Genomic DNA, 114184 nt, shown 5'->3' on the forward strand with positions numbered 1-114184 from the left:
CTCGTCGTCGCGACTCTCGTCGTCGCTGGCGGGTTCGCCCTGCGCGAGACGGGCTACGCGACCGATTCGATTCTGGCGGCGTCCACGTCGCCGCCCTCGCGTTCGGCCTCTACAGCGGCACCGCCGCCTTCGCCGGCTCGGACATGCTCGAGAACGTCTTCGGCGACCTCTCCTTGCTCCTCTCGAGTGCGGACACCCTGCCGCTGTCCCGACGACGGTTGCTCGCACACTTCCTGCTGAAGGACGCCCTCTTCTACGGGGTGACGATGATTCTGCCGCTCTCGCTGGTGGTCGTACCGCTCGAGGGGCTCTCGGTTTCGACGCCAGGGAACGTCATCGGGCTCTGGCTCTCGCTGTGGCTCGTCTTCGCTGCCGGAATGACGGCGACGCTCGCCCTCATCGCTCTCCGAACCCGAGGACTCTCGACCCGGGGCGGACTGCTCGGCGTCCTCGCAGTCGGCGGCGCGTGGTTGGTCGCGGGCCGCCCGCGCCCCTCCGTCTCCGTGACCGACCTCGTCCTGACCGGGGTGCCGCTCTGGCTGACTGCCTCCCTCGTCGCCGTGCTCGTCGTGACCGCCGCACTCTCCGTGCGAGTCTACGATCCCGCGTACGCGCGCCCGACGCGGACGTACCGCCAGCGCTTTCGGAGCCTCGAGTCGTTGCCCGGAAGCGACCCCCTCGTCGCGAAGACGCTGCTGGACCTGGCGCGCTCGAGCGGCGGCATCTGGAAGCCGCTCGTGTCGGTGGGAATCCTCCTCGGCCTCGTCGTCGTGCTCGTCGGGGTCGTTCGAGACGGTGTCGGGATCGAACCCGCGCTCGGCCCGTTCTTCGGGAGCGTGCTCGGCCTGTCGGCCTTCACGACCTACAACTGGCTGACCCAGTTCGACGCGGTCGAGTCCTACGCGGCCTACCCCGTCTCGGTTACGGCTGTCTTTCGGGCGAAGCGAGTCGCCTTCTACCTCGTCGGCCTCCCGACCATGACGCTCGCCTACCTCGTTGCACTCGCCTGGGCTCGACCGCCGCTTCTCGACGCTGCCGTCGGGTTCGTGCTCCTCGTCGGCCTTGCGCTGTACTACTACGGATTGACCGCCTTCGTCGCCGGCTTCGACCCCAACGAGTTCCTCTTCGACGCGGTCCGGTTCGGCGCGTTCACCCTCGGCGTCGCCATCGCCCTGGTGCCGACGCTCGTCGTCGGCTTCGTCGCCGTGCCACTTACTACCGCCGTCGCGGCCGTACTGACTGCGATCGGCTGTATCGCCGGGGCGCTCGGGTGGTGGCTCGCCGTCCGTTCGGAACCGCGGTGGACGCGTCGGTACCGCCGCGGGTGACGATGACCCAAACCGACGGAGCAAAGACCGTCGAATCGAAAGGACCGTCGAATGCCCGCTCGCGTCCTCCAGTACTCCGACGTCGAAAACGCCTGCGACGAGCCCGCACGGATCGGACGGCTCGCAGCCGCCCTCCAGCGGTACCGGGACGAGGACACGGTGGTCGTTGGCACCGGTGACAACACGGCACCCGGCGTGTTGCCGCTCGTGATGGAGGGGAGACAGGCCCTGGAATTTTACGACGCCGTTGACCCCGACCTCGAGACCTTCGGCAACCACGACTTCGATTTCGGCGTCGATGCGACTCGCGAAATAGTCCGCCACTCCCCGCAGACTTGGCTGACCGCGAACGTGCGGCGCAACGGCGGCCCGTTCGGGTCGGACGTTGGCGTCCGGCCGTGGACCGTGCTCGAGCGAGACGGGACGCGGATCGGTTTCACGGGAGTCACGACGCCGCGGACGGTGTCGCTGAACCCGATGGCGACGGACATCGACGTTCGCGACCCCGTCGAGACGGCGCGGGCGGCGATCGACGACCTTCGCGACGAGGGTCGACTACGTCGTCGTCTGCTCACACCTCGGGCGAGGCGACGACGCCCTCGCTCGGCAGGTCGACGCCGACGTCGTCCTCGGGGGGCACGTTCCGAGCGCCCGGAACGAGGTCGTCGAGGGGACGCTACTCACGCGACCCGGCGACGGCGGGACGGCGATCGTGGACCTTACGTTCGAGCGCGACGGGCCGACTGCAACGATTCGGCAGACGACCGAACTCGAGCCCCACGAGGACGTGGTCCGGTCGTTCGAAGCCCTCCAGGCCGAGACGGGACTCGACGAAGTAATCGCCCGCGTCGACGAACCGCTCGATCGGTCCGAGACGACGCTCTTTGGCGGCGAGGCCAGGCTCGGGAACTTCGTCACCGACGCCTACCGCTGGAAGACCGGGGCCGACGTCGCTATCCAGAACAGCGGCGGGCTCAGGACCGGGACGACGCTCTCGGGTGACGTCACGGTCGCCGACGTGATCAGCCTCGTCCCGTTCGAGGAACCCGTCGCCGTCGCCGAGGTCAGCGGTTCGACGCTCGAGGCCATTTTCGAGGGTGGCGCCGGACTCGACCTGGGCTTCGCCGAACCGGACTGGTGGCACGCCCAGGTGAGCGGCGCCGTCCTCGAGTGGAACCCGACGGATCACCGCGTCGTCGTCGACAGCGTCGGCGGAGAACCGCTCGATCCCGACCAGTGTTACCGCGTAGCAACCTCCGATTACCTCTTTCACACCGACGACGAGTTTCCCGCGCTCGACCCGGCGGATCGCGTCAAGCGAACCGAGGTTTGCCAGTACGACGTGCTGGTCGAATACGCCAGACGGCACGGCATCGACCCCGCTATCGAGGGGCGCGTGCGTCGACTCGAATCACGACTCGAGTCGAGCGAACGCACCGAGTGAAACGTTTACCACTACGGACCGCGTTTCCTCTCGTGATGACTCTGGTCGTGGTCCCCGTTCGGTACCCATTAACGAACAATTCTCGCCGCACGCTCGAGGAGGCCATCGAGGTCGCCCGCGAGCGGAACGCGGCTCTCTCGGTGTTGCACGTCAATCTCTATCAGAACGGCAAGACGGTGACGCGGTCGGATCTGAAATCGGCTGTCGAACGCCAGTTCGGTCGTCTGGAGAACACTCGATACGTCGTTCGATCGGGATTTCTCGTCGAAGAGACGATTCTCGACGAAGTCGCCGGCGAAGAGGCGGACGTCGTCGTCGTGGGCACCAAACAGGTGAGCCGCTGGCGACGCATCATCGGACGGGTGATGGACAACCCTAACATCGAGCGGTACCTCAAGAACCACCTCGAGTGCGAAGTGATCACGGTCGGCCAGGCCATCGCGTAGGCTGAGTCAGGGACCCTTTTGTGGCGAGACTGCCCCGCTCGTTGTAACCCGGGCTGGACGGCTACTGGTCGAGATCGGAGTCCGTGTCTCGAACGGGTCGATCGTGGGCTATTCGTTCCCGTCTCCATCCCCGTCGGCAACCTGTTCGTGTTTTCGGCTCGTCGGCCGGGGCTCGAGTTCGCGGTCGACCTGCGCGACCCGGGCAGTACCACTGGTTTCGTCGAAGACGTGGTGGGTGTGCGGGTAGGCGAACTCGACTCCCTCCGCGCTGAACCGGTCGCGGATTGCTCGATTGACCGCCGAGCGGACGACCGTGATCTTGTACGGGTGGTTCACCCAGAACCGGACCTGTAGGGTGACGCCGCTGTCGCCATACTGGAGGACGTCACACGTCGGCGAGGCGGCGTACCGGGCGCTCCCGATGCGAATGTCCGGGCCGCCGGCGATCACGTTGTCGACGCCTCGCGTTGCTCGTTCGGAGACGCGTATAGCCGTCTCGAGGTCGCTCTCGTAGGTAATCTCGAACGAGACGGACAACCGTGTCCGTTCATCCTCCGCGGAGAAGTTGACGACGTCCCGGGCGTTGATCTCCGAGTTCGGGATGACGATGAACGTGTTCTCGAGCGTGAATATCTTCGTGTAGCGGATCGTGATGTCTTCGACGAACCCCCGGTGGCCGCTGTCGGTGACTTCGATCATGTCGCCGATTTCGTAGGGCTGGTCTGAGAGGACGAACAGGCCGTTGATCAGGCTGCCGACCAGGGGCGCGAGCACGATACCCACCATGGCCGAGATGACCGTCACCGGAAGCAGGATTTCGACGCCGGTCAGACCGAGGATGTTGGCCGCAATCAGGACCGTGAATGCGATGACCGTGATTCGAACGGCCCGAAGGACCGTTCGCGTCACCGACGGCCGTTCGATTTTTGGGCGATCGTCCGGCCAGTGAGACGAACGACGACCTTCGAGAGGTACCAGCCGACGAGCAGCACGAAAACGGCGAACGCCAGGTCGACGACCCCGGGTGGAATCCAGTCGGGAGCGAGTGACCGGAGCCCCTCCTCGACGGCCGTCTCGTTGCCACCCGTGGCGTTCTGCAGCATACCCTCACTGTCAGGGGCGTCGTGGTTAAGCGTTCTGAAGGGTTCGACACTGGGTACTCTGTTCTGGAATCAGGTGCTACTCGAAACATAAAAAATGTTTTAGCGGTCGCGTTCGATGACCGCGTATGGCCACTGACGAACTGCGTTCGACGGTCGAACGCGTGGGCGATCGATTCAATCTCGGCGAGTACGAGATCGACGCCTACCTGACCGTCCTCGCACACGGACAGCTCACGGCGAGCGAAATCGCCGATCGAACCGACATCCCACAGCCGCGCGTCTACGACACCGTCCGCAGTCTGAGCGACCGCGGCCTGGTCGAACTCCGCGAATCCCGCCCGATGAAGATCGTCGCGATCGACCCCGGCGACGCCTTCGACGACGTCCAGGACGCCCTCGAGGAGATGGTCGACGAACTCGAGGCCCGGTACACCGCTCCGGCGCGAGAGACCGAGGCCGTCTCCCTCGTGAAATCGCGATCGACGATCCTGCGCTACCTCGAGGAGATCATCGAGCAGGCCGAGTACGAACTGGCGCTCTCGTTGACCCCGACCTGCTGATCCGCTTCGAGGACCAGCTCCGGACGGCGACGAGCGCCGACGTCAGCGTCGACCTGATCGTGACGCCCGCCGTGGAGGCGCCCCTTCCCGCGGAGTTCGACTACGAGGCCGTGGCGACGACGGCCCGTGCCCGCCGCGGGATCACGACTCCGGTCATCGCCGTCGCCGACGGCAACTACTCGATGTACGCGACCCAGGACGCCCTCCGGGACGACCAGGACCGCTACGGTGTCATCTTCAACCGCTCCGCGCTCGGCTTCCTGGTGTCGGGCTTCTTCGGCACCGTGCTCTGGACGACCGCCGAGCAAATCCTGGGTGAGAACAGCGAAGGTCGTCCCTATCCCCGGAAGTACGCCTCCATCCGCCGCTGCGTCAAGGACCTCATCGAGGACGGCGGCGAGTTCTACGCTACTATCGAGGGGCGTGACGTCGAGCGCGGGGGTTCGCGAGTCGTTCGTGGCCAGGTCGTCGACGTCTCCTTCGAGGTGAGCGAGGAGGTCGCCAGCCTGACCCTCGAGACCGACGACGGCTCCGTGAGCGTCGGCGGTCGGGTCGCCGCGATCGAGGACATCGAGGCTCACGAGATTCACATCGGTCGCCAGGAACCGCCGACGCTCGAGTAGTGTGAGTCGGTGGGTGCGTGACGCGGTGGGCGTGTCCAATCGAGCGTCGAGTCGGACTCGAGGAGCGAGTCGGTACCCGAACCGCGAACGCCGCCCTCGACGACCGAATGATAAAGGTTCTTGATGGGATTCCCCGACTAACGGGTATGGACCCACGCGTCCGCGAACACGCCGAAATCATCGTCGACCACTCCGTCGACGTACAGAAAGGCGACAACGTCAGAATCAGCGCACCGCCGATCGCCCAGGACCTCGTCGTCGCGATCCACGAACTGCTCGGCGAACGCGGTGCCCACCCATTGCTCAGCGCGTCGAACAGCGCCGCCAGCCGCGCCTACCGGCGAGCCGTCGATCCGGAGGACCTCGAGTGTCCCAGCCACGTCCTCGCGGCCGCCGAGGAGACGGACGTCTTCATCTCGATCCGGGCCTCGGAGAACACCTACGAGACGAGCGACGTTGACCCCGAAGTCACCGCAGCGTTCGGCCAGGCTTACAAACCCATCCAGGACGAGGTCATGGGCAAGCGCTGGGTTGGGACCCAGTACCCCGCGCCGGGGAACGCCCAGGACGCGGAGATGAGCACCGAGGCCTACGAGGAGTTCGTCTGGGGCGCGATCACCAGAGACTGGGACGCCCAGCGGGAGTTCCAGCAACAGCTGTCGAGATCCTCGATCCCGCCGACGAGGTTCACATCGTGAGCGGCGACACGACGGACGTGACGATGTCGATTGCGGGAACCCGACGCTCAACGACTACGCGGAGAAGAACCTCCCCGGCGGCGAGGTGTTTACCGCACCCGTCCCCGACAGCGTCGAGGGCGAGGTCCTCTTCGACAAGCCGCTGATGGCCCAGGGCCGGGAGATCACGGACGTGTACCTCGAGTTCGAGAACGGCGAGGTCGTCTCCCATGCGGCCGAGAAGAACGAGGAGGTGCTCTCGACGGTGCTCGAGACGGACGACGGCGCCCGTCGACTTGGCGAACTCGGCATCGGGATGAACCGCGACATCACCGAGTTCACCTACAACATGCTGTTCGACGAGAAGATGGGCGACACGGTTCACATGGCGGTCGGTCGCGCCTACGACGAGACGGTCGGTGAAGGCAACGAGCGAAACGACAGTTCCGTCCATATGGACATGATCGTCGACATGAGCGAGGATTCGTTCATCGAAGTGGACGGCGAGGTCGTGCAGCGGGACGGAGCGTTCGTGTTCGAGGACGGCTTCGAGGGCTGAACAGCCGCTTTTTGGTCCAGCTTTTGCGAGCAAGTCGCGGAGCGACGAGCGAGGCAAAATGGGCGCAGGTCGTGCAGCGGGACGGAGCGTTCGTGTTCGAGGACGGCTTCGAGGGCTGAGCGCGTACATCTCGTCATCCATTCTCAATGTCGTACGTCGACTATCTCTTCGCTCGAGACACGGGCTACTTCGTGTGTGAACCGAACGGCTTGGCCCGTATCGGACAAATCAACCGGACAGACGCTCGTCTCACTGATCTACAGTTACGAGGTCGTGTAACGAGGAGTTGCACTGTTGCTCGCGGTCGTCGAGATCGACCGTTTCCCAGTGGGGAATGCCATTGCCATCGGGCCCGATCCAGTACGCGATCTGGTAGGCGGATTCCCCGGACTCTTCTTCAGAATCGATCGTCACCCACTCCGTGTGATGGTCCATGCGCATATGAACGCGGAAGTGGCCTGGATCGTCTGGCCAACTCCGTGGGATCCATTGGTATTGAAGCGACTCGCCCATTCGACTGCCATCGATGCTGTACGAGTCAGCATACACCTCGTCGCCCTCGTAGTCGACACGGAGATGAACGGTGTGTGGCGTATTACTTGCACTCACGACCTCGATGCAGTTGAGAACCGAGTTCTCGCTCCGTAAAACTGCCGAGGCACATCCAGCAGAGATTGTCACCGACGAGGAGACGCCCGCGAGAAGTGCACGCCGTGAAACCATATTTTCCAGAAAGGTCGCCATACTATGTATTTTACGAATAATGATGTGGCGAACGATACGAACGATCTGTATCGATCGTTACTCGCCGTAAAATGCCACGTTCTACGGTAGTCAATGCACCCCGTCCAGTGTGCGTGGATGACGCCACAATGGCCGAAACAGATAGTTACAGTCGACGCATGAACTCGGGCAAGACCCCGCGCTCGTCGGAGTCACCGCCCGTGGGCGCGGGTCCGGCACCCAGATGACCACTGCTCGAGTCCTCGCTCGAGACGTCTGGTCCGGACTCCGTTCCGTCCTCCGTGCCCTTCTCACCTTCGTCAGTCGCGGCCACGGCCTCCTCGAACTCGTCGGGCGAGCCCGGCCCGAAGTAGTAGGGTTCGGTGGGCTCGAGGGTCGCCATCAACTGGAGGTTCACGTAGCCAGCGAGGACGAGCGCCAGTGGAAAGACGACATCGGGGAGCAATATGACCAGGAAGACCGACAGCGGCGAGTAGACGAAGAAGGCGGCGACCCGAAACCAGTTCGCGACGTAGGCGTCGACCACGTAGGCGTAGAGGCCGTACGCGCCGATTACGACGCCGATGTCGAGGTAGAGTCCGACCGGCATCCAGACCCCGCCTGCGATGACCGAGTGGGTGTAGAGAGCGATCGCTCCCGTCAGTACCGTCGCCCGATTGACGTAGGTCTCGTCGAGAGCCATCCCGAAGACGAGGATACCGAGCGTAACAGTGGCGCGGCGATCCACCACGGCAGCGATTCGAAGATGAGTCCAGAATACACGTGGGTCTCCCTGTCGTCGTCCGAAGAGAACCTCGGAGACCCCTAAAACGTTCGCGCCGTTTCGAGCGTCGATACGAGTCTCGAGTCTCAATCTTCAGGCTCAAATCTCGAGTTTCGAGTTCGAGGAGCTTATATCAGAAGTTCGACTTTTCCCGCAACAATAATGCTGTCGTAGCAGTGAGATGGAAGGTATGGCAAAAGATACCGTCCGATATCCCGACGACGTCGTCGAAGCCATCGACAACCTCGTCGACGACGGTATGTTCGAGAGCAAATCGGAGTTCTACCGGTTCTCCGCGGAGTACGTGCTGACCATGATCAACCCGGACCACAAGGTCGAGACGTTCAACTTCGACGAGATCAAGAGCGAGTTAAACATCGACCGACCGGCTCGAGCCGAGGAGGTGGGCGCAGACGGCGGGACGTTCTTCCTCGACGCGCTTATCACCGTCCGAAAGTACGGACTTCGCGGGAACTACGAGGACGCCGAGGACTTCATCGACATGCACTACGAACCGACCGACCAGGAGTGTCTGGTTCTCGAGGAGGTGCTCGGCACCTACCGCGAACGGTCGGGCTGAGACCCGGAAGGACAGCCATTTACCCGCCGATTCCGTAGCGGGCGGTATGCAAGCGGTGGCTACCGACGATGGGGACACGGTCTACGTCGAAACGACCGACGGCGACCGCGGATCCAAGGACCGTTCCTGGTCGCCTACGAGAGCCGCGAGCGGAGGCGTCGCTACGGCTGGTTCTGTTCGAATTGCGAATCGATCGACAACGCGATGGACCCGATGGGACGCATCCTGTGTAACCGGTGTGGCAACCTCCGGAAACCGACCGAGTGGGACGCCGCCCACGAGTAATTACCAGAAGCAGCTGAAGGTAGCGACGTCCTTCGAGATGTCCATTGCCTGTCGCCGTGCAAACGTTTATCATGGTGTCCGATGTAGTTCTACTCGAATGGGTCCTGTTAACATGCGACTCGTCGAGCAGGCCAGGTCGATCTTTGCTGAACTCGGCTACACGGTCGAGGGCAACGGACCGGATTTCCGAGCAGAACGGGCGTGGAAAGTCGTTCACGTCAACGCCGTCTCCGACGTTGAACAGCTTCCCCGATGCTCGGGACAATTTCACTGTTTCGTCACCGAACCCGGTGACGTAGACGACCTCGAGGACCGACTCGAGAGCCTGGATCCGGGCTACGAGTGGGCCATCATCGCCGCCGACGGCGAGGATTATCAGGTCGAACGCGCACCGCCAGGACCGACAGTCACTGTCTAACGACAGTCCCCGCACCCACTTATCGATTATCGGAGGGCCTCACGACACGCAGCGACGCCGCCGTCCGGCTCGACGTCCGCACCGAAATCGTCGAGCACGTCGGCCAGCGCCGCGACGAGGAGCGTAACGTTCTCCGGACTCGCGGAGTGGCCCATACAGCCGATGCGGAAGATTTCGCCAGCGAGGTCGCCCAGGCCGCCCGCAATCTCGAGGTCGTAGCGCTCGAGGAGTTCGTCGCAGACTTCGCCGTCGTCGACGCCGTCAGGAACCCGGACGGCGTTGAGGCTCGGGAGCCAGTACTCGTCGTCCGGATTCATCTCGAGGCCCATCCCCTCGGCGCCGGCCTTGAGCGCGCCCGCGAGTCGTCGGTGGCGTGCCCAGCGATTCTCGATGCCCTCCTCTGCGACCAAGCGGAGGGCCTCCCGGATCGAGTAGACGTTCGTGATCGGCGCCGTGTGGTGGTACGCTCGTTCGTCGCCCCAGTAGCCCTCGAGTAAGGAGAGGTCGAGGTACCACGACCGGGATGGCTCCTCGCGCGAGAGGACCTTTTCCATCGCCTCGTCGGAGAGGGTAAGCGGACTGGCCCCTGGCGGACAGGAGAGACACTTCTGCGGGCCGGAGTAGGCCACGTCGATGTCCCACTCGTCGACCCGGAGTTCGACGCCGCCCAGCGAGGTGACGGTGTCGGCGATCACGAGCGCGTCGTGGTCGTGGGCCGCGGCGGTGAGTTCGGGGACGTTCGGCTGGCGGACGCCCGTGCTCGTCTCGGCGTGGACGAATCCGAACACGTCGGGATCGTGTTCCGCGAGCGCGTCCGAGACCGCCGCTGGATCGAGCGGTTCATGCCCCACGGCGCGTCGACCTCGACGACCTCGCCGCCCGCACGGCGAGCCATCGACGCCATGCGCCCGCCGAAGTAGCCGTTGGTCGGGACGAGCATCGTGTCTCCCGGCTCGACGACGTTGCCGATCGCGGCCTCCATCGAGGCCGAGACGGTCTACGCCGAGAGGGGATCTCCAAACTGGATGTAGTTCGGATTGCGGGTTGGAACTACCCCTGAACCTCGATTCGGTAGTAATCGCGCCTCAGAAGGGCGGGTGAATACGTCCCTGCCCGCACACACCGCCCGTCATCGCACCCGAGTGAGGTCGCGGATGAGGTCGCTCGCCGGTCGAATCTGGGTTCGCAAGGGGCTTAAGTCGCCAAGGTCCGTAGCGGAGTCGTGCGGCTGGATCACCTCCACAGACCGGGACTGGGGCGACGCCCCAGCCCACACGCGGTCCGTTCCCGACCGCTCGATCGGCCGAGCGAGCACCTTTGAGCTACCAAGGCTACGTTTGCCCCCGAGAGGGGTGGGCCCATAGCTCAGTGGTAGAGTGCCTCCTTTGCAAGGAGGATGCCCAGGGTTCGAATCCCTGTGGGTCCATCTCTCGGTGACGATGCTGTACTCTTTGAGTACGGCGTCTGATCCCGAATGAACCGATGCACCACCCCGCGCAAGCGTGGGTGGGAAGGTCGATGCCACCAGCCGTCTACTGGTGGCAGATGAAGACCGTATGTACGTGTAGTCCAGGCGTCCACTGGACCCGTTCCCGGGTCACAACCGCTGCATTCTGTGCAGCACCGATCCGAAAGAACGTGGCTACTGTGCCAACTGGTGGATCGCTCGGCTCGAGAGCCGATGACGGACGTGCCAAGCTGCGATAAGCCCAAGGGACCCGCACGGAGGGGAAGAACTTGGGATCTCCGAATAGGAATCCTCTTGCAATTGCTTAGCGCAATGGGGAACGTCGAGAATTGAAACATCTTAGTATCGACAGGAAAAGAAAGCAAACCGCGATGTCGTTAGTAACGGCGAGTGAACCCGACACAGTCCAAACCGAAGCCCTCACGGGCAATGTGGTGTTCGGACTGACCTGCAACATCCGACCATCGACGAGAAATCCCTTGGAATAGGGTACGAAACAGGGTGACAGTCCCGTACCGTCGATCAGTACGATGGGAGTCAGCCCAGAGTAGCGGGGGTTGGAAATCCTCGTGAATCCCGCGGGCATTGACCGCGAAGACTAAACACTCCTCGAGACCGATAGCGAACAAGTAGCGTGAGCGAACGCTGAAAAGCACCCCAAAAAGGGAGGTGCAATAGGGCGTGAACTCAGTTGGCGATAGAGCGACGGGGCATACAAGGTCCCTCTCACAATGAACCAGGTGCGAACCTGTAGTAAGCCGAGAGGGAAGCCGGTGTTCCGTCGTACGTTTTGAAAAACGAACCAGAGAGTGTGCCTGTCTGACGAGTCTAACCCGAGTATCGGGGAAGGCAGAGGGAAACCGATATGACCGCAGTCTTACGACCAGGGTCACCGTGTTCAAGCGCGGGGAGTCAGGCGGGCACGACCCGAAACCGGATGATCTAGGCATGGGCAGGGTGAAGCGTGGCGAAAGCCACGTGGAGGCCCGCAGCGTTGGTGTCCTACAATACCCTCGCGTGACCTATGTCAGGGGTGAAAGGCCCATCGAATCCGGAAACAGCTGGTTCCAACCGAAACATGTCGAAGCATGACCTCCGCCGAGGTAGTTCGTGGGGTAGAGCGACGGATTGGGGGACCGGACTCCGAGAGGAGTTCGCCCCCCTGTCCAACTCCGAACCTACGAACGCCGTCGACGCGGGGAGTCCGGTGCGCGGGGTAAGCCTGTGTACCGTGAGGGAGACAACCCAGAGCTGGGTTAAGGTCCCCAAGTATGGACTAAGTGCGATCGAAGGTGGTCGCAAGCCCTAGACAGCCGGGAGGTGAGCTTAGAAGCAGCTACCCTCTAAGAAAAGCGTAACAGCTTACCGGCCGAGGTTTGCGGCGCCGAAAATGATCGGGGCTCAAGTCCATCACCGAGACCTAGCGACGTGCGTCACAGCACGATTCCGTAGGTTGGCGTACTGTTCGGGTGGAAGCACGGAAGAGATTTCGTGTGGACCGTGCAGTAACGAAAATTCTGGTCATAGTAGCAGCGTTAGTCGGGTGAGAACCCCGACGGCCGAACGAGTAAGGGTTCCTCAGCAATGCTAATCAGCGAGGGTTAGCCGGTCCTAAGTCAGCCCGCAATTCGAAGCTGACAAAAGGGAAATAGGTTAATATTCCTATGCCAGTGTGCACTCAAAGCCGACGCTTTGGGGCCGCCTCTCGGGCTTTCGCCCGGGTGAACAGTCCAAGACCGTGGAAGCCGTAATGGCACGAAGCGGTCGAATGGCTGGATAACGCAAGAGAGGTCAACCCAGAGCCCGTGAAAAGGCAAGCACACTGTCCGTACCGAGATCCGACACAGGTACTCGTGGCGGCGAAAGCCAAGGTCTGTCGGGAGCAACCGACGTTAGGGAATTCGGCAAGTTAGTCCCGTACGTTCGCAATAAGGGATGCCTGCCACGGAAAGTGGCAGGTCGCAGTGACTCGGGCGCTCCAACTGTCTAGTAACAACACAGGTGACCGCAAATCCGTAAGGACTCGTACGGTCACTGAATCCTGCCCAGTGCAGGTATCTGAACACCCCGTACAAGGGGACGAAGGACCTGTTAACGGCGGGGGTAACTATGACCCTCTTAAGGTAGCGTAGTACCTTGCCGCTTTAGTAGCGGCTTGCATGAATGGATCAATGAGAGCGCCACTGTCCCAACGTTGGGCCCGGTGAACTGTACATTCCAGTGCGGAGTCTGGAGACCCCCAAGGGGAAGCGAAGACCCTATAGAGCTTTACTGCAGGCTGTCACTGAGACGTGGTCGCCATTGTGCAGCATAGGTAGGAGCCGTTACACAGGTACCCGCGCGCGGGCCACCGAGGCATCACTGAAATACTACCCGATGGTGACTGCGACTCTCACTCCTGGCGGAGGACACTGGTAGCCGGGCAGTTTGACTGGGGCGGTACGCGCTTGAAAAGATATCGAGCGCGCCCCAAGGTTTTCACTCGGGTCGGAGACCCGAGAAAGAGCGCAAGAGCATACGGAAGCCTGACAGTGTCCGGCACAACAACGGACGCTGACGCGAAAGCGTGGTCTAGCGAACCAATTAGCCCGCCCAATGCGGGCAATTGCTGACAGAAAAGCTACCTTAGGGATAACAGAGTCGTCACCCGCAAGAGCACATATCGACCGGGTGGCTTGCTACCTCGATGTCGGTTCCCTCCATCCTGCCTGTGCAGAAGCAGGCAAGGGTGAGGTTGTTCGCCTATTAAAGGAGGTCGTGAGCTGGGTTTAGACCGTCGTGAGACAGGTCGGCTGCTATCTATTGGGGGTGCTACGGTATCTGACGGGAACGTTCGTATAGTACGAGAGGAACTCCGAATGGGTGCCACTCGTGTACCGGCTGTCCGAGAGGGCACGTGCCGGGCAGCGACGCACCACGGGGTAAGAGCTGAACGCATCTAAGCTCGAAACCCACCCGAAAAGAGATGCCACCGAGATCACTCGTAGAAGACGAGTTCGATAGACTCGGGGTGTACGCACCGAGGCAACGAGGTGTTGAGCCCGCGAGCACTAACAGATCAAGCCACCATTCATTTCGCATGGATCAACCCGTAAGAACGGGTCCAGGCGCTAATTGGACTACACGTACAACACGGTCACAACCGACCAGAGAACCTTAGACACCGTAACCGACCCTGGTACTGTCGCGGTTCGACTCCGCGAGTCGGCATTACGGCGGCCAGAGCGGCGGGGCACCACCCGTACCCATCCCGAACACGGCAGTTAAGCCCGCCCGCGTTTCGGCCAGTACTGGCGTGGGAGACCCGCTGGGAACCCCGGCTCGCCGCCGACCCACTCATACACTATTCAACCCTCACGAGCGACTGCGCTCGTGGGGGTTTTCGTCTTTACAGCGGGCAAATCGTACCGCTACGCTTAAACGAACGCGGTGGCTACATCCGAGCGCGCCAAGGTGGCAGAGTTCGGCCGAACGCAGTTGCCTGCAGAGCAACCCATCGCCGGTTCAAATCCGGCCCTTGGCTCTTTCACGTTTTGTACCCTGATCCGGTCCCTTTAGACCGCTTCATCTCCTCCCTTCGAGCGCGTCGGTTTCAATTCCTGGAGCCACCTTCAAATCGTCGAGTACCAGTCAATCGCGGTCGATCTCGACCAGGCTCGGCTCGAGCGAATGCGATCCCTGGCTCCACTCTTTCGAGAACTTAGTAACCGTTATACGACGCGCGGACAACGCCTCATACATGCAATTACGCGCAGGGATCGTCTACGCCGTCCTGTTTATGGTGGTCGCTGCGGGCGCGTACGCCGTTATCGCGACCGCGGAATCACCGCAGGTGACGATCGACGAAGCCGATGCGGACTACCAACTCGAGCAGGGTGACGAGATAACGATCGAGGATCGGACGTACAACGTGTCCGAGCTGGACGGGGCTGCTGGAACGGGGACGTTGGAATACGTCAACGATTCCGTTCCAACTGACGTGGCGTGGTCCGGTGCGAGCGCTGCAAATGGTGACGCCTGGGACGATGGCGATACGGTTCAGTTCGAGGAAGAGGGGACGGAGTATTCCGTCTACATTTACGCGCCGCCAGGAGAGGGTGACGGAAACGAGAGTGCCGACGGTGGTGACGGAAACGAAAGCGAGGCCCAACCGGAGACGTTCTTGCTGATCGAATCGGTCGATTCCGAGGAGTACACGTTCCTCGAGCGACCCGACGGCGTCTACGTGATCGTCGAAGAGGACGGCCAAGAGGTCGTTCGCCACGTTACGGAGGTTGACGATATCGACACCCAGGAGTACGCGGTTGGAGATGAGGTGACCTTCTACGAATCCGAGATGGAAGAACAGGTTGACGCTGAGGTGACGACAATCGAGACGGACGAGGTGACCGTCGAGTACACCGGTGAGGATGTCACGGAGGTATCGCTCTCCCACAACGAGGAAGTGATGATCGAGCAGACGCCCTACGGCGTTCACTTCCCAAGCGAGGACGTCGTTTACCTGACCGAGGACGTCGAGAGTTTCCAGGCTCAACACCAGGCAGTCGATGAGCACAACGAGCGAATCCACGGGTTCTGGTGGGCGATCGGACTGTCGGTGATCGCGATCGTGTTGCTGGCCGGGTTGGCGTTCATGCCGCTGCGAGGCTGAGGGCTCGAACTTATAGACGACCACGGTTCGCGTGCCGTTTCGTCAGTGTGGTTGGTATCGGTGTGTTTTCGGTTATCGGTTTTCGGTTTGCGGTGTCTGTAGTCTTTGGCCGTTCTCGAGTGGCAACTGCGGCTCGTTCGGTGCGGTTCGATGCGGTCCGATGCGGTTCAGTGTGGTTCGGTGCGGTTCGACACTCGAGGAACGCTCGTGTCGCTGACGTGGATTGATCTGAACTCGCTGCTCACGAACGTGTTCGCGGCAGGAAAGCGAGACGGGTGCGATTGTGAACCACGCCCAGAAATGCTCGCTTCGCTGTGCCTTTCTGGTCTCTTTCAGATCGCTGTATGATCGCGTTGCTCCTCGCGGTTCTGCTCGGAGCAAGGGGCCAGGCGCGATTTGAACACACGGTCGATCGCTTCCTCGTTCACTTCGTTCGCGAGACTGCGCTCTCCTGCGTTCAAATCGCAGGGCCGTTTTGCCACTCACGAATGTGCTCGTGGCAAAAGCGGGCCGGGCGCGATTTGAACACGCGACCGTCTGGTTAAAAGCCAGACGCTCTGCCGAACTGAGCTACCGGCCCCGTACTCTCCTCTTTCGGGGACGCGTGGTTAAACGTTTCTTTCTCCCACGGTATTATATCGGGGTCCGACGTGGTCTCGCACATGAATTTCCGCATCTGGGACGACGACCTTCGGGAGTTCGTCGACACGTGCTGTTCGTTCGAGACGACTGCAGGAAACGAGAAGCCGGCCCAGGTGTGGCTGCGCGAGGAACTCGAGGCGGCGGGCTTTCGGACCTACACCTGGGAGGCTGACCCGGCCGTTCTGCCGAGCATCCGTCGTTCCCGGACGACCCTGACGACATCGAGACGGCGGATCGGCCGAGCGTTGCCGGAGTTTTCGAGTTCGGAGATCCTGACGCGGGGCCGACGCTGGTGTTGAACGGGCATGTCGACGTCGTCCCTACGGGGTCGGGGTGGGAGGGTGATCCGTTCGAGCCCCGGTGGCGCGACGGTCGCCTGACGGCCAGGGGTGCGGCGGACATGAAGTCGGGGCTGGGGGTGTGCGTGTTTGCGGCGCGTCACCTGGCAGAGGTCGCTACGAATACTGACCACGACCCCAACCTGAACGGTCGGATCGTCGTCGAGAGCGTCGCCGGCGAGGAGGAGGGCGGGATCGGTGCAGCCACGGCAGCACTCGAAAATCCCTATCCGTTCGAGCGAGACGCGGCGATTGTCGCGGAACCGACGGAGTTGCGTCCGGTGGCGGCGGTCGAGGGAAGCCTGATGATCCGGATCGGCCTCGAGGGCCGGTCGGCACACGCGGCGACGCGGTGGCGGGGAGCGTCGGTGTTGCCGGCGTTCGAGCGCGTTCGCGAGGAGTGCGAGGCGTTCGAACGGGAACGAAGCGAGGCCATCTCCCATCCGTTGTACGACGAGTTCCCGATTCCGTGGCCGATCTGTATCGGGCGAGTCGAGGCGGGGCGGTGGGCGTCCTCGGTCCCGGACGAACTGACGGCGGAGGTTCGGGTCGGCGTCGCCCCCGGGGAGACGGTGACGGACGTCGAACACGCGCTCCGAAGCCGCCTCGAGTCGCTGTCGGACAATCCGTCCTGGCCGGCGGGGGTCAGCGGGCCAACGATCGAACGGTTCTCGGTACAGTTCGAACCGGCTGAAATCGCGGCGGACGAACCGGTGGTTTCGGCGCTCCAGAACGCGATGGCGGCGCGCGGATTCGACGCCGAGGCAATCGAACCGCGCGGGGCGACCTACGGGGCCGACAATCGACACTACGTCGAGGCGGGGATTCCGACAGTCCTGTTCGGGCCGGGGAGCATCAACCAGGCACACTTCCCGGAGGAGACGATTGAGTGGGACGAGGTGCTCGAGGCAGGGGCGGTGCTGGCAGAGACGGCGCGGGCGTACCTGTCGCAGTGATGGGATTGTGACGCTTTCCCGATGCTACTCGAGTGCGTTCTCGAGTGCGTCCGCAACGATCGTTCCTGGATCGACGCCCTCGAGTGAGGCTCGTCGCCGGAGGTCGCGGTAGGCCGACGCCGGGAGGGTGAGTTCGAGGCGGCCGAGGGTGACGTCGCAGTCGTCGAGTGCGCGCTCGATCGAGGCCCCGTCGTTGACCTGACTGGCGACCTGGCGGACGTCGCGGACGGTGAGGTCGCCGTCGAGGACGGCCCAGGCGAGCAAGAGTCGATCCTCGCCGCCGACGCGGGCGATGTGTTTGGCGGCGGAGGGGGCGATTTCGCCGAGGGCGACCTGTCGACGAACCGATCGGGGGAGGTCGTGGACGCGGGCCCACTTGCGGATGAACGAAACCGTGACCGTCTCGTCGCCCTTGAGGTGGGCGCTCGCTCGCTCGGCGGCGGTTTTGTACGATCCCTCGCCGCGAACGAGCGCGGCACAGGCTGCGGCGCCGCGGAGCATGTAGAGGTGGTCCTCGTCGACGGACCCGGTGGCGAACTGGGCGACGGTTTCGGCCGCGAGTGCGAGACTGTCCGGGTCGTCGGGGTCGAACTGGACGGCCCGGCGAGCGTGGGTTCCCGTGATCGATTCGTCGCCCCGGATGACCGGTGCGCCGACTGGCGATTTTCGATCCGTCGGGATCGGAGGCTCGTTCCCGGGGTCGCCGTCTCGAGTTCGGCGGTCTCCGGTGTGGTCGTCGGTCATGTACCGCTGATAGGGGCGACGTGCCTAAAAAGCGTTTCAGACGGTCCGCTGTGGTTCGTCGAGGGGTGCATCTGGGGCCTCCTCGCTACTCTTCGCGTCGCTCGGCGAGGTGCTCCCAGATTTCCGTACAGCCAGCGCCGACGTCGACGTCCTCGAGGTGGGCCGTGTCGTCCTCACCGGGAGTAGCCTCCGGGGTGGCTCGGTCGCTGACGTCTCCTTCGTTGCCGTTGCTGTCGTCGGATTCGTCCAGCTGGCGTCCGTCGGGTGACGCATTCGTCATCGTGTGTCCTCCGTTGGATCGTCGTTCGGTACCGATCGCGACGCGCCGGATCCGATAGGAGGGAGGTGCAATTCCGGAGCCACGTCGGCGGAGACGTGCTGGCGACTCCGTACCCTGCGTTCGGAGGGCTGGCGGCGTGATGAGCGGTCGTGTGACCGTGACGGATCGTCGGGCATACTCCTCCGTATGGTCGGCCATCGCTTAAGTACGGCTTCGGGTGCAAGCGATACCCCGGCTCCCGTTCTCGGGTAACGATTGCTGGTATCTCTGACGGGCTGAAACGAAAGACGGCGACGCATGCTGGCGATTCCCGTCGAATTCGCCGTCACGACAACGGCGAAGCATTGCACGGGCCGATGGACGAAGGTGGCTGCCACCCGAAGCGAGGGCATGGTCATCTCGTTGCGTACCCTCGACGACGGGGCGTGGATCAGCGTCAACGACTCCCGAACGGTCGGCGCGAGCGACGTCTGGACCCTCGCTCGCGGTCGATTCTGTCGGTGCGAACCGGCGTACGTTCTCCTCGAGGGGTTCACGGACGTCGGCGTGGACGGCACCAGCGTAGTTGCGGGGGCGGTCGGCCGGTGTCTCGAGTGCGGCCGTCACTCATCGCTCGAGGGCCTGCCGGTCGGCCGGGTCGTCGACGGCGAGTTCGAACGGTACGAGGCGTCGGCCGTCCAGGCGACGCTCGAGCAGTCGTCTGGCGGAGCGGTCGAATCGGGCCGCAAATACCGCCGGAAGGGGCGAGAGGCGGGGAGAACTGACGCCACGGCCGGGGCCTTGTAGGTGGTCCGCGTAGCCCGGTGCAGATGCCAAGCGACGTCGAGAACTGGAAAGACGAACTGTACGGAACCGATATCAGGGAGGCGATCAAGGAGTTCGCTGCGTCGGGGTGGGAGTCGATTCCCGAGGACGAACACGACGCCTGGTTCGAGCGCTTCAAGTGGTACGGGCTATACCACCAGCGCGCCGCCAGGAGTCCTATTTCATGCTCCGGGTCGGTCCGCCGAGCGGAGTCCTCGAGCCGGGACAGTTTCGCGTTCTGGCCGAACTCGCCAAAGAGTACTCGAACGGGCCCGCCGCCAATCCTGAATTCGGCAACGGCTGGCTCGACGTGACGACCCGTCAGGCCGTCCAGCCCACTGGATCAACCTCGAGGACGTCCCCGCGATCTTCGACCGACTCGAGGACGTCGGCCTATCGGCGGTGCAGGCGTGTGGGGACTCCTGGCGGAACATCGTCGGCTGTCCGGTCGCCGGGAAGGACGAGCACGAACACGTCGACGCCGGTGCGCTGGCCGACGACCTCCACGACACGTTCAAGCGAAACGAGGCGCACTCGAACCTTCCGCGGAAGTGGAAGGTGGCGGTCACCGGCTGCGACGAGGGCTGTGGGCAGGGCGACATCAACGACCTCGCGTTCGAACCGGCCGAGAAGGAAATCGACGGCGAGACGGTGACCGGCTACAACGTCCGCGTCGGCGGTGGCCTCGCTCGCAACGAGCCCCGCTTCGCCCGCGACATCGACGTCTTCGTCACGCCCGAACAGGCGGTCGAGGTCGCCGGCGGCATCTCGGGCCTGTTCCGGGACTACGGCAACCGCGAGAACCGCTACGCCGCCCGGATGAAGTTCCTCGTCGACGAGTGGGGGCCCGAGAAGGTTCGCGACGTCCTCCAGGAGGAGTACGTCGACTTCGACCTCGAGAGCGCAGGCGAGGACCTGCGCTCGTCGTACTCCTACAACGCCGGCGAGGCCGCCGGGAAACACGACCACGTCGGCGTTCACGACCAACCGGACGGCAATTCGTACGTCGGGTTGAACGTCCTCGTCGGCCGGATCGGCGCCGACGACGCCCTCGGCTGGCCGACATCGCCGACGAGTACGGTTCCGGCGAGGTTCGTCTCACCCAGCGCCAGAACGTCGTTTTCACGGACGTCCCCGACGAGAATCTGGACGACCTGCTCGCGGAGCCCTTGCTCGAGACCTACAGCCCGGATCCGCATCCGTTTCAGCGCGGCTCGATCGCTTGTACCGGGACCGAGTTCTGCTCGCTCTCGATCGTCGAGACGAAGAACCGCCAGGTCCGATTCTCGCGCTGGCTGGTCGAGAACGCCGACCTGCCCGAGGGCGTCGACGACTTCCACATTCACCTCTCGGGGTGTACCGCGTCGTGCGCCCAGCCCCAGATCGCCGACGTCTCCCTGCGGGGGATGAAGACCCGTAAGGACGGCGAGCCGGTCGAGGCGCTCGACATCGGCCTTGGTGGCGGCCTCGGCGAGAATCCGCAGTTCGCCTCCTGGGTCGGCGAGCGAATCCCCGTCGACGAGGTGCCGGGTGCGATCGCGAACCTGCTTGAGAACTTCGAGGCCCGTCGGGAGGGCCAGGAGAGCTTCCGCGAGTTCGTCGCCGCGCGTGACGACGACGAACTGGCCGACCTTATCGAACCCGAGGAGACCGACTACGAGGATCCGTACATGCACAACACCAAGCGGACCTGGTACCCATACGCCGACCAGGACGCCCTGGACGAGAGTCCCGCGCCGGCGACGCCCGACGGATCGCCGATTCCATCGGACGACTGAGCCCATGGCCGACCGACTCATGCGCGTCACCGCGCACACGACGTTGGACCTCACGGACGCGGTCGTGACAGGGCACGACTTCGAGGACGAGCGAGACGCGGTGGTGGACGCGACCGCTGCCCGGAGACAGCCCGATCACGTCAAACTGCAACTCGAGGTGGACAACATGTCCGAGACGCACCTGCCGGCGCACATGGAGGAAGTGCGCCTGACGTCCGAGCAGGCGCGGGCGCTGGCGGCCGACCTGGAGAATCATGCTGGGCGCGTCGAGGCGGCTGCGGATACGGATTCGGGCTCGAGTTCGAGTTCGAGTACGGAATCACCGTCCGAGTAACCCGCCTGCCATCGCAGGCTGACGACGTTTGTCCCTGCCCGGCGGAGTCCGACCTGGTGGTTCCATGACCGAAACGATCCAGGACCTGTTCGAGCACGGCCTCGAGGACATCTACCACGCCGAGCACCAGCTACTCGACGCGTTGGAAGACCTCGAGGAGCACACGGAACGCGAGGAGATCGCGAACGCCTTCGCCGAACACCGCGAAGAGACCCAGACGCACATCGACCGCCTCGAGGAGGTGTTCGACGCTTTCGGCGAGCCGCCCGAGAAGGAAGAGTGTAAGGGCATCGAAGGGCTGATCGAGGAGTACGAGGAGTTCCTCGAGACCGACCCCAGCCAGGAAGTCCTCGACTACCACAACATGGCGGCCGCCGAGAAGACCGAACACTACGAAATCGCGGCCTACGGCAACCTGATCCCGCTGGCAGCCCAGATGGACATGGGCGACGCGGCCGACCTGCTCGAGGAGAACCTCCGGGAGGAACAGGACGCCCTCGAGGAGCTGAAGACGCTCACCGAGGAGTTCGATATGGGAGCGATCCCGGCCTGATACGTATGGTCGACGACGAGAACGAATCCGGATCCCGAGACGAGAGCGAGTCCGAATCCGACGACGAAGGAAGCGAACTCTCGAAGGAGGAACAGACGCAGTACGGCGGCACGGAAGATGCGAACGACGAGGACGAGAGCGAAAGCGAGAACGAAAACGAGAACGACGGTCAATCCGAAGCCAGCGAAACCGGCTGAACGGTCGCGTACTTATTTTACCCTCACGTCGATACTCCCTCCTGTGACGACCCCGACCGAGTCGACGCGGACTCGAGACGGCGTGACGATCCGCCAGGCCGAGCGGGCCGACCTGCTCGCGGTCGTGCAGATCGAGAACACGTCGTTTCCCCAGCCGTGGCCCTACGATGCGTTCACCCAGTTTCTGGGCGAGCCCGGGTTTCTGGTCGCCGAAACCGACGACGGGCGGGTCGCCGGGTACGTCGTTTCGGACGTGACGCCGAACTACGGCCGCGACATCGGCCACGTCAAGGACGTCGCCGTCCATCCCGACTGGCGCGGCTCGGGTATCGGCTCGGCGCTGCTGGGTCGGTCGCTCGCCGTCCTCGCGAGCCAGGGCGCTCACTCGGTCAAACTCGAGGTCCGAGAATCGAACGACGGGGCGAAACGCCTCTACGATCGGTTCGGCTTCGACCCGCTGCGGCGGGTGCCGCGGTACTACGACGATGGTGAGGACGCAATCGTGATGGTTCGCGAGCTGTCGTAACGCGTTTGCGATACTTGCGACACACCGCCCACTCGTAGCGCTCGCGAACCACCTTGCATACCCACCCACAGCGCTATTCTCACGCTCCACGGAGCCTCGAGTATGGACTTTACACCGGAGTCGAGTACCTGTCTGCGCTGCGGTCGCCCGGTCTCGATCGATTACCGTCGAACCCACGGTGACGAGAACGGATTCGTGGAGACGTGTCCCCGGTGTCGGCGCTCTGGGTGACGCGAAACCTAGCATTTGCTAAAATAGTAGGTGATCCATCGATCACCTGGTCTAATTGGGGACCAGAGTTAAGAATCTCCGCGAATAACCTGATTTAGTGAGTAACCAGGTCGAGCGCGGTACGCGACAGCGAGAACCGGACCGCGAGGGTGGGCCGGGGGCGCTGCATCAGCACTCGGAGTTTCGTGGGCCGGTCGAGCCCGAGAACAACCACGACCACTCGAACGACCATTTTGCACTCATCTACGAGCGCCCTGCAGACCAATTTGCATCTGCGATTCCGTTCATCTCCGAGGGACTCGAACGTGGCGAACAGTGTCTGTACGTCGCCGACGACAACTCCAGGGAAGAAGTCGTGGAGGCGATGCGGGACGACGGCATCGACGTGAACGCCGCCCTCGAATCGGGTGCGCTCTCCGTCCTCACACCAGCGGACACCTACTACCGGACCGGCGAGTTCGATCAGACCACCATGCTGGAATTCTGGGAGGAGTCGCTCGAACAGGCGAAAGACGAAGATGGCTATACGGGACTCAGAGCGGCCGCCGAGATGACGTGGGCACTGGAGGGAGACACGAGTGCAGACGAACTGGTCGAGTACGAGGCCGTGCTCAATTCCCTCTACCAGGACGAAGACTACGCCGTCATGTGCCAGTACAACCGAGAGAGGTTCCCGGCGGCAGTCATCCACGACGTTATCAAGACACATCCGCACATCGTCTCCGACAGCACCGTCTCACAGAACTTCTACTACACACCACCCGAGAAGTTCTTCGGCTCCGAGAAGATGGAGGCGAAGGTCGATCGCATGATGCAGACGCTGCAAGAGCGGACGGAGGTGAAGACGGCGTTAACGGAACGACAAGAATACCTGGAGCGAGTTTTCGAGAGTAGTCACGACGGCATCCTCATCGTTGACCCCGAAGCGGACGAGATCGTCGACGCGAACCGGGCCGCAACCGAGATGCTCGGCTATACGTACGACGAATTGGTGGCCCTCGCTCCCTCCGACGTACACCCCAACGAACTCGACGCGTTCCGGGAATTTGTCGAAGGGGTGTTCGAAGACGGCACTGGGTGGACTGATGAACTTACCTGTCGCACCAAGAACCGGGGCCAGATTCCGGCGGAGATCTCTGCGTCTCGGATGGAACACAACGGCCGTCCGGTCCTGCTCGCGGTGGTCCGCGACAATAGCGAGCGCAGGAAGTGGGAACGGGCCCAGCGGCAATTGTACGAGATAACCTCCGATCCCGATCGGGCGTTCGAGGAGAAACTCCAGGACTTGCTCGATCTTGGCTGTGAACGCTTCGATATGGAACTCGGCGGGATCGCCGTCGCTGAACCGGACACTGATCACTTCGAGGTGGAGATCACGAACGGGGAGCACGAACACCTCGTTCCGGGCGACTCGTATCCTCTCTCCGAAACGTACTGCCGTGTGCCTGCGGACGAGGGGGGAACCTGTGCGATTACCGCTCCTGTGAGCGATGGGTTCGAAGGCAAACTGTGCTACGACCAGTTCGGTGTGCGGACGTACCTCGGAACGTACCTCGAATTCGAGGACGACAGTAACCGGACGTTCTGGTTTGTTTCGACCGAACCGAGAGCGGACGCGTTTTCTGAGGCCGAACGGACGTTTCAGCACCTGATGGGGCAGTGGGTGAAATACGAACTCGAGCGCCGCCAGCGCGAGCAGGAACTGCGCGAGCGCACAGAGTATCTGAGTGCACTCATCGAGACCGCGCCCGAGTGCATAAAGACCGTTGCCGCCGACGGCACCCTGCTCCAGATGAACCCCGCCGGGCTCGACATGGTGGAGGCCGACTCGGAATCGGCGGTGATCGGCGAATCTGTCTACGGGCTGATCGCCCCCGAACACCGCGAGACGTTCCGCGAGTTCAACGAGCGGATCTGTCGGGGCGAACGAGGCGTCCTGAGTTCGACATCATCGGGCAGACGGCACGCGCCGGCACATGGAAACGCACGCGGCGCCGCTGCATCGCCCCGACGGGACGACGTCCCAACTTGCGTTGACGCGCGACATTACCGAACAGATCGAGCGTGAACGTGAACTCGAACGGACGCTCGATTTACTCGAGAAAACCGAACGCATCGCGGACGTCGGCGGCTGGGAGATCAACCCGGAAACGAAGGACGTGTTCTGGACCGACCACATCTTCGAGCTTCTGGAAGTGGACGCGGACGAGGAACCGCCGCTGGAGGACGCCCTCGACATGTATCACGAGGACGACCAGGGGATCGTCGAGGATGCCGTCGAGAACGCGCTCGTCTCGGGCGACCCCTTCGACGTGGAGGCACGGATTCGTACGAACAGCGGGGACATACGGTGGCTGCGGCTGCAGGGCGTCCCGGAGGTCGTCGATAATAAGGCGGCCTCCTCCGCGGAGCCGTCCAGGATATTACTGAACGCAAACAGCGCGAGAAACGGTTAGAAGAGGTGATCGAGCGACTCGAAGCGTCGAACGAACGGCTCGAGCAGTTCGCCTACGCCGCCTCCCACGACCTCCAGGAACCGCTCCGGATGGTCTCGACTTACCTTCAGCTGCTCGAACGACGGTACGAGAACGCGCTCGACGAGGACGGCGAAGAGTTCCTCGAGTTTGCGGTGGACGGAGCCAACCGCATGCGCGAGATGATCGACGGGTTGCTCGCCTATTCGCGGGTCGAGACGCAAGGTGATCCGCTGGAACGCATCGACCTCGATGCCGTGTTCGACGACGTACTGGCGGATCTTCGGATCCAGATCGCGGGGAGCGACGCCGAGATTACCGCCGACGACCTCCTCGCGTCGAGGGTGATGCCACCCAGCTCCGCCAGGTGTTTCAGAACCTGCTGGAGAACGCGATCACCTACAGTGGCGACGAGAAGCCCCGGATCCACGCCTCGGCCGAACGCGATGGGGCCGAGTGGATCGTGTCGGTCCGCGACGAGGGCATCGGCATCGATACTGATAATCAGGACTGCATCTTCGAGGTGTTCCAGCGCCTTCACACCCACGGCGAGTACGACGGGACCGGTATCGGACTCGCACTGTGTGAGCGGATCGTTGAGCGCCACGGCGGGGACATCTGGGTCGAGTCAGAGCCAGGCGAGGGAGCGACGTTCTCGTTTACGCTGCCAGTAGCGGCTGGCGAGCGACGGGAAGCTACAGGAAAGTGAGCGAGTGACATCCTCCTCGCCGCAAACGGCGTCACCTCTCTTCGCGTATGCAGCGCGGATCCAGCCAAAGTTAGCCTTCTCCACCAGAACCGACCAGGACATTCGATATCGATTCAGGACTCGAGACGATTAGCGGGCGAAACGCGAAACCGACGAGCTACTTGTCGGTCAGCAACCGGCGCAGGATGTCCCCGTAGGCCGGTCGCGTGATCAGAACTCCGACGAGCACGCCCAGGATCGTGATGATAGCGAACCCGCGGAGGTCGCCCAGGCTGAGCACGGCCAGCGGCGACATAGCGATGATCGTCGTCGCCGCCGCGGCCCCGATGACCCAGAACGCCTTCCGGAACCGGGACTCGAAGACGCGCCTCGAGTTGACGTCGCCCTCGTCTAACACCTCGTCGGCGATGATGACCAGGTCGTCCACCCCGGTCCCGACGACGGCGATGAATCCGGCGACGTGTGAGAGGTCGAGTGGCATCCGCAGGAGGGCGGCGACGCCGAGGAGGATGACGACCTCCGAAAGGGCGGTGACGATCATCGGGAGGGCGACGCGTCGGTCGCCGTAGCGCACGTAGACGACGCCGCTGACGGTGAGAACGGCCAGGATTCCGATCAGCAGCGAGTAGTTCTTGAACTGCTCGGCCAGCGCGGGACTGATCATGTACGTCTGGGCCCGGTCGAAGTCGAGGGGCGCGCGCAGTTCGCCGGCGCGGAGGTTGATCGAGAGCGTCTGGGCCTCCTGCTGGCTGGGCGTGATCATCTGGAACTGGCCGCCGTTGGCCCACTGACCACTTTCCATGTCTGCGGCGAGTCCCGGGGAGACGCTGTGGGCATCGATGACCTCGCCGTCGACCATCGTGAGCAGGCAGTAGTTCGACCCTTCAGCCTCGGGGTTTCCGTAATTACAACTGCTGGGATTCTGGGTGAAGCCGGTCTCGACCATCCGCTGTTGGTACTCTTCGGCAGGGCCGGGGTTGACTGTGACGGGGACGTAGTCGTACCCATCCTCGCCGTTATAGGAGGCTGTCCCGATGCTCCCGAAGTCCTGTTGAACGAGCGCCGTCTCGTTTTGCTGGCCGCCCTCGCCGTCGGGATAGTGCATCACGATCTCGACGATTCCGCGGTACTCGAGCAGGGATCGAAGCTCCTCGGTGGTCATCGCGGGCGCCTCGGTCACGATGTAGTAGGTGCCGTCCATCTCGGCCTGGGAGACCTGGCTGCCCGAGAGACCGGCCTCGTTGATCCGCAACTGGATCGTCGTCTGGATGTCGTCGCGGGTCGCCTGGGTGACGCCCTGTTCGACGTCCTCTTCGGCGACGTCGATGCCGGCTTCCTGGAGCGCCGCGGCGAACTCCGCTTCCGAGACGTTCCCGGTGAAGACTTCGACGCTGACCTCGCCGTTCTGGTGGTCCGTCCGGACGAGGGCGTCGCCGGTCTCGAGGTCCAGTTCCTCCGAGACCGTGGCCTGGATCTCCTGGCCGCGTCGATCCAGTTGGGTTCCTCGGCATCGACGCTCACCTCCGAGACGTGCATCCCCACGACCGGGGCGCTGATCTTCGTCCCGCCGTCGAGACCGAGCCCGAACTCGAGGTTGTGCATGCTCGAGTCGGACTCGTTGGTCGGGTACGTCTCCTCACCGCCCATGACGCCACCGGGAAGGAAGAGCGCGACGAGCGCGACGGTAAGGAAGACGACCAACAACAGGACGCGCCAGTTCGCCTTGATCGACCCGATGGCGCTCATCGGGCCACCCCCTCGAACTTGTACCACCGAAGCAGGCTGAGGTTCAGCAGGTAGGTGTTCATCAGGTCGGCTGCCAGCCCGACGGTGAGGATCAGGCCGACCGAGAGCAGGAGTTCGACGCCGAGCGCCCACGCGGCGACGGCCATGACCAACATTGCCGCCATCGACGTGACGGTCATGGTGATCCCGGTGCGCATCGCCCGGTGGGTGCTCTCGTAGAAGTCACCGCTGCGCCTGAGGATGTGGTTGTTCAGCAGGATGTCCGAGTCGACGGAGTACCCGACGATCAACAGGAGTCCGGCGACGGTTCCGAGCGACAGTGGAATCCCGAGGACGTTCATGAACGCGAGCGGGATCACGAGGTCGGAAAACGCCGAGATGACGATAGCGATGGAGGGAACGAACGTCCGGAAGAGGACGAACGCGATGACGCTCATCCCGACGAACGCGGCTCCGAGGCCGAGCAGCGCCGTCTGCTGGGCGGCCGCCCCGAAACTCGCCGACGTCTCCGCCGAGAGCTGGACGACCTGGTCGTTACCGGAGACGGGCTCGAGGTTCGACTCTGCCTCCGACTGTACGTCCGCGTCGGTCGGCGCGAACTGCACGAGGTACTGGTTCTCGGTGGCCTGGACGGACTGCACCGACTCGGGCTGCTCGCTGAAGGCGGCCTCGATCTCCGCTTCGGAACTCGTCGTCTCGATCGTCAACTCGGTTCCGCCGGCGAAGTCCATGCCCAGTTCGACCGGCGTGCCGTAGACGACGTAGCCGCCGAGGAGAACGAGCAACGCGAAGGCAAGGACGGCGAGTGGAACCGCCGCCAGCTGGCGGTTGGTGTACCGGGTGTAATCGATTTCCGGTACCGCGAAAGTCCCCATATACCCTGGGTGTTGCCGTCGGCGAAAGTAAGCCTTCTCAATTCCATTACGATATTTCAGGTACTGGCTCGGTGAACGAAACGGAACCCGTCATCACGCTCGAGCGCGTAGTCGGCGCATGAAACACTCGAGTGACACGAGTACAGCACGCGACGGAACTGCGGGGAGCGACGCGGTTGCGGAGCCGAACGAGGACGGGACCGACGCACGGATGGCCGCTCGACTGGTCCTCTCGTACCCCGAGGACCTCTCGGACTGGGGGCGGTTTCAGGTCGAGAAGCCTTCGTTCGGAGCGTTCCTCCGCAAGACTCGCGAGCGAGCGGAACCGGGCGACGTCTGGGAGGAGTTCGTCGGCGTCGGCTGCTGTGGGAACACCCTCGACGTCCCCCTGCGCGTCGAGTCCGTCGACGGCGGGGCGCGAATCGGGCCGGAGACCGAGATCGACTACGATGTCAGGGAAGCCTGCGGCCTCGATGGGAGCTGGCGCGTCCAAAGTGCAGGCGGACCACGCCGTTCGTGAGCGGTTTCGCGTCCAGAGCGCGGTGAACAGCTGGGATAGTTAGCGAGCGCGGGCCGAGGAATATTTGGCTATCAGACGGCTCACTCACCGCTGTGGGCGTGTGACCCGAGTGAATAATGGATCCGGTCCGATCGCCACGACCGCTCGTGGTCGCTACCGTTCAGTGTTGTTTCTCACGGAAACGTCCCCGTTCCCCCGGACGGTGACGTCGTAGCCCAGGTACTCGAACGAAACCTGACCGGATTCGCGCGGTCGGCCGCGACTGGTCGGCGCGAAGAGCGCGTTGAGTGCCTCGGGGTCGATCACGTCGTAAAGCGGCGGCTGTAGCTCCATCGGATCCGTTCCTTCTCGATCTGCGACGAGTTCGACGACGGCCGTGACGGGCGAACTGGAGGAGACTGATTGCGTGGGTGAAACGGATTCCATCATCGCTAGGCAGCCGTTGGATACGTATAAACCCCGTCACCAGTTGTGGAAGGCCTGGATTTTACCATCGAACGCTGCTTATTCCACAGAAAACGGGCTGAATTTCCGGCGAGACCGTTTCTCACCCCTCTCTCGAGGGGACGTCCTTGCCGAAGTGGTCGAACGGCTGGACGTACTCGTCGTCGAGCACGTCCGACCGAACGATCTCGAGGCCGCACTCGCGAATCGAGTTCGCGATGTTCGACACGTCGTTCGTGTCCGTACCGACGACTCTGATGTGGTAGTTCTCCCGACCGGCGAGCAGCTTCCGGACGGAGACGACGCCGTGTTTTTCCAGCAAGTCCTCGGTGAGCGGTTCGGACGGATCGCTGGCGGTGCAGGTGAAGAGGATCGACAGCTGATAGCCCGCCTGCTCGTAGTCGATCTTCGGAATGTATCCCCTGATCACGCCCTCGTCCTCAAGTGCTTCGATTCGATTCCGGACGGTGCTCGCGGAGACGCCCACGGCCTCCCCGATTTCCCTGGCTCTGTTGTTCCGGGCGTCCGTCTGTAGTATGTGAAGGATCCCCCGGTCAACCTCGTCGAGTGCTGACTGTCGTTCACCCATGCTCGGCGGTACCGGGGAAGAAGCGGTGTATCTTGTGTGCGCAGATGTCTGGTCGTCATTACCAGATCGAGCGTTGCCGAATCGATCTCCAATCGCTACAGATCAACTCGCCCTCGAGGCCCCTGTTGGTCGTGGAGTCACCCGCTGATGCGGCGCGCGTTCGATCGACGACCGTCGAATGACATTATACTATCTATAGCATTACCATCGAGAAAACTATACTATCTATAGCATTACCATCGAGAAAACTATACTATCTATAGCATTACCATCGAGAAAACTATACTATCTATAGCATTACCCGACGCCAGTTTTCGACCGACGACGAGGGTCTCATCCTCTCATCCGTCTCACCCGCCTCACCCGTCGCGATAGCGCTGAATCCCAAACTGGCCGTAGCCTCCGTAGGCGACCTCGAGCGACCCGATCCACCAGTTCCACCGGTCCGCGGGCGTGCCGTGGGGCGCATCGGCAAGTTCCTCGAGCACCGCCTCGGTGGTCAACTCGGCGCCCACGTCGGCCTCGTACTGGCCGGAGTCTGCGAGGTCGACGGCTTGGCGGACGACGACGCGTGATTCCCCAACGGTGCCGCCGAAACGATCGCGGAGGCGAACCTCGAGCGGGCCTGGCTCGACGGTCACGGTCGTGAGCACGCGAAACCGGATTGGCGCACTGTACGCTTTCTCCGGTGCAGGTGACGACGGGTAGCGATTCCGGCAGTGTCTGTGGGTGTCATGTGTACCAACCCTGTATTCTTCGCGAGCGATTGAAAAACTGGTCACTGGTTCGTCTCCGTTCGCGCCGCTGGTGGTCACGACTCCGGTCGTTCCATGTCGCCGAGGGTAACAACGACGACTGCGATACGCTTCAGCGAAATGCATGAAAGAACTTTACACGGGGTTCTCGTCCGTAGGAGTGCTGCGTGCCGTCCAATACGCCGATACGGTGAGGAAAATGACCATCGACGTGTCCCTCGTAGACGACCCGGACGAGTGGAATAGCCTGGTCGAACAGTCGCCCCATCGGACGCCCTTCCACCGCTACGAGGCCCTGGAGGTCATGGAAGACTACGCCGGAACGCTGTATCCGTACGTTGGGTACAAAGGCAACCAGCCGGTCGGCATATTTCCGGTGTTCTCCAAATCGAAAGGCCCCGTTCAAACGGCCTATTCCCCGCCGACCGGTTTGCGAATCAACTACCTCGGGCCAGTCCTGCTCAACCAGGAGTCGCTGAAAGAACGGAAGGCGTTGCGGCGTCACAACCGCTTCGTCGCGGCCGTTGACGAGGCGATTCGAGAAACGATCGGTCCAGCGTACATCCACATTCAGACCGGCACGGAGTACGGCGACCCGCGGCCGTTCTTCTGGAACGAGTACGCCGCTCGCAAGCCGTACTTCACGTACGCCGTCGATCTCACGCCGTCGGAAGAGGATTTGCTGATGACGTTCAGCAGCGACCTCCGGCAAAACCTTCGAAACACGCCGAACGACAGCTACGAAATAACGGAAACGAACGGCGCAGAGATACCCGCTATCATCGACGGGCTACGGAAACGTCACGACGAGTACGCCGCACCGCCGGCGTTCTTTTCGGCCCTGTACGGCGCACTTCCCGACGGGATCATGCGCGTGTACCGGTTCGTTGCCGACGGCGAACTCGTCGGCGGTCAGATAACTATCGAAGACGATAGAACGCTGGTCACGTGGCAGGGGGTTAGCAATCGCGACCACAGCGTCCCGGTGATGGACCTCATGCTCTGGCACGTCATCTGTCAGGCGCGCGACCGCGGCCTCGAGCGCCTCGACCACGGCGGGGCGAACCTCTACGGACTCTCCGAGTACAAGGCGAAGTTCGCCCCGGAGGTCCGGATGTACCACCGACTGACCTGGTCGAGTCCGCTGGCTACCGTGTACAGCGGGTTCAAAACGAATATCGTCGACAACCTACGGAGTTAACCGGTCCGCCTCCAAGCGCCACGTCAGGGGCGTGCGACGCGAGACAGAAGCGCAGTTGATCCGACGAACGTCCGAACGGAGTCGCTCACCACCAGCCGCGGTCACATGAAGTCCGCGATGCCGCTTTGCTTGTTCTTGTCGTTCTCGAAGACGCTCTCGAGGGACTTCTCGAGCACTTCCAGCCGTTGCTTGGTGTAGTCCCGACAGCCGTACTCCTCGGCGACGTCGATGGCGGTCTGCATGTACTTGTTGACCGACCCCTTGTGGACGGTCAGATTGACGCGGCCGCCACACTCCCGGCAGACCTCGGTCAGGGGCATCCGTCGGAACTTCTCCCCGCAGTCGAGACACCGCGTCTCCTGGCGCGAGAACGCCCGCAGGTTGCCGATGAGGTCGGGCAGGAAGTGGTACTCGATGACCCGCTCGGCGACGTCCGTCTCGTCGACGGCCTCGAGTTTGCGCGCCAGCCGGCTGGGCGTCCATCTTGTCCATCATCGACCCGAGCGTCTTGTAGGCCGACAGGTCCGGCCCCATGGCGATGTCGGTGGTGTCGTGGGTGTGCCCGAAGCCGGTGTACTCGTGGTCGGTTCCCAGGGTGTCTTCGGCGATTTCGACGATGTCCTCCACGTCGCCCGGGTCGGCCTGCTCGAGGGTGGCCTCGTAGAACTCGCGGGGATAGCGGGAGACGACGTCCATGTTGTGGGCCTCGTCGTCGATCTCGGAGGGGTCGATTCTCGAGGACATAACGAGGGGAGCGTCCATGCGCCCGCCTCGTTTGTCTGGCAAGAAACTAATACTAAAGTTCAACAAGCCGTCCATGAGGAGCATGACACAGTCCTCGTCACCGTCGCAATTTCGTCTTTTTGCTGCGTGGAAAAACGGGTGTGCATAGCCGACGGCGGCGCTCGTGAAACCGATCACTCTCCCGACAGTAGCCGCGGAGGTGTGCGGTGCCATACCAAATACGAGCTCGCCGACGAGCTCCTGGCGATCGTCGATCTCGTAGAACGGCTCGAGCCCGTAGTACTGCGCGAGCAGGTCGTCGATGAAATCGGCGGTCTGCATCATGTGCTCGGCCGCGCCGTCCGAGAGGACGATGTCCTGGACCTTGAGCTCGACCAGCTGATCGGCGTGGGTCAGCGGTTCGCCGTGGACGTCCTCCTCGTAGCCCAGCGCCTCGGCTGGCCGACCGTCACGTCGAGTTCGCTGGCCCGCACGGCCGTCACGGGGAGGTCGGTCATGTCGTAGCGGACGGTGCCGTCTTTGAACGTCGAGACGTCGTGTTTCGCCCGAAGGATGCCCTTCTCCATCGGCTCCGGCACCTTGGTCGTCGAGGTGAGTCCCTTCACGCCCTTGAGGATCTCGAAGGCGTTCTCGCGCTCACCGACGGCCTCGAGGGCGTCTCGGTAGACCTCGTGGACGTCGACCTCGGTGTACTCGACGCAGGTGGCCTCGATCTCACAGCGGTCGCACTCGACGCGGCCCGCCTCGTCCGGGTCGACCCGGGACTCACAGGAGGGGCACTCGTAGTCTGGGACGGTCCGCTCGTTGCACTCCGGACAGCGGTTCTTGAACGTCTCCTCGCCGCAGGCCTCGCAGCGCTTGCGGCCGATCTCGAGTTCGACGACGCCGGGCGTGTCGCTCATCGTCTCGGCGTACTTTCCGGCGTCGGCGACGTTGCGCTGGGCGCCGCCGGCCTCGCCGATGGGAAAGAGGGTGTGGACGGGCGGGCTGAGGTCCCGGCGCTCGGACTTCTCGGGCCGACCCATCCGCGTGCCGATGCGGGTCGGCGCGCGCTCCCGAACCGTGAAGGAGGCGACCTCGTTGACCGCCTCGATGGCGTTGTCGCCGTCTTCGTGTACGCCCCACGCGCGAGCGCGCTCGCTCAGGTCTTCGAGTGACCAGGTGCGCTCCAGATCCACTGTCAGTCCCAGACTGCGAACGAACGGCTCCCAGTCGTCGACCTCGATCCGGTCGGGGCGCTGGCGGTGTTCGACGACGATGGTCTCGAGCGCCTCGCGGACGGCGTCGGTGTGCTCGAGGACGAGCGTCTCGCCACCTGCGCCCCCATCCTCGACCGTTCCGTCGCTGACGGCCTCGGCCAGCCCGACGAAGGCCTCGACCGAGAGGTCGTGCCACTGGTAGGTGTATTTCGGATGGAGCGGGGCGTCGTACTCGAGCGCCCACTCGAGGACCTGCTCGGCGGGCGGGTCCTCGAGGTCGATCCGGGGGTCGTCCTCGAGCGCCTGGACGTCCGCACCGGCGGCCTCGAGGTCCTGGACCCACCACTCGACGGCGTAGGCGGCGGGCGCGAGCGCGTGGTTGTTCTCGACGAACTCGCCGTAGTTGACCAGGTACTCGCCGGCGTCCAGGATCTTCTCGATCCCGTTGCGGACCTCGAGGGCCTCCTCGACGTCGTCGATCTGTCGGACGTCGCCGTTGGCCAGGCGGACGGTGGGGCCTTCGATGCTGTCGACGGGAATCACCCCGGCGGCCTTGCCGGGGCGCTCGGTCTTGATCTGGGTGCCCGTCGCGAGGAAGTCGTCCAGAATGTGCATCGAGGCGGGGTGGACGCCCGCGGTCGCGAAGCCGTGGTTGCGCGCGCGGCCGTAGCGCAGGCGGAAGCCGCCCTCGGCGCAGGGGTGTGAGAAGACGGGGCGGCCGGCGATCAGGTCCCGGAGGAACTTCGTGGCGGGTTCGACGCGCGGGGGTCCCGACGGTCGATCGTCTTCCTCGGAGTCGGGACTCGAGTCGTCAGCGTTTGTCTCCTCGTCTCCCTCGCCTTCTCCGCCGTCGCCTCCATCCTCGTCCTCGCCTTCATTCGCTGACGCACCGTCGTCGTAGTAGGTCCCGTCGATCAGATCCTGGAGCCACGGCCAGTCGATTTCGTCGAGCTGGGACGTATAGCGCTGGATCTTGGGGGCTTTCAGCGCGATCCCTTCGGCCATCACCAGACACATCCCGCCGCGGGCGGAGTTGGTGTCGACGCGCTCGAGATCCCGAAAGCCCGAGACCTCCTCGTCGCCCGTGGCCTCGCCGTCGAGCATGATCGGGAGGTGTTTAGCGATGAACTTCGTCTCCTCGTCCTTTGGGGAGTACTGCAACCCGGTCTCCTTGTCGTAGAGGCCGACCTCCTCGGCGTAGCGTTCAATCTCCTCCTGACGGGCCTCGTAGGTCTCGAGCCCGACCAGCGCGCGGGTGTAGTCCGCGACCAGCACCGAGAGTGCCTGGGCGGTCCCGCCCGCTGACCGGATCGGGCCAGCGTAGTAGACGTTGACGAACTCGGTGCCGTCGTCGTTGGTGAGGATCTCGACCTTGTCGATCCCCTCGATCGGTGCCGCGACGACCCCCTCGGTCAGGAGCGCGACGGCCGTCCGGACCGCGCCCTCGACCTTCCCGGCTTTCGTCTCGTAGTCACCGACGGAACCGTCGGCGAAGTCTTCCGCGAGCGCGAGGGCGGCCTCTTCGCGGGACATCTGGCCCTCGAGTTCGCGCACGCGCTCGGCGACGCCGTCGATCCCGAGGATGTTCTCGACGCGGTCGGCCATGTCTTTCGCGACCGGAATCTCGACTTCTGGCTTCGGGTCGTCGCCTCGCTGCTTGGCGGTTTCGGCGACGTCCATGGCCTCTTCGAGCTGGGATTCGAGCGTCTCGAAGTAGCGCTCGTCCTCGGCCCGCATGTTAGAGCCAGAGGTCGAGGTCGGTGGTCTCGTCGTGCTCGCGCTCGAGGGGCTCCTCGAAGGTGCGCATGTACACTTCGCCCGCGAAGACGGTCGCGGCGTTCAGGTGGCCCGCGAGGGCCGTACCGTCGGGTCGCGAGAGGACGGCGTGGGTGTGGGCGAACCGGTCTCCTCCAGCCAGGAGACGTTCCCCACGCAACTGGCTACCTCGAGCGGTTCGTCGAAGGTCACGGGTTCGTACTCGAGGGTGTCCTGGTCGTAGAACCAGATTTCGGCGTCCTGGACGGCGCCGAGGGCGGTGAACCAGGCGGCGTCGGCGTCGACCTCGGTCGCGAGCGACTCGATCTCGGCCCGCCAGTCGGCGCCGTGGTCGAGGCTGGCGACGTACTCTCCCGTCGGTTCGACTGCGCGATAGTTCATGCCAACACCCTGGACGCGCAGACGGGAAAATCCCATCGGTTGTCAGGCAGCTTCGGGCAGCGGTGGGTCGAGCGTCCGACTGCTGGAGGCCGAAGACGGTTGCGGTCACGAGAGTCGGAAGTCGGTTGCGGTCCCGATAGTGTTTAATATGCTCATTCCGTACGGGCGAACGTAATGTCGGAAGTCTGCTCGACGTGCGGGCTGCCCCAGGAACTCTGCGTCTGCGAGGACGTGGCCAAGGGCCAGCAGCAACTCACCATCCGCATTGACGAGCGCAGATACGGTAAAGAGGTAACGGTCATCGAAGGATTCGACCCCAAAGACGTCGATCTCGACAGTCTGTCGTCGGATCTGAAATCGAAGTTCGCCTGTGGCGGTACCGTCGAGGACAGTCACATCGAACTCCAGGGCAACCACCGCGGCCGCATCGAGGACTTCCTCCGCGATCGCGGATTCAACGTCGCCTGACCGTCGATGCTCTGACCGGACTTCCGATCCATGGCGGGTCGCGAACCGAACGAAACTAGCGCCTGCGGTGCGGTTTTTCGTTTCGACGAGGGCCTCGAGCAGCGACGCCGCTCTCCCGTTTTTCGTGCGACGCGTCCGAACACGCCTCGAGTCGTACAACTCGAGTAGCAGTGTCGTCTTCGGACCGGTACCTCGAGTAACGACGTCGTCTTCAAACCACTCTCTCGAGGATTCGAATACGCCGACAGCAAAACCGGCCACGTGGGGGGTGTGGCCGGGTGCTGATACGGCTCTCAGCCCGCTGAAATCCTGACGGTCTGTCCCATTGTGGTGCGATGCGGAACCAGACCATTCGTATGTGAATCATTCACAGGGATGGTTGTTCGGCCGTCATAGTCAGGGTCGTTACAACGGGGTGGTCGTCATCCGCGTCTCGCCTCACTCGAGTCGCGTCCGCCAGGTCGGTTCGGGGACTGGTACAGTGATTACCCTGCGGCGACCGCGAGTCGATCTCCGGTCGCAGAATCAGAACGGCGCGCTCGAGTCAGCGTTCCCTCGAGTACTGTGTTCGCGTTCGTCGTCCTCGTCTCGCTCACCTCGCCCGTCTCGCTCGTTGCCCTCGCTGCCCTCGCTGTCCTCGCCGTCGTCGGCCGCCAACTCGTAGGCCTTGGCCCAGGCCTCGAGTCCCCCGACCATGCTCTCGACGCGGGCGTCCGCGCTCCCCTCGTAGGAGCCGATGAGCCGTGCCGCCTGAACGCTCGCCTGCCCGTGCGGGCAGACGGTGACGATCCGGTCAGCGTCGTCGAAGTCCTCGATTTTCGCTGTTATCTCGTGAAACGGGACGTTCTCGCTGCCGGGAATGTGGCCACGTTTGAAGCTCGCCTGGTCGCGAATGTCGACGATCCGCACGTCGGCGTCGGACTCGAGCAGTGCCGAGACGTCGTCGGTGGAGATTTCGCCGTCCATCGTGTTGGTCGGGGTTGGGTCTCGAGCGGGTTAAACGATGCTCTTGGTCCCTGAGCAACCCGTCCTCGCGGGCCAGCAACAGTGCGCTCAGCGTCGAGTCGTTCGCCGGGTGCTCGCGCGCTCGAGCCAGCGCCTCGCCCTTCGGAATCGTCCGCACCTCGAGGAACTCGTTGCCGTCCAGGTCGCGCTCGCCGGGTTCGAGTCCCTCCGCGTAGACCACGCCGCGGTCGTGGCGAAGGACGCCCGTCGCGACGCGGTACTCCTGCAAGAGGGCGAGACTCGAGGGGCGAAAGCCGGTTTCCTCCTCGAGTTCGCGCGCGGCCGCGGCGGTGTAGGACTCGCCGTCCTCGACGATACCCGCGGGCAACTCGAGGTGCGTCTCTCGAATCGCGGGGCGGTACTGCTCGACGAACAGGATCGACTCGTCGGTCGCGGCGACGATCACCACTGCCGGGGGGAGGTCGGCCCAGTAGTAGCGCTTCTCGGAGCCATTGGGCTGTTCAACCAGATCGTAGCCGCCGTCGTACCAGCCGGTTTCGTACTCGGTCTGCGACTCGAGCACGGGCCACGCCGGTGCATCCTCGGTGGTTCCCGAGTTGGCGTCGGCACCCCCGTCGTCCGTGTCGTCAGGGTCCATCGACATCGCTAGCTGGTGTGATCTCGAGGCGGTAGTAGGTACCGTTTCGCTCGAGGTAGACCACGTCTGCCTCGGGGTCGGTCGCTGCGCGGTTCCACGTCTCGAACTCGGAGAACTCGTCGAACGGCGTGTGCGTGAACGCCGACTCGAAGCCGAATCGCCCCTCTTCGTAGGCCGCCGAGCGACCGTCCTCGAGCGCGCCCGTCGTGTACGGGAAGCGGTTCTCCGAGAGGTTCTCAGCGGCGATCGTACCCGTGACGTTCGCCTCTGGCGGTTCCCCATCCTCGAGGTCGACCTCGTTCGCGACCACGTAGTAGACGTCCCCGCCGCCGATCAGCGCGGGGACGGCGCCGAGGGCGACCAAGAGGACGAGTGGCACGAGTACGAAGGCCGAAACGAGGAGGAGGGTCCGTCGACGCATTATTCGACATTCGGGACCGACGGAGGATACGCGTTTCGTCGTTGCTTCGTCGGGTTCCGTTGGCTTCCGCCGGCGCTCCGTCGTCTCGAGAACGCTCTCGCGCAAGTGATAGCGAACGCAGGCCGTGAAACGCGCCAGCACGCTTATATAAATACCCTCGAGGTCACCGCATGATTGCTATCCCGTTGTGGCCCCTCTAGGGGCCCACATGGACGACCAGGTTGCGGGAGACGACGCCGCCGAACCGGCGTCAGACGAAGTCGCAGGTGAAGACGAAGATGGCGTCGACAGCGATCACGAGCGTGAACGCGTGCAGAAAGTCGCAGCGATCTGTACGTCTTGCGGGGCGGCGTACGCGGCGGAGCGGTGGTCCGACGAAAAAATTCGCCCGATAGGGCGACGAGAGGGCTGCCGGTGCGGCGGAACGACGTTCGAGGTGGTCGACGACTCGAGTTCGGACTTGGGGTCGCGTTCGGATTCGAATTTCCGCTCGGATCCGGATTCGGGTTCAGGTCCAAACTCGTCCTGATTGCCGTCCCTACGGACGCCGGTCTCCGCGTCGTTACGCGAAGCCGCCTTCCTCTCGTGCAGCAACCCCTTTCGATTCGTATAGCAACCCCCTGAGAGCGATGGCCACGATCACTCGTCGCGTCACTCCACGAACGCCGTGATCTCGAGACGCTGGTGCACGCGCTCTTCGCCGCTCACCCGGGATGGTTCGCTCGAACGTTCTCACCAGATGACGCGCTACGTCCACCCGGTGGCCGATGCGACACTTGAAAAGATCCTATAGCTGGTCACGGTACAGTCGGCCGAACGCCTGACGCCGAAGCGTCGCGATGGCGGCCTCCTCCTTCTCTTGAAAGGTCGCGGCGACGGCCTCGCCGGTCGGGGCGGCGTGCCAGACCACGTGGTCGACGTGCTCGCTTCCCGCCTCGATCACCTCGCCGTCGTACGCCTCGCGCCAGTCCTCGTACTCCTTGCGGGTGCCGACGCGAACCTCGAGCAAACTCGCGAACAGGGCGTCTCGAGCCGTCTCCACTACGTCTCTCGAGACGCGGTCGGCGTACTCCTCGCGGTCGAAGTCCATGGATTTGGCGACCTCGCGGACGACGGTCTGGGCGGCGGGACCGACCAATTCGTACTGCTCGCTCGCGTCCTCGAGGGTGCCGGGGGCGAAGGTACCGACGGTGTGCATGTCGAGACGGTTGGCGAGAGGACAGTTACGCGTTTTCGTTTTCGTTTCCGGTCTCGTCTTCGTGCTCGTCTTCGACGGGCGATTCCCCGTTGCGGCGCTCGACCCGCGCCGCCCGTCGCCCTCCATTCGAGCCGTCAACGCCCTCGCCTCTTCGAGGACGTCCCTGGTTTCGGTGGTCACGTCTCCGCGCCCCGGTTCCTGTGCCTGCTGGGCGATGGCGTCCTCGAGTCTGGGGCCCTTCGGGCCTCTCTGGTTCCTCGCGTTCGCCCCCCGCCCCGACTGCACCCTTGGCCCCTCGGAAGCGTCTTCCGAGACCGGTAACTCCACCTCGAGCGCGTGCGGGGTGACGGCGTCGGCGAGTTCGTCTCGCGTTCTCGAGCCCCAGTCGGGGACGTGCTCCTCGAGCCACTCGAGGTGAGCCGTGCGGCCGAGCGACGCGGTGACCGCGAGGTGGTCGGCGAGCTGGCGGCCGTCGGTGACGCCCGCCTCACAGATTGGACAGACGTATCCCATGAATCGCGCTACGACGCGGGACCCAAAAAGTCGATTGCTATCGGGCGGGCGTGCGGGCCAGTGCGGAGACCCACCCGTCCAGTTCGGTCACCGTCACCCGTTCGAAGCCGGCCGTCTCGAGCAGGTCGTGGACCGCTCTCGGCTGGTATGGCTCGAAGTGGCGGTCGCTCTCGTCGCGGGCGGCCAGGTCGGGTCTCTTTACGGAGAGGTACAGGACGCCGTCGGTGTCGAGCACCCGTCGGAACTCGCGGAGCGTCGCGGGCGCGTCCGCCCGGGGGACGTGGAGAAATGACGCACACGCCCAGAGGCCCTCGACCGCGCCGGTCGCGACCGGGAGTGCGCGCATGTCGCCCCGGAGGAACGACGCCGAAGGGACGTCCTCCGTCGCCGCCCGGAGGAACGACTCGGTCAGATCCAGACCGACGACGTCGTATCCGCGGGCCTCGAGCGCCGCCGAGTCCACGCCGGGGCCACAGCCGACGTCCAGAACGCGCTGTCCGCCGGTGGTCTCGAGCGCCTCGAGGAACGCCTCGCCGTACCGGGCGAGCACCGACTCGGTTCGGTACTTCTCGACGTAGGCGTCGGCGTCCGATTCGTAGGTTCGCAGGGTTCGAGCGACGTCGTCTTCGCTCATGCCGGCGTATTTCGGGCGGGGGTACGTCAAAATTGCCCGAGTCCGGTCTGTTCGGCGTCGGCGAGCACGTCGGCGCAGGTCGACCACGACGCGCGGGCGAACGGCGGCAACGCTCCACATCTCGCGACGTACTCCTCCAGGAACGCCCGCGTGGTCGGGTCGGAAGGGTAGCCGCTGCCGACCTCGCCGTACTCGTCGGCGATTGCGGCGACGTGGGCGTCACGTTCGACCTTGGCGACGATGCTCGCGGCACCCACGAGCGGGTCGTCGTCGTCGGCGCCGTGGGTCGCCTCGACCGTGGTCTCGAGGGCGCAGGCGTCGGCGACCCGGCGGGCGAAGCGCTCGGCGTCGGTGTCGCAGGCGTCGCAGTGGACGACCGGCGGTTCCGACGTTCCCCCGTGCTCGAGGGTGGATGGAGACTCCCCGGCGGCCTCGGCAGCCCCGGAAGCCTCGACGGCCCCCTCGAGCGCGCTCGCGTGGGCCTCGACGGCCAGGCCATTCATGTCGGTGTCGGGGGCGTCGATCCGGTCGGTGGTAATTTCGGCGACGCCGACCCGAAGTCGAGCGTCCGCGCGGATGGTCTCGGCCAGGGTCTCCCGTCGCTCCAGCGAGAGGCGCTTGGAGTCGGCGACGCCGTCGGGGAGGGCGTCTCGAGTCGGGGCCCAGACCGCGGCGGCGAACATGGACCCGAAGACGGGGCCTTTGCCGCCTCGTCGACACCGAAGGGCATTGACGGAGGATTTCGGCTGGAACAGTTAGCTGTTCCGTTCCTCGACGTTGGGCTCGTCGATGTGTTCGCTTCCACCGACGTCGTCTCGCGGATCGTTCGTCCCGCTCGTCCCATCGTCCGATTCTCCACCACTGTCACCGTCATCGTGGTCGCCCTCGAGTTCCTCAAGCGGATCGAAGGTCACCATGCCGAGTCCGCTCGTGTACTCGTAGGTGTGCCACTCGCTGATCGCGAGAACGCCTCGGAGCTTGCGCACCCGGAGCCGACGAAAGAGCGTGTCCTCGACGATCGAGTTGTCGAGCGCGAGGTCGACCACACCATCGACGGCGTACGCGAGGTTCCGGGGGAAGACTTCCTCGCCGCCCGCGACCGTTCCCCCGGCGATCAGCGGCACGAACCGGCCTTTGCAGACCTCGGCGCGGGCGTCCCGGACGAAGTCGTAGGCCTGGACGGGCTGGACGAGCGAGGCGAACTCCGCGATGGAGTCGACGACGACCAGCCCCGTCTCGATCATCTCGAGGTCCTCGAGGCCGTTGTCGAGGACGTTCAGCACCTCGTGGGCGTCGCCCGGATCGCGGACGGTGGCCGTCTGCGGCTCGACGACGCGCCGCAGGTGGGTATTCCACTCGGTCATCCGGTCGTGAAGGCGCTCGGGGTCGTCCATCCTGGAGGTAAAGCAGTCGAGGACGCGAAGCTGGCCGGACTCGAGGTAGGGGAGGACGTTCCAGTCCATCGCGAGGAAGTTCTCGACGACCGACGTGGGTGGTTCGGTGAACGCCACCACGATCGCCGGTTCGTCGCGCTCGAGCGCGCGCCAGACCAGTTCGGCCTGGATGGCCTCCTCGCGGGTTCCGGAGTTGCCCACCAGGAGGACGAACGAGTTTCGCGGGAGCCCCTGCGGGAGGCTCGCCTCGAGAGCGGCGACGCCCGTCTCGAGCGTTCGGTGTCCGTTTTCTTTCCGGGACCCGTCTTCGTTCTCCCGAAAGGCGTCGCGGCAGGCGCGCGAGCAGAAGACCCGGTCCGGGTCCGCTCCCTCGCCGTCTCCGGTAACCGGCTCGAGTGGGCACGCGTGTCCACAGAACGCACAGCGAGTCTCGTCCGTCGCCGACGCGTCGTTCATGCGGTGCGTTTTGCCTCCCTGGCACAAGAATGTGCGCGCGTCGACAGTGGGTCGTAGCGGCGGTGTCCGTGGCTCGTCGGATTTATATTCGTGCGTGGCATTGACAAACAGTAATGAACGTACGGGATGCCCTCGAGGCCGATGCCGACGCGATTGCCGCCATCGCCGACGCTCCGACCGACGTGGCCCGGAACCTCGTCCACGACCGGACGGTGCGCGTGGCCGAGGACGGTACTCACGACCCGAACGCCGACGTCCCACCTGCGGACGACGCGAGCGACGCGGACGCCTCGCAGTACGGCAAGTCCAATCCCGAGGACCTCCTCGGATTCGTCAGCTTCGACGCCCAGGGCGACACCGTCCACGTCACCCAGATCGACGGCACCGAGGCCGCCTGCGAGCGCCTGCTGGCCGAACCCGTTCGCTTCGCCGAGTGTGAAGGGATGGCCGTCGAAGTACTCGTTCCGGACGGCCACGGAGCAGTCGAGGAGGCCGCCGAGGAACTCGGCTTCGGTGACACCGGGTCGGGTCCTCGGTTCGACGGCGCGCGGACGGTCCGGTATCGCCTCGAGCCCTGATTGCGGGCCTACTTTGACTGGTCGGCGTCTCGAGCGTGCCGACCGGGCCACCTCCCGCGACTACGGGACGTGCTTCGAAGCCCCGATTCGTCGCCCGGTGTACGTTCGGGGCGGATAGCCCCAGAAACCCGCAGATGCATTGAACTATCGCCGCGCCTCAGAACGGGATATGGTACACTACAAGTCGACGATGGTCGAACCGATCGACCTCCTTCTCGCGGCGAGCGCGAACGCGCACTCGAGGAGGCGGGCTACAACGTCTTCAACCTCGACGCCGAGAACGTGTTCATCGACCTGCTGACCGACAGCGGGACGGGAACGATGAGCGAGGACCAGTGGGCCGCCCTGATCCGGGGCGACGAGTCTTACGCCGGGTCGAAGAGCTTCCGACGGCTCGAGGCCGCGGTGGCCGACGTCATGGGCTTTTCCCACGTCGTCCCGGCCCACCAGGGGCGCGGGGCCGAGAACGTCCTCTACGGCACCCTGCTCGAGGAGGGGACGTCGCCCTGAACAACACGCACTTCGACACGACGCGGGCCCACGTCGCCAACCAGGGCGCCGACCCGGTCGACTGCCCGGTCGAGGTCGCGACCGACCCCGGGGCCCCGGGCGACTTCAAGGGCGACTTCTCGATCGAACGCGGCCGCGAGGTCGTCGAGGAGGTGGGCGCCGACCGCGTCCCCGTGGTGATCCAGACGATCACGAACAACTCGGCGGCGGGTCAGCCGGTGAGCGTCGAGAACACCCGCCGGGTCGCCGAGTTCGCCGACGAGATCGACGCCACGTTCGTCGTCGACGCCTGTCGCTTCGCGGAGAACGCCTACTTCGTCACCGAGCGCGAAGCTGAGTACGCCGAAGCGTCGGTCGCCGACGTCGCCCGCGAACAACTGGGGTACGCCGACGCGCTGGTGATGAGCGGCAAGAAAGACGGCCTCTCGAACGTTGGCGGGTTCGTCGCCACCCAGGGCGAGGCGCTGGCCGACCGCTGCAAACAGCGGGCGATCCTCTACGAGGGCTTCCCGACCTACGGCGGCATGGCCGGCCGGGACATGGAGGCCCTGGCGGTCGGCCTCCGGGAAGCCGTCGAGGAGGCCTACGTCGCCGACCGCGTCGAGAGCATTCGGACACTCGCGAGCCTGCTCGAGGACCGCGACGTCCCCGTCTACACGCCCACCGGCGGCCACGCGGTCTACCTCGACGCCGAGGCCGTCTTCCCGCACCTCGAGTCGAGCGACTTCCCCGGGCAGGTGCTGGTCTGTGAACTCTACCGTGAGGGCGGCGTTCGCGGCGTCGAACTCGGGAGCTTCGCGTTCCCCGGCACTGACCGTCCAGAACTCGTCCGGCTGGCGGTCCCCCGCCGGACCTACCACCGCGAGCACTTCGAGCACGTTGCCGATGCGGCCGCGGCCGTCCTCGAGCGGGCCGACGAGGCGACGGGCCTCGAGATCAAAACCGAACCCGAGGTACCCGAACTCCGTCACTTCACGGCCGAACTCGAGCCGACGTCCAGGTAGCCCTCCGCTCGCGGACGGTCGTCGGTCACTTTGAGATTACCACCGGTGAGCGCACCGAGGCGCTCGAGGCGAACGTTCATGCCACTCGAGTAAAACTGCTCTCGTAATGCAAGGCCTCTCCCGACGACGCGTCCTCCGACTCAGCGGCGCGAGTCTCGCGGCGGCAACCGCTGGTTGTCTCGACCAGTCGGAATCCGACGATCCGACGCCGAACGCCGGTAATCGTGACGGGAACGGCAACGGTAACGGCAACGACACCGAAGACGACCCCCTGATCGACCCCATCGACGACCCGCTCGAGGCGACGTACCCCGACAATGTCGCCCAGTTTCGGGACTCGCTCGAGAACTGGGGATATCGTCCCCAGGAGACGATCCCCGACGCGGTCGAGCAGGCCTGGCGCCTCCCAGAGGTAAACACTGGCGATCACAGCGCGGCGAAAGCGAGCGCGACGCCGACGTCAGACGGTGGTCTCGTGATGCCGGGCGACACTGGCATCGTCACGGCGCTCACCGCCGATGGCGAAGTGCTGTGGGAAGCCGACACCGAGACGGACGGCAACGGCATCCACGGGACGGCCGTCGTCACCGCAGATACCGTCTTCATCGGTGCTTACGACGGCGTCCTCTACGCGTTCGACCTCGAGACGGGCGACGAGGTGTGGGCCGAGAAGCTGGGCGGGTCGATCGGCTCGAGCCCGGTATTTGACGGCGACCGCGTCTTCGTGGCCGTCGAGTATCCCGACCCCGAGGGCAGCATGTTCGCCGTCGACCCCGACACCGGCGAGGTGCTGTGGGAGGACGCCGAGAGCCGCCCACCGACCACCCCCACTCGACGCCCGCGATCGACCCCAACGCCGGCCGGCTGGTCGTCGGCGCCAACGACGGCGTGCTCTATGGGTGGCAGTATCCAGACCTCGAACTCGAGTGGACGTTCGAGACCGACCCCGACAACGACACCGACGGCGAGATCAAGGGACCGATCGCCACCTACGACGGCGGGGCCTACTTCGGCTCGTGGGACCAGCGCATCTACCGGGTCGACCTCGAGGACGGCACCGAGGACTGGTCGGTCGAGACGGGCGGGCTTTCGATGACGGGCCCAGGGATCGACCCGAGCCTCGGAGTCGTCTTCGCTGGGAGTCACGACGGCAACCTTTACGCGCTCGACGCCGCCACCGGCGAGGAGCACTGGCGCTTCGGAACCGACAGTGCGCTCACCGGGTGCCCGACGGTGTGTGCCGACCGGGTGGTCTTCGGCTCGAAGGACCGGACGCTGTACGCCGTCGAGAAACAGACCGGCGAGGAAGTCTGGCACGTCGACCACGACGGCGTCGTCACGAGCACGCCGCTGGTCGTCGACGGCGCCATCTACTACGCCGAGCGGGCGCCCGCTCCCGAGGACGGCGAGACCGACGGGGGTGCCTACAAGCTCGTCGAAGCCTGAAAAACGGTGGTGCGCTTCTTCGGTCCTTTCTCGAGGCGATTCTACGCTTCTACGCTTCTACGAGTCTACGAGCGAACGAAGCCCGTCGCTCGAGCCCGCAGCGAGGGTTCGGGTTCCGGCTCCGACTCGCGGCCGAACCGTTTCTTCGCCATCGACGCGAAGTCGTCGCCGCTCCCGTCGCCCTCGAGCGCCTGGAGGAGCACGTCGGGGACTGACTCGCGCAGTTCCTGTTGTTTCTGCTCTCTGAGGCTGCCGTACTTGCGCAGCGCGATTCCGACGCCGAGGAACAGGGCGGCGTCGAGTAGTTCGCGTTTGAAGCGTCGCTTGTCGTTGCGGACCGCCAGCGCTTTCAGCAGCGAGATGGCGCCGATCCCGAGGTAGAGCATCGAGCCCGCTTGGGATCACCGGTGAGGAGTTGTCTGGGGTTCATGCCGGGGCCACCTACCACACTCGCCGGTATAAAATGTGAGCATGATCGCTATCACTGACAGGCGGGCGTGTCAGCCGCCACACTCGAGGATCGGGTTCCTGTCGGAGGTATCAGGTAACGGTGATCGAGCACGTAGTCGTCGGCTACACTCCGCCCGGATTGATCCTCACCGAAGTCGCGATGACCTCGGCTCCTTCAGCCGTTGTGTCGTGCCCCCGAACGTCGTTTCACCCCGCGATACCGTCCCTCCGTGATCGATTCGACGTCGAATCCGAGCGACTCGTAAAACGGTCGCACGTCCGCATCGAAGTTCGCCGTTAGCACGCCCGCTTGCTCGAGCGCCGCCTCGAGCAGGTCGGTTCCGATCCCACGTCCGCGGTGACGTCGGTGGACGGCGATCGCCGCGACGTGTGCCCCCTTCGTTTCGCCTCGAACCGGCGTCTCGAGGACGACCGCGCCGAGGACCCGCCGCGTCTCGCCGGTACCCACCGATCGCGGTTCTGTCGCGACCAGGACGTCACCGTCGTCGATTCGCGACTCGACGTCGCCGACCTCGAGCAACGCGCCGTCGACGAGTCGACGGACGGCCAGGGCGTCGTCCGACGTCGCCCGTCGGACGCGGCGATCGGTCACGGGAGCCCCTCCGACTCGCTATCCGTTCGGGCGGTGGCGGGTCGCTCGTACACGGCGCGGGCTACGTTCTCGGGAACGAAAACGGCCCGGCTTTCATCGACGGGCCGTCAGGATGCAGAACGTGTATCGACTGACCGTCAGGAAGCCAGAACAGTCTTGCTCGCGCGGGAGAGAAGGAGACGTGTGACACGCCGGTTCGTCGCTGCCCTCCTGATCGTACTCGTCCTCGGAAGCGTTCCCGCGAGCGTCGGTGCGGGTGCATTCGCCGCCAGCTCAGCGTCCGCGTCCCCGTCTCCATCGCTCGAGACCTCCGGCGCGAACGCGGTCGGTTTGGGGCTCGAGGCACCAGATAGCGGACCGGCTGCCGTTTCGTCGAGGTCGCTCGCAGCGGACGCGACTGACGTCGACGGGTTGACTGCAACAGGCGCGACTGCGACCGTCGACTCAAGCGCGGCCACGAACGCCATCCCGACCGCGAGTGCCGAACCCGACCTGATTCGCGAATCCGTCGTCCTGCACCAGCGACCCGACCTCCCCGGCGAGTTCGAGGCGGTCGTCACCTACGACGTGCCGGAGCCGGTGACCCGGCTCACAGTGACGCCCGGATCCGAGGCGACCGTCCTCGAGACGAGCGACCTCGAGGAGACCGACGACGGCGCCTACCGGTGGGCCGAGAGCGACCACGAGGGGCGCTCCCCGCAACTCACGCTCAGGCTCCCGGCGAACCGGACGGATGTCGGCCGCCACGGCCACGACGGAAGCGGCTACACGTTCGTCGAAACGGGCGAGTGGGGCATCGTCGCGACGCCGCAACTCCAGTTGGCCTGGCGAGAACGCTCGTCGGTCGACGTCCACCGCGAGGTCGCCGTCGACGGCGAGGGGGTCGCCGGAAAACACGTCGCGTTCTTCGGGGCCAACGAGGTCCACGAGACGACCGCCGGAAGCGAGACCATCCGCCTGGTCGTGCCCGAGGCCGCCGACCTCGAGGAATCGCCCGAAGACGTGCTCGAGGCGCTCGCTCACGCCAGCGAGCGACTCGGCGTCGGAAACAGCCACAGTGAGGTGATGATCGTCGCCGCTCCGACGGGCTCGGTCGAGTGGGGCGCCAACGGCATCCAGTACGGCGAGCGGGACGCCTGGGTGCGCGCCGACGCCCGTCTCGACGTAGCGGGTAGCGTCTGGCTCCACGAGTACGTCCACACCCGCCAGCGGTTCGCTCGTTCGAACCTGGACCGGGCCAGCGGCTGGCTCGTCGAGGCCCAGGCGGAGTACTACGCCAGCCTGCTCACCTACGAGCGCGGCGATCTCGACTACCTGACGTTCCGACGCTCGCTCGGCGAGGGCCGGGACTCCCCCTACGCCGAGGGCGTCCTCACGGACCCCGGCACCTGGCAGGACCCGCTCACCGACTACGTCAAGGGCCCGCTGGTCTACGGCGCAATCGACCGCCAGCTACGCCTCGAGAGCGACGGCGAATCGACCATGGAGGACGTCTTCCGGGCACAGAACCAGCGCGAGACGGCCACGTTCGAGGACTGGCTCGCGGACCTCGAGTACCGCGGCGGGAGCGACGTTCGCGAGTTCGCCGAAACGTACGCGGGGACGGCGTCGGCCCCCGACACCTGGAACCGGTTCGAGCACGCCGACGCGTTCGACCAGCCGACGCCGGTGATGGCGTACGGGCTCGCCGAGGGCGAGGAGGTCGAGATCGAGGGCCTCCGCGAGACGACCGTCGACGGCGTTCCCCGGACGCTCGTCGTGGGCGAGACGGTCACGTTCCCGGTCGCAGTCGACAATCGCGGCGATCGAGATGGGCCCTACCGGGCGACCGTCCTGGTCGACGACGCTATCGCGGCCGAGGCGACCGGCCGCCTCGAGCTCGGCGAGGCGACCATCGAACGCCTGTCGTGGACGCCCGAGTCAGCCGGTCGGTACGCGCTCCACGTCGGTGACGACCCGTTCGTCGTGGACGTCGTCGACCCCGCCGACCTCACGGTGACGGCCCTCGAGGCCAGCCCCGACCAGGTCGAACGCGGAGAGCCGATCACGGTGACGGCGACGGTCGAGAACGAGCAGTCTCGAGTCGGGCGGACGACCGTCGAAATTCGCACCGTCGACGGCGTGGTCGCCGAGGAGACCGTCACCCTCGGACCGGGCGAGTCGACGACCGTGGAGACGACGCTGTCGTTCGAGGATCGCGGGCGCCACGAGATTGGGGCTGGCGACAAGCGGGTGACGGTGACCGTCGAGTCCGGGATCGAGTCGCGGGTTTCGGAGGGGGCGGAGTCCGTGCCGGGATTCGGCGTCGGTGCGGCGATCGTCGCCGTCGCTCTGGGGCTCGTTCTCGGACGGCGTTCTCGGTAGGGCGGCCTCGAGTTCACCTTCATCCTCCGGTCGGCATCCAGAGAGCGTAGAGGATTGCCAGCAGACCCGTCACCTGGCTCGACTGTGAGGCGACGACGACGGCGGATTGGGGGATTCCCGGAATCGCGGCGTACAGGACGAAGAGACTGAACGGCACGGCGAGCACGAGGACGAACCCGAGCGCGAGAAACAGCATCGGTCGACTGTCGTTGCGTCGGTAGCCACGGTAGGCCTGGTAGGCGATGAACACGCCGATGAGCACGCTCACGATCTGCGTCACCTGCTGGAACGCGATCACCCAGTCCGGCGGCATCGACGGATCCCACAACTGGAGCGGGTGGAACGCCATCTCACATCCCCTCGATCAGCCGCGTGAATCGGTCCGCGGGGTCCTCGCGGCGGTCGACCCGCAACTCGAGGTGTCCGTCGCGCAGTTCGACCGTGAGTCGTTCGAAGTTGGTTGCGTACATGGTTCGGTGGTGGCCGCGTTCGGGGTCCGGTTTCGTCTGCTCGACGAGTAGGTCACACTCGCGAAGATCCTCAAGGCGACGGTAGATCGTGGGTTCGGAGACCCCACACCGCTCACTCAGGGTTCTCGCCGACAGTGGTTCCTGGCTCGTCTCGGTGAGGATGGTCCGTGCCGTCGGGTCTTCGAGCACGGTCGCGAGCCGCTCGATGTCCGCGTTAGCGTCCGCACCGGCGTCCGCATCCTCACTCACGATGGCCTCATTTCGACCCCACACTCGTATAGAACTTCCCACGACTACAGGGTCTGAAGTCGTGCTCGAGCCGTTATACTGGTCCCGGTCGTCTCGAGAGACGCCATGGTCACGACTACCCCTGGCCGACCGGATGGCTCGAATCTCGAACGCACGCGACCGTTCTCGCTCGGTGGTCTCGTGATCGTCCTCGCGAGCGTCGCGTTGAGCGCCGTCTCGTACGGACGCCTCGCGGACACCGTCCGAATTCGGTGGACGATCGGCACTTACTACGGACCCGAACACGCGCCGACGCTGGTGGTCCTGGTCGCGTTTCCCCTGGCACTGGCCGGACTGTACGCCGGCGCCTGGTGGCTCCGAACCTGGCTGGTGCGCCGGGGAGCGATCGACGAGCTCGACGAGTTCCGACTCGTCTACGATGCCTGCGTACTGGCGATCCTCGGCGCGATCGGCGCGTGCCAGTTCGTTCTCGTCGTCCTGAACCTCTAGTTCCGCTCGAACCGCCGACGCGGCTTACAGCACGACGAGTGCAACCGCGAGCGACACCACGCTCGCGATCATCACCGCGGCGACCACGACGAGCGCGGGGGCGATACCGGCTCGCCTGAGGTCCGCCACCCGGATCTCCGTCCCAAGGCCGACGAACGCGAGTAGGAACAGCCAGTCGACCACGTTCGCGAGCGACTCCTGCTGGGCCGGCGAGAAGACGCCCGCGCTCGAGAGCGCGACGAGCGCGAGAAAGCCCAGCACGAACTTCGGGACGTTAGACCACAACAGTCGCAGGGACGTCGATTCGCCCGAGCCCCGGCGAGCGTAGTAGCTCGCGTAGCCGACCGCGACGACGCCGATGAGGGTGTTGCGGGCGAGTTTCGTCATCGTCGCCCACTGTCCGGCGGTCTCCGAGTGGGCGAACCCGACGGCGACCACCGGTCCGGTCGAGAGCATGCTGACGCCGGCCCAGACGCCGAAGACCTGTCCGGAGAGTTCGAGCACGGAGCCGACGATCGGGTAGACGACGAGCGTGATTGCGTCGACCAGCAACACGGTGCCCGCCGCGTAGGCGATCTGGGTCTCCCGGGCCCGGATCCCGCCGCCGACAGCGACGACGGCGGAGACGCCACAGATCCCGGCACCCGCCGCGAGCAACGACCCGAAGCGCTCCGGGAGTCCGCCGACGGTTCGAGCGATCGCCTCGACGGTGAGGAGGGTGAGCGTCACCGTCGCGAACAGTAACAAGAGAACCGTCGCCCCCGTCTCGAGGATCGACTCGAGGGTCACCGACGCGCCGAGTAACACGATCCCTGCGGCGAGCCAGATCTTGTGCGTCGCCAGTCCTGGGCGAAGCCGATCGGGAACGCCGATCCCGTTCGCCAGCACGACCCCGAGGGCGATCGCCAGGAGCAACTCGTTCGGCCCCACGAGCGTCGAGAGGCCGCGAGCGAGTACCGCCCCGAGACAGAGTACGAGCAGGCCGGGCAGCGTTCTGGCGACGGCCGCTACCATGCGACGTCTACGCCGAAACCGCCGACGAGGGCGACGATCACCAGACCGACGAACACTCCCTGCCAGTCGGTATCGAGTTCGGTCCAGCGATCGACCCACCCCTCGAGCACGCTGCCGACTCGCTCGCCGTTCATGCCAGTAGCTGATTTATCCGGGGCTGTATAGCTACTGATTCCCGTCGTAGATTCCGGCGATTATCGCCACCTCCCCGCTCGACGACGTCGGATCAACATATGGAAGGATATGTACACGAACTCGAGTACCAGTTTCTCGTCACTGTCTCGAACGTATACCTGTGGGCGCAATTATTGCAGAATAAACCGTTTTACAACCACATTTTGGACGCTCACCCACTCGGAAACACGCTGGATTTATCAGGCAGGATAGCCCAGTTTGGGATGCTATGGGACAGACGCTCACCGAGAAAATTCTCGACGACCACCTCGTCGAGGGCGAACTCGAGACCGGCGAGGAGATCGGGATCGAGATCGACCAAGTGCTGACACAGGACACGACCGGCACGATGGTCTGGCTCCAGTTCGAGGCGATGGGACTGGACGAGGTCCAGACCGAACTGGCCGCCCAGTACTGTGACCACCAGACCTACCAGTTCGACTTCAAAAACACCGACGACCACCGATTCCTGCGCTCTGCGGCCGGCACCTACGGGGCCCACTTCTCTCGCCCCGGCAACGGCATCTGCCACAACGTCCACCGCGAGAACTTCGCCGCGCCCGGCAAGACCCTGCTCGGCTCGGACAGCCACACTCCGACGCCGGGTGGCCTGGGCGAACTCGCCATCGGCGCCGGCGGGATCGACATCACCGTCGCGATGGGCGGCGCCCCCTACTACATCGAGATGCCCGAGGTCGTCAACGTCCGCCTCGAGGGCGAACTCCCCGAGTGGGCCACCGCGAAAGACGTCATCCTCGAGATGCTCCGCCGACTCACGGTCAAAGGCGGCGTCGGCAAAATCCTCGAGTACACCGGCCCCGGCGCCGAGAGCCTCAGTGCCCCCGAGCGCATGACCATCACCAACATGGGGACGGAACTCGGCGCGACGAGTTCGATCTTCGCGACCGACGAGCAGACCAAAGACTACCTCGAGCGCGTTGGGCGCGGCGACGAGTACGTCGAACTCCAGCCTGACGACGACGCCGAGTACGACGACGAAATCGTCGTCGACCTCTCGGACCTCGAGCCGCTGATCGCCGAACCGTCGATGCCCGACAAGGTCGTGCCCGTCAGCGAAGTCGCGGGAACGGAAGTCGACCAGGTCATCGTCGGCTCCTGTACCAACGGCGCCTTCGAGGACATCCTCCCCGCAGCGAAGATGCTCGAGGGCCGCGAGGTGAACAAGACGACCGAGATGATCGTCGCTCCCGGTTCGAAACAGGCTTCCGAACTACTGGCCCGACAGGGCTGGGTCGCCGAGATGATGGCCGCCGGCGTCAACTTCTCCGAAGCCACGTGTGGCGCGTGTATCGGTATCGGCCACGTGCCCGCTTCCGACTCCGTGAGCCTGCGGACGTTCAACCGCAACTTCGAGGGCCGCTCGGGCATCGAAGACGACAACGTCTACCTCTGTTCCCCGGAGGTCGCCGCCGCCGCGGCGCTCAAAGGCGAAATCGTCGACCCGCGCGACCTGGCCGAGGAACTCGGCGACCTCAAGGATCCCGGTTTCGAACTCGCCGACGAGTACGACGCCTCGAAAGCCGACCTCATCAGCCCGGACGAGGCCGTCGACGACGAACTCATCAAGGGACCCAACATCGGCGACGTCCCCCTGAAGGACCCCCTTGAGGCCGAACTTGAGGGCCCGGCCCTGCTGAAGATGGAGGACAACATCACGACCGACCACATCATCCCCGCGACCCAGGACATCCTGATGTACCGGTCGAACGTCCCCAAACTCTCCGAGTTTACGCTCAGCCGCGTTGACGACACCTTCGCCCAGCGTGCGCTCGAGTCCGACGGCGGCTTCCTGGTCGCCGGCGAGAACTACGGTCAGGGCTCTTCGCGCGAACACGCGGCCCTGTGCCCGATGTACCTCGGCGTCGACGGCGTGCTGGCCCAGAGCTTTGCCCGGATCCACCGCGCGAACCTCTTCAACTTCGGCCTGCTCCCGCTGACCATCGACGAGGAGACCTACGACGCCATCGACCAGGGCGACGACATCGAAATCGTCGACGACGTCGAGGAAGCCGTCTCGAGCGGCGCCGAGGAGTTCACCGTTCGCGTCAACGGCAAGGAGGAGTTCACCGCCACGCTGGACGCCTCCGAGCGCGAGCGCGACATCCTCGCCGCCGGCGGGAAACTCGCCTGGACGAAGGCCCAGGCCGAAGGCGGCTCCGGTGCGGCGCCCGCCGACGACTGAGGAACCGCGACTGACGTCGCTACCGCCGACATTTTCTCTCTTTCAGCGCTCGAATAGCCCCGTCGCAGTCCGATCGCTCGAGGTTCGCGCTCTCGAGTCGCTTCTCTAGTCACCCCGACTCCCATCCCTCGGCTCGCTCGCGCCACCGTCGCTGTTGCTCGCGCTCGGTGACGTGTCCCTGGCCGTCGGCGAGTTCGTCCCGGATGCTCGCCTCGAAGTCGGTGAGCTCTCGCAAGAACCCGTCGGAGAACTCTTCGATCAACTCGTAGGTCCACCGGTCACCGATCGAGCCAGCGGGTAGGTACTCGTCCCTGAGGTCGTTCGCCCGGGTCTCGTGGCCTGCCTCTCGGAGGCGGTCCTCGGCGTCGGCGATCTGATCCATCGCGTGGCCGACCTCGTGGTGACACTCGAGCAGGGCGCCGTAGCCCCGGTGGAGGTGTTCGACGGCGAGCTGGAGATCGTGGAGGGCGTCCTTCTCGGCGTCGCTCAACTCGAGGTCGGTCGCCTTCGTGTCGTCCGTGTTCTCGTCGTCGGGATCCATACGCGCTCGACATCGGACGATCGGAAAAATGTTTTCGGGGCACCAGAGCGTCGTCACTGGGTTGACTGTTAGCCTCCCCTCGTCGCTGATACTTATCGCGGTCGCTGGCCAGGGTGTCGTGGTTGGTCGGCGGCTCCCCTGGGCTTGCAGTGGCGCTGCCAGCGGTCTCCCTCCTGAATCGGCTAAGCAGTGTCGTCGGGTTCGACGGCCCGGTGCAGCCCACTCCCGTCATTTAAGAAAGTGAGTTCGCAATCGCTGTGGCATCGGTACGGTTGCCGCCGTCATCGCCGGCTGGCGTCTCAATTGGACCCCAGCGCCTGCGAGGCTGGACTTATCGCGCTACAATCCCCTCATAATTGGGGAATCCGTCCGGAAGAGTCGTTACGATCCCTGACCCGAGGCCAATTATGAATATCGTCGAGGGGTGCGTACGTGGGAAAGTGCTCCTTCAAGAACGTGGCCTCACATCCCAATCTCCGAGTAGGGGCCGTTCGAGGCTGTTCGGGCGGGCCTGCCTGTCTCGAGGGAGGTACTCAGAGTGAGCGGTGAGCGAAGTCCGTCTCGTGGCTGGCGCTCGCTGTATAGAACCAACCCTCGAGCAGCCATACAGGCATAACCGCCACGAGACCTCCTCTAGTCCGCGTTTTCTCTCCCAAAAGTCGTCTCGGCTTTCTCGGTTATTGCAGTGCTGGCTCCACCCTCAATATCGATAGCAGAGAACCGATTATGAACTTTCAGACTGCCCACCGGGAGCCCACTCGTTCGACTCGAGTGGGTGACTGAGATTCCTACAGAGAAGGCTCGATACCGACGAATTCGATTTCGGGATTCCAGATCGAGTTCATCTTCGTCCCGCTTCTCTTTCGAGCAACTACCAACCCGGAAACCGCAATACGGAAACCGATTATGAATATTTTAGCGCACGATTTTACCGCTTTTTTCGAATTGCTCTCCCATTCAACTTCTCCTCTCTGATGACGCCACCCAACGGCTGACCGCTCTCTCGAGCTCTCGTCGACTGTTCAAACACGTGTTCCTAGTCCCGCTTCCAACTCACGTCCCCACCGTTCTTCCGGATACTGAGTCCGGTTATGAGGGGTTACCGGGCGTTCGAGCTATGATTCGTCTACCAGCGTCGCGAACTCGCCCGCGAACGCCTCGAGGTCGTCCCAGTCAGTGTACTCGTAATCTCGGCCGGTGTCGGTCGCCAGCCCCTCCTTGCCGGCTATGCGGCGCACGATGAAACGCGTGAGCAGTCCGTACTCGCGGTACTTCAGCGCGCCGGCGACGACGTGGATTCGCGTCGGTGACCACCCGGTTTCCTCGAGGACGTCCTGGACGTACGCTTCGGTGGTCCGACCAGCACCCTCGCTGTCGGTCGCCGCCGTCAGGCTCACCGAGACGAACGCCGAGGGGACGCGCTCGAGTGAATCCAGGTTCTCGCGGACGAACGACACGGCGTCTGGCTGGTGGGTGCCCATGTGGACCGACGCGGCGACGACGACCGCGTCGTAGCGCGACAGCGAGAGTTCGGGCGGTGGGTGTTTCGTGCTGATCACGAGCGGGTCGTGGCCGGCGTCGGCGAGCACGTCGCCAATCCGGTCGGCGATGGCGGCCGTCTGCCCCTCGCTCGAGCCGTAGGCGACGAGGACGCGACCCATCAGTGCTCACCGTTTTGTTTCGTGGGACTCGAGGCTCGGCGTGCGTGAATTGGCAAATGAAGGGGTCGTGTACGCGTGGTCATCTGCAAAGCCACCACACCGATCCCTATCAAGCACTAGCGGAACTCACGCAATGATCGGTTGGTCCCCTGATGTACTGACCTCCAGTCCGTTTTTGCCGGCGCGAGCGCAACTATACCCGACGAATAGTCACCTAAACGTATATTATATTAATTCGATAAATAAGGCCAAACACCACAAAATCTAACCTGAACCTGACTCATGCAGCCCTTTAAACGGCAAATGGTGACCTGTTTGGTCTAAATGATTTTATAGTAGGAGTCCCATATCTGGTAGTGATATGTTTTCCAGGACTGGTGGACGTGATGGGTCTGGAGAGTCGCGCGATACAACCGTACCGCTCGATCGGCGTACCGTCCTTCGATCGGGGGCAGTCGTCGGTGGGATGGCCCTCGCCGGGTGTATCGGCGGGAACGACGGAAGCGACGCCGAGTACCAGATGACCATTATCTCGAGCCCGGCGGGCTTCGACGACCAGGCGTTCAACGACAACGCGCTTGAGGGGCTGGAGGAGGCAGCCGACGAGTGGGACATCAGTGTCAATACGATCGAAGAGACGAACCAGGGCGAGTACGGCCAGCGCCAGGCTGACGCCGCCGAATCCGAGCCGGATCTGATCGTCCTGGTCGCCGACCAGCACACCGAGCCGCTCCAGGAGAACGCCCAGGAGTACCCCGACGTGAACTGGATGCTCATCAACAACGTGGTTGAGGCGGAGAACGTCTCGGGGTGGATCGAGATGAACAACGAAATGTCGTTCCTCGCCGGTGTCGGCGCCGGGACGTTGACCCAGGAGGAGATCGAACACGAGGGGAGTTCGACCAATCCCGACGAGAGCGTCGTCGGCTTCGTCGGTGGCGAGGAAATCCCGCTGATCGAGGCGTTCCAGGTCTCGTACGAACAGGGCGTCCACTGGGTCGACGACAGTATCGAGGTGCTCACTGGTTACGGCGGCAGCTTCAACGACCCCTCGGGGGTCAACGACCAGGCCGTCTCACAAATCGAGAGCGGGGCCGACATCGTCTGGCACGCGGCCTCGGCCGCTGGTGAAGGGGCGTTCCAGGCCGCCGAAGACAACGGTAGATTCGCGCTCGGCGTCGACAGCGACCAGTCGGTTTCGTTCGACAGCTACCAGGACGTGATCCTCGGCTCGGCCATCAAGGCGCTCAACGAGGCCACCTACACGGTCGCAGAAGCCGTCGTCAACGACAACTGGGAGAGCGTGCAGGGCGAACAAAACCTCTCGACCGAAGGTGGACAGATCGACTGGGTGACCGGACAGGCGTTCGAAGACAGCATGCCCGACTCCCTCAATCAGAACATCGAGGACGCAAAGCAGGCAATCATCGACGGCGAGATCGACTTCGAGTGCGGGCCGACTGGATGCTAGACGGGACGACCGCGCAGTCAGGTTTTCCGTTCTCACGTATTTGACCACTTCATGACTTCGCACAACTCACCACCGGCCGTCCGACTCGAGGGGATCACGAAACGGTTCGGCGATGTCGTCGCCAACGATAGCGTCGACTTCACGCTGGAGGCCGGCTCGATTCACGCCCTCCTCGGCGAAAACGGCTCCGGGAAGACGACGCTCATGAGCGTCCTCTACGGACTCTACGATCAGGACGAGGGAACGATCGCCATCGACGGCGAGGAACGGGCGATCGACACGCCCCGCGACGCCATGGACGCGGGGATCGGCATGATTCACCAGCACTTCCAGCTCGTCGAGCCAATGACCGTCCTTCAGAACGTCATCCTCGGCCACGAACCCGTCGAGAACGGATTCGTCGACGAGGAGTCCGCACGAGAGTCGATCGAGGACATCAGCGACCGGTACGGGTTCGAGGTCGCCGACCACCTCGACACCCCGATCCAGGACCTCGACCTCGGGACGAGACAGCGCGTCGAAATCGTCAAGAGCCTCTACCGGGGCGCGGACGTCCTCATCCTGGACGAGCCGACGGCCGTCCTCACGCCACAGGAAGTCGACGGGCTGATGGCCGTGATGGAGGATCTCAGAGCCGACGGTCGCTCGCTCATCTTCATCTCGCACAAACTCGACGAAGTCATGGCGATCGCCGACGAGATCACCGTTCTCCGCGATGGAAAGGCGGTCGGCACCGTCCCCGCATCGGACACCTCCGAGCAGGAACTGGCCCAGATGATGGTCGGCCGCGAGGTACTGTTCGATCGTCAGCCTCGCGAAACCGAGCCAGGCTCGCCGCTCCTCGAGGCCGAGGCGTTACGGGTCAAGGGCGACCGCGGGCTCGAGAAAGTCTCCGGGGTCGACCTCCAGGTCCGGGAGGGCGAGATTCTCGGCATCGCCGGCGTGCAGGGAAACGGCCAGACCGAGTTAGTCGAGGCCCTCACCGGACTCCGAACGCCCGATTCGGGAGCGATCCGATTCGACGGCGACGACATCACCACGCTGTCGCGACGCGACCGTATCGAGGCGGGAATCGCCTACATTCCCGAAGACCGCCACGCCGAGGGGCTGGTGATGGACTACGACCTGGTCCGGAACGGCCTGCTCGGCAATCAGACCGTCGAGCCGTTCACGAAAAACGGATTCATCGACTGGCCGCGTGTCCGTGACCACACTGAGGAAATCATCGCGGAGTTCGATGTCCAACCGCCCAACGCCGACGCCAGAGCGGCGTCGCTGTCCGGCGGGAACCAGCAGAAGTTCATCGTCGGCCGAGAAGTCGGCCACGACCCGTCGCTGTTGATCGCCTCGCACCCGACTCGCGGCGTCGACATCGGGTCGATTGAGTTCATCCACAACCGGCTGATCGAACTCCGGGACGAGGGGCTGGCGATCGTCCTCGTCTCGTCGAAACTCGAGGAAATCCAGAAGCTCTCGGATCGAACCGCAGTCATGTACGAAGGGTCGTTCATCGACACCGTCGACCCAACCGCGGTCACCGAGGAAGAACTCGGTCTCCTGATGGCGGGCCAGCGCCTCGCCGGCCGGGGCGAGCTATCGGAGCCCGACAGCGAGGTCCAGCCATGAGTTCGGCCGACCAGAGCGGCACTCGATCTCTGGCGGACCGCGTCGCCGGCCGACTCCTTGAGGCGACGGTCCTGGAACGCCTCGGGATCGCCCTCGCGTCGGTCACGACGGCGATTCTCATCGGCCTGGTGATCGTGGCCGCCGCCGGGTACAGTCCGATCATGTTCCTGAACAACCTGATCGTCGGCGCGCTCGGCAGCGAGCGCATCCTGGCGCGGACGTTGCGGCTCTCGACGTTCTTCATCCTGACGGGCGTCGCCGTGGCGATCGCGTTCAGAGCCGGCGTGTTCAACATCGGCGTGCAGGGACAGTTCGTCGTCGGCGGCCTGTTCTGCACCGTGTCGATCCTCTGGGCGGCCCCGTTCTTGCCGACCGGAACCGTCGGTGGAATCGGGCTGATGCTCATTGGGACGGTCGCCGCCGCCGTCGGCGGCGGCCTCTACGGGGCGCTTCCCGGCGTGTTGAAGGCGTACGCCGACGCGAACGAGATCATCACGACGATCATGCTGAACTTCATCGCGATCGGCGTCGTCAGCTGGCTGCTCACAAACCCGCTCCGGGCGGAGGGATCGACGAACGTCCAAACCGAGCGACTCCCGGATTACGTTGGACTCCCACCGATCCTCTTCGGCGACTCGTCGTTCTCGGTGATCGGCCTCCTGTTGACGCTCGCGCTCGTCGCGGCCGTCGCCATCGCGATGACGCGGACGGGGATCGGGTACGACATGGTGACGAGTGGCTACCAGGCCGGGGCGGCGGTGTACTCCGGCGTCGATGCGAAACGGACGATCGTCGCGACGATGACGTTCTCCGGGGCCGTCGCCGGACTCGCCAGCGCGGTCTACGTCATCATGTTCCAGGGACGGTTCATCGAACCGGCCAGCATCCACACCTACGGCTACGACGCAATCGCCGTCAGCCTGCTCGCCGCGAACAACCCGCTCGGGGTCGTGCCGGCCGGGCTGTTGTTCGGCGGGCTCAACTCCTCAAGTTCGTACATCCAGACCTACAGCGACGTGCCCGTCCAGTTGATCGACGGTATCGTCGGCATCGTCATCGTCTTCGTGGCCGCGCCGGAGCTGTTCCGAATGGCTGCCAAACGAGCCGGTCTCGGTGGTGACGACCGATGAGCGGCCTCGACAGCCTCGAGTACGCTCGCCACCGCGGCGTCCGACTCGTCGGCCTCGTGCTCGTCGTGCTGGCAGCCCTCGGGGTCGTCGGGGCCGTCGTCTTCGACGTTCCCCTCGCCGAAGTGCTGGCTGACGGCCTCGAAACCCTCGCCAGCATCGTGACGCCCGGCTACGTCGCCCGGTCGATGGAGATGGCCGCCCCCATCACGCTCGCCGCGATCGGTGGGCTGTACGCCGAGAAGAGCGGCGTGTTCAACATCGGACTCGAGGGGTTCATGATCTTCGGCGCATTCTTCGCCGCCGCCGCGACGTATCTCGTCGGCGCCGGCGGGGCGGTCCACGCCTGGGCCGGGATCGGCATTTCGGTCCTGCTCACGATGGGGCTGGCCGTGCTCTTCGCCGTATTGCTGATCCGGTACAAGGCGGATCAGATCGTGGCCGGGCTGGGGGTCTGGTTCATCGGCCTCGGTCTCGTCCCGTTTACGGCGGCCGTCATCTGGGGAAGCAGAAACAGTCCGCGGCTCCCCGGCGTCGGGCGGTTGACGGTCCCGGGGCTCAGCGAGATTCCCTTCCTCGGCCGGGTCGTCTTCGATCAGTCGCCGCTGGTCTGGCTCACCGTCCTCGTCGCGGTCGGGGCGTGGGTCTTCCTCTACCGCACGCAGTACGGCTACTGGATCCAGGCAGCCGGCGAGAATCCGGAGGCGCTCGACACCGCCGGTATCGACGTCAACCGCGTGCGCTACGCGACGGTGATCTTCTCCGGTGGGCTGGCCGGCCTCGGCGGTGCGGTGCTTCTCGCACACAGTTCGTCGTTCGTCGGAACCGGGCAAACGATGGTCGACGGTCGCGGCTGGCTCGGCATCGTCGCCTACCTGTTCGGCAACTACAACCCGCTCGGAGCGGCGGCCGCCGCCCTCCTCTTCGGCGGCGTCGACATGTTGCAAGGCCAGTTCCAGACGCTCAACATCGAGGCCTCCTCGAAGCTGCTGGGGCTGCTCCCGTACGTCGTCGTCATCGTCGTCCTCACGGGCTGGGGGAAGACGCAGGTTCCCTCCTCTGTCGGCGAACCCTACGAGTCCGAGGAGTGACCGCGGGGCGGTCGACCAGACAGCCTGCGCGAACCTGCTACTCCAGGACCACGCGCTTGCCCAGCTCGGGGGCGGACGCGTCGAAGCCGTCGGCCCGGAGTTCCTCGGCGAACCACTCACAGCGGTCCCCATGGTTCACGAGCACCTGCGAATCGCGGTAGGACTCGAGGAACGACTCGAGACCCGCCCGGTCGGCGTGGGCCGAGAAGTCGTACTGCTCGACCTGGGCGCTGACGGGCATCACCCGGCCGTCGATTTCGGCGCTGCCGGTCTCGAGGAGGTCCCGGCCGGGGGTTCCCTCGACCTGGTAGCCCGTCATGGCGATCTTGTTCGCCGGGTGGCCCCGGATCGCGGGGATGTAGGTCATCGCGGGGCCGCCGTGGAGCATCCCGCTGGTCGTCACGATGACGGTGTTCTGCTCGGCGATGCGCTCGCGCTGGCCATCCCTCCCGTCGACGAACCGGGCATTGCCCTTTGCTCGGCGCAGTTCGTCGGGGTCTCGAAGGAAGTCGCGATTTCGCGGGCGCAAGAACAGGTCCGCAACGCGGGTGCCCATCCCGTCGACGTAACACTCGAGGTCGTGTTCGGCGCAGATGCACATCACTTCCTGGGTGCGGCCGATGGCGAACGCGGGGACGACGACGGTTCCACCTTCCCAGATGGTCGATTTCAGGCTGTCGACGAACGCGCGCTCGATCTCCGCCCGCGGGGGACGGGTCGTGTCGGCGTACGTACTCTCACAGACGACGACGTCGGCGTCGGGACGGGCGGTCGTCCCCGCCAGGAGGTGCTGGTCCTCGGTGTGGAAGTCGCCGGTGTAGAGCAGGCGGGTGTCACCATCGTCGATCAGGACGTGGGCACTCCCGGGGACGTGGCCGGCGTCGAAGAACGTCACCTCGTAGCCCGCGGCTTCGAAGGGCTCGCCGTAGCCGTGGGTCTCCGAGACCTGCGTCAGGCGGGCGAGTTCGGCCTCGGTGAACGGACAGTCGTAGCTCCCGCCGTGGAGTTTCAGCGTGTCTCGAGCCAGCACCATCGCGAGATCGTATGTGGGCTGGGTCCAGTGGATCGTCGGGCGTGCGTCGCCCGACAGCAGCGCGGGCAGGGTCCCGACGTGATCGAGGTGGCCGTGTGAGACGACGACGGCGTCGGGGTCGAGATCGGGTTCCTGAAGCGGGAACGAGGGCGGGTTCCCCGAGTCCATTCCGAAATCGAGTAGCAGAGAACCGTCCACCAGGAGGGCGCTCCGGCCGATCTCGCGGGCCCCACCGAGAAACTCGAGGTGCATCTCTATACCCTGTCTGGGGACTCGAGCGATTTGGATCCGGCGATCCGGTCGGGGTGCGTCCCGACCTGGTAATCACGGGCACGACTCGAGGTCTCCCACGGCGAAGTTGATACGCTCTGCTTTGAAAGGATCGTTATCGGGTCCGCCAACCAGCGACGCTATCGCAGTCAGTCGCGCCGGCCATCGATCGCTCCGAACCCGTCTCCACGACCCAGTTCGCCCGCGAGCCAGCGAAGCGGTCGCTCGAGTCGACCCAGCGCGGTCTCGTCGAGGTGATCGGCGAGGCGTTCGTGGGTGGTCGTCGCTTCCTTGAGCCGTGGGACGAGCGCTGTCCGAAGACGGGGGTCGTCGGGGAGCGAACCAGTGATCGCTTCGCCCTGGAGACCACGAATCATCGCCTGCCGGACCGTCTTTCGGTGGTCTCGAGCGAGGCGTTCGGGTAGGCTCGCGATTTCGTCGAGCGATCCGCCCGGAACGGCGTCGAGGAGGGATCCGAGTTGGCGCCCGTACGCCCGAAACGGGTCGGCCGCGTCGGATCGGTCACCGACGATGGCGCCCAGGACGCAGCCGCAGCCGGCGAGGACGGCCAGTGGGCCGGTTTCGACGGTCGATTCGGGCGCTGGTTTTGATTCCGATTTCGACGCCGATTCCAGAACCCTGTCGCCCGCTCTCCCGCCACGATCAATCGCCGCAGGCAACTCGCTCGAGGCGGCGGTGAACGCGCGAACGCTCGCGATCGCTTGTTCGGCGTCTAGCGGGGTCGCTCCGACCGCCCCGTGGGCGCGGGCGAACAGGTAATCGCTCGCCAGCAGGGCCGTCTCGCGGTCGCCGGCTTCGTTCACCAGCATCGCGTGTCGCAGCCGAACGTACCCCTCGAGGGCGACCAGCGCGGTGGCCAGGGACTCGAGCGCTGGCACCTCGGCCTCGACGTTCGAGTCGGCGTCGACCGTCGTCGCGACGGTTCGACAGAGGGCGACCGGAAGCGAGTCGTCTGGAGGCGGACAGGCGCGCAGTGAGAGCGCCCGGACGGACGGGGTGAGCCCCGTCCCTCGAACGGGTTCGGCACCGTTGCCGCTGACGTCACCGTCGTCGACGAAGGGATTCGACCCGGTCATTTCAATCACCGGCGGGTGCCGACGCGACGTCCTCGGTCACGACGTTGTCGGTCCAGGTCCCGCGCAGGAACCAGACGGCGGTGACGATGGCCGAGAGGACGTACGAGAGGGCGATGGCGTACCAGACGCCGTAGATGCCCAGCCCGAAGTGGAGGATGGCGATCGCCGAGATCGGGATGCGATACATCCAGAGCTCCTGGATCGAGAGGAACATCGCCGCGCGGGTGCTGCCGCTGCCCCGGAGGCCGCCCAGAAGCACCTGGAAGACGCCCATGAAGATGTACGACGGGCCGGCGATCAGGATGAACGCGGCGCCGTAGGTGACGACCTGCTCGCTCCCCTCGCCCTGGATGAAGACGGCCGTGATCGGCTCGGCCAGCGGGTAGGCGACCGCGACGACGGCGACGAAGATCCCGACGACGACGACGGAACTCAGTTTGACGGCCTTCCAGGCCCGGCTCACCTGCTCGGCACCGAGGTTTTGCCCGACGACGGCTTCCGTGCCGCGGGCCAACCCGAGCGCCGGCAAGAAGAGCAGCGAGGAGAGCCGGTTGGCGATCCCGTAGGCCGCGACGGCGTCAGTTCCGGCGATGGCAACCAGCGCCGTCAGCAGGGCGATCCCCGAGGAACGAAAGCCCTGCTCGGTCGCGATGGGCCCGCCGATCTCGAGGATCTTCTTCACCGTCGGCAGTTCGAGGCGCAGGTCCGCGAGGGTTGGCTCGAGCCCGACTCGACCCGAAAAGAGCAGGTAGAGGCCGACGAGGGCCGCGACGCCGCGGGAGAAGACCGTCGCCACCGCGGCGCCCTCGACGCCGAACCCGGTGAAGCCGGTCATCGCGTAGAGCGTCGACTCGACCCCGGCCGCACCGATCCAGGCGAAGAGTGGGTTGTCGACGAAGCCCAGGATGAGGATCGGGTCCAGGACGACGTTCATCGTCACGCTGAGTGCCATCAGGTACATCGGCGTCCGGGTGTCGCCCCAGCCTCGTGAGAGGGCGTCGAAGATGAAGAACCAGAACATGAAGCCGACGCTGACGAAGATGATTCGAGTGTAGTTGACCGCGTAGGTGTAGGCGGCGGTTCCCGGTTCGGCGCCCACCAGCTGGATCAGCCAGGGCGAGAGCGCGAAGCCGAGCGCGCCGAAGACGAAGCCGACGACGGTCACGAACGAGAGCGTCTGGCCGGCGACGTGGTGGGATTTCCGAAAGTCCTTCGCGCCCTTGTACTGGGAGACGAGGACGGTTCCCGCGGCGGTGAGGCCGCCCCCGATGCTCACCATCAGGAAGACGATAGCCCAGGAATAGGAGAGCGCGGCGACGGCGTCGCTCCCGAGGTGACCGACCCAGAAGGTGTCCGCGAGGTTGTAACCCACCTGCAGGAGTTGGGAGAAGACGATGGGGGCCGACAGCACGAGGAGGGGCTTGAACAGGTCGCCATCCGTCACGTTGACCGATCGGTCGCGTTTTCGACTCATTCGGGGTCATCACCGGCCGCCGCGTCCACGGCCTCGAGCGAGACGGCCCCTCGCTCGGGGAAGGATTCACCCTCGACGAGCAGGTCTGCGACGACGACGTTGGCGACGCCCGACCGCACCTCCTCGAGGTAGGCGTCCCGGCTCATCGTCAGCTGCCGGATGCGCGCGCCGTCGAGGGCAGCGATCAGCACCGTCGCCGTCTCCGCGGGATCGTGTTCGCGAAAGACGCCGGCCTCGAGGCCGTCCTGGAGAATCCCCTCGAACGCCGCCCGGAGCGCATCGTCGCTGCGCCGGAGGTGCACCTGGAACCGCTCGTCGTAGGGGGCCTGGGCGCGCAATTCGAGCATCGCCGTGTGAAAGGATGCGCGCTCGTCGTCGTCGGGGTCGTAGAGGAACCAGTCGACGAGCGCCGCGAGGCGTTCGACCGGCGATAGCTCCTGGCTGGCCGCCAGTCGCTCGTCGAAGTGCTCGAGCAGGAAGTCGAAAAATGCCGAGATGATGTCGTCTTTGGAGTCGTAGTGATAGAACAGCAGGGACTTGCTCTTATCCGTCTGGTCGGCGATGGCCTGCGTGGTGAGTTCCGTGTAGCCGTGTTCGCACAGGGCCTCGTAGGTCGCCGTCATAATTTCGTCGCGGGCGCTCTCGTCGGTCACTAACTAACCGGTTAGTCAGCGAGCTACAAGGGGGTTTCGGTTCGAAACGATCTGGAGTCACTGACCCCTCAATTCGTCGTCGCGTTCGCCCCGATGTCGCGCTCGACTCGTCGCCGTGCTACTGGTCCTCGAGCCCCTTCGCGATGTCCTGCAGGCTCGTAGAAGGCGGTTCGTGGGCGTCGTAGACGGCGGTCTCGCCGGGAGCGCGCACGCCGTAGAGGAAGTCGGGTTCGACGACGTCGAGCAGAACTGACCCGCCGCGGCGAGCGCCGTGGTCGTCGATCCAGTCGGGCAGGGCGTCGACGCCGTCGCGCGGGTCTCGTGCCTGGTCCGGCGTCTCGTAGAGGCCGGGGACGACCAGTTCGTCGCCGGTCAGGCCGCGGTCGACCCGGCCGAAACGTTCGGTTCCGTCGAGGACGAACCGGACGACCTCGCCCGCCTGGTCGGGAAAGTGTCCCGTCTCGTCGCCGGGGATTTCGATGCGAACGCCGGTAGCGGTCTCCGCCAGCGTCGCTCGAACCGTCTCGACGCTCGGGTTGTCACTCGAAATTCGGTCGGGCATAGAAGCGCAGGGGATTACTCGTCGTCTCCGTCCTCGTCGGCCTCGAGGCCCAGCAGGCTCTCGACGCTGTCGGAGCCGCGCTCGGCAATCGTCGCGTTGATCTGGGCGGTCTCGGCGGAGATTTCGCGTCCGCGAGCGGTGATCCGGCGGCGCTCGCCGTCGCGGCCGGGATTGTACCCCGTCTGGCGTTCGTTCATCAGGACTTCCTGGAGCCGGGAGCCCGCGACCGTCTCGTTGTGTGGGCGGCCCGCGTTGTCCGAGCCACCGGTGAGCTCAAGCGTGTAGCCGTCGAGGCCGACGGCGCTCCCGTCGACTTCCTGGCCGATCTCCTTGCCGATGAATCGGTTCGCGTCCTGACCCTCCGCCTCGAGCTGGTGGGCGAGCCCCGATTCGGGGTCGCCGACGACGACAGTGAAACTTGCCATGGGCGGGCAAAAACGGTCTGCGGTGAAAAATACGTCGATCGACCGTTTCCGGACTGGGAACGACTGCCGACGGGCCGTGTCGCCGGGCGTTGTAGTTTTATGCCCGTGCTCGTGGGAGCCTCGCCTATGGGAGAAACACCGGCCAGAGAGGGCGACGAAGAAGCCGTCGAGGACGTCCACGAGCTCAATCTCGGTCAGGCCGTCTACGACGAAGACGGGGAACAACTCGGGACCGTTCGCGGGTTCGACCTCGGCGGTTTCTTCGTCACCACTCGAGAGGGCGTCGAAGCGATGAGCGTCGAACACGCCCGCTCGGGCCACGAATTCGGCGAGGCCGAGTTGATGTGGCGCTGCATCGAGTGCGGCGAGATGGGCGAGATCAACGAAGGTCTCCCCGAGACCTGTCCGAACTGCGGCACCGAGAAGGAGAACTTGATGTACTGGACGGAAGACTGACCGCGGTCACTCCCACTCGAGACTGGCGCCGCTGCGGTACTCGGTCACCTGCGTCTCGAAGAAGTTCTTCTCCTTGTTCAGATCGACCTGTTCGGAGAGCCACGGGAAGGGGTTCTCGACCCCGTACTGGGCCGGCAGGCCGAGTTGCTCGAGGCGGCGGTCGGCGACGTGTTCGACGTACGTCGCGAACTGGTCGGGCCCCATACCGAGGATCTCGTCGGGACAGGCCTCGTGAGCGTAGACGCGCTCTAACTCGACGGCCCGGGTGATCAGGTCGATTACCTCCTCGCCGAAGTCGTCGGTCCAGGCGCCGGGGTGTTCCCGGCAGAGCTGATCGATCAGGTCGACGCCGAAGCCGACGTGGAGCGATTCGTCCCGCATGATGTACTCGAACTGCTGGCCGACGCCGACCAGTTTCTGCTGGCGCTTGAGCCCGAGCATCATGGCGAAGCCGGCGTAGAAGAAGATGCCCTCCATGATGACGTAGAAGCCGATGAGGTCCCGGAGAAATTCCCGCAGGTCGTCGTCGGTGTCGATGGTGAACGTCGGCCGATCGATGGCTCTCGTCAGGTCGACGACGAAGGCGTCTTTCTCCTCGATCGCCGGAATCCGGTCGTACATCCCGTAGAGGTACTCCGGATCGAATCCCAGCGAGTCACAGCAGTAGATGAAGGTGTCCGTGTGAATCGCCTCCTCGTAGGCCTGGCGCAGGAGGTACTGTCGGCACTCGGGGGCGGTCACGTACTCGTACAGCGCGAGGACGATGTTGTTCGCCGTGAGCGACTCCGCCGTCGAGAAGAAGCCGAGGTTCCACTCGACGAGTTGTCGTTCGGCCGCGGAGAGTTCGTCACCGTTCCACTGGGTGACGTCGTCTTGCATCGGAATTTCGGCGGGAACCCAGTTGTTGTCGACGCCGGCTTCGTAGTACGCCCGCGCCCAGTCGTACTCGATGGGGAGGATCTTGTTCGGGTCGTGTTCGCTGTCGGTGTTGATGAGTGTCATTGGCGGTGGGTACGGGTTACTGGCAGGCCTCACAGGTCGGATCGTCGAGGGAGGGGAGGTCATCCTCGGCGCTCGAGCCGTCGTCGGCGTCGCCGGGACCCGATTCGCTCCCTCCATCCTCCCGCTCGCCACGGTGCTGGGTCTTCCCGTATTCGGCCATGTCGAGGGTCGACTTCTCAATCTGGGAGGCCCCGAGCGTGCGCAGGTAGTACGTCGTTTTCAGCCCCAGTTCCCAGGCCGTTTTGTACACGTCGTCGAGCAACGTGCCGTCGGTCGACGGGAAGAAGACGTTGTGAGATATCGACTGGTCGATCCACGTCTGCCGGTGGGCCGTGAGTCGAAGCTGGTGGCGCGGGTCGATTTCGAACGCACCCTGGTACAGCGCTTTGAGGTCGTCGGGAACCGTATTAATCTCCTGGACGGAACCGTCGTGATACTTGAGCTGATCGACCAGGTCGTCGTCCCAGCACCCGCGCTCTCGCAGGTCCTCGACCAGGTGCTCGTTGACGATCGTAAAATCACCCGACATGTTCGACTTCACGTAGAGGTTCGAGTACATCGGTTCGATCGACGGCGTCGTCCCGTTGATCGTCGAGATGGTCGCCGTCGGCGCGATCGCCATCATGTTCGAGTTTCGCATGCCGTGTTCGGCGACGTGCTCGCGGACGGTCTCCCACTCGAGGGTCTCCTCGCGATCGGTCGGAATCGCCCGGCTGCGTTCGGCCTCGAGGCGGTCGACGGTATCCTGCGGCAGGAGGCCGCGGTCCCACTTCGACCCCTCGTAGGACGGATACGTTCCTCGCTCGGCGGCGAGTCTCGAGGAGTTCTGTATAGCGTGATACGATACAAATTCCTGCCAGCGGTTCGCTTTCTCGACGGCGGCCTCGCTGCCTATCGGGACTCCCAGGTCCATCAGCGCGTCGTGAAACCCCATCGTACCCAGACCGACCGGGCGATGACGGCGGTTCGAGCGCTCGGCCGCGTCGGTCGGGTAGAAACACAGGTCGACGACGTTGTCGAGCATCCGCATCGCGGTTTCGATCGTCGAGGCGAGGTGCTCGCGGTCGAGTTCGCCGTCCGCGACGTGGGTCGCGAAGTTGACGCTCCCGAGGTTGCACACGGCGTGTTCGTCGGCGCTCGTGTTCAGCGTGATCTCCGTACAGAGGTTCGAGGAGTGGACGGTACCGACGTGGTCCTGTGGAGAGCGGACGTTACACGGGTCCTTGAACGTCAGCCACGGGTGGCCGGTTTCGAACACGCGGGTGAGCAACTGCCGCCAGAGCGACTCGGCGTCGACGCGCTCGTACTGGCGGAGTTCGCCTGCGTCGGCCAGGCGCTCGTACTCTCGATATCGCTCCTCGAACGCCGCGCCCGAGCAGTCGTGCAGGTCGGCCACCTCGTCGGGACTGAACAGCGTCCACTCGCCACCGTCCTGGACGCGCTTGACGAAGAGGTCCGGGATCCACGCGGCCGTGTTCATGTCCGGGGTCCGCCGTCGCTCGTCGCCGGTGTTGCGCTTGAGGTCGACGAAGGCGGGAAAGTCGAGGTGCCAGCACGCTAGGTAGGCACAGGCCGCTCCACGACGTTTTCCGGAGCGGTTGATCGCCGCCGTCACGTCGTTGCTGATCCGGAGGAAGGGGACGACGCCAGTCGACTCGACGCCGGTCGACTCGATCAACGCACCTTCGGCCCGAACGTTCGTCCAGTCGTTGCCCAGGCCGCCGCTCCACTTCGAGAGTTGGGCGTGGTGTTTGTAGGCGTCGAAGATCCCCTCGAGGTCGTCCGGAACGGTCGTCAGGTAACACGAAGAGAGCTGTGGATGGGCTGTGCCGCTGTGAAAGAGCGTCGGCGTCGACGGCGTGAACTCGAGTTTCGAGAGCACCTCGTAGAACGCTATGGCCCGCTTCTGCGGGTCGTCCTCCTCGAGAGCGAGGCCCATCGCCACCCGCATCCAGAACGCCTGCGGTAACTCCAGTGGCTCACCTCCCTGTTCGATTCGAAGGACGTATCGCTGGACGAGCGTCTCCATCGCCATGTACTCGAGGTTCCCGTCCCGGTCGAGATCGAGCGCCTCGGCGAGTGCCTCGAGGTCGAATCGCTCGAGCAGTCGACCGTCGAGACGGTCCGCGTCGACCGCCCGCTCGAGGTTGGTCACGAACGTCGCCCGATAGGCCCGGTCGAATTCGTCCCCGGAGACATCCGCGCCGAGGACGGTTCGGTAGTACCGGTGTCGGGCGACCGTTCCGGCGATACGATCGAACGCGGGATCGCGCTCGATTCGGGCCGTGAGCGCCTGGATGACGGCCTCGTATTGCTCGTCGACCGTCGCCCCCTCGTAGAGGGAGCGATCGATTGCGTCGAGAAGCGATTCGTCCGCGAGCAGCGACGGCCCGTCGGCCGGCTGCGCGCGCTCGAGAATCGAACGGACGTCTGGAATCGATGTCTGCGTGTGGTAGCTCATTGGTGGGTTCGTAGTTCGTTGCGGAACGACGGCACCCGAAACCGGCAGCGTCGCCACTGTCGACGTGGTGCGTGGTTCCTTCGAGTCCGCGTCGCCTCCGCAGTACCGGTATCCGACCGGACTCACATAAACGCTTCCCAATGAGGTTGTAGTAGTGAAAGTTTATTTGTTTATCTGCTCCCTCGGCCTTCGCCGTCGGTGGGTTCCTCGAGTTCGTGCGCGAGTTCCCGGCGCCGGGAGCGACGCGCCTCGAGTGCCCGGTCGCGAAGGTCGGCCTCGGCCGTCGTCGGACAGCGAAGTGCCGGCACGGCCGTCGGCGTCTCCGATTCGTCGAGCGCGATGAAGGTAAAAAACGAGGTCGCCGTCTCGTTCGTTTCGCCGTGCTGGGGGCGCTCGGCACGGACGTCGACTCGGACGTCCATGCTGGTTACCCCCGTGTCGAAAACGTAGCCGGTCACGGTCACGATGTCGCCGAGCTCGATCGGCGCGATGAAGTCGACGTGGTCCATCGCGGCCGTGACCACCTGTCGTCGAGCGAACCGCCTGCCGGCGATTGCCCCACAGATGTCCATCCAGTGGAGCACGGCGCCGCCGAGTGCCCGCTCGAGGTTGTTCGTCTCGTTGGGCATCAGAATCTCGCTTACTTCGGTGTACGACGTTTGAAGGGATCTCGCCCTGCTCAAGGACCGCTCGTGGTTCATATGGCTTTCTGGAGTCCCGATCCACTAATGATTATCTGATTTGCACTAATACAAATGGACTTTATTATCGGGGGTGGAGTCTCGACGTTGACGATGATCGTCCGCACTCGATCGTCCCCCTATATCGGTACGCGATCCCTCGAGACGACAGATCCGGCGTTCAGTCGCGACTCCGGTAGTAGACGAGAAACTGGACCCCACAGCTACGGCAATTGACCCAGACTTTTCCTCCCGCGTTTGCCTCGTCGTTCACAATCTCGCTATTCTTCGGTACGATCGCAAACGCTGTTTCGTTGCACTCCGGGCACGATACTGACTTTCCGGTGGGGGTGTCGCTCACGTTTTCACCTGTTGCCGAACCTATCTGTGCTTTTCTCCCTCGGGTATAAGTAGGTGTTGGGAATTTTCTAACCCGGCCAACGTACCCTCCCTTCGAAACGACTATCAGAAAAGCGTCCAGGCTCCGCTCGTCTCGACGGACGGTGCCTCTGGCCCAATCAGCGGTCGTCTGCCAGCTCCAGTCCGCGCACGTACTCGAAGGGACGCGTGTATTCGGCCCGAATGAGGTTCTCGTCGTTGATCTCCAGCGCGAGGTCGTCGAGCTGTTCGGCGACGTGAGTGATGTCCGCGTCCTTAGCGCCGACCGCCTTGATGTGGAGGTTCTCCTGACCCGTCATCAGCTCGGTCACCTCGACGACCTGTGGGAGCGCCAGTGCCTCCTCGGCCACGGCGGACCGCTCGCTGATCCGGGTCGTACAGGTGAAGTGAAAGGAGAGCCGAAGCCCGGTCGACTGGTAATCGATGGCCGTCGTGTAGCCGGTGATGACTCCGGCCTCCTCTAATCGAGCCATCCGGTTGTGGACGGTGTTGTCGGAGACCCCGATCTCCTCGGCCAGACTGGTCGCCTTGTATCGCGCGTTTTCCTGTAACAGGTCGAGCAACTCCCTGTCTGTTTCATCGAGCGGGCACGACGCCATACTCGGCATCTCCTCTCCTTGCCAAAATTATTTCCGATCTTTTGTACTCTTGGCAAATTTACTTAGATATCTCCTATTAAATGGTGATGTGTGAGAAATATCTAACTTGGGCGCACACGCCTTAAGTGCGACTCGAGTCCGATGAGAGAATCGATCATCGACGGCGTCTCAGTTCGAGAGTCAACCCAGCGCCGATCAGCGGACCTCCCCTCGGCCCGTCCCTGCCAACGGTGACCGCCGGCACGCCGGTGAAAGTGAATCGCTGCCCGGCGAACTGACTCGCTTTCGTCTACTGCGGAGTCCCGTCATGAGGCCGGAGGGGAACCGTTTTACCCTTTCCTCGAGCCATCTCCGCTATGGACATCGTCGTCTTCGGCGCCGGCAGTCTGGGCAGCCTCGTCGGCGGCCTGCTCGCGCGCGTCCACGACGTCACGCTCGTCGCTCGAGAGCCACACGCGAGCGCCGTCGCCGAAGATGGCCTCCGGATTGCGGGCACTCTCGAGGAGACTACCCATCCGGCTGCGAGAGCCGACGGTGCCGACCTCGAGGCCGACCTCGCCGTCGTCACGGTCAAATCCTATGCCACCGAAGAGGCTGCCCGAACCCTCGCGACGGGCACGTTCGAGGCCGCACTCTCGCTGCAAAACGGTATGGGAAACGAGGAGATTCTCGCCGAGCACCTGTCGTGTCCGGTCCTCGCGGGGACGGCGACCTACGGAGCGATCCTCGAGGAACCCGGCGTCGTCACCTGCACCGGCCTCGGGGAGATCGTCCTCGGCGCTCGAGACGGCGGACCGTCGTCGGTCGCCGACCACGTTGGCGAGGCCTTCTCGCGCGCGGGACTCGAGACGACCGTCTCGTCGTCGATGCCGCACCGGTTGTGGGAGAAACTGGCCGTCAACGCCGCGATCAACCCTGCGACGGCCTTCGCCGACGCGCCCAACGGGGCCGTCCTCGAGGAACCTCTCCGGGACCTGTCGCGAGCCGCGGGGCGCGAGACGGCCCGACTCGCCCGCGCGAACGGGGTCTCGCTCGCCAACCGGGAGGCGCTCGCGGCGCTCGAGTCGGTTGCAACGGCGACGACGGCGAACACGTCGTCGATGTGCCAGGACGTTCGCGCTGGAAAACGGACGGAAATCGAGGCGATAAACGGCTACGTCTGTGACCGGGCCGCCGCCTGCGGTCTCGCCGTTCCGACGAACCGGACGCTCGCGGCGCTCGTGCGGGCATGGGAACGAGAAACGCTCGACGCGACGTAGTTAGAACGGTGCCTGGGGGCCTTCGTCGTCCTCGCCGTCGTCGACGGTCTCGCCGGGAAACGAGGGGCTCATGCCGGCGCCACCGGCGCCGTCCATACCCGTACCCGCGTGGACTTTCGTGACTTCGGGAATCTCCTTGACCATCCGGCTCTTGATCGCCTGGATCGTCATCGGGGAGATGCCACAGCCGCTGCAGGCGCCGCCGAGTTGGATGTACACCTCGCCGGTCTCGCGGTCGATCTCCTGGATGGCCGCGCTCCCGCCGTGCATCTGGATCTGTGGGAAGTTCCGTCGCAGGAAGTTCGCCACTCGCTCTTCGAGGTCGTCGCCTTCCTGGGTCTCCGTGCTCATACTCACTCGTTGGGCGTCGCCCTCCCTAAACCTTCCGTCGTCAATGTTCGGTCGACGTTTGCTCCGATCCTGTTTTAGACGCCGAACACGCGCTCGAGTTCCATCTCGATGGCCTCGACGTGAGCCTCGAGCACCGTCTCGAACCGCTCTCGGTCGACGACGACGCCGGTAATCCGGTCGTAGGGGTCGTCGGGGAGTTCGATCCAGAAGCCGTCTTCCTCGTCGTAAAATGGCTCGCTCTCGTTGAGCACCTGCTGGTCGATCGCGTGGACGAGCGAGGAGTCGTAGCGCTCGTTGATGCGGCTGAACGCGTTCTTGTAGGCCTGCTGGAGTTCGGGGAAGTAGTGGACGTACTTGTCCTCGAACTTCGCCGGGTCGAACTCGGTCATACCCGAAGAGTTGGAACTCGAGGGTATAGTACTCGTTGAATTGCTTCGTCCATGCCCCGTATGAAGATGGCGCCGGCGTCGGCCGTTTTGCCCGTCATTTCGAACTGGTAGCGCCCGGGTAAGGACTGCTGCGATGGAACGAACCGTTCCTGACGAGTCTTTGCCCGGACCGACTCTCAAAAAACACGATACGGCATGGGGCTCCTATTAAGGGTGGTTACTTACGCAAGCCCAATCCACTCGTAAGGCAGCGGCCTCCCATCGGCTGTATGTCACTGGACCACCACCCCATCCCGCACGAAGCGTTGCCGCCAGGATGGGGGCCGGCCACCGTCAGCGACGGCCGGTTCGTCTACCGCCGCCACGAGCCGTTCCTCGAGGTTCTCGCCGAGCAGACGGACGGCGATCAGGCGAATCCACGGCTCGGCCTCGGTCGGTGCTGGAAACTCCAGCTTCGCCACCAGATCGGTGAACTCGAGGTCACCGAGTCGATCGGCCACGTCTCGACGAAACGCGCAGCACTCGATGGCTTGCTCGAGTGCATGCACCAAATCCACGACACCGTCGAGACGCCCGACGATCCGATCGCCGTCCAGGCGGCGCTCGACGAGATTGATCTCGGCGACACTGTACCGGGCCCGAAGTAAGTCTCGACGGTCCTCTCTTTCTTCGAGACGAGAATTCCGCCGTTCTGTCGAGAAGGGTGTCACCGTATTTCGAGACGAAATTCCGCGACTTCAGCCGTGGGTACTCGACTCGCTTCTCCCCTCGTACAATCGAGCGAACGTCGCCAGCGGGAATCGTGTCTCGAGTCGACTCGGCGGCCGACCGCGTCCGCTCGTCTCGCCGGGATCGCTGTCGACGCGCCGGAGGATCCCGCAGTCGGCGAGTTCGTACAGAATTCGCTCGATTGTCGATGCCCGGAGGTCGACCGACGGGTGCCTGGCGAGAGTTTCGGCGACGCTGGTGACTGACTGATTTCCATCGGCCAGAACGGCCGTCAACCCGTAGAGGAGCGTCTGGCGCTCGTCAGAGAGGGAAAACACGCAAGCGAGGGAGGTACACGGGTCGGGAACGGAATCGATCGCCACGTCGAGGTGGTCGCTCGAGATGACGGTCTGGCCCGCCTCGTGTGCGACCATCGCGGCCTCGAAGACGGCCGTGAGCGCGTCGTGTACGTCGCCGTCCGCCCACGCCGCAACTGCATCGAGTTGGTCGTGAGTGATCGATCCGGACGAGAGTCCGGCGTCGACTCGGCTGGTGAGTACGTCGACGAGTGCGTGAGGCTGGTACGCGGGGACCTCGACGCTCCGATCGAAGACGACGTCGAGCGCTTCGGGAACGCGGCGTCCGACGCCGATCCAGACTGCCTCCGGCGCCGCCGTCGCGAGCCAGGATTCGACGTCATCCGTCTCGGGCGCCAGCGAATCCCCGACGTGATCGGTGACGACGACCGTCGGTGGGCTCTCTTCGAGGTGGTCTCGGATTCGCGTTCGCAACGTCTCCGTACTAACCCCGTTCGAGGGGACGGACCGCTCGTCGACGAGGGTCCCCAGCAGACACCGGTAGAACGCCCACTCGCTCGAGAGACCGCGCAAATCGACGCGGGTGATCAGCGGGAGGGCCACGTCCTGCGTCCTCGTTGCGGTGTAGAGCGCCTCGCTATCGTGTCCGCCCGCTCGTCGAAGCTGTTTCACGACGCGCGAAACGACGGCCGACTTTCCGGCGCCTTTCGGCCCCCAGACGTAGACCGTCGGCGGAAGCGCCCCCGAGAACACGGGATCGATGGCGTCGAGGAGGTGTTCGACGACCAGCCCGCGTCCCTGGATCTGGACGTTTGCGGGACAGGTAGTCGGGTCCAGTGCCGACTGGTCGTGAACGACGCTTCTGGCCGATTCCGTTCGTATCCGTCGAGTAATTCGATCGTTGATCGTCGTCATCGGATATCCGATAGTCGCCTCGAGTGAATGTTCGGCCGAAACTAGACTACTGGGACGCGACGTTGCTCGCGGCCGCCTTCGAGCCGTCGGAGTGATATCGTGCGGCCCCCGTCTCGGCATCGAAAAGGTGGATCCGATCCGAATCGACGCCGAATGTGACGGTGTCACCCGGGTTCAGGGCCGACCGGGCGGCGATCTGGAATTTCAACAACTCGCCCTCGACGTGACCGTGCAGGAGCATCGAATCGCCGAGCGGTTCGGTCACGGACACCGTCGTTCGCACGTAGCTGTCGTCGGTTCCGGTGTCTTCTTCCATGTCTTCCGGCCGGATCCCGAGGCGCAAGTCATCGCCCGCGAGCGCCTCGAGGTCGCCGGTGTCGGGCAACCGGATCCTGACGTCGCCCGAGGCGGAGGTGGCCACGTAGTGGTCGCCCTCGTCGGTCACCGTGACCGGGAGCGTGTTCATCGCCGGACTGCCGATGAACTCGGCAACGAACTGGTTCGCTGGGTAATCGTACAGCACCTGTGGCTCGGCGATCTGCTGGATTTGTCCCTCGTTCATCACGGCGACGCGGTCGCCGAGCGTCATCGCTTCGGTCTGATCGTGGGTGACGTACAGCGTCGTCGTCTCGAGTTCGTCGTGGAGCTGACTCAGTTCCGCGCGCATCTGGATCCGGAGCTTGGCGTCGAGATTCGACAGCGGCTCGTCCATCAGCAGGTAGTCCGGATCGCGAACCAGCGTTCGGCCGATGGCGACGCGCTGGCGCTCCCCGCCGGAGAGGGCCTTGGGCTTGCGCTCGAGCAGGTCCTCGATGTCGAGGATCGCCGCGGCCTCGGTGACGCGCTGTTCGATCTCCTCGTCGGTGTAGTCGCCGGCGGACTTCATGCCGAAGGTCATGTTCCGCTTGGCGGTCATGTGCGGGTAGAGCGCGTAGTTCTGGAACACCATCGCCACGTTTCGCTCCTTCGGCGGGAGGTTCGTGAGGTCGCGGCCGTTTGCCGTGATCGCCCCCTCGGTGACGGTCTCGAGGCCCGACAGCAGGCGAAGTGTGGTGGATTTCCCACAGCCCGAGGGGCCGACGAGAACGAGGAACTCGCCGTCGTTGATAGTGAGGTCGATCGAGTCGACTGCCGTTACGTCGTCGAATCGTTTGGTGACGTCGTTGAGCGTTATCGCTGTCATGGTTACTTCTGTTGGACCCCGAAGGTCTCGAGGAGCGGCTTTCTGAACAGGAGCAGTGCGAGTAGCGGCGGGACGAGCGTAATGATGGCACCGGCCATGACTATCGCCCACTGCAGCTCGCCAGCCTGGATGTCCCCGCGCAGGAGGGTGATCCCGACCTGGGTGACCTGCTGGCTCTGGGAGTTGATGATGACCAGCGGCCAGAGGTACTGGTTCCACGCGTAGATGAACATGATGACGGAGACGCCCGCGAGCATCCCCTTCGACATCGGGATCAGGACGTACGCGAGGAACTTCAGGGGGCCGATGCCGTCGAGTTTGGCCTGCTCGACGATCGACTCGGGGATCGAGTAGAAGTGCTGTCGGAGCAGGAAGACCGTCGTCGCGCTCGCGAGGTACGGAATCGTCAGCGCGAGCATGCTGTCGTACCAGCCCAGGTCCGTCACGATGTTGAACAGCGGGACGAACCGCACCGGGACCGGCAACATGAGCGTAAAGAGGATCAGCATGAACATCAGGTTCTTGAAGCGGAACCGGTAGTAGACGATAGCGAGTGCCGCCAGCAAGGAGATGGCGAGTTTCCCGACGACGATGACGATCGACATCACGAAGGAGTTGACCATGTAGATGCCGAAGTTGTAGTCGACCATCACTGTCCGATAGTTCTCGATCAGGTGACTGCCGGGCAAGAGGTCGCTGAAACTGCTGACGATCCCGACGCTCTGGGTGCTGACGACCGCCGCGATCAGGATCGGAAACGCCATCACGAAGACCGAAACCCCGAGAATTGTGTGGATGATCACTCGCTCGAGTGTCAGCCCGTCGACTACCGATTCGAACCGCGATTGTGTCGTCGATTGTGTTTTCGTGCTCACGTGTTGTCACCCGTAGTGTGCGTAGCGGTCGGAGAAGCGAAGCTGTGCGTACATCAGGATCCCGACGATCAGGAACAGGATCACCGACTGTGCAGAAGCCAGTCCGTGGTTGTTGAACTCGAACGCGTTCCGGTACAGGTCATAGATCATGATGTTCGTCGCCCCGCTGGGCCCACCCTGGGTGAGGACGTCGATGAACGCGAACGTACTGAAGAACGCGTAGATCGTGTTCATCACGGCCAGGAAGATGAGCGTCGGGGAGATCAGCGGCATGTAGACTCGGACTAGCCGCGTGGTCTTCCCGACGCCATCGAGGTCCGCTACTTCACCGAGGGCGTCGGGGACATTGTTCAGCGCGGCGATCATGAAGATCACGTTGTAGCCGATCTGCTTCCAGATGACGGCGACCGTGACGATGATGAACGCCTGTCGACCGTTCGTGAACCAGTCGACGTTGATACCGGTGACCGCCTCGATCGGCGTCGTCAACACCCCCAGACTGGGGTGGATGATGTAAAAGAAGACGATTCCGGCGACCGCCGGCGGGAGCGCGTAGGGCCAGATCGCCGCGATCAGGTACGACGACTGGCCGACGCTCGCCTCGTAGATCAGATACGAGATGACGAGCGAGATCGTCATGACGCCGACGATGACGATCGCCGAGAATAGGACTGTAATGCCGATGCTACTGTGGTACTCGCTCGAGGTGAGCAGGTATTGGTAGTTTCCCAGCCCCGTCCAGACCCGAACCGATCCGAACCGGAGCGTCTCGAACAGACTCAGGTGTCCAGCCCGAATCGCCGGGTAGTACAGGAAGACGAGGGAGACGACCAGCGTCGGGAGCAACAACAGATACGCCCCCCACGAACGATTGTATATTTCTCGTGTCATGTTAAAAACGGAAGCCGGCAGCGTTCCTTACTGACCCGAAACGCGGTCGTAGCGCTCGAGTTCCTCCTTGACGTCCTCTTTCATGCTCGCGAGGCCGTCCTCGACGCTCACGTCACCGGAGAAGATTTCCTGCGAGCGCTCCTGGACTCGCAACTGAACCTCGCGTGCGGGCCCGACGAGCATTCGGAGCGTTGCGGGCGTCGTCTCGGATTCGAGCAGTTGGTCGAACGCCGTCGCGTAGTGGGGGTTGTCCTCGAACCAGCCGTCGTCCTCGAGCTGGCTGATTGCCTCCTGGCGAATTGGGTAGTAGCCGCTGCCCTTGTGCCACTCGATCTGGTTCTCGATGGAACTCAATTCCTCGAGCAACCCGGCGACTTCCTCCTCGCGCTCGTCGCTCATCTGGTTGCTCACCCACAGTGACGCCCCACCGATGACCACGCCGGTGCGGTCCTCGGTGGGCGACGGGTGGTAGCCCGTCCCGAGCTCGAACGTGTCGACGTCTTCCTCGTCGATCTCTTCGTTGTCCTCGACGTCGCCCTGAGCGCCCGAAAGGGTCGCCTCGACGGCGGCCGTCGAGTCGAGTTTCATCGCGACCTCACCGGTCAGGAACGCGCTTCGAGCCTCGCCCCAGGCCTCGATGCCGGAGTTGAGGAACAGGTCGTCCTCGTACATTCCCTGCCACCACGACCAGAGGTCGCGAGCGAAGTCGGTGTCCGTATGGATCGTCGTCGGCGAGCCCGCGTGGCCGTTCTCCTCATCGAGGAGCAGTTCGTCCGCCAGCGAGTAGAACGTCTCGACGAACCAGACGTGGTTGGGCCACGTGATCCCGTAGTTCGCGGCGCCGGAGTCGACGATTGCTTCGGAGTAGTCGCGGACGTCCTCGAGCGTTTCGGGCGGCTGTTCGGGATCGAGACCGGCCTCCTCGAACGCGTCCTTGTTGTAGTAAAGGATCGCGTTCGAGTTGTTGAACGGCATCGAGTTCAGCTGGCCGTCGACGACGAAGAAGTCCTGCACTGCACTGACGAGGTCGTCGGTCGGAAAGTCGTCACCAAGCAGCTCCGACACCGGCTGGGTCGCCTCGGTGTCGAGCACCTGCTGGTTGTGCAGGCTGTCGATCATGACGACGTCCGGCATTTCGTCGGCCTCGATGGAGCTGAACAGGCTGTTCAGCGTCTCTTCGTAGCTTCCCTGGTACTCCGCCTGGCCGTCGGCACCCTCGTACCCCTCGACCATGTCGTTGAGCAGGTCACCCGAACCGCCGCCCATCGCGTGCCAGAACGTGAGCTGTTCGTTACCCTCGCTCTCGTCTCCGCCCATCAGATCGCCGAGACACCCCGCGAGGCCGAGTGCACCTGTCGCCGCCGTCCCTGCGAGTACGGATCGCCGTGACTTCTCGTTACTCATAAACAACAATTATGGATCAATCACATTTATAGATTTGGATGATTGTCCTATTTACCTTCCTTCACGGTCAGAAAACCACGACCAGGATCAATTATTTACCGCCGTCAACTCGGTGGTCGTAACTACTACTACTGTTCTTTATATATCTCTCGGGATGAGACGGTTACTCACTGGTCGGGAATCGTCACTCGAAAACCGTCTCGATCTCCCCGAGCGACTCGAGTACGTATGCCGGTTCGATCGACGACTGCTCGAGATCCTCACGGTCAGTCACGCCGGAGAGAACGAGCACCGAGGTCATTCCGGCTTGCTGTCCCATCACCACGTCTGTCTCGAGACGATCTCCCACGACGAGACACCGCTCAGGATCGACGCCGAGGCGGTCGGCGGCGATCGCAACGGCGATACTGGAGGGTTTACCGAGGACGCGATCGAGTTCACGACCGGTGAGCCCTTCGATCGCGCCGATCATCGCGGCAGCGTCCGGAATCTCCCCGCCTTCGACGGGGCAGGTGCGATCGGGGTTGGTCGCGTAGAACGCGGGATCGTTCTCGAACGCGACGAGAGCGTCCCTCAAATCGTCGTAGGAGAAAGCCCGGTCCATCGACGCGAGGACGACCGTGGCCTCAGCGGGATCGGCTGTGACGGGAACTCCCGCGGCCTCGAGCTCGGCGACGAGGGGATCTTCGCCGACGACGAACGTCGGTTCGCCTAGGTGCGTCTCGGCCAGGAAGTCGCCGGCAATCGCCGCCGAATTGATCACGTCCTCGCGAACGACGTCGATGCCGAACGATCGCAACCGCTCGACGTAGACGGCCCGTCGTTTGATCGGGTTGTTCGTCAAGAAGACAGTCGACACGCCCGCCGCTCGCAGTCGTTCGACCGCAGCTACGGCTCCCTCGAGAGCGCTACCGCCGCGGTACACCGTTCCGTCGAGGTCGATGATCGCTCCCTCGTACCTCGTCTTCATCGTGGTCGCCTTGCGGGTCGGCGAACCCCGTTCTGTTGCCAGTAATTCATTACGACTACTCCTCTTTCACGAGTAATAATATGTATCTTGTCCGCATCTATGTCTGTCTATATAGGTAACTGCAGACGGACGGAACGAATTCCGCTGATGCCAGTTCTACAGATGAGCAAAGCGAGTGCCTCGGGGCTTGACCCCGAGGCGGTTCATGCCCAGCGACTCGAGTCGTGTCTCCGCGGACGAGAACGGCCAACCAGCACTCTCCTGCTCACGCATGTTAATGAGTCTCGGCGATGAATGATCGACCGATGGCTCCCTACCCGCGACGGGCCGTCCTCGGCAAACTGGCGGCAGGGTGCGGTGTCGGACTCGTCGCCGGGAATATTTCGCTGACCCGCCCAGCGTCGCGACGCGGTGACCACCAGCCGCGTCTCATCGCCCACCGCGGCTGCACCGACGAGGCCCCCGAGAACACGCTCCCCGCAGTCAGGCGGGCTGGTCGGACCGTCGACGCGGTCGAGGTCGACGTCCGTCGGGCCGGGTCGGGCGAACTCGTCGCGATCCACGACGCGACGGTCGATCACGTTACCGGTGCCAGCGGTGCCGTCGACGCCCTCTCCCTGGAGGAATTACAGTCACTATCGGTCAGTGGGACCGACGCGTCGATTCCGACCCTCGAGTCGCTGTTCGAAGCGGTCCCCGACTCGACCGACTTCGTGTTCGAACTCAAAACGTCGGGGTTGGTCGACGACGTGCTCTCGCTTGCCGACGACCACCCCCACGAGGTATTGCTATCTTCCTTCGATTCCTCCATCGTCGCCGCCGCGACCGACGCGGGAGCGGACACCGCCCTGGTCGTCAGGGAGACCTTGATCGGCAGGGGATTTCGCGGCGTCGCCGCGAGCGACGTCCCTCTCTATCCGCGCCAGCCCGTCGGGGATTTTCTCGAGACGGCGCTGTCCCTCGAGTGCCGGGCGATCCACCCGCGCCTCGAACTCTGTCTCGAGACTGACTTGGTCGCACGCGCACACGAGAACGGATTACTCGTCGAACCGTGGACGATCACAACTGCCGATCAGGCGACTGATCTCGCCGCGGTCGGCGTCGACGGACTCATCACCGACCGGTGTACGGCGCTCTTCTGACCGTTCTCGACGGATCGCCGTTTTCCCCTGCCGCCACGATTTCTGTATATCGTTATTTGATTTATGGTCGCTCGAGAGAGGCGTGAGAGCTGAATAGAACTTCCGGCGGTTGTCTCGGTGACCGACTCTGTCCGCTCTTCGTCCCTCGGGGTCGCCATGGACGTTCCCTGAATACGTCACCCACTCCCTCTTCGGTCGGGATCTCGCGCTTTCTTCGGCCTCGCTCGAAGAACACTGCGAAACCGACCAGTCCGCCTGCGGCAGATCGCGACGGCACGTCCACCTTCGATATCGTCGCTACGGAGCTCGTCTCGTAGTCGCCGGCGAATGGTGTCCGTACGAGTCGTCGATTCGAACACAGCGGTTCGCTCGAGTGTCCGTCGGTTTATCGACTGATCTCGACGAGGAATGGAAACGGAGCAGTCCGTCCAGGACACCGTCTCCTCGCACGTGGCACATCAAACTGGCCCTCGAGTCCACGACCCCGTCATTCCGAGAGGCTGGTATGCGGCCCGGGTGTGTCGCTATTGCGCTTGAGTCCCTGACTTTTCTCGTCGATCGACTTCGCTCGATGACGGTGGGATCAGCATGGTTCGGTGTCTCGGCCCTTTCTGATCTCGAGGCGACGTTGGGTGCATCCTCGGGGCGCACAGTATCGACCGCTTTCGCGTCCTCGAGCGGGTCCCCTCTGACGGCGGCATTCGAATGTAAGCTGTCAGGTCCAGATAAAGCCGATTTCCGGGTGCTCGAGGGCTCGTACGGAGGATTTGCTACGAGTACCGATGCCCATTATATACTGCATAACGATATATGGAATTAGTCGAACGTGGGCAGTCGGTTCACTGAAGCGGCACCGAACCGCCAGATGTCGGTGTTCTCGTATCCTGGAGTAGAAGGCTTATAACGCGCAACCGGCTATCTTTCATCGAGAGCTACTCTCCTCGTATGTCCGCTCACATCCCCTTCGCCATCGACTTTCACGTCCACTCGGAGTCCTCCTACGACGGACACGAGCCCCTCGAGCTCATCCTCGAGCACGCGGCAGACATCGGTCTCGACGGCGTCGTCATCACCGACCACGACGAAATCGATGCGTCCCTTGAAGCGGCCGAACTCGCCTCACGCTACGGGCTCGTTGGAATCCCCGGCGTCGAGGTGTCGACGGCACAGGGCCACCTCCTCGCGATCGGCGTCGAGGAGCGACCCGAACCGGGTCGGCCGTTCCAGACGACCGTCGAACGGGTTCGCGAACTCGGCGGCCTCGCCATCGTTCCCCACCCCTTCCAGCGAAGTCGCCACGGGGTTCGGCGGCGCCACATCCTCGACGTGGACGCCATCGAGGTGTACAACTCGATGCTCTTTACGGGCTACCAGAACCGTCGAGCGCGGCGGTTCGCTCGGCGACGCGAGTACCCGAAGGTCGGCGGCAGCGACGCTCACTACCTCCCGAACGTCGGCCGCGCGTACACCGAGGTGATCGTGACGAGTACCGACGAGGACGTCACCAGGGCGACCATCGACGGCGACCACCTCGTCGACGCCATTCTCGAGGGTCGAACGCGCATCCAGGGGAAACGGACGCCGATCCGAAAGAGCACCGTCCAGTACGCGAAGGGTGCGGTGCGAAAATCGTCGTACGTGATCACGAAGCGAACGCCGCTGATACCGACGGTGCCGGCGTCGATGGATCGCTCACAGTAGCTGTCGGGGTGGAACTCGCGTCAGTTCTCAGCTGTCAGTTACCAGCTATCAGCCATCAGTTATCGCCGAGTTGCTCGCCGACGATGGCGTCGGCGTGCTCGACGAACTCCTCTTGCTTCCCTGCGGGTACCGTCGCCCCGGCCGCGACGTCGTGTCCACCGCCGTCCCCGCCGACTGCCCGGGACGCCTCGCCCATCACGACCGAGAGGTCGAGCCCCTTTCTGACGAGGCTGTGAGTCCCGCGGGCGGATACTTTGACCTCTTCGTCGTTCTTGTTCGCAAACGCAAAGATGGGCATGGACCGGCTAATGCCGGCGTTGCCGACGGCCATTCCGGCGACGATGCCGACGATGGTCTCACGGATGCGGTCGCCCGCGTCGAACCACTGGACGTGGTCCTCCCTGGTGACGCCCTCCCTGGTTACGAGGTCGATGCCGTTCGAGAGGTTGCGGCGGTGTTCCCTGAGTAACTGTCGGGCGCGCTCGAGGGCTTCGCCTCGATCACCGAGGCAGACCCCGAGACCCACGTCGGCGCGCTCGTAGCGAGCGGTGGCGTTGAGCAGCGTCGAGAACTCGCTGGCGTCCCGAAGTTCAGTACCCACGGGCTCCGCCGCGAGGACGTAGCTCGTGCCCACGAGGTCGTCGATCTTGTGCGCCGGGACGCCGCTGGTGACGGCCTTCTTGACGAGTGCGCTCGCGACGGTCTGTTTCTCCTCGCTCGTGAGAGTTGCCCAGCAGCGCCACTCGCCGTCGCGTTTCAACTCGAGGTCGAGGCCGTCCAGGAAGCGGAGCGCGCCATTGCCGTCGTTCGAAATTCCCGGAATGTCGACGTCGCTCGCGTACTCGAGCAATTTCGGGAGGGGACGGGTCTGTTTCCCGTAGAGGGCGAGGTCGGTCGCGGTCTCGAGGACGCCGGCCTCGACGCCCTCGGCGACGATCTTCGCGTTGGCGCCGTGGAGTTCGCCGCCGGAGGCCTGCATGTCGCCGACGGCGCCGACGACGGCCAACGCGGCGAGGTCGCGGTTGTCCGCTCGCGCGGTGGCCGCGCCGCCGTCCGTTGCCGTCGGCTCTCCTGCCGTTTCGGCTGCCCCAGCCGTTCCGGATCTCTCGCCGGCTTCCGCGAGCGCCCGCGCGAGGACGTAACTCGCGCCGGCACCCGAGAGTTCGGAGGCGCCGTTGATGCCGAACAGGAGGGGGTTGAGGTGGTAGGCCGTGTCGGCCTCCGCGGGCTGGTGGTGGTCGGCGATGACCGGCGTGAAGTCGCCGGCGTCCTCGTGGTCGGCGATGACGTCGAGCTGGCCGCTCCCGAAGTCAGTGAACAGCACGGTGTCGTAGTCGGTGTCGGCGATGGCGCCGATCGCCTCGGCGTCGAGTTGCTTCTCGAAGACTGTCTCGAAGGGCAGCCCCGCTCGTTCGAGGGCGCTCGCGGCGACTGCGGCGCTCGTCAGTCCGTCGGCGTCGATGTGGGAGGCGAGGAGCACGCGGTCGCACTCGAGCAGGTGCTCGGCGCAGGCGGTGGCGCGTTCCTCGAGGGCGGGGATCGGGCCTGCCATCGTATCGGTTGGTGGTTGGGTCGGCTTCCGGGATAAACCTGCGGGTGGCCCACTCCTGAAGCCGAACTCGGCGGCGGGCCGCCTCGAGCCTCCCGACGCGAGAGTCTCAACGGTTATCACCCGTCCGTCCCTGGTCGCGAACGATGGTGCTCTGGCGCGACCTGCTCAGGTGGAGTGCGTACGCGGCAATCGCCGGGCTGACCCTGCTCGTGCCCGCGTTGCTCCTCGAGTTCGGTTACACGCACGGCCGGTTCGCCCTCCTCGCGACGCTCGTCCTCTCGGGGTGGGTCGGCGGATACGCCGTTCGTACCGGTCGAACCAGGCTCGCGTACCTGGGCGCGCTCGGCCTGGTGATCTTCTCGATCTGGGACGACGTGATCCAGCTTGCGGCGCTCCCGGCCGCGGTGCTGGTCGTACTCGGTGCACTCGCGTCGCGGCCTGCGAGCGAGTTGGCGGGCGACAGCGAGTGACGACTGACCGGTGAGGGTCGCTTCGATACCCTTTACCACCTTCGTTCCGAAACTTCGTCCCATGAGTTCCGTTCTCACACGCTCGGAGATCGAGGAGGAGTACACCTGGGATCTCGAGAGCATCTACGCCACCGACGACGACTGGGAGGACGCCTACGAGGCGGCGACGGACCAGGTCGAGGACCTGGCCGCCTACGAGGGTCAGACGGTCGACGACGCCGAGACGTTGCTCGAGATTCTCGAACTGCGCGACCGGCTCATGCGCCAGATCTCGACGATCGCCGCCTACGCCCGGATGCGAAGCGACGAGGACACGACGAACCAGGAGTACCAGGCCCTGAGCGCACGGGCGCAGTCGCTGGCTGCCGACGCCCAGTCCACGGCCTCGTTCATCGAGCCGGAACTGCAGGAACTGACCCGAGAGGACTTCGAAGCCATGGTCGAGGACGAACCCGACCTCGAGACCTACGCCCACTACGTCGACGACGTGTTGCGGATGAAACCGCACACGCGTTCGGCCGAGGTGGAGGCGCTGCTGGCCGATCTGAGCGAAGTCACCGGCGCACCTGGGGAAGTCTACAGCATGCTCTCGAACGCTGACATGGGCTTTCCGACGGTCGAGGACCCGGACGGCGAACCCGTCGAGATTACCCAGAGCAACTTCGTCAACCTGCTCAAGCGACCCGACCGCGACTTCCGCCAGCGCGTCTACGAGGCCTACTTCGACGAGTGGGAGTCGGTCCGCAACACCGTCGCCGCTTCCTACAAGAACAGCGTGAAGGCCGACGTCAAACTCGCCCGGGCCCGAAACTACGAGACCGCCCGCGAGGCGGCCCTCGACGGCCCTAACGTCCCCGTCGAGGTCTACGACACGCTCGTCGACAGCGTCCACGACAACCTCGAGCACCTCCACCGTCACGCCGACCTCAAGCGCGAGGCGCTCGATGTCGACGAACTCCGAATGTGGGACGTCTACATGCCGCTCACGGGTGAAGAAGGGCCGGACGTCGAGTACGACGACGCCGCCCAGTACGTCGTCGACGCCGTTGCCCCCCTGGGCGAGGAGTACCAGTCCCGCGTCGCCGAAGGGCTGGAGTCCCGGTGGGTCGACGTCTACGAGAACGAGGGCAAGCGCACGGGCGCCTACTCCGGGGGCACCTACGACACCCAGCCGTTCATCCTGATGAACTACCAGGACGACGTCGCCTCGATGTACACGCTGGCCCACGAACTCGGTCACTCGATGCACTCGGAACTGACGAAAGAAGAACAGCCCTACATCTACTCGGGCTACGAGATTTTCACCGCCGAGGTCGCGAGCACGGTCAACGAGGCTCTGTTGACCCACCACCTGCTCGAGACCGTCGAGGACCCAGAATTCCGCAAGGCTATCCTCAACGAGTTCTTAGAGCGGGTGCGCTCGACGCTGTACCGCCAGACGCTCTTCGCCGAGTTCGAACACGAGGCGCACGAACTCGAGGAGGCGGGCGAACCGCTGACGGCTGACCGCCTCGACGAACTGTACGGCGACCTCAAGGCCCAGTACTACGAACCCGCCGAGATGGACGACCGGATCCCCCGCGAGTGGATGCGCATCCCGCACTTCTACCGCGCGTTTTACGTCTACCAGTACTCGACGGGCATCTCCGCGGCGCTCGCCATCGCCGACGACATCGTCGAGAACGGTGCCGACGCAGCCGAGGACTACCTCGCGTTCCTCCGTCGGGGTTCCCGGGAGTACCCCCTCGAGTTGCTCGAAATCGCCGGCGTCGACATGCGCTCGTCGGAACCGATCGACCGGGCGCTGTCGACCTATCGCGACCGCTTAGAGGAACTGGACGCCCTGCTCGAGTGAGGGCGCCGAGGTAATGTCTCCGGTTTGGCCGACCGATCCGGCTCATCTGAACCCAATCCAATCACCAGCGGCGGAGTCCGTTCGCGAGGTGGGACGTGACAAGAAACGGGTCATAGCTCCTTCTGCATGTGCAACACGTCGAACGGCGCCCCCTCGAGTTCCCGAACCCGCACGTCGCGGTAGCCGCGTCGGCGGTAGATTTCGGGGAGAAACGGGTGGCCGGCGAACGTCCGCAATCGCATGCGGCCGTGGTCTTCCCCTCGGGCGAGCGCCTCGACGTGATCGATCAGCCCGCTGGCGATGCCCCGACCTCGAGCGCGGGGCGGCACGGCCAGGCGACCGAATTCGGGGGCGTCGGGGTCGTACTTCCCTTCGTCACGGTAACGAATAGCGCCGACGAGTTTGCCGCCGGCCGGACGGTCGTCAGCTCTGCCGTCGGGGTCCGCTCTACTGGCGACCGCGACGAATATGCGTCCCTCCCGGATCCAGTCCTCGAGAGCCGCGCGGTCGGCGTGCGCCGCTCGCGAGGGAAATCCGAGGTCGACGTTGGTCGCGTAAGCGTCCCGGTAGAGGCGCGCCAGCGTCGGGGCGTCGGCGAGCGTCGCCGGGCGGATGGACGCGGAGGTCACACGTCGTGATGGTCGGCTGAGCGAAATGAACGCATCGACTTCTCGACTACTCGCGCACGAGCAGCGACTCCCCGGTCATCTCCGGCGGCCGAGTGAGACCGATGCACTCGAGCATCGTGGGTGCGAGATCGGCGAGCGTCCCGCCCTCGCGGATCCGGACGTCGGTACTCGCATCGCCGTCGGGCGCCACGTAGAAGAACGGCACGTCGTTGTAGGTGTGAGCCGTGTGTGGCTCTTCTTCGGTCCCCATGTCGTCGGCGTTGCCGTGGTCGGCGGTGACGAAGACGTGCGCGCCGTAGGCCTCGAGCGTCTCGAGTAACCGACCCAGCTGGGTGTCGACGGCCTCGACGGCTTCGACGGCCGCGCGGTAGTCGCCGGTGTGGCCGACCATGTCCGGGTTGGCGTAGTTGAGCACCAGGACGTCCGGGTCACGGCTCTCGATGGCGTTGATGGCCGCATCGGTCACCTCGGGGGCGCTCATCTCCGGCTGGAGGTCGTAGGTGGGGACGTCCGGGCTCTCGACGATCTTCCTGATCTCGCCGTCGAACTCGACCTCGCGGCCCCCGTTGAGGAAGTAGGTGACGTGGGCGTACTTCTCGGATTCGGCGATCCGAAGCTGAGTCTTGCCGGCGTCGGCGAGCACCTCACCGAGAACCTTCGAGGGCTGGGTCGGCGGGAACGCCACCGGGAGGTCGAACGTCTTGTCGTACTGGGTCAGCATGACGACCTCGACGTCGGGCGGGTACGTCTCGAACTCCCACTCCGGGCGGATATCCGCGAGCATCCGGGTCAGCTGGCGGGCGCGGTCGGATCGGAAGTTGAACCAGACCACTGAATCGCCGTCTTGCAGCGCTGGCTGTCTCGCGATGACTGTCGGCTCGACGAACTCGTCGGTCACGCCGCGCTCGTAGGAATCGGTGACTGCTTCGACGGCCGAGAACGCCTCGAAGGCGGCGTCCCGCTCGACGATGGCGTCGTAGGCCCGCTTCGTTCGCTCCCAGTTCTGGTCGCGATCCATCGCGTAGTACCGCCCGGAGACCGTGGCCACGTCGCCCGTTCCCGCCTCGTCGATCACGGCCTCGAGTTCCGCGAGGTAGCCCTCGCCGCCGTGGGGCGAGGTGTCCCGGCCGTCGGTGATGGCGTGGGTGACCGCCTCGACGTCGCGGTCGGCGGCCATCCCGATCAGCGCGTGGAGGTGTTCGTGATCGGCGTGGACGCCGCCGTCGCTGACGAGGCCGAGGAAGTGAACCCGGCCATCGTGCTCGAGGGCGTGGTCGAAGGCGGCGTCGATCGCCGCGTTGTTCCGAAAACTGCCGTCGCCGACGGCGTCAGTGATGCGGGTGTACTCCTGTAACACGACCCTGCCGGCGCCGATGTTGAGGTGGCCGACCTCGCTGTTACCCATCTGGCCGTCCGGGAGGCCGACGCGCCGGCCGGCGACCTCGAGGCTTCCGGCGAGTCCGGTACGTTGTAATCGGTCGACGACGGGCGTGTGCGCCGCCTCGACCGCGTTCCGGCCGCCGTCGTCACGTCCGAGGCCCCAGCCATCGAGGATAATGAGTGCCGCGTCCATGCTCGAGGGGTACCGGTCCGACCGTATTTAGCTGTCGCTCGGGAGTGCCCATCGCAGAATACGCGATCACTGCTCTTCGGTACATAATTTATAGTATTGGTCCCGACCGGGCCACTTTCGCCGTCTACTCCGTTCCCTTTCGCTGTTGCCTCTCCCGTAACAACGCGACGGGTGTTCCCCTCTGAGTCCCATTCTGCCTATATCCGGTTCGAGTGAATTCGGGATCGTGGCAGCGAGAACGAGAACGGCAGCACGGTGTACGGAATGCGAGCGAGCGCTAGCGGCATGGCAGTTCGCTAGCGGGAAGGTCGTCCCAATCGGGAGCGTGAGCGGGTGTCCGTGCGGTGCGACGTCGTTTCGCGTCCTGGCGAACGGGAACGGGAACGGGAACGGGAACGATAATTCGGAGGCGTAACCGGGCCGTCGCTCACCGTTACCTCAGCCGTCGCCTCGAGCGCCGAGGAAGGGCGAAGTTTTTGGCGTTCTCGGCCCTACGACGACCGTGTCTCGAGCAGACGAAGCGGTTTCTGCCCTGCAATCCGCCGGGTTAACGGAGTACGAGGCGCGCTCTTTCGTCGCGCTCACGCGAATTTCGAAGGGGACCGCAAAGGAGATCAGTCAGGTGGCCGAGATCCCCCGCTCGCGGGTGTACGACACCGTCGAACGGCTCGACCGGCGGGGGCTCGTAGAGGTGCAACAGACCGATCCGCGTACGTACAAAGCCGTCCCGATAGAGATGGCGATGCGCCGGATTCGAGAGGATTACGAGTCCCACATCAGTACCGCCGAGAACGCCCTGAAACAGGTCGAAGAGCCGGAGTCGAAGGAAGAAGAGGGGATGTGGGCGATCACGCACACCGACCACGTCGTCGAGCGCATTCTCATGTTCCTCGACGACGCCGAGGAGAGCGTACACTTTCTCGTCGCCGACGACGATGTGCTCGACCAGCGCGTTCACGAGCACCTCGGACGAGCCGACGACCGCGGCGTTCGCGTGATCGTCGAGGTGCCCAACGAAGACGTACGGGATCGCTTCTCGGAGGCGGTTCCGGAGGACCACGTCGTCGTCTCCCCCAATCTCGCGTCGACGGAGGCGGTCTACTCCGAGTGGCCGGGCCAGCTCCTCATGGTGGACGAACGGGCGGTCCTGGCCGGCGGAATCACGGAGAGCGACCTCCCCGACGTCACCCACGAGGTGGCGGTGTGGACGTACGGGGACGACCACGGGTTCGCCGTGTGGATACGCGAACTCCTAACCGACCGACTGCGAAACCGAGACGCCGATCGGTAGCTCAGGACTTCGTCCCAGAACGGGTCCACGTCTCGCGCGCTATGTCCCACCGAACGACAGCTCGCCGCTCTCGACCACTTCCCCGAACAGCCAGTCCGCGTGCTCGAGGGCATACTCGTGGTGGTCGTCCTCGAGCGCGCCGATGCAGTCCGAAACCATGAGCGGGCGGTAGTCCCGGAGCCCGGCGCTCCCGCCGGTGTGGAGGACGCAGACGTTCGCAAGGGTACCACAGATGACCAGGTCCTTGATGCCCCGCGCAGAGAGCCAGCCGTCGAGCTGGGTCTCGTGGAAGGCGTCATAGGTGTGTTTCTCGACGACCAGGTCCTCGTCTCGCACGTCGAGTTCGTCGACCAGTTCGGCTTCCCACGACCCCTCGAGGACGTGCTCGCCCCACCGGTCGAACTCGTCGTAGTAGTGATTGTCGTCGAACTGCTCGGGGGGATGTACGTCACGGGTGTAGACGATTCGACTTCCTGCCTCTCGCGCTCGTTCGACCAGGGTCGCGATCGGCTCGATCACCGACTCGCTGCCCGGTGCGTACAGCGCCCCGTCGGGGTGACAGAAGCCGTTTTGCATGTCGACGACGACTACTGCCGTGGTATTTGGCTCGAGGTGCATAGTCGAAAATACCCACTCTCGAGCCATAAATCCACGCGCGGCGGGTCAGTCCAGGCGTAAATCGCACTTGAAACTCGAGCCATCGACTGCAACGAAGACACACGCTTTTTTCAACGGTCGTTGATGCCGATCCATGGGCGCCGAGCGAGCGATCGACGAGACGAAGACCCAGAGCGACCTCGTTCACGAACGACTCCGCGAGTCGCCGGCGCAGCGCTGGATCCTGCTCGACGGGAATCGCTACGTATTGACGGCTCTCTTTGCCGGACTGGTGTTCACTGTCTGTCTGGCGATCGGCGCCGCCGGCTGGATCCCGGTCACGAACCCTGACACGGCGACGACCCTCGTCGGTGCCATCGTGGGCGGCACGCTGCCGTTCATCACCATCGTCCTCGCGATCAACCAGCTCGTCCTCTCCCAGGAACTGGGGTGGACCGGCGACCTGCAACAGCGCTACGAGGCGATGACCGACTTCCGACGAACGGTCGAAGACGCAACCGAGACGCCGGTCAGCCCGGCCGCGCCTGCCGAGTTCCTCCGACTCATCGTCGACGCCGTCGTGGTGGAGGTGGGCGACCTCGAGTCGGACGCGACGGACGCCGACGGAGCCGTCGCTGCGAGCCTCGAGACGTTCGCCGGAGCCGTCACGGAGGAGGGCGAGACCGTCTCGAAGGCGCTCGAGACCGCGGAGTTCGGGACGTTCGACGCGCTCTCGGCGGTCCTGGGTCACTTCAACGGGGCGCACCTCCACGCCGCCCGGACGATTCGAGCCCGGTACGCCGACGAACTTTCGATAGAGGCTCTCGAGGGGCTCGACTCCCTGATCGAACTGCTCGGCTACCTCGCCGTCGCCCGCCAGTCGTTCAAGACGCTGTACATGCAACACGAACTCGCTCACCTCTCGAAACTCCTGCTGTACGTGGGGTTCCCGACGCTGCTCGGCGGTGGCCTGTTCATGATGACGTACCCGTCGATCATCGCGGGCCTCGAGAGCACGCTCGCGCTCGTCGTCGTCGTGAGCGTCGCGGTCACGCTCGCATTCCTGCCGTTCGTCGTCCTGCTGGTGTACACCTTCAGAATTGCGACGATCGCCAGCAAGACCGCGGATTTCGGCCCATTCGTCCCCCGGGTGGACGTCAAGGTCGACGAGTGAGTGGGCCTCGAGGCGGCCAGTACTATAGACGAGCGATAGAGACGAGCTTGAGACTGGCAAGTGGACGGCTCTCAGTCGTCGCTCCCGAACCCGACCGCTGCCGCATCGGCGAGACACCGCTCGGTCGCCGCCTCGAGGTCCGCCTCGCGGACGACCTCGCCGTCGCGAATCAGCGGTTCGAGCAGCGCGTCGCCGTCCTCGGGAGCGGGCCGGTCGGCCAACCGGACCTCGTGACCGCCCTCGGCGGTGCGGTAGACCTGCTTATCGCCCGAGAGCTTCCCGCGTTTCGAGGTCATCTCGCCCTCGATTTCCACGATGTCGAGCGCGAAGTCGACGCTGTCGGTGCCCGTGACGTAGCTCCCAATTCCGAAGCCGTCGGCGACGTCTCGAAGCTCTCGGATCGTCTCGGGGGTCAGCCCGCCGCTGCAGAAGATGTCCACGTCCTCGCGGCCGCGGGCGTCGAGTTCCCAGCGAATCTCGCGGGCGATGTGGCGGAAGTCGCCGCGTCGTGACCCCGTCGTGTCCAGGCGAACTCCGTCGAGGCGGTCGCCGAGGGTCTCGGCGGCGAGCAGGGTTTCGGCGCTCTCGTCCCAGAAGGTATCGACCAGCGCGACTCGAGGCACGTCCTCGGGGACGGCCTCGTCGAAGGCCGCCCAGGCCGCGTCCTGCTCGCCTTCGCCGAAGATGAGCATCAGCGCGTGGGGCATGGTCCCGCCGGCCTCGCGCTCGAGGACGTCGCCCGCGGCGACGTGGGAGAAGCCGTCCAGTCCGGCGAGCAGGGCCGAGCGCTCGACCGTGGCGGCGATGGCGGGGTGGACGTGGCGCGCGCCGAAGGAGAGGACCTGGGAGTCGGGCGCGGCCAGACGGGCCTCGAGCGCCGCCGTCGCGAAGCCGCTGGGCTGGGAGAGAAAGCCCAGCAGGGAGGTCTCGAGTTCGGCGAACTCGAGGTACGGCCCCTCGATGCGCATGACCGGGCCGCCGTCGAACAGCGTTCCCTCGGGGAGGGCGTCGATATCGACCGCGCGGCCCGAAAAGAGCGTCGCGACGTCGTGAACGCCGGCGAAGACCTCGAACTCGCCGGTGGGGAACTGGTCGGCCGTTACCTCGGCGACGATGCGAGGGTTGCGACCCGCATGCTCGAGGGTCGCCCGGGTACGCTCGAAGTAGGCGTCGGTGGCCCGTCCCTCGAGGATGGCCTCGTCGGGGACGATACCGAACGGATTCGACATACTCTCGCTTTCCGGCGCGAGGCGTTAAAGTTCCCGTCTCGAGTCGGGTGGGTAGCGGGCTACGACTCTGTGGCTACTGAAGGTGAACCGGAGTTTGAGCTTGAGGTGCCCTCTTATGCCATCGTGCTATAGTTTATGTCGTGAAACGTCGACCGTACCTCGCGACTCTCGGCTCGAGTCTCGTCGGTGGCTGCCTCTCGAGCGTCCCTGGCGTCGACGACGACAGGACCAACGTGACCAGTTCGGAACTGGCACCACCCACGAACTGGTCCGACGAGGTGATCGCCGAGGAGTCGTTCGACTGGTCGGCGACGCCGATCTGCGTCGACGGCGAGGATCGCAACGGGCGCATCGAGAGCAATCCGGGTGGCACGATCACGGACCACCACTTCTTCGACGACGGGACCGACCGATACGGCGTTCGTGGACGCATCGAGTTCGACGATCTCGGTAGTTACATCGAAACGGTACGGGCGACGTTCGACCAGGACGACGGCGAGCGTGTCATCGAGAGTCGGTCGCTCTTCAGGCGAAGTCGGGAGACGTACCTCTTCGAAATCGTCACGACGGAGGGGAGCGCGGACGCTGTCGATCGATACACGCTCGAGGAACCGGAGGGTGGAACGTCGGGCCCAAGTCCGACGATCGAAGACGGATCGACGCTCGTCGAGAAGGGGTGGGGCCAGCTAGGGACGGCCGACGGTGATCCGGTCTACGGGGCTGCGGTCACGTTGCAGAACGCGACGGAGGCGAAAACCGGCGAGGTCGGAGTCGTCGTCGAGGCGCTGCTCGAGGACGAAACCGTCGCGTTCAACGATTCGGCCGGCGCCGAACTCGAACCGGGCGAAACGCACACGTTCTACTTTCCCTATTTGCGGTGCGATCCGGGTGCCGTGGTCGAGACGGCGGTTCGACACTGGTTGCTCTTGAGAGCGTAAAACTGGGTGAGAGGAGTAAGCCCCCTTCTGTTCGACCCGGCATTCGGCTGAGCGTCCGCGCCGCCCGCGTAGAGCGGTTCTGTCGGGCTACCTGCGACGCGGACTTGCACCGGTGAGGATTCGCCGTTCCATCGGTCCTCGGCCGTCCGTGCGGCGGTAACCGCCGCACGCAACGCGGTCGTGAAACGACCACGCGGATTCTCTGCGGGTTAACTCCCCGTCCTCGCGGTTGGGTTCGCGCGCATCATCGATCGGGCCGAGACGTGTCGTTGCTGTTCCAGAGCCAGCGGTCTCCCGCTCCGGACTTGCGTCCGGTCACCCGCCCGACGGGTGGGGGGACTTTCCTCGCGGGCGCGAGCGCCCGAAAAACGAGCGCTCGCGTGTGGTGACCGATCCGTTTCCGGACCGGCCATCGCGGCAGCCAGGCTCTCTCTCCCATCGGTTCTAGGGTCGGTCGTCGGTTAAGTGTCTCGCTTATACGCATTCGCGTTCAGTGGCTTCCCCATCGTTTCCACTCGAGCCTCCTCATCACATGCGGGCCCGCTCGCAAACCACCGCGATTAAGAGTATCGACTGTCCACAGCGGGTATGCGCAAAAATCTCGGTCCGCTCGGGATCCTCGGCGTGATCCTCGCGATTGCCGGCATCGCCCTGATCGCCACCCAGAATTACCTGATCGCTGGCGGCCTCGCCCTCATGCTCATCGGGGTCGCCCTCGTCGTCAAGTCGCTGGTGACGGGCGTGCTCCAGTCGTTCGGGATGGTATAGGCCTCGAGAAAGACACGCGAATCCGATTAGACCTCGCTGTCGCCCGCCCGGTGCTCGCTGATCAGTCGGTCGACCATCTCCGCTTTCCGGTCGCGTTCGCGCTCGAGCGCCCGGTCGTGCCAGTCCTCGATGACCGCCTCGACGTCCGATTCACGGGCGACGGCCAGTTCGTCCACCTCCTGCATCGCCACGTCGTCGCCGGGGCCGACCGGAATCTCGCGGTCGAAGAGGATGGCGTCGGCGATCTCCGAGAGGTTGCCGTTCTTCAAAACGACTCGCGGCTCGAAACTCGCCAGGAGTTCCGCGGTCGAGCGTCCCGCGCCGCTGGCGTCGCGCACGTAGACCACGTCGCCGGCCGCGATACCGTAGGCCTCCTCGGCTGTCCGGATCGCTCCCTTCGTGAACTTCTCGATTACCTTCACGGGGACGAGGCCGGCCTTCTTCTCGGAGACGTCCGCGAAGTTCGAGTGATCGAGCTTCCAGAGCGTCTTCATCCGCTCGACTTTCTCCTCGAGGGCCTCGACCTCCTCGCGGGCCTCGTCGCGCTCGCTCTCGAGGCGGTCGGCCTTGCGCTCGAGGCGACTCACCTCGCGCTCCTTGCGGATCTGGCGGCGTTCCTCCCGGCGGGTGACGGCGAGTTCGGCCTCGAGGTCCTCGATCTGTTCGTCCCGGTCCTCGATTCGCCCCTCGAGGGTCTCGACGTGGCCCTCGAGGCGTTCGACCTGTCGCTCGAGGTCGCGAATCCGGCGTTCCTCGGCCGTCAACTCTCGAGGCTGGTGCTCACGCTCTTCCTCGTCGCTCTCTTCGTCCTCGGTCAGGTCCTCGAGGACGGTCTCGACGGTCTCGCCGCCGGCGACGACGCGGGCAACCACCTCCCCGCGGTCGATTCCGGCGGGGAGCTTGCGGGCGATACGTTCGAACTGGTCCTCGTGGGCGCCGACGGCGTAGAGGGCGGCGGCCATCGCGTCGCGCTGGTGGTCGTCGTCATACGGTTCGTCCGCCGTTCGGTGCTGTTTCTCGTCGACGGGCAGGTCTCGCTGGGGCGTCCAGGCCGCGGCGTCGAAACTCCGGCGGATCTTCTCGACGGTTTCGGGCATCGGCGTCACGTCTGCGGCGACGATCACCGGGCGGCCGCGCTCGACGATCCACTCGATCACGTCGGCCATGGTGTTCGTTCGCGAACTCCAGACGTCGAGCACCTCGCCCTGGAGGCCGACGATGGCGACCGCCGTGGTCGTCCCGGGGTCGACGCCGACGACGACGTGATCGCGGCGCTTCGCGAGCGGGCGAAACTCTATCCCGTCGCGTCGTTCCCGTTCAATCTCGACGCGTACGTCGCCCGAGCGCTCGTTCGACACCGGAATGTCCTGGGGAGGGGCGTCGACGGTGAACACCGCGTTGGCAAACCCGCCGTAGGCTTCCCGGACCTCGCGTTCGAACCCGAGGCCGGCGTCCTCGAGGGCGCTCTCCACTTCTCGAGCGCGACGCTTGACGGAGCCGTGGATCCGGCGCGTGTAGCGGTCGGCGCTCCAGCCGCCCTTGCCGGTTGAGCGCCCTCTGGAGACTTTGACCTCCGTGGTATCGGTAAAGGCCGAGACCTCGTAGCCGACGCTGTGGGCCGCCAGGCGGGCCGCGGCCTCGGCTTCCTTCATGGGCTCCTTGCCGTAGGGGACCCCGTGGCGCTTTGCGACCCGCGAGAGCGACTCGGGGCGTTCGTCGCCGGTCACCTGCACCAGTTTCGTCCCCGCGGGAAGCGAGCCGAGAAAGTGGATCAACTGGTCTTTGTCCGCGGCCAGTTCGTACATGTTGTCGGTCGCGACGATGGCTGGCTCGACGTCGGCGATCTGGCGGCGCAGTTTCCGGTGGGAGACGACGTCTCGCTCGAGGCCGTCTTCGTCGCCGTCGTAGACGACGAGTGCGTAGGAGGGCGCGTCGCCGCGAACGTCACCGCTCTGAACGTCGACGCCGAAGACGACCGCGTCGAGTGCGTTCGTTCGCGTGCTCACGGCCACCTGTAGGGGCGAACGGAGTATAAATCCGGCGCGGTCTCGAGACTCGAGCCCCGGGAACTGAGAACTGAGAACGGAGCATCGAGCCCTGGGAACTGAGAACTGAGCACCGAGTACCGTGATCCGAAAACTGAGAACTGAGCACCGAGAAACGGCTCAGGACTGCTCGGCGTCGATGCTGCAGACGAAGTGGCGACTCCGGTTGCGCGCGATGTAGGCGTAGACGCGGTTGCCGACCATCCTGACCGGCGGGAGCGCCATCAGGAGGGTGATCGGGGCGAAGACCCGGAACTGTTTGAACAACTGGCGGAACGCCTCGTAGCCGCCGTAGGCCTCGTCGCCGCGGAACAGGTACATCTCCTTGTCGAGGTCGACGCCGTCGCGGTCGACGAGTTCCCGCGGCGCGTCCGACTGCGAGCGGAATCGAACGGAGTCGTTGACGTCGAGGTACTTGAAGAGGTAGAGGCTCCGGGCGCAGAAGTAACAGCGCTCGTCGTACACCAGCGTGACGCTGTCGTCCGCGTCCGCGGCGAGCCACCGGTAGGCGACGTCCCAGGCGGCGAACAGCGAGAGGACGAGGATCATGTCGATGAAGTACAGTCCCAGCGTCGCGACTACGGCGAGGTGGAAGCCGATCAGGCCGAGCGCGGACAGTGTGATCGGCAGCCCCAGCAGGACGACGACGATGAGCGACGCCTGGGCCAGGCCGGTGGCGAGGAACCCGAGCCACGACAGCACGTCGTACTCGAGGATGGGCGCGGCGAGCGGGCGTTCCTTGCCGGTCAGCTCCTGGCTAAACAGGATGTCGCGCTGGAGTTCCGCACCGGAGAGCCAGATGTCGATCGGGCCGTTCATGAACTTCCCCCAGGCCGAGCCGAGGTACAGGAGGCCGATGGCGAGCAGTCCCCACTTCAGTGCTCGCGCACGGTGCGTCTCGTCGCTCCCCTCCTTCAGGAACGTATTCAGCTGGTCGATCGACTTCTCTTTCGTTTCGATCACGGTGTCGGCCGACAGCACGTCGTCCTCACAGAAGAGCGCGAACAGGAGGATCATGTACGCACAGGCGAACAGCGACTCGATGGTCCCCGCCAGGTAGATCGTCGACTTGACCGCCAGCATGTGCATCATCAGGAGGCTAGCGAGTCCGCCCGACCACCGGGTCTTGTAGCCGACGATGAACAGGACGAGCAACCCGGACAGGACCCACTGCAGGTACGGCAACAGGGTGAAGAAGACGTCCTGGTAGAGGTAGGCGAGTGGCGGGTTGAAGTGACGGGGCCACTCACCGTAGAAGCCCCACTCGAGCGAGAGCATCCGCCAGAGCACCCACGACCCGAGGAGCACGCGAACGACCGCGAGGTTGATCGGGGTCGACCGGGCGTCGTCGGCGAAGTAGTTGACGAACGCGCTCATGCCCGCTCACCCTCGTGTTCAATCGCGGTTTCGTTCTCGTCGACGGTCCCGTTGGCCACGTCGATGGTGACCAGGTGCGTCTCCTCGTTTCGTTCGACCGCGCTGTGTTCCTCGTTGAACGTCACGGTTCGTTCGTAGATTCGGACAGCCTCGAACTCCTCGTAGTTCTCGAGTTGTGCGGCGGTCCACTGGTGGTCGTCGACGTACCGCGGCGGCTGCAACGCCTCGTAGGCCGGCGGGCCACCCGATTCGATCGTCTGTCGATAGTCGTTGACGCTTCGAATGTAGAATTCACCCATCTCCATGCGTTCCTCGTCGGTATACTCGTACGCCATCTCCCCGGCAACCGACGACGTCCGCGAGCCGGTCAGCGGCGGGGTGGCGCGGTCGTCGAGCTCGAGTTCGTTCCCCGCCGAGTCGACGATCCGAACCTCGTAGTAGGTCATCTCGTCGCTGTTGGGCTGGGAGAACTTGTGCATCTCGACGACGGGCATGACGGTCATGCCGACGACTGTCACCGCCAGCAGTAGGGCGAAAAAACACGCCAGCCAGACCTTTTTCGCGATGGATCTATTGGCGAACGCCAGGACGCCGATCGTCCCGACGAAGAACAGAATGTACACCGCCGGAAAGACGATGTCGGTGAAGGGTTTGATGTACTCTAACACTGCGTACTCACCATATCGGCCGGTCGACGATGAGTTATATAGCAATTACGAACGTAAAGTCGATGAACTGAATCTAAATTCGACTACCGTCTCGTTAAGATACGATCTGGTTTCCGATATGTCTAGTTTATGCGCTTGTTAGTCGCCGAACGCTTCCCGCAATCGGCTGGACGAACCGCCCCCGATCGTCGCCCCGCACGTTCGGCTCGTCATTTCTCGAGCATCGCCTCACTCGTCCGGATACGGAATCTCGAGACAGTCCCCGTCGTCGGGGATTGAAACGGCCTCCGGATCGCCGTCGAATGCCTCCCGGGCCTCCGCGAGGTGAGACGTCGGTCGGCCGGCGTACCGCGAGGAGAGGTGGACCAGCGCGAGCCGTTTAGCCCCGGCCCGGCTGGCGACTCGGCCGGCCTGGCGCGCCGTCGAGTGAGCGGTGTGGTCAGCGCGCTCGGCCCGGTCATCGGCGAACGTCGCGTCGTGGATCAGCAGGTCGGGGTCGTCGGCGACCTCGAGGGTCGCCTCGGTCGGGCGCGTGTCGCCGGTGTAGACGAGCGACCGACCGGGACGTGGTTCGCCGACGACCTGTTCGGGCCGGACGACAGTGCCGTCCTCGAGTTCGACCGGCTCGCCCTCGTGGAGTCTGGAAAAGGCGGGGCCGACGGGGACGCCGAGTTCCTCGGCTCGTTCGCGGTCGAAGCGGCCCTTCCGGTCGTCCTCGACCAGCGCGTAGCCGACTGATCGAGTGTCGTGGTCGGTGTCGAACGCCTGCACCTCGTAGTCGTCGCCGCGGTAGGCGACGCTCCCGCCGTCGACCTCGTTGATTCGGACCGGAAACGAGGGTCGGTTGCCGAGCAGCGAGACGAGCGATCGAAGGTGGCGACGCGTCCCGCGCGGGCAGTGAATCGCCAGCGGGTCCTCGCGGTCGTTGAACGCCATCGTCTGGAGGAGCCCCGGAATCCCGAGGACGTGGTCGCCGTGGGTGTGCGTGACGAACAGGTGCGAGACCGAGAATCCGGTCCCAAAGCGCATCATCTGGCGCTGGGTCCCCTCGCCGGCGTCGAACAGGAACTGCTCGCCCTCGCGGGCGACGAAGAGGCTACTCGGGTTCCGACCGGTCGTCGGAATCGCCCCACTCGTCCCCAGGAACGTCACGCACAGTGTCATTGGTCCGTGATCAGTCCGCTGGGGCTAAACCCGCTTCGAATCCGAATCCGACCGTCGACGCGTCCGGCCTCGAGAGCGAGGTAATGGGTTCGACGTCACTGACCGACCTGGTATTTGACGACTACACCGTCAATTCGATGGGAACGAACCGGTCATTTTACCGTGTGTGTCTCGTATGACACTGTACCCGAAGCTTCGATGAGTTCGAACCTCTCCCTCGGAACGGCCAAACTGCTGCTCGCGCTACTGGTCGCTATCGCCGTCGTCCTCGCCGCCGGACTTGCCGTCGGGCAGGCGCCGGCGTTGTTCGGCGTCGAAGAGGAACCCGAGGCGTCGATCACGTTCTCCGATCAGACGACCAACGGCTCGAGCGTCGAGGTTGAGTCGGTCACGCTCTCCGACGGAGGATTCATCGTCATCACGAACAGCGCCGACGAGACGGTCGCGGTCTCCGACCGCCTCGATGCCGGCCCACACGAGAACGTCACGATCGAACAGGACGACGAGAACGGCGGCGACCTCGTCGGGCAGCTCACGGCGACGGTCCACCAGGACACGGCGAACGAGGGGACCTACATGTTCGAAGAGAGCGACCGCGAGGAGGACCGGCCGTACATCGAGGACGGCTATCCTGTCAGCGACACCGCGAGCGTCACCCTGAACGAGAGCGAGGGCGACACCCCGACCGACTCGTTCCAGGTGGAATCGCTCTCGCTGCCGACGACGGCGACGACCAACGAAACGGTTACCGTTGAGGGCGAAATCCGCAACCCGCGGGACGTCGAGAATCGCCAGCGCGTCGAAATTCGCGTCGACGGCGAGGTGCTCGAGCGAAAGATCGTCTCCCTCGAGGCCGAGGAAACCACCACCGTCAGCTTCGAACTCGAGACGGCGTCGCTCGAGCCCGGTGATCGGACGGTCGGCATCTACACGACCGACCACGGTCAACTCGACACGCTCACCATCCAGTACGAGACGCCGCCCGAACTCGAACTCGTCGAAGCGAACGAGTCGACGGCGACCGTCAACGTCACGCTCCCCGAAGACGGGTTCCTGACCGTCGAAAACGAGTCCCAGGCCGTCCGCGGGATCAGCGAGAACCTCTCGGCCGGGACCCACGAGAACATCCCCCTCGAGTTCGACGCCGAGGGCGAGGAAACTCTGTTCGTCGTGCTCTACTCGGGCGAGCCGGACGAGTACGACGAGGAAGAGGGATTCCCGAACGCCGATCCGATCGTGGTCGACGGCGATCGCATTCGGGCGGCGCTTCCGTCGGACGACGACCGGGTCCGGGAGAACGACTCCTGACCGACCGATTCTTACCCTGGCCGTCCCTAGACGCGGGCAATGGACGCACCGCTGTGGACGGAAACGTACGCGCCGACCCTCGAGGAGTTGCCTCAGGACGACGCCCGCGCGTACCTCGAGCGTGCCGTCGAGGAGCCGATCAACCTCATCCTGCAGGGCCCACCCGGAAGCGGGAAGACGGCGGCGGCGAAGGCGCTCGCGGCGGCGGCGCACAGTGACCCGGACAACGACCTGATAATCATCAACGTCGCGGACTTCTTCGGGCGGACGAAGACCGAGATCAAGAACGACCCCCGGTTCGAACACTTCCTGACCGGCCGGTCGTCGATGTCGAAACGCGACATGATCAACCACGTGCTCAAGGAATCGGCGAGCTACGCTCCCGTCTCGGGAACGTACAAGACCGTCCTCCTGGACAACGCCGAGGCCGTTCGCAAGGACTTCCAGCAGGCACTGCGCCGGATCATGGAACAGCACCACCGGACGACCCAGTTCGTCCTCGCCACGCGCCAGCCGACGAAACTCATCCCGCCGATCCGGTCGCGATGTTTCCCCGTCTCGATGCGCGCCCCCTCGAGCGAGGAGACGGTCACCGTCCTGGAGCGGATCGTCGAGGCCGAGGACGTCGACTACGACCGGGACGGCCTCGAGTTCGTTGCGGGCTACGCCGACGGCAACCTCCGGCGGGCGATCCTGGCGGCCCAGACGACCGTCGAAACCGAGGGCGAACTCACGATGTCGACGGCCTACGAGACGATCGGGACCGTCGGCTACGGCGACGAGGTCGAGTCCATGCTCGACGACGCCGAGGCGGGCGCGTTCACCGACGCCCGGTCGACGCTCGACGAGTTGCTCGTCGACGAGGGACTCGACGGTGGGGAGGTCCTCGAGGAAATCCTGACCGTCGCCAGAAAGCGCTACCAGGGCGAGGCGCTCGCGCGGATGCATCGCCTCGCGGCGGACGTCGAGTTCGAGATGACCGAAGGGGCGAGCGATCGCATTCACGTCGGCCACTTGCTCGCGGAACTGGGGCGGAACGCCTGATTTCCGGGACGTCGGTGGCTGATGAGCAGCGGTAATTCCGGGTCCGATGTACAACCCTCGAGTGCCGTCTCCCGTGTCGACTACCTACTCTCGAGCGCTGAAAGCAATCGAATCCGCACAAAAACAGACGATCGAGTGCGGTCGGATGCCAGGTCCGCGGTTATCTGGTGTTAGCCGTCGGTTTGGGTGTCGTTGGTCGTCTCGTTGTCGTCGCCTCCGTCGCTATCGCCTGACTCCTGGAGCGTGGCGATGAGCATCTCGTCGTCGCCGGACATCTCGATCGTGGTCTGGGCGCCTTCGTAGCCATCCGCGGTCACGGTGACCTCGTACTCGCCGTCCTCGAGTTCGAACTCCGCGACGCCGTTTCCGTCGGTCGATTTCTCCTCGCTATATCCGAAGATCATCCCGTCGTCTTCGACCTGGACGGTAGCGTCTTCGATCGGGTTGCCGTCCTCGTCTTCGACGATGAGGCTGAGGGTCGACGTGTCGCCGTTGCTACCATCGTCGTCGCTGTCGTTGTTTTCACCGTCGTCACTGTCACTGCCGTTGTCACCGTCACTTCCATCGCCGCTGCTGTCATCACTGCCATCGTCGCTGCTGTCATCACTGCCATCGTCGCTGCTGTCATTACTGCCATCGTCGCTGCTGTCATCACCGCCATCGTCACCGCTGCTGCCGTCGTCGCTACTACCGTCGTCATCGCTTCCGTCACTGCCATCGCCATCTCCACTATCACCGTCTCCACCATCACCGTCTCCGCCATCACCACTGTCGTCGCCACCGCCATCAGTCTCCGTCTCGTTACCGTCCGATCCGTCTTCGGTCTGCTCGCCGCCATCGCTATCACCATCGCCGCTCGAGTCGTCACCCCCGTCGGAGTCCCCATCCTCGGAAGGCTGCTGGAATTCGCCGTCGTCACCCGAAGAACCCGAATCCCACGGCGCGAGCCCGCCAACTGGACCGTCCGGTCCGATGAGGCTCGACCCGCCTGCGGCGAGTACCAGCCCGGCGACGAGGAAGGCGACGCCGATGAAGACGAGTAACAGCTGTACGCCGGTGTGGATCGATCGCGTCTCGTTCGTCTGTTGGTCGTAATTTTCCATGGTTCTTACCTCTGGTGTGTCGGTCGATCGTGACTCGAGTGCGAACTCGAGACGGCTGTGTCCATACTCTCCGTATCGGCCGTCAGCCTTTCATTATACGGCTACTAAGCCGCTCGCGACTCGAGCCGTACAAACGCTGTGAGTGGTACTGGTCGACGGTTCCTTGCTGTGGATTCGATGACTGTTAGTAATGGTGCTGAGTGCAACGTCGAGTAGGTAAAAGAGCTGAGAAGGACTACTCGACCGTGACGCTCTTCGCGAGGTTCCGTGGCTTGTCGATCGGTCGACCGAGCTGGCTCGCCGCGTGGTACGACACCAATTGGAGCTGTACCGTCGCCAGCAGACCCGCCCAGACGGGGTGAGTCTCCGGAATCTCGACCTGGGCGTCGGCGACGTCGGTCAGCGGGTTCTCCTCGGGGCCGACGGCGATAATTGGTGCGCCACGACTCTGGGCCTCGATCGCGTTCGTCTTGGTCTTCTCGTCGTTCGCCCCCGTACAGGTGGCGAAGATCGGCGTCTCGTCGGTCACGAGCGCGAGCGGTCCGTGCTTGAGTTCGCCCGAGGCGAACCCTTCCGCGTGTTCGTAGGTAATCTCCTTGAACTTCAGGGCTCCCTCGAGCGACACCGGGTGACCCAGGTCGTTCCCGATGAAGAAGTACGACGGGCTGTCGACGTACGCCGCCGCCAGTCGCTTCGCGTCGGTCGACTCGAGGAGCGTCTCGACCTGGCCCGGAAGCCGCTCGAGGTCCCCGAGGAGTTCGGCCTGGTCGTTCCGGGGCGTAGCGGAGGGTACGTCGGCGGCGAGTCGTTGACTGAGCAGGGTCAGCGTGACCGCCTGCGAGGAGAACGTCTTCGTCGCGGCGACGCCGACTTCCGGCCCTGCCCGGATGTACAGCGCGTCGTCGGCGGTTCGCGCCGCCGTCGAGCCGACGACGTTGGTGACGGCGAGCGTTCGCGCCCCCTGTTCGTCGGCACTGCGGAGCGCCTCGAGCGTGTCGGCCGTCTCGCCGCTCTGGGTGACGGCGACCGTCAGGGTTCGCTCACAGACCGGCCCCGCGGTCGAGTCGTACTCACTCGCGCGGACGACCTCCGTTCGGATCCCGGCCTCGCGGAGCTGTTGGGTGCCGTACATCGCCGCGTGGTAGGAGGTTCCGCAGGCGACGAACTGGACGTACTCCACCTCGGCAAACGTCCCTGCGGGGAGGTCTTCCAGGACAACTTCGCCGTCGTCGACTCGCCCCTCGATGGTGTTGGCGAGCGAGGTCGGCTGGTTGTAGATCTCCTTGAGCATGTAGTGGTCGTACTCGCCCTTGCCGGCGTCTTCGGGGTCCCACTCGACGGTATCGACCGACCGCTCGACGGGCGTTCCCTCGAGGTCGGTGATCCGGTAGCTGTCGGGCTCGAGTACGACGACGTCGCCGTCCTCGAGGTAGATTACCTCGTCGGTGTGATCGAGGAACGCGGGGACGTCGCTCGCGAGGTACCACTCGTCGGCGTCGAGTCCGAGGACGAGCGGGGATCCCTTCCGGGCGGCGTACACGGCTTCTTCCCCATCGACGATGGCGGCGATCGCGTAGCTTCCCTCGAGCGTCGAGACGGCGCGGCGAACGGCCGTCTCCGTGTCGGGGGTCTCGGCCCGGTACTCGTCGATCAGGTGCGGGATGACCTCGGTGTCGGTGTCGCTCCTGAAGACGTGGCCCTTCGCCTGGAGCTCGTCTCTGAGTTCGTCGTAGTTCTCGATGACACCGTTGTGAACGACGGCGACGTCACCCGCGGTGTCTGTGTGGGGGTGGGCGTTCGCGTCCGTCGGCGGCCCGTGGGTACTCCATCGGGTGTGCCCGATTCCGATGTTCCCGCTCGGTTTCGTCTGGAGACGGGACTTGAGGTCGGCGACCTCTCCCGAGCACTTGTGGACCTTCACGCCGGAGCCGTTCTGGACGGCGATTCCAGCGGAGTCGTAGCCGCGGTACTCGAGGTTCTCGAGCGACGAGAGCAGCGTCTCGGTCGCGTCGTCGCGACCGACTCGCGCGATGATCCCACACATTAGCCGCTCACCTCTGGAGCCGACTCGCCGGTCGGCGGTGCCGTGACGGACGAACGAGACGACCGACCAGCGGTCGACCGGACCACTGCGTCGGTTTCGGTGGTCGTGCTCGTCGAGACAGCGGTGCGTAGATGGCGGCTAGTTCGTGTCATGGATGTGTGGTACCCGTGATCCTCCGCCAGCTGGCGGGTGGGCATCTACTCGTTCACCAGACGGAATGACGGTATTACTATACCTCAGGTAAGACGCATCCTGGCCCCTCATAGTTCCCTGTTAAAACCGTTTCACAGGATACGAACGTACGTTCTACCGATCAGTGGTGCCGGTATCAATGGGGTAGAGCCACTCAGACCGCTGATCTCGTACGGGGTTCGGCTCCCCGACGAGTCGTCAGACGGGTGGCTGACAGCCGATATTCCTTCGAACAATCATTACATCGCCGAGGTATCGAGAGCAGCACACCGATCGTGTCGACACACCGGATGATTCTTTCCGTCTCGTGGCCTGGTCGGTGGCACTGATGGACGCGTTCGTCGAGCCCAGCCGGGTCTCGAGCGCGTTCTCGAGGTCGTCGGCACGTGTCCACGGACGGGGCAGTGGAGTCAGCGTTTGCTCGAGCCCTCTCGTGAGGATACAGCGAGCCGTTTCGTCGTTCGAGCGACGCCTACAGACGGGCCCAGGAGCGCCGGAGTGTTATCCGGTGATCACGGTGAGCCGCGCCAGTATTGGACGGAGTCAGGACGAAACATCGAAAGAACGGAATCCGATACCGGCGATCGCTCCGGCGATTCGTTCGACGCGTACCGAGAAAACGCTGGACCGGAGCACTCAGTCGTGGTGTGTATTGGTGGTGAGTGCGATTGCGGTGGTGGTGTGGTGGTGCGATTGCGATCGACAAAACGGCGACCGATACGCCGCACAGACGCGCTGTCTGTTATTCTTGTTGTGCCTCCGGAACCAGCGTGATGTGATTCTCGCGACCGATCGAAATCTTCTCTATCACTCCCTCGTCGTGCATATCCGAGAGAATGCGACTGACCTTCGACTTCGACCATCCCGTTTCCGACGCGATCTGGTGTTGACGGAGCGTTCCGTCGTTCTGCATGAGCAGTTTGATCACTTCTCCCTCGTCGCTCAGGAGCAACGAAGGAGTGGAAGCCGAGACGGCGTGGTGGAACTCGTGCCCGGTGCTGTGCTGGTCGTCCGTCGGTTCGTCGCCCGCCGGGTCCGAGAGTGAACCCCCCAGGGTGACGCTAATCTCTCGAGCGGACAGGACGTACGCGAGACGAATACCGACGAGACCACCGACGAGCAACGAGAGCACGGTCACCAGAACCATGTCCCAGTCCGATGCAGGCCGGTTCGTGAACCAGTTCACGAACGCGACCGCGGGTGCCCCGTTACCGATAGTCGCCACCCCCGCCGACAGCCCAATTCCGTGCGTGCGGTGGTCGCACTCACGGGACGGCGATGGACGACTGACGACGTCGGGACGAGACGCACACACCGACTCGGAGCGTGCGGTTGAACCACGGTCGGTGGCGCTGTCGTCTGTCGACCGCACGTTCGCAGGCGCTGGCTGTGGAGTCGAATCGGCCGACTCCCCAGTGTCAGCCCGGGAACGCACGACCCCGGACGGGGCAACATCGATCTGAGAGGTGGGTGCCGTCATATCTTCGGTCCTTCGGAGCTGGTAGGTGATCGGTTTCGGTATCGGTGATCGGATGATCACGCACGGCCGAGCCGACCGATCGAAACGACGATCGGGGACGACCGTACGTCCACTAATACGAGACACCCTTTTCATTATAAAGCGCTACAGGCCCGCTTAACGGCAGGCTAAGCCCTCGAGCTGCTTTTTCGCCCCGATTTCGGCTAATGCGCCGTCGAGTGGCCGGTACCGGCCCTGAGAACGACCGTCTCCGCCGCTGCAACAGTTTTATCAGCGGTATAGTAAACGGAGGGAGGCTGGAAAGGAGAAATAGCGCGTCCCGCTCCCGGGATCGCCACATGAACGACCTTCCGATCGGTCGGACCCGGTCGGCCGGCACACGAAGAAGACGGTGATGTACCTATGAATCCACCACTCAGCAATACGGAATCGCGAAGCGAGAATCGATCGAACGTGCCCGTCGTCACGGACTACTCCCAGCGGGGCCAGGAGGGAACGCTCGAGGAGCCAGCGATCGAACGCGCACGTGAGGCGACAATCTGCGTCGTCGGGCTGGGCTACGTTGGACTGCCACTCGCCGTCCGATTCGCGGAGGCCAACTTCGACGTCGTCGGCTTCGACGTCGACGAGTCGAAGGTCGAAACCCTCCAGAACGGCGTCGACACGACCGGTGACCTCACCGACGAGGCCGTCGCGGAAAGCGGGGTTTCCTACACGACCGAGGCCAGCCAGATCGCCGACGCCGACTACGTCATCATCGCGGTTCCGACGCCGGTCGACTGCGACAACCGTCCGGACTTCGACTTCGTCGAGGCCGCCGCGAGCACCGTCGGCTCGAAGATGACTGCGGGGGCGACAGTGATCCTCGAGTCGACCGTCTACCCGGGTGCGACCCGCGAGGTCATGATTCCCGCGCTCGAGGAGACCTCCGGGATGACCGCCGGCGAGGACTTCTTCGTCGGCTACTCGCCCGAACGAGCGACCCCGGGAGACGAGGAACACGGCCTCGCGGACGTCGTGAAGGTCGTCAGCGGGCAGACAGAGCAGGTACTCGAGGACGTCGCCGCCCTCTACGAGTCGGTCGTCGACGCCGGCGTCCACCGGGCCCCTTCGATCGAGGTCGCCGAGGCGAGCAAGGTCGTCGAGAACACCCAGCGGGACCTCAACATCGCCTTCGTCAACGAGCTATCGATGGCCTTCGAGCGACTCGACGTCGACACCCGAGCGGTCCTCGAGGCCGCCGGGACGAAGTGGAACTTCCACGACTACCGGCCGGGGCTCGTCGGCGGACACTGCATCCCGGTCGACCCGTACTTCCTGGCCTACCAGTCCGAGCAGGCGGGATTCACGCCGGAACTCATCCAGACGGGTCGTGCGGTCAACGAGCAGGTACCCCAGCACGTCGCCGACCTGACGATCAAGGCGCTCAACGAGTGTCAGAAGACCCTCTGTGAGAGCCGCGTTCTGGTTCTGGGCCTCTCGTACAAGGCCGGCGTAGGCGACATTCGGAGTTCGAAGATCGCGAACGTCGTCGAGAAACTCAAGGAGTACGACATCGGCATCGAAGGATACGATCCGTTCGCGGACGCCGACGCCATCCACGACGAGTTCGGGATCGACGTCCAGACCGAACTCGACTTCACCGACTTCGACGCGATCCTCCTCGGTACACCGCACGAGGAGTTCATCGAGATGGACCTCGAGCACGCCGCCGCCGAACTCAACGAGAAACCGGCACTGGTCGACGTGACGGCGGCACTCGACGAGAACGCCGTCGCTGACGCTGGCTTCGTCTACCGGAGGGTATAATGTACCGCGGACACACCATCGGCGTCATCGTGCCAGCGTACAACGAGGAAACGCACGTCGGCGGCGTCCTCGAGACGATGCCCGATTTCGTCGACCGAATCTACGCCGTCGACGACCGCTCGACCGACGACACCTGGCAGATCATCCAGGAGTACGCGGCTCGCTCGAGAGAGTCGGCCGACGAGCGGCGCGTCGATCCCGCTACCGACGAGCGACTCGAACCCCACGCCCTGCTCTCTGACGGCGGGGCGATCGGGGGGACGGAGATCGTCGCGATCCGCCACGAGGAAAATCAGGGCGCCGGTGGGGCACTCAGGACCGGATACGTCCGCGCACGCGACGACGGAATGGACGTCGTCGTCACGATGGACGCGGACGGCCAGATGGATCCCGACCAGCTCCCGAAACTGCTCGATCCGATCGTCGAGGGCGAAGCCGACTACGCGAAGGGCAACCGACTCGCCGACCGGGAGAGTCGACGGGAGATGCCGCCGTTTCGCCTGTTCGGCAACTGGGTCTTGACGCAGTTGACGAAGGTCGCCAGCGGGTACTGGAGCCTCCAGGACCCACAGAACGGGTACACGGCGATCACCAACGAGGCGCTGTCGGCGGTCGACATCGAGTCGCTGCCGGACGATCACGAGTACACCAACGACTTACTCGTCAGGCTCAACATTGCGGGGATGCGCGTCGCCGACGTCTCGATGCCGGCGAAGTACGCCGACGAGGAGAGCACCATCGACTACAAGCGATTCATCCCGATCACGTCGGTGACGCTGCTGCGTGGCTTCCTCCAGCGAATGCGAGTGCGCCTCGCCGGCAATCGTAGCGATCCGACCGTGCTCGGGTACCTGATCGGCGTCGCGTCGCTGGTCGGGGCCGTCGCGTTCGCCGTCGGCACCAGTTCGAACGCCCTCGAGGGCGAGACGTCGCTTCGCGAACTGTTCACGACCGGGCTCGCGTTCGTCGCGAGCGCGGTCGTCTTCCTGGTTGCGATGGTGATCGACGCCGGTGAGAACGAGGAGAAGGGGGTGCGTCGTTAGATGCGCGTCATCGTGACGATCCAGCACCCCGGACACGTCCACTTCTTCAAGCACGCGATCGCCGAACTCGAGTCCAACGGCCACAGCGTCCACGTCTTCGCGCGTGAGAACGAGGTCGTGACGGACTTACTCGAGTCCTACGACATCGACCACGAGATCCTGGCCGGCGAGTCGAACTCGCTGCTCTCGCTGGCGGCGGTCCAGGCGACCTACGAGGCGAAACTGCTGGCGCGAGCGCGTCGCATCAAGCCCGACGTTATCACCGCGATCGGTGGCGTCGCTGCCGCTCACGTCGCGAAACTCGTCGGTGCAAGGAGCGTCGTCTTCTACGACACTGAACACGCGACGATCATCAAGGCGCTCGCGTACCCGTTCGCCGACGTCGTCTGCACGCCGGAGTGTTACGACGGCGACATCGGTTCGAAGAAGGTCGAGTACCCGGGGTATCACGAACTCGCGTACCTCCACCCCGACCGGTTCGAACCCGATCCCGGGATCCTCGAGGAAGCCGGGCTGGAGCCCGACGACACGCTCGTCGTGATGCGCCTGAGCAGCTGGGACTCCTCACACGACATGGGACAGGGCGGCTTCGACGACCCGGTCGAGGCCGTCGAGCGACTCGAGGACGCCGGCGCCGAGGTCGTGCTCACGTCGGAGGTCCCCCTCCCCGAGGAACTCGAATCGAACCGGCTCACGACGTCGCCCGACCGGATGCACGACCTGCTCGCGTACGCCGACTGTTTCGTCGGCGAGGGCGCGACGATGGCCGCCGAGGCCGCGGTGCTCGGTACGCCGGCAGTGTACGTCAACTCGCTGTCGCTCGGGTACACGACCGAACTCGAGGAGGAGTACGGCCTCGTGTTCAACTTCAACGGCTCGGATCGCCACGCTCGCTCGCTCGAGAAGGCGATTTCGGTGATCGAGGAAGACGACGCCGAGAAGTGGGGCCGTCGACGCGAACGGCTGCTCGCCGATCGGATCGACGTGACCGACGTCATCGTCAGGGAGGTCGAAACCGTCTCCGGGACCGGCCCCGAGCGGCCGACACTCGCCGCGAACGCTAACTGACACGATATGCACGTACTACACCTCATCACCTCTACGCGTTCGTTCTTCGAACAGCAGATTTCCGTCCTCGAGGAACGTGGCGTCGAGTGCACCGTCATCGGCGTTCCCGGCGAATACACTGCCGATTCGCCGCGGACGCCCGTCGACTACCTGCGGTTTTATCCGAAGGTACTCTCGCACGTCTGGTCGGGCGAGTACGATCTGATCCACGGCCACTACGGTCTCGTCGCGCCGTTCGCGCTCGCCCAGCCGACGCGTCCGGTGGTGATGAGCCTGTGGGGAACTGACCTGATGAGCGACATGCGCTGGCTCGAGTCGATCAGCCGCTACGGCG

At 64.4% G+C, this 114184-nt stretch carries 92 protein-coding genes, 3 tRNA genes, 2 rRNA genes, 1 other RNA gene and 18 pseudogenes (1 of these 116 cut by a window edge); 55 read left to right on the forward strand and 61 right to left on the reverse strand.

Annotation, left to right across the window (positions count from 1 at the left end; translation table 11 throughout):
* The 3 genes and pseudogenes from ACFQS4_RS14550 to ACFQS4_RS14560 form a co-directional block, all read left to right on the forward strand.
* The coding region (locus tag ACFQS4_RS14550) for a hypothetical protein (RefSeq protein ID WP_500193837.1) at positions 1 to 1328 on the forward strand (1328 nt) is incomplete at its 5' end.
* A gap of 51 nt (positions 1329 to 1379) precedes the next feature.
* Positions 1380 to 2772: pseudogene (locus ACFQS4_RS14555) on the forward strand (bifunctional metallophosphatase/5'-nucleotidase).
* Between the two features lie 35 nt (positions 2773 to 2807).
* A complete protein-coding gene (locus ACFQS4_RS14560) occupies positions 2808 to 3218 on the forward strand; it encodes a universal stress protein (RefSeq protein ID WP_497902078.1) in 411 nt (136 codons plus the stop codon).
* Positions 3219 to 3326: 108 nt separating this feature from the next.
* On the opposite strand, the pseudogene ACFQS4_RS14565 reads toward ACFQS4_RS14560, so the two are convergent.
* A pseudogene (locus tag ACFQS4_RS14565) lies at positions 3327 to 4321 on the reverse strand (mechanosensitive ion channel family protein).
* A 125-nt stretch (positions 4322 to 4446) separates the two neighbouring features.
* Here ACFQS4_RS14565 and trmB point away from each other — a divergent pair.
* Both trmB and ACFQS4_RS14575 read left to right on the forward strand, forming a co-directional pair.
* Positions 4447 to 5504 (forward strand): annotated as a pseudogene (gene trmB, locus ACFQS4_RS14570) (HTH-type sugar sensing transcriptional regulator TrmB).
* 146 nt (positions 5505 to 5650) lie between these two features.
* Positions 5651 to 6740, forward strand: a pseudogene (locus ACFQS4_RS14575) (aminopeptidase).
* Positions 6741 to 6989: 249 nt separating this feature from the next.
* On the opposite strand, the gene ACFQS4_RS14580 reads toward ACFQS4_RS14575, so the two are convergent.
* Together ACFQS4_RS14580 and ACFQS4_RS14585 are read right to left on the reverse strand one after the other, a co-directional pair.
* Positions 6990 to 7463, reverse strand: coding sequence for a hypothetical protein (locus tag ACFQS4_RS14580; RefSeq protein WP_497902080.1), 474 nt, complete (start codon positions 7461 to 7463; stop codon positions 6990 to 6992).
* A gap of 166 nt (positions 7464 to 7629) precedes the next feature.
* Positions 7630 to 8211, reverse strand: coding sequence for a hypothetical protein (locus ACFQS4_RS14585; protein ID WP_500193840.1), 582 nt, complete (start codon positions 8209 to 8211; stop codon positions 7630 to 7632).
* 226 nt (positions 8212 to 8437) lie between these two features.
* On the opposite strand from ACFQS4_RS14585, the gene ACFQS4_RS14590 reads away from it, so the two are divergent.
* The 3 genes and pseudogenes from ACFQS4_RS14590 (at position 8438) to ACFQS4_RS14600 (ending at position 9530) form a co-directional block, all read left to right on the forward strand.
* The gene (locus ACFQS4_RS14590; protein ID WP_497902082.1) at positions 8438 to 8827 is read left to right on the forward strand and encodes a ribbon-helix-helix domain-containing protein; all 390 of its coding nucleotides are present in this window, start codon (positions 8438 to 8440) and stop codon (positions 8825 to 8827) included.
* Between the two features lie 46 nt (positions 8828 to 8873).
* A pseudogene (locus tag ACFQS4_RS14595) lies at positions 8874 to 9112 on the forward strand (DUF5816 domain-containing protein).
* Between the two features lie 112 nt (positions 9113 to 9224).
* Entirely contained in the window at positions 9225 to 9530 is a 306-nt protein-coding gene (locus tag ACFQS4_RS14600) for a DUF7116 family protein (protein WP_497903206.1), read from the forward strand.
* Between the two features lie 26 nt (positions 9531 to 9556).
* On the opposite strand, the pseudogene ACFQS4_RS14605 reads toward ACFQS4_RS14600, so the two are convergent.
* Positions 9557 to 10527 (reverse strand): annotated as a pseudogene (locus ACFQS4_RS14605) (pyridoxal-phosphate-dependent aminotransferase family protein); the annotation flags it as partial.
* 357 nt (positions 10528 to 10884) lie between these two features.
* Here ACFQS4_RS14605 and ACFQS4_RS14610 point away from each other — a divergent pair.
* From ACFQS4_RS14610 to ACFQS4_RS14630, 5 genes are all read left to right on the forward strand, one after another.
* Positions 10885 to 10956, forward strand: a tRNA-Ala gene (locus ACFQS4_RS14610).
* Between the two features lie 207 nt (positions 10957 to 11163).
* A 23S ribosomal RNA gene (locus tag ACFQS4_RS14615) occupies positions 11164 to 14070 on the forward strand.
* A 139-nt stretch (positions 14071 to 14209) separates the two neighbouring features.
* A 5S ribosomal RNA gene (gene rrf, locus ACFQS4_RS14620) occupies positions 14210 to 14331 on the forward strand.
* A 114-nt stretch (positions 14332 to 14445) separates the two neighbouring features.
* A tRNA-Cys gene (locus ACFQS4_RS14625) sits at positions 14446 to 14521 on the forward strand.
* Between the two features lie 216 nt (positions 14522 to 14737).
* On the forward strand, positions 14738 to 15649 hold the full coding sequence (locus ACFQS4_RS14630; RefSeq protein WP_497902113.1) for a DUF8231 family protein: 912 nt from the start codon (positions 14738 to 14740) through the stop codon (positions 15647 to 15649).
* A 506-nt stretch (positions 15650 to 16155) separates the two neighbouring features.
* On the opposite strand, the gene ACFQS4_RS14635 is transcribed toward ACFQS4_RS14630, so the two are convergent.
* A tRNA-Lys gene (locus ACFQS4_RS14635) sits at positions 16156 to 16229 on the reverse strand.
* A gap of 82 nt (positions 16230 to 16311) precedes the next feature.
* Between ACFQS4_RS14635 and ACFQS4_RS14640 the strand changes: the two are divergent.
* Positions 16312 to 17585 (forward strand): annotated as a pseudogene (locus ACFQS4_RS14640) (M20/M25/M40 family metallo-hydrolase).
* 24 nt (positions 17586 to 17609) lie between these two features.
* Here the strand turns inward: ACFQS4_RS14640 and ACFQS4_RS14645 are convergent.
* Positions 17610 to 18329 (reverse strand): DUF7119 family protein, encoded by a 720-nt coding sequence (locus ACFQS4_RS14645; protein ID WP_497902111.1) that lies wholly within the window; start codon positions 18327 to 18329, stop codon positions 17610 to 17612.
* An 85-nt stretch (positions 18330 to 18414) separates the two neighbouring features.
* A complete protein-coding gene (locus ACFQS4_RS14650; RefSeq protein WP_497902110.1) occupies positions 18415 to 18609 on the reverse strand; it encodes a DUF8595 family protein in 195 nt (64 codons plus the stop codon).
* A 390-nt stretch (positions 18610 to 18999) separates the two neighbouring features.
* Between ACFQS4_RS14650 and ACFQS4_RS14655 the strand changes: the two genes are divergently transcribed.
* The 8 genes and pseudogenes from ACFQS4_RS14655 to ACFQS4_RS14690 all read left to right on the forward strand — a co-directional run.
* A complete protein-coding gene (locus ACFQS4_RS14655) occupies positions 19000 to 19395 on the forward strand; it encodes a DUF8134 family protein (protein ID WP_500196610.1) in 396 nt (131 codons plus the stop codon).
* A gap of 23 nt (positions 19396 to 19418) precedes the next feature.
* Positions 19419 to 21191: pseudogene (locus ACFQS4_RS14660) on the forward strand (nitrite/sulfite reductase).
* A 4-nt stretch (positions 21192 to 21195) separates the two neighbouring features.
* A complete protein-coding gene (locus ACFQS4_RS14665; RefSeq protein ID WP_497902108.1) occupies positions 21196 to 21525 on the forward strand; it encodes a DUF6360 family protein in 330 nt (109 codons plus the stop codon).
* Positions 21526 to 21589: 64 nt separating this feature from the next.
* On the forward strand, positions 21590 to 22078 hold the full coding sequence (locus ACFQS4_RS14670) for a DUF892 family protein (protein ID WP_497902107.1): 489 nt from the start codon (positions 21590 to 21592) through the stop codon (positions 22076 to 22078).
* A 5-nt stretch (positions 22079 to 22083) separates the two neighbouring features.
* Positions 22084 to 22275 carry a hypothetical protein gene (locus ACFQS4_RS14675; protein WP_497902106.1) on the forward strand — a complete coding sequence of 64 codons (192 nt, stop codon included), beginning with the start codon at positions 22084 to 22086 and terminating at the stop codon, positions 22273 to 22275.
* A 43-nt stretch (positions 22276 to 22318) separates the two neighbouring features.
* Positions 22319 to 22801 (forward strand): ribosomal protein S18-alanine N-acetyltransferase, encoded by a 483-nt coding sequence (rimI, locus tag ACFQS4_RS14680; protein ID WP_497902105.1) that lies wholly within the window; start codon positions 22319 to 22321, stop codon positions 22799 to 22801.
* A gap of 102 nt (positions 22802 to 22903) precedes the next feature.
* Positions 22904 to 23032, forward strand: a complete 129-nt coding sequence (locus ACFQS4_RS14685) for a DUF7563 family protein (protein WP_497902104.1) — start codon at positions 22904 to 22906, stop codon at positions 23030 to 23032.
* 97 nt (positions 23033 to 23129) lie between these two features.
* A pseudogene (locus ACFQS4_RS14690) lies at positions 23130 to 26215 on the forward strand (sensor histidine kinase); the annotation flags it as partial.
* 157 nt (positions 26216 to 26372) lie between these two features.
* Here the strand turns inward: ACFQS4_RS14690 and ACFQS4_RS14695 are convergent.
* Both ACFQS4_RS14695 and secF read right to left on the reverse strand, forming a co-directional pair.
* Positions 26373 to 27961 (reverse strand): annotated as a pseudogene (locus ACFQS4_RS14695) (preprotein translocase subunit SecD).
* Positions 27958 to 28836, reverse strand: coding sequence for a protein translocase subunit SecF (secF, locus tag ACFQS4_RS14700; RefSeq protein WP_497902102.1), 879 nt, complete (start codon positions 28834 to 28836; stop codon positions 27958 to 27960). Before secF ends, ACFQS4_RS14695 begins: the two are co-directional and overlap by 4 nt.
* 211 nt (positions 28837 to 29047) lie before the next feature.
* Between secF and ACFQS4_RS14705 the strand changes: the two genes are divergently transcribed.
* Positions 29048 to 29356: a DUF7968 family protein gene (locus ACFQS4_RS14705; RefSeq protein WP_500193831.1), complete on the forward strand. Its 309-nt coding sequence runs from the start codon at positions 29048 to 29050 to the stop codon at positions 29354 to 29356.
* Positions 29357 to 29509: 153 nt separating this feature from the next.
* On the opposite strand, the gene ddfA is transcribed toward ACFQS4_RS14705, so the two are convergent.
* From ddfA to ACFQS4_RS14720, 3 genes are all read right to left on the reverse strand, one after another.
* The gene (gene ddfA, locus ACFQS4_RS14710) at positions 29510 to 29782 is read right to left on the reverse strand and encodes a DdfA family disk-determining factor (RefSeq protein WP_497902100.1); all 273 of its coding nucleotides are present in this window, start codon (positions 29780 to 29782) and stop codon (positions 29510 to 29512) included.
* Between the two features lie 121 nt (positions 29783 to 29903).
* Entirely contained in the window at positions 29904 to 30389 is a 486-nt protein-coding gene (locus tag ACFQS4_RS14715) for an Lrp/AsnC family transcriptional regulator (protein WP_497902099.1), read from the reverse strand.
* Between the two features lie 359 nt (positions 30390 to 30748).
* Positions 30749 to 31030, reverse strand: coding sequence for a WNWW family protein (locus tag ACFQS4_RS14720; RefSeq protein WP_497902098.1), 282 nt, complete (start codon positions 31028 to 31030; stop codon positions 30749 to 30751).
* Between the two features lie 313 nt (positions 31031 to 31343).
* Between ACFQS4_RS14720 and ACFQS4_RS14725 the strand changes: the two genes are divergently transcribed.
* Entirely contained in the window at positions 31344 to 32345 is a 1002-nt protein-coding gene (locus ACFQS4_RS14725; RefSeq protein WP_497902097.1) for a lipid II:glycine glycyltransferase FemX, read from the forward strand.
* A 101-nt stretch (positions 32346 to 32446) separates the two neighbouring features.
* On the opposite strand, the pseudogene ACFQS4_RS14730 reads toward ACFQS4_RS14725, so the two are convergent.
* Both ACFQS4_RS14730 and ACFQS4_RS14735 read right to left on the reverse strand, forming a co-directional pair.
* A pseudogene (locus tag ACFQS4_RS14730) lies at positions 32447 to 36025 on the reverse strand (DNA polymerase II large subunit).
* Position 36026: 1 nt separating this feature from the next.
* A pseudogene (locus ACFQS4_RS14735) lies at positions 36027 to 36481 on the reverse strand (PPC domain-containing DNA-binding protein).
* A gap of 138 nt (positions 36482 to 36619) precedes the next feature.
* Between ACFQS4_RS14735 and yciH the strand changes: the two are divergent.
* The gene (gene yciH, locus ACFQS4_RS14740; protein WP_253431440.1) at positions 36620 to 36913 is read left to right on the forward strand and encodes a stress response translation initiation inhibitor YciH; all 294 of its coding nucleotides are present in this window, start codon (positions 36620 to 36622) and stop codon (positions 36911 to 36913) included.
* 618 nt (positions 36914 to 37531) lie between these two features.
* Here yciH and ACFQS4_RS14745 read toward each other — a convergent pair.
* The 3 genes and pseudogenes from ACFQS4_RS14745 to ACFQS4_RS14755 all read right to left on the reverse strand — a co-directional run.
* A pseudogene (locus ACFQS4_RS14745) lies at positions 37532 to 37879 on the reverse strand (rhodanese-like domain-containing protein); the annotation flags it as partial.
* 52 nt (positions 37880 to 37931) lie between these two features.
* Positions 37932 to 38516, reverse strand: a pseudogene (locus ACFQS4_RS14750) (NUDIX hydrolase); the annotation flags it as partial.
* Positions 38506 to 38937, reverse strand: a complete 432-nt coding sequence (locus ACFQS4_RS14755; RefSeq protein ID WP_497902096.1) for a hypothetical protein — start codon at positions 38935 to 38937, stop codon at positions 38506 to 38508. The pseudogene ACFQS4_RS14750 and the gene ACFQS4_RS14755, both read right to left, overlap by 11 nt.
* Positions 38938 to 39145: 208 nt before the next feature.
* Between ACFQS4_RS14755 and ACFQS4_RS14760 the strand changes: the two genes are divergently transcribed.
* Positions 39146 to 39466 (forward strand): hypothetical protein, encoded by a 321-nt coding sequence (locus tag ACFQS4_RS14760; protein ID WP_497902095.1) that lies wholly within the window; start codon positions 39146 to 39148, stop codon positions 39464 to 39466.
* 258 nt (positions 39467 to 39724) lie between these two features.
* Here the strand turns inward: ACFQS4_RS14760 and ACFQS4_RS14765 are convergent, their stop codons facing one another.
* The 5 genes and pseudogenes from ACFQS4_RS14765 to ACFQS4_RS14785 form a co-directional block, all read right to left on the reverse strand.
* The gene (locus ACFQS4_RS14765) at positions 39725 to 40135 is read right to left on the reverse strand and encodes a DUF5809 family protein (RefSeq protein ID WP_497902094.1); all 411 of its coding nucleotides are present in this window, start codon (positions 40133 to 40135) and stop codon (positions 39725 to 39727) included.
* A 330-nt stretch (positions 40136 to 40465) separates the two neighbouring features.
* A pseudogene (locus ACFQS4_RS14770) lies at positions 40466 to 40648 on the reverse strand (DUF5810 domain-containing protein); the annotation flags it as partial.
* A gap of 37 nt (positions 40649 to 40685) precedes the next feature.
* On the reverse strand, positions 40686 to 41282 hold the full coding sequence (locus ACFQS4_RS14775) for a class I SAM-dependent methyltransferase (RefSeq protein WP_497902092.1): 597 nt from the start codon (positions 41280 to 41282) through the stop codon (positions 40686 to 40688).
* Positions 41283 to 41308: 26 nt separating this feature from the next.
* Entirely contained in the window at positions 41309 to 41965 is a 657-nt protein-coding gene (rnhB, locus tag ACFQS4_RS14780; protein ID WP_500193842.1) for a ribonuclease HII, read from the reverse strand.
* A 72-nt stretch (positions 41966 to 42037) separates the two neighbouring features.
* The gene (locus ACFQS4_RS14785) at positions 42038 to 43132 is read right to left on the reverse strand and encodes an RAD55 family ATPase (RefSeq protein ID WP_497902090.1); all 1095 of its coding nucleotides are present in this window, start codon (positions 43130 to 43132) and stop codon (positions 42038 to 42040) included.
* A 113-nt stretch (positions 43133 to 43245) separates the two neighbouring features.
* Here ACFQS4_RS14785 and ACFQS4_RS14790 point away from each other — a divergent pair, with 113 nt between their 5' ends.
* The 5 genes and pseudogenes from ACFQS4_RS14790 to ACFQS4_RS14810 all read left to right on the forward strand — a co-directional run bounded on the left by ACFQS4_RS14790 (position 43246) and on the right by ACFQS4_RS14810 (position 46670).
* Entirely contained in the window at positions 43246 to 43710 is a 465-nt protein-coding gene (locus tag ACFQS4_RS14790; RefSeq protein ID WP_497902089.1) for a hypothetical protein, read from the forward strand.
* A gap of 169 nt (positions 43711 to 43879) precedes the next feature.
* Positions 43880 to 45224: pseudogene (locus tag ACFQS4_RS14795) on the forward strand (tryptophanase).
* Between the two features lie 478 nt (positions 45225 to 45702).
* Positions 45703 to 45774, forward strand: a pseudogene (locus ACFQS4_RS14800) (hypothetical protein); the annotation flags it as partial.
* A 338-nt stretch (positions 45775 to 46112) separates the two neighbouring features.
* A pseudogene (locus ACFQS4_RS14805) lies at positions 46113 to 46250 on the forward strand (outer membrane protein assembly factor BamB family protein); the annotation flags it as partial.
* 66 nt (positions 46251 to 46316) lie between these two features.
* Positions 46317 to 46670: an outer membrane protein assembly factor BamB family protein gene (locus tag ACFQS4_RS14810; protein ID WP_500196612.1), complete on the forward strand. Its 354-nt coding sequence runs from the start codon at positions 46317 to 46319 to the stop codon at positions 46668 to 46670.
* A gap of 65 nt (positions 46671 to 46735) precedes the next feature.
* Here the strand turns inward: ACFQS4_RS14810 and ACFQS4_RS14815 are convergent, their stop codons facing one another.
* Positions 46736 to 47056, reverse strand: coding sequence for a hypothetical protein (locus tag ACFQS4_RS14815; protein WP_500193844.1), 321 nt, complete (start codon positions 47054 to 47056; stop codon positions 46736 to 46738).
* Positions 47057 to 47295: 239 nt separating this feature from the next.
* The gene (locus ACFQS4_RS14820) at positions 47296 to 47733 is read right to left on the reverse strand and encodes a GNAT family N-acetyltransferase (RefSeq protein ID WP_500193845.1); all 438 of its coding nucleotides are present in this window, start codon (positions 47731 to 47733) and stop codon (positions 47296 to 47298) included.
* 183 nt (positions 47734 to 47916) lie between these two features.
* Between ACFQS4_RS14820 and ACFQS4_RS14825 the strand changes: the two genes are divergently transcribed.
* Positions 47917 to 50097: a CARDB domain-containing protein gene (locus ACFQS4_RS14825; protein ID WP_500193848.1), complete on the forward strand. Its 2181-nt coding sequence runs from the start codon at positions 47917 to 47919 to the stop codon at positions 50095 to 50097.
* A gap of 19 nt (positions 50098 to 50116) precedes the next feature.
* Here ACFQS4_RS14825 and ACFQS4_RS14830 read toward each other — a convergent pair whose 3' ends face one another.
* The gene (locus ACFQS4_RS14830) at positions 50117 to 50446 is read right to left on the reverse strand and encodes a DUF7521 family protein (protein WP_500193849.1); all 330 of its coding nucleotides are present in this window, start codon (positions 50444 to 50446) and stop codon (positions 50117 to 50119) included.
* A gap of 1 nt (position 50447) precedes the next feature.
* On the reverse strand, positions 50448 to 50816 hold the full coding sequence (locus ACFQS4_RS14835; RefSeq protein WP_500193852.1) for a helix-turn-helix domain-containing protein: 369 nt from the start codon (positions 50814 to 50816) through the stop codon (positions 50448 to 50450).
* A 105-nt stretch (positions 50817 to 50921) separates the two neighbouring features.
* On the opposite strand from ACFQS4_RS14835, the gene ACFQS4_RS14840 reads away from it, so the two are divergent.
* A complete protein-coding gene (locus ACFQS4_RS14840) occupies positions 50922 to 51305 on the forward strand; it encodes a hypothetical protein (RefSeq protein ID WP_500193853.1) in 384 nt (127 codons plus the stop codon).
* Positions 51306 to 51329: 24 nt separating this feature from the next.
* On the opposite strand, the gene ACFQS4_RS14845 is transcribed toward ACFQS4_RS14840, so the two are convergent.
* Positions 51330 to 52319 carry a YeiH family protein gene (locus ACFQS4_RS14845; RefSeq protein ID WP_500193854.1) on the reverse strand — a complete coding sequence of 330 codons (990 nt, stop codon included), beginning with the start codon at positions 52317 to 52319 and terminating at the stop codon, positions 51330 to 51332.
* Entirely contained in the window at positions 52313 to 52453 is a 141-nt protein-coding gene (locus ACFQS4_RS14850) for a hypothetical protein (RefSeq protein WP_500193856.1), read from the reverse strand. The genes ACFQS4_RS14845 and ACFQS4_RS14850 overlap by 7 nt, the downstream gene beginning before the upstream one ends.
* A 269-nt stretch (positions 52454 to 52722) precedes the next feature.
* Here ACFQS4_RS14850 and ACFQS4_RS14855 point away from each other — a divergent pair, with 269 nt between their 5' ends.
* Positions 52723 to 54696: an aconitate hydratase gene (locus ACFQS4_RS14855; RefSeq protein WP_500193857.1), complete on the forward strand. Its 1974-nt coding sequence runs from the start codon at positions 52723 to 52725 to the stop codon at positions 54694 to 54696.
* Between the two features lie 109 nt (positions 54697 to 54805).
* Here ACFQS4_RS14855 and ACFQS4_RS14860 read toward each other — a convergent pair whose 3' ends face one another.
* Together ACFQS4_RS14860 and ACFQS4_RS14865 are read right to left on the reverse strand one after the other, a co-directional pair.
* The gene (locus ACFQS4_RS14860) at positions 54806 to 55237 is read right to left on the reverse strand and encodes a hypothetical protein (RefSeq protein ID WP_500193860.1); all 432 of its coding nucleotides are present in this window, start codon (positions 55235 to 55237) and stop codon (positions 54806 to 54808) included.
* 1115 nt (positions 55238 to 56352) lie between these two features.
* Positions 56353 to 56898, reverse strand: coding sequence for a flavodoxin domain-containing protein (locus ACFQS4_RS14865; RefSeq protein ID WP_500193863.1), 546 nt, complete (start codon positions 56896 to 56898; stop codon positions 56353 to 56355).
* A gap of 361 nt (positions 56899 to 57259) precedes the next feature.
* Between ACFQS4_RS14865 and ACFQS4_RS14870 the strand changes: the two genes are divergently transcribed.
* The 4 genes from ACFQS4_RS14870 to ACFQS4_RS14885 are packed head-to-tail and all read left to right on the forward strand — an operon-like array spanning position 57260 to position 62213.
* Positions 57260 to 58369, forward strand: a complete 1110-nt coding sequence (locus tag ACFQS4_RS14870) for a BMP family lipoprotein (RefSeq protein WP_500193866.1) — start codon at positions 57260 to 57262, stop codon at positions 58367 to 58369.
* A 51-nt stretch (positions 58370 to 58420) separates the two neighbouring features.
* Positions 58421 to 59995, forward strand: coding sequence for an ABC transporter ATP-binding protein (locus tag ACFQS4_RS14875; RefSeq protein WP_500193869.1), 1575 nt, complete (start codon positions 58421 to 58423; stop codon positions 59993 to 59995).
* On the forward strand, positions 59992 to 61125 hold the full coding sequence (locus ACFQS4_RS14880) for an ABC transporter permease (RefSeq protein WP_500193871.1): 1134 nt from the start codon (positions 59992 to 59994) through the stop codon (positions 61123 to 61125). Before ACFQS4_RS14875 ends, ACFQS4_RS14880 begins: the two co-directional genes overlap by 4 nt.
* Complete coding sequence (locus ACFQS4_RS14885; protein ID WP_500193874.1) at positions 61122 to 62213, forward strand: ABC transporter permease; 1092 nt, start codon at positions 61122 to 61124, stop codon at positions 62211 to 62213. The genes ACFQS4_RS14880 and ACFQS4_RS14885 overlap by 4 nt, the downstream gene beginning before the upstream one ends.
* Positions 62214 to 62250: 37 nt before the next feature.
* Here the strand turns inward: ACFQS4_RS14885 and ACFQS4_RS14890 are convergent, their stop codons facing one another.
* The 6 genes from ACFQS4_RS14890 to ACFQS4_RS14915 all read right to left on the reverse strand — a co-directional run bounded on the left by ACFQS4_RS14890 (position 62251) and on the right by ACFQS4_RS14915 (position 67727).
* Positions 62251 to 63498 (reverse strand): MBL fold metallo-hydrolase, encoded by a 1248-nt coding sequence (locus ACFQS4_RS14890; RefSeq protein WP_500193876.1) that lies wholly within the window; start codon positions 63496 to 63498, stop codon positions 62251 to 62253.
* Between the two features lie 167 nt (positions 63499 to 63665).
* On the reverse strand, positions 63666 to 64613 hold the full coding sequence (locus tag ACFQS4_RS14895) for a hypothetical protein (RefSeq protein WP_500193878.1): 948 nt from the start codon (positions 64611 to 64613) through the stop codon (positions 63666 to 63668).
* 1 nt (position 64614) lies between these two features.
* Positions 64615 to 66087 carry an MATE family efflux transporter gene (locus ACFQS4_RS14900; RefSeq protein ID WP_500193880.1) on the reverse strand — a complete coding sequence of 491 codons (1473 nt, stop codon included), beginning with the start codon at positions 66085 to 66087 and terminating at the stop codon, positions 64615 to 64617.
* Entirely contained in the window at positions 66084 to 66740 is a 657-nt protein-coding gene (locus ACFQS4_RS14905) for a TetR/AcrR family transcriptional regulator (protein ID WP_500193882.1), read from the reverse strand. Before ACFQS4_RS14905 ends, ACFQS4_RS14900 begins: the two co-directional genes overlap by 4 nt.
* Before the next feature lie 118 nt (positions 66741 to 66858).
* Positions 66859 to 67302 carry a DUF7112 family protein gene (locus ACFQS4_RS14910; protein ID WP_500193883.1) on the reverse strand — a complete coding sequence of 148 codons (444 nt, stop codon included), beginning with the start codon at positions 67300 to 67302 and terminating at the stop codon, positions 66859 to 66861.
* A 14-nt stretch (positions 67303 to 67316) separates the two neighbouring features.
* A complete protein-coding gene (locus ACFQS4_RS14915; RefSeq protein ID WP_500193885.1) occupies positions 67317 to 67727 on the reverse strand; it encodes a 30S ribosomal protein S6e in 411 nt (136 codons plus the stop codon).
* 126 nt (positions 67728 to 67853) lie between these two features.
* On the opposite strand from ACFQS4_RS14915, the gene ACFQS4_RS14920 reads away from it, so the two are divergent.
* Positions 67854 to 68183, forward strand: a complete 330-nt coding sequence (locus tag ACFQS4_RS14920; RefSeq protein WP_500193887.1) for a TFIIB-type zinc ribbon-containing protein — start codon at positions 67854 to 67856, stop codon at positions 68181 to 68183.
* Positions 68184 to 68189: 6 nt separating this feature from the next.
* Here ACFQS4_RS14920 and ACFQS4_RS14925 read toward each other — a convergent pair whose 3' ends face one another.
* The 4 genes from ACFQS4_RS14925 to ACFQS4_RS14940 all read right to left on the reverse strand — a co-directional run bounded on the left by ACFQS4_RS14925 (position 68190) and on the right by ACFQS4_RS14940 (position 73324).
* The gene (locus ACFQS4_RS14925; protein WP_500193890.1) at positions 68190 to 69185 is read right to left on the reverse strand and encodes a ribonucleotide-diphosphate reductase subunit beta; all 996 of its coding nucleotides are present in this window, start codon (positions 69183 to 69185) and stop codon (positions 68190 to 68192) included.
* 16 nt (positions 69186 to 69201) lie between these two features.
* A complete protein-coding gene (locus tag ACFQS4_RS14930; protein WP_500193893.1) occupies positions 69202 to 71646 on the reverse strand; it encodes a ribonucleoside-diphosphate reductase subunit alpha in 2445 nt (814 codons plus the stop codon).
* 170 nt (positions 71647 to 71816) lie between these two features.
* On the reverse strand, positions 71817 to 72347 hold the full coding sequence (locus tag ACFQS4_RS14935; RefSeq protein ID WP_500193895.1) for an acyl-CoA thioesterase: 531 nt from the start codon (positions 72345 to 72347) through the stop codon (positions 71817 to 71819).
* Positions 72348 to 72844: 497 nt separating this feature from the next.
* Positions 72845 to 73324 (reverse strand): Lrp/AsnC family transcriptional regulator, encoded by a 480-nt coding sequence (locus ACFQS4_RS14940; RefSeq protein WP_500193898.1) that lies wholly within the window; start codon positions 73322 to 73324, stop codon positions 72845 to 72847.
* A 356-nt stretch (positions 73325 to 73680) separates the two neighbouring features.
* Here ACFQS4_RS14940 and ACFQS4_RS14945 point away from each other — a divergent pair, with 356 nt between their 5' ends.
* Entirely contained in the window at positions 73681 to 74583 is a 903-nt protein-coding gene (locus ACFQS4_RS14945) for a ketopantoate reductase family protein (protein WP_500193901.1), read from the forward strand.
* Here ACFQS4_RS14945 and ACFQS4_RS14950 read toward each other — a convergent pair whose 3' ends face one another.
* Together ACFQS4_RS14950 and ACFQS4_RS14955 are read right to left on the reverse strand one after the other, a co-directional pair.
* Positions 74584 to 74934 (reverse strand): NifU family protein, encoded by a 351-nt coding sequence (locus ACFQS4_RS14950; RefSeq protein ID WP_253431339.1) that lies wholly within the window; start codon positions 74932 to 74934, stop codon positions 74584 to 74586.
* A gap of 74 nt (positions 74935 to 75008) precedes the next feature.
* The gene (locus ACFQS4_RS14955) at positions 75009 to 75323 is read right to left on the reverse strand and encodes a DUF5783 family protein (RefSeq protein WP_500193904.1); all 315 of its coding nucleotides are present in this window, start codon (positions 75321 to 75323) and stop codon (positions 75009 to 75011) included.
* Between the two features lie 269 nt (positions 75324 to 75592).
* Between ACFQS4_RS14955 and ACFQS4_RS14960 the strand changes: the two genes are divergently transcribed.
* Positions 75593 to 75970: a hypothetical protein gene (locus tag ACFQS4_RS14960; protein ID WP_500193907.1), complete on the forward strand. Its 378-nt coding sequence runs from the start codon at positions 75593 to 75595 to the stop codon at positions 75968 to 75970.
* A 90-nt stretch (positions 75971 to 76060) separates the two neighbouring features.
* On the opposite strand, the gene ACFQS4_RS14965 is transcribed toward ACFQS4_RS14960, so the two are convergent.
* The 6 genes from ACFQS4_RS14965 to ACFQS4_RS14990 form a co-directional block, all read right to left on the reverse strand.
* Positions 76061 to 77263 (reverse strand): Cdc6/Cdc18 family protein, encoded by a 1203-nt coding sequence (locus tag ACFQS4_RS14965; RefSeq protein WP_500193909.1) that lies wholly within the window; start codon positions 77261 to 77263, stop codon positions 76061 to 76063.
* Between the two features lie 46 nt (positions 77264 to 77309).
* The gene (locus ACFQS4_RS14970; protein WP_500193911.1) at positions 77310 to 78446 is read right to left on the reverse strand and encodes an ABC transporter ATP-binding protein; all 1137 of its coding nucleotides are present in this window, start codon (positions 78444 to 78446) and stop codon (positions 77310 to 77312) included.
* Positions 78447 to 78448: 2 nt separating this feature from the next.
* On the reverse strand, positions 78449 to 79321 hold the full coding sequence (locus tag ACFQS4_RS14975; protein WP_500193913.1) for a carbohydrate ABC transporter permease: 873 nt from the start codon (positions 79319 to 79321) through the stop codon (positions 78449 to 78451).
* 6 nt (positions 79322 to 79327) lie between these two features.
* The gene (locus tag ACFQS4_RS14980; RefSeq protein ID WP_500193916.1) at positions 79328 to 80212 is read right to left on the reverse strand and encodes a carbohydrate ABC transporter permease; all 885 of its coding nucleotides are present in this window, start codon (positions 80210 to 80212) and stop codon (positions 79328 to 79330) included.
* Between the two features lie 27 nt (positions 80213 to 80239).
* Positions 80240 to 81478 (reverse strand): ABC transporter substrate-binding protein, encoded by a 1239-nt coding sequence (locus tag ACFQS4_RS14985; RefSeq protein ID WP_500196614.1) that lies wholly within the window; start codon positions 81476 to 81478, stop codon positions 80240 to 80242.
* A 322-nt stretch (positions 81479 to 81800) separates the two neighbouring features.
* Positions 81801 to 82586 (reverse strand): HAD-IIA family hydrolase, encoded by a 786-nt coding sequence (locus ACFQS4_RS14990; protein ID WP_500193919.1) that lies wholly within the window; start codon positions 82584 to 82586, stop codon positions 81801 to 81803.
* A gap of 305 nt (positions 82587 to 82891) precedes the next feature.
* On the opposite strand from ACFQS4_RS14990, the gene ACFQS4_RS14995 reads away from it, so the two are divergent.
* Together ACFQS4_RS14995 and ACFQS4_RS15000 are read left to right on the forward strand one after the other, a co-directional pair.
* On the forward strand, positions 82892 to 83728 hold the full coding sequence (locus ACFQS4_RS14995) for a glycerophosphodiester phosphodiesterase (protein ID WP_500193921.1): 837 nt from the start codon (positions 82892 to 82894) through the stop codon (positions 83726 to 83728).
* 945 nt (positions 83729 to 84673) lie between these two features.
* Positions 84674 to 85429, forward strand: coding sequence for a CehA/McbA family metallohydrolase (locus ACFQS4_RS15000; protein ID WP_500193923.1), 756 nt, complete (start codon positions 84674 to 84676; stop codon positions 85427 to 85429).
* A 55-nt stretch (positions 85430 to 85484) separates the two neighbouring features.
* Here the strand turns inward: ACFQS4_RS15000 and recJ are convergent, their stop codons facing one another.
* Complete coding sequence (recJ, locus tag ACFQS4_RS15005) at positions 85485 to 86981, reverse strand: RecJ family nuclease (RefSeq protein WP_500193925.1); 1497 nt, start codon at positions 86979 to 86981, stop codon at positions 85485 to 85487.
* A 143-nt stretch (positions 86982 to 87124) separates the two neighbouring features.
* On the opposite strand from recJ, the gene ACFQS4_RS15010 reads away from it, so the two are divergent.
* Both ACFQS4_RS15010 and pepF read left to right on the forward strand, forming a co-directional pair.
* Positions 87125 to 87451, forward strand: a complete 327-nt coding sequence (locus tag ACFQS4_RS15010; protein WP_500193927.1) for a hypothetical protein — start codon at positions 87125 to 87127, stop codon at positions 87449 to 87451.
* Positions 87452 to 87512: 61 nt separating this feature from the next.
* Entirely contained in the window at positions 87513 to 89306 is a 1794-nt protein-coding gene (gene pepF, locus ACFQS4_RS15015; protein ID WP_500193929.1) for an oligoendopeptidase F, read from the forward strand.
* Between the two features lie 110 nt (positions 89307 to 89416).
* Here pepF and ACFQS4_RS15020 read toward each other — a convergent pair whose 3' ends face one another.
* Together ACFQS4_RS15020 and gpmI are read right to left on the reverse strand one after the other, a co-directional pair.
* Positions 89417 to 89935 carry a GNAT family N-acetyltransferase gene (locus ACFQS4_RS15020; protein WP_500193932.1) on the reverse strand — a complete coding sequence of 173 codons (519 nt, stop codon included), beginning with the start codon at positions 89933 to 89935 and terminating at the stop codon, positions 89417 to 89419.
* 46 nt (positions 89936 to 89981) lie between these two features.
* Positions 89982 to 91508 (reverse strand): 2,3-bisphosphoglycerate-independent phosphoglycerate mutase, encoded by a 1527-nt coding sequence (gene gpmI / locus ACFQS4_RS15025; protein WP_500193934.1) that lies wholly within the window; start codon positions 91506 to 91508, stop codon positions 89982 to 89984.
* Positions 91509 to 92010: 502 nt separating this feature from the next.
* On the opposite strand from gpmI, the gene ACFQS4_RS15030 reads away from it, so the two are divergent.
* Entirely contained in the window at positions 92011 to 92799 is a 789-nt protein-coding gene (locus ACFQS4_RS15030; protein WP_500193936.1) for a TrmB family transcriptional regulator, read from the forward strand.
* 39 nt (positions 92800 to 92838) lie between these two features.
* On the opposite strand, the gene ACFQS4_RS15035 is transcribed toward ACFQS4_RS15030, so the two are convergent.
* A complete protein-coding gene (locus ACFQS4_RS15035; RefSeq protein ID WP_500193938.1) occupies positions 92839 to 93417 on the reverse strand; it encodes a cysteine hydrolase family protein in 579 nt (192 codons plus the stop codon).
* Positions 93418 to 93550: 133 nt separating this feature from the next.
* Between ACFQS4_RS15035 and ACFQS4_RS15040 the strand changes: the two genes are divergently transcribed.
* Positions 93551 to 94570 carry a DUF7972 family membrane protein gene (locus ACFQS4_RS15040; protein WP_500193942.1) on the forward strand — a complete coding sequence of 340 codons (1020 nt, stop codon included), beginning with the start codon at positions 93551 to 93553 and terminating at the stop codon, positions 94568 to 94570.
* Positions 94571 to 94641: 71 nt separating this feature from the next.
* Here the strand turns inward: ACFQS4_RS15040 and ACFQS4_RS15045 are convergent, their stop codons facing one another.
* Entirely contained in the window at positions 94642 to 95799 is a 1158-nt protein-coding gene (locus tag ACFQS4_RS15045) for a nicotinate phosphoribosyltransferase (protein ID WP_500193944.1), read from the reverse strand.
* A 140-nt stretch (positions 95800 to 95939) separates the two neighbouring features.
* On the opposite strand from ACFQS4_RS15045, the gene ACFQS4_RS15050 reads away from it, so the two are divergent.
* Complete coding sequence (locus ACFQS4_RS15050; protein WP_500193947.1) at positions 95940 to 96737, forward strand: hypothetical protein; 798 nt, start codon at positions 95940 to 95942, stop codon at positions 96735 to 96737.
* 4 nt (positions 96738 to 96741) lie between these two features.
* On the opposite strand, the gene rnpB is transcribed toward ACFQS4_RS15050, so the two are convergent.
* Positions 96742 to 97174: RNase P RNA component (rnpB, locus tag ACFQS4_RS15055), an RNA gene on the reverse strand.
* A 151-nt stretch (positions 97175 to 97325) separates the two neighbouring features.
* Here rnpB and ACFQS4_RS15060 point away from each other — a divergent pair.
* The gene (locus ACFQS4_RS15060; protein ID WP_253431304.1) at positions 97326 to 97505 is read left to right on the forward strand and encodes a DUF7470 family protein; all 180 of its coding nucleotides are present in this window, start codon (positions 97326 to 97328) and stop codon (positions 97503 to 97505) included.
* Positions 97506 to 97531: 26 nt separating this feature from the next.
* Here the strand turns inward: ACFQS4_RS15060 and ACFQS4_RS15065 are convergent, their stop codons facing one another.
* The 4 genes from ACFQS4_RS15065 to rnz form a co-directional block, all read right to left on the reverse strand.
* Positions 97532 to 99511: a DUF460 domain-containing protein gene (locus ACFQS4_RS15065; RefSeq protein WP_500193951.1), complete on the reverse strand. Its 1980-nt coding sequence runs from the start codon at positions 99509 to 99511 to the stop codon at positions 97532 to 97534.
* A 159-nt stretch (positions 99512 to 99670) separates the two neighbouring features.
* Positions 99671 to 100927: a thiol-disulfide oxidoreductase DCC family protein gene (locus ACFQS4_RS15070; protein WP_500193953.1), complete on the reverse strand. Its 1257-nt coding sequence runs from the start codon at positions 100925 to 100927 to the stop codon at positions 99671 to 99673.
* Entirely contained in the window at positions 100924 to 101595 is a 672-nt protein-coding gene (locus ACFQS4_RS15075) for a hypothetical protein (protein WP_500193955.1), read from the reverse strand. The genes ACFQS4_RS15070 and ACFQS4_RS15075 overlap by 4 nt, the downstream gene beginning before the upstream one ends.
* A gap of 228 nt (positions 101596 to 101823) precedes the next feature.
* Positions 101824 to 102759 (reverse strand): ribonuclease Z, encoded by a 936-nt coding sequence (gene rnz, locus ACFQS4_RS15080; RefSeq protein WP_500193957.1) that lies wholly within the window; start codon positions 102757 to 102759, stop codon positions 101824 to 101826.
* 198 nt (positions 102760 to 102957) lie between these two features.
* On the opposite strand from rnz, the gene ACFQS4_RS15085 reads away from it, so the two are divergent.
* Both ACFQS4_RS15085 and ACFQS4_RS15090 read left to right on the forward strand, forming a co-directional pair.
* On the forward strand, positions 102958 to 104067 hold the full coding sequence (locus ACFQS4_RS15085; RefSeq protein WP_500193958.1) for a DUF7282 domain-containing protein: 1110 nt from the start codon (positions 102958 to 102960) through the stop codon (positions 104065 to 104067).
* A 39-nt stretch (positions 104068 to 104106) separates the two neighbouring features.
* Complete coding sequence (locus ACFQS4_RS15090) at positions 104107 to 105111, forward strand: AAA family ATPase (protein WP_500193961.1); 1005 nt, start codon at positions 104107 to 104109, stop codon at positions 105109 to 105111.
* 170 nt (positions 105112 to 105281) lie between these two features.
* Here the strand turns inward: ACFQS4_RS15090 and ACFQS4_RS15095 are convergent, their stop codons facing one another.
* The 3 genes from ACFQS4_RS15095 to ACFQS4_RS15105 form a co-directional block, all read right to left on the reverse strand.
* Positions 105282 to 106214 (reverse strand): carboxypeptidase-like regulatory domain-containing protein, encoded by a 933-nt coding sequence (locus ACFQS4_RS15095; protein WP_500193963.1) that lies wholly within the window; start codon positions 106212 to 106214, stop codon positions 105282 to 105284.
* Positions 106215 to 106449: 235 nt separating this feature from the next.
* On the reverse strand, positions 106450 to 108258 hold the full coding sequence (gene glmS / locus ACFQS4_RS15100; RefSeq protein WP_500193966.1) for a glutamine--fructose-6-phosphate transaminase (isomerizing): 1809 nt from the start codon (positions 108256 to 108258) through the stop codon (positions 106450 to 106452).
* Positions 108259 to 109192: 934 nt separating this feature from the next.
* Positions 109193 to 109636, reverse strand: coding sequence for a helix-turn-helix transcriptional regulator (locus tag ACFQS4_RS15105; protein WP_500193969.1), 444 nt, complete (start codon positions 109634 to 109636; stop codon positions 109193 to 109195).
* A gap of 696 nt (positions 109637 to 110332) precedes the next feature.
* Here ACFQS4_RS15105 and ACFQS4_RS15110 point away from each other — a divergent pair.
* The 4 genes in view from ACFQS4_RS15110 to ACFQS4_RS15125 are tightly spaced (at most 6 nt apart) and all read left to right on the forward strand, a layout consistent with a single transcriptional unit that may run on beyond the window.
* The gene (locus ACFQS4_RS15110; RefSeq protein WP_500193972.1) at positions 110333 to 111739 is read left to right on the forward strand and encodes a nucleotide sugar dehydrogenase; all 1407 of its coding nucleotides are present in this window, start codon (positions 110333 to 110335) and stop codon (positions 111737 to 111739) included.
* Positions 111739 to 112782: a glycosyltransferase family 2 protein gene (locus ACFQS4_RS15115; RefSeq protein ID WP_500193974.1), complete on the forward strand. Its 1044-nt coding sequence runs from the start codon at positions 111739 to 111741 to the stop codon at positions 112780 to 112782. The genes ACFQS4_RS15110 and ACFQS4_RS15115 overlap by 1 nt, the downstream gene beginning before the upstream one ends.
* Positions 112783 to 113850, forward strand: a complete 1068-nt coding sequence (locus ACFQS4_RS15120; protein WP_500193976.1) for a DUF354 domain-containing protein — start codon at positions 112783 to 112785, stop codon at positions 113848 to 113850.
* Positions 113851 to 113856: 6 nt separating this feature from the next.
* On the forward strand, positions 113857 to 114184 hold the start of the coding sequence (locus tag ACFQS4_RS15125) for a glycosyltransferase (protein WP_500193978.1). 644 nt of this gene lie beyond the right edge of the window; 328 of the gene's 972 nt are visible here — the first part of the coding sequence; its start codon is at positions 113857 to 113859; its stop codon lies off the right edge, out of view.

Source organism: Saliphagus sp. GCM10025317 (genome assembly GCF_042663665.1).
Classification (GTDB): domain Archaea; phylum Halobacteriota; class Halobacteria; order Halobacteriales; family Natrialbaceae; genus Natronosalvus.

Excerpts from the sequence above, each read along its gene's own strand:
- ACFQS4_RS14560 (WP_497902078.1), top strand. The coding sequence starts at position 2,808 with ATGACTCTGGTCGTGGTCCCCGTTCGGTACCCATTAACGAACAATTCT.
- ACFQS4_RS14580 (WP_497902080.1), bottom strand. The coding sequence starts at position 7,463 with ATGGTTTCACGGCGTGCACTTCTCGCGGGCGTCTCCTCGTCGGTGACA.
- ACFQS4_RS14590 (WP_497902082.1), top strand. The coding sequence starts at position 8,438 with ATGGCAAAAGATACCGTCCGATATCCCGACGACGTCGTCGAAGCCATC.
- ACFQS4_RS14600 (WP_497903206.1), top strand. The coding sequence starts at position 9,225 with ATGCGACTCGTCGAGCAGGCCAGGTCGATCTTTGCTGAACTCGGCTAC.
- ACFQS4_RS14630 (WP_497902113.1), top strand. The coding sequence starts at position 14,738 with ATGCAATTACGCGCAGGGATCGTCTACGCCGTCCTGTTTATGGTGGTC.
- ACFQS4_RS14645 (WP_497902111.1), bottom strand. The coding sequence starts at position 18,329 with ATGACCGACGACCACACCGGAGACCGCCGAACTCGAGACGGCGACCCC.
- ACFQS4_RS14650 (WP_497902110.1), bottom strand. The coding sequence starts at position 18,609 with ATGACGAATGCGTCACCCGACGGACGCCAGCTGGACGAATCCGACGAC.
- ACFQS4_RS14655 (WP_500196610.1), top strand. The coding sequence starts at position 19,000 with ATGGTCATCTCGTTGCGTACCCTCGACGACGGGGCGTGGATCAGCGTC.
- ACFQS4_RS14665 (WP_497902108.1), top strand. The coding sequence starts at position 21,196 with ATGGCCGACCGACTCATGCGCGTCACCGCGCACACGACGTTGGACCTC.
- ACFQS4_RS14670 (WP_497902107.1), top strand. The coding sequence starts at position 21,590 with ATGACCGAAACGATCCAGGACCTGTTCGAGCACGGCCTCGAGGACATC.
- ACFQS4_RS14675 (WP_497902106.1), top strand. The coding sequence starts at position 22,084 with ATGGTCGACGACGAGAACGAATCCGGATCCCGAGACGAGAGCGAGTCC.
- ACFQS4_RS14685 (WP_497902104.1), top strand. The coding sequence starts at position 22,904 with ATGGACTTTACACCGGAGTCGAGTACCTGTCTGCGCTGCGGTCGCCCG.
- secF (WP_497902102.1), bottom strand. The coding sequence starts at position 28,836 with ATGGGGACTTTCGCGGTACCGGAAATCGATTACACCCGGTACACCAAC.
- ACFQS4_RS14705 (WP_500193831.1), top strand. The coding sequence starts at position 29,048 with ATGGCCGCTCGACTGGTCCTCTCGTACCCCGAGGACCTCTCGGACTGG.
- ddfA (WP_497902100.1), bottom strand. The coding sequence starts at position 29,782 with ATGGAATCCGTTTCACCCACGCAATCAGTCTCCTCCAGTTCGCCCGTC.
- ACFQS4_RS14715 (WP_497902099.1), bottom strand. The coding sequence starts at position 30,389 with ATGGGTGAACGACAGTCAGCACTCGACGAGGTTGACCGGGGGATCCTT.
- ACFQS4_RS14725 (WP_497902097.1), top strand. The coding sequence starts at position 31,344 with ATGACCATCGACGTGTCCCTCGTAGACGACCCGGACGAGTGGAATAGC.
- yciH (WP_253431440.1), top strand. The coding sequence starts at position 36,620 with ATGTCGGAAGTCTGCTCGACGTGCGGGCTGCCCCAGGAACTCTGCGTC.
- ACFQS4_RS14755 (WP_497902096.1), bottom strand. The coding sequence starts at position 38,937 with ATGCGTCGACGGACCCTCCTCCTCGTTTCGGCCTTCGTACTCGTGCCA.
- ACFQS4_RS14760 (WP_497902095.1), top strand. The coding sequence starts at position 39,146 with ATGGACGACCAGGTTGCGGGAGACGACGCCGCCGAACCGGCGTCAGAC.
- ACFQS4_RS14765 (WP_497902094.1), bottom strand. The coding sequence starts at position 40,135 with ATGCACACCGTCGGTACCTTCGCCCCCGGCACCCTCGAGGACGCGAGC.
- ACFQS4_RS14775 (WP_497902092.1), bottom strand. The coding sequence starts at position 41,282 with ATGAGCGAAGACGACGTCGCTCGAACCCTGCGAACCTACGAATCGGAC.
- rnhB (WP_500193842.1), bottom strand. The coding sequence starts at position 41,965 with ATGTTCGCCGCCGCGGTCTGGGCCCCGACTCGAGACGCCCTCCCCGAC.
- ACFQS4_RS14785 (WP_497902090.1), bottom strand. The coding sequence starts at position 43,132 with ATGAACGACGCGTCGGCGACGGACGAGACTCGCTGTGCGTTCTGTGGA.
- ACFQS4_RS14790 (WP_497902089.1), top strand. The coding sequence starts at position 43,246 with ATGAACGTACGGGATGCCCTCGAGGCCGATGCCGACGCGATTGCCGCC.
- ACFQS4_RS14810 (WP_500196612.1), top strand. The coding sequence starts at position 46,317 with ATGACGGGCCCAGGGATCGACCCGAGCCTCGGAGTCGTCTTCGCTGGG.
- ACFQS4_RS14815 (WP_500193844.1), bottom strand. The coding sequence starts at position 47,056 with ATGCTCTACCTCGGGATCGGCGCCATCTCGCTGCTGAAAGCGCTGGCG.
- ACFQS4_RS14830 (WP_500193849.1), bottom strand. The coding sequence starts at position 50,446 with ATGGCGTTCCACCCGCTCCAGTTGTGGGATCCGTCGATGCCGCCGGAC.
- ACFQS4_RS14840 (WP_500193853.1), top strand. The coding sequence starts at position 50,922 with ATGGTCACGACTACCCCTGGCCGACCGGATGGCTCGAATCTCGAACGC.
- ACFQS4_RS14845 (WP_500193854.1), bottom strand. The coding sequence starts at position 52,319 with ATGGTAGCGGCCGTCGCCAGAACGCTGCCCGGCCTGCTCGTACTCTGT.
- ACFQS4_RS14850 (WP_500193856.1), bottom strand. The coding sequence starts at position 52,453 with ATGAACGGCGAGCGAGTCGGCAGCGTGCTCGAGGGGTGGGTCGATCGC.
- ACFQS4_RS14855 (WP_500193857.1), top strand. The coding sequence starts at position 52,723 with ATGGGACAGACGCTCACCGAGAAAATTCTCGACGACCACCTCGTCGAG.
- ACFQS4_RS14860 (WP_500193860.1), bottom strand. The coding sequence starts at position 55,237 with ATGGATCCCGACGACGAGAACACGGACGACACGAAGGCGACCGACCTC.
- ACFQS4_RS14865 (WP_500193863.1), bottom strand. The coding sequence starts at position 56,898 with ATGGGTCGCGTCCTCGTCGCCTACGGCTCGAGCGAGGGGCAGACGGCC.
- ACFQS4_RS14870 (WP_500193866.1), top strand. The coding sequence starts at position 57,260 with ATGTTTTCCAGGACTGGTGGACGTGATGGGTCTGGAGAGTCGCGCGAT.
- ACFQS4_RS14875 (WP_500193869.1), top strand. The coding sequence starts at position 58,421 with ATGACTTCGCACAACTCACCACCGGCCGTCCGACTCGAGGGGATCACG.
- ACFQS4_RS14880 (WP_500193871.1), top strand. The coding sequence starts at position 59,992 with ATGAGTTCGGCCGACCAGAGCGGCACTCGATCTCTGGCGGACCGCGTC.
- ACFQS4_RS14885 (WP_500193874.1), top strand. The coding sequence starts at position 61,122 with ATGAGCGGCCTCGACAGCCTCGAGTACGCTCGCCACCGCGGCGTCCGA.
- ACFQS4_RS14890 (WP_500193876.1), bottom strand. The coding sequence starts at position 63,498 with ATGCACCTCGAGTTTCTCGGTGGGGCCCGCGAGATCGGCCGGAGCGCC.
- ACFQS4_RS14895 (WP_500193878.1), bottom strand. The coding sequence starts at position 64,613 with ATGACCGGGTCGAATCCCTTCGTCGACGACGGTGACGTCAGCGGCAAC.
- ACFQS4_RS14900 (WP_500193880.1), bottom strand. The coding sequence starts at position 66,087 with ATGAGTCGAAAACGCGACCGATCGGTCAACGTGACGGATGGCGACCTG.
- ACFQS4_RS14910 (WP_500193883.1), bottom strand. The coding sequence starts at position 67,302 with ATGCCCGACCGAATTTCGAGTGACAACCCGAGCGTCGAGACGGTTCGA.
- ACFQS4_RS14915 (WP_500193885.1), bottom strand. The coding sequence starts at position 67,727 with ATGGCAAGTTTCACTGTCGTCGTCGGCGACCCCGAATCGGGGCTCGCC.
- ACFQS4_RS14920 (WP_500193887.1), top strand. The coding sequence starts at position 67,854 with ATGGGAGAAACACCGGCCAGAGAGGGCGACGAAGAAGCCGTCGAGGAC.
- ACFQS4_RS14925 (WP_500193890.1), bottom strand. The coding sequence starts at position 69,185 with ATGACACTCATCAACACCGACAGCGAACACGACCCGAACAAGATCCTC.
- ACFQS4_RS14930 (WP_500193893.1), bottom strand. The coding sequence starts at position 71,646 with ATGAGCTACCACACGCAGACATCGATTCCAGACGTCCGTTCGATTCTC.
- ACFQS4_RS14935 (WP_500193895.1), bottom strand. The coding sequence starts at position 72,347 with ATGAACCACGAGCGGTCCTTGAGCAGGGCGAGATCCCTTCAAACGTCG.
- ACFQS4_RS14940 (WP_500193898.1), bottom strand. The coding sequence starts at position 73,324 with ATGGCGTCGTGCCCGCTCGATGAAACAGACAGGGAGTTGCTCGACCTG.
- ACFQS4_RS14945 (WP_500193901.1), top strand. The coding sequence starts at position 73,681 with ATGGACATCGTCGTCTTCGGCGCCGGCAGTCTGGGCAGCCTCGTCGGC.
- ACFQS4_RS14950 (WP_253431339.1), bottom strand. The coding sequence starts at position 74,934 with ATGAGCACGGAGACCCAGGAAGGCGACGACCTCGAAGAGCGAGTGGCG.
- ACFQS4_RS14955 (WP_500193904.1), bottom strand. The coding sequence starts at position 75,323 with ATGACCGAGTTCGACCCGGCGAAGTTCGAGGACAAGTACGTCCACTAC.
- ACFQS4_RS14960 (WP_500193907.1), top strand. The coding sequence starts at position 75,593 with ATGTCACTGGACCACCACCCCATCCCGCACGAAGCGTTGCCGCCAGGA.
- ACFQS4_RS14965 (WP_500193909.1), bottom strand. The coding sequence starts at position 77,263 with ATGACGACGATCAACGATCGAATTACTCGACGGATACGAACGGAATCG.
- ACFQS4_RS14970 (WP_500193911.1), bottom strand. The coding sequence starts at position 78,446 with ATGACAGCGATAACGCTCAACGACGTCACCAAACGATTCGACGACGTA.
- ACFQS4_RS14980 (WP_500193916.1), bottom strand. The coding sequence starts at position 80,212 with ATGACACGAGAAATATACAATCGTTCGTGGGGGGCGTATCTGTTGTTG.
- ACFQS4_RS14985 (WP_500196614.1), bottom strand. The coding sequence starts at position 81,478 with ATGGGCGGCGGTTCGGGTGACCTGCTCAACGACATGGTCGAGGGGTAC.
- ACFQS4_RS14990 (WP_500193919.1), bottom strand. The coding sequence starts at position 82,586 with ATGAAGACGAGGTACGAGGGAGCGATCATCGACCTCGACGGAACGGTG.
- ACFQS4_RS14995 (WP_500193921.1), top strand. The coding sequence starts at position 82,892 with ATGGCTCCCTACCCGCGACGGGCCGTCCTCGGCAAACTGGCGGCAGGG.
- ACFQS4_RS15000 (WP_500193923.1), top strand. The coding sequence starts at position 84,674 with ATGTCCGCTCACATCCCCTTCGCCATCGACTTTCACGTCCACTCGGAG.
- recJ (WP_500193925.1), bottom strand. The coding sequence starts at position 86,981 with ATGGCAGGCCCGATCCCCGCCCTCGAGGAACGCGCCACCGCCTGCGCC.
- ACFQS4_RS15010 (WP_500193927.1), top strand. The coding sequence starts at position 87,125 with ATGGTGCTCTGGCGCGACCTGCTCAGGTGGAGTGCGTACGCGGCAATC.
- pepF (WP_500193929.1), top strand. The coding sequence starts at position 87,513 with ATGAGTTCCGTTCTCACACGCTCGGAGATCGAGGAGGAGTACACCTGG.
- gpmI (WP_500193934.1), bottom strand. The coding sequence starts at position 91,508 with ATGGACGCGGCACTCATTATCCTCGATGGCTGGGGCCTCGGACGTGAC.
- ACFQS4_RS15035 (WP_500193938.1), bottom strand. The coding sequence starts at position 93,417 with ATGCACCTCGAGCCAAATACCACGGCAGTAGTCGTCGTCGACATGCAA.
- ACFQS4_RS15040 (WP_500193942.1), top strand. The coding sequence starts at position 93,551 with ATGGGCGCCGAGCGAGCGATCGACGAGACGAAGACCCAGAGCGACCTC.
- ACFQS4_RS15045 (WP_500193944.1), bottom strand. The coding sequence starts at position 95,799 with ATGTCGAATCCGTTCGGTATCGTCCCCGACGAGGCCATCCTCGAGGGA.
- ACFQS4_RS15060 (WP_253431304.1), top strand. The coding sequence starts at position 97,326 with ATGCGCAAAAATCTCGGTCCGCTCGGGATCCTCGGCGTGATCCTCGCG.
- ACFQS4_RS15070 (WP_500193953.1), bottom strand. The coding sequence starts at position 100,927 with ATGAGCGCGTTCGTCAACTACTTCGCCGACGACGCCCGGTCGACCCCG.
- rnz (WP_500193957.1), bottom strand. The coding sequence starts at position 102,759 with ATGACACTGTGCGTGACGTTCCTGGGGACGAGTGGGGCGATTCCGACG.
- ACFQS4_RS15085 (WP_500193958.1), top strand. The coding sequence starts at position 102,958 with ATGAGTTCGAACCTCTCCCTCGGAACGGCCAAACTGCTGCTCGCGCTA.
- ACFQS4_RS15090 (WP_500193961.1), top strand. The coding sequence starts at position 104,107 with ATGGACGCACCGCTGTGGACGGAAACGTACGCGCCGACCCTCGAGGAG.
- ACFQS4_RS15095 (WP_500193963.1), bottom strand. The coding sequence starts at position 106,214 with ATGGAAAATTACGACCAACAGACGAACGAGACGCGATCGATCCACACC.
- glmS (WP_500193966.1), bottom strand. The coding sequence starts at position 108,258 with ATGTGTGGGATCATCGCGCGAGTCGGTCGCGACGACGCGACCGAGACG.
- ACFQS4_RS15110 (WP_500193972.1), top strand. The coding sequence starts at position 110,333 with ATGAATCCACCACTCAGCAATACGGAATCGCGAAGCGAGAATCGATCG.
- ACFQS4_RS15115 (WP_500193974.1), top strand. The coding sequence starts at position 111,739 with ATGTACCGCGGACACACCATCGGCGTCATCGTGCCAGCGTACAACGAG.
- ACFQS4_RS15120 (WP_500193976.1), top strand. The coding sequence starts at position 112,783 with ATGCGCGTCATCGTGACGATCCAGCACCCCGGACACGTCCACTTCTTC.